Origin of the sequence: Pseudomonas sp. CCI3.1, from assembly GCF_034313985.1 — a bacterium.
Taxonomy (GTDB): domain Bacteria; phylum Pseudomonadota; class Gammaproteobacteria; order Pseudomonadales; family Pseudomonadaceae; genus Aquipseudomonas; species Aquipseudomonas psychrophila.
Genome location: NZ_JAVIWO010000001.1, coordinates 4,041,722 through 4,157,064 on the forward strand (window position 1 = coordinate 4,041,722; position 115,343 = coordinate 4,157,064).

The 115,343-nt window shown below is 56.7% G+C and carries 104 protein-coding genes, 1 tRNA gene and 2 pseudogenes (1 of these 107 cut by a window edge); 74 read left to right on the forward strand and 33 right to left on the reverse strand.

What is annotated here, in order from left to right; genetic code table 11:
- The 8 genes from ftsW to lpxC form a co-directional block, all read left to right on the forward strand.
- Nucleotides 1-1,086 carry the 3' portion of a putative lipid II flippase FtsW gene (ftsW, locus tag RGV06_RS18570; protein ID WP_416194560.1) on the forward strand. 129 nt of this gene lie to the left of the window's left edge, so 1,086 of the gene's 1,215 nt are visible here — the last part of the coding sequence; its start codon lies beyond the left edge, outside the window; it ends in the stop codon at nt 1,084-1,086.
- Complete coding sequence (murG, locus tag RGV06_RS18575) at nt 1,076-2,146, forward strand: undecaprenyldiphospho-muramoylpentapeptide beta-N-acetylglucosaminyltransferase (protein WP_019823794.1); 1,071 nt, start codon at nt 1,076-1,078, stop codon at nt 2,144-2,146. The genes ftsW and murG overlap by 11 nt, the downstream gene beginning before the upstream one ends.
- Nucleotides 2,139-3,599: a UDP-N-acetylmuramate--L-alanine ligase gene (gene murC / locus RGV06_RS18580; RefSeq protein ID WP_019823792.1), complete on the forward strand. Its 1,461-nt coding sequence runs from the start codon at nt 2,139-2,141 to the stop codon at nt 3,597-3,599. The genes murG and murC overlap by 8 nt, the downstream gene beginning before the upstream one ends.
- A complete protein-coding gene (locus tag RGV06_RS18585) occupies nt 3,596-4,552 on the forward strand; it encodes a D-alanine--D-alanine ligase (RefSeq protein WP_046809740.1) in 957 nt (318 codons plus the stop codon). Before murC ends, RGV06_RS18585 begins: the two co-directional genes overlap by 4 nt.
- A 4-nt stretch (nt 4,553-4,556) precedes the next feature.
- The gene (locus tag RGV06_RS18590) at nt 4,557-5,423 is read left to right on the forward strand and encodes a cell division protein FtsQ/DivIB (RefSeq protein WP_019823789.1); all 867 of its coding nucleotides are present in this window, start codon (nt 4,557-4,559) and stop codon (nt 5,421-5,423) included.
- 15 nt (nt 5,424-5,438) lie between these two features.
- On the forward strand, nt 5,439-6,698 hold the full coding sequence (gene ftsA / locus RGV06_RS18595) for a cell division protein FtsA (protein WP_019823787.1): 1,260 nt from the start codon (nt 5,439-5,441) through the stop codon (nt 6,696-6,698).
- A gap of 73 nt (nt 6,699-6,771) precedes the next feature.
- Entirely contained in the window at nt 6,772-7,986 is a 1,215-nt protein-coding gene (gene ftsZ, locus RGV06_RS18600; RefSeq protein WP_019823786.1) for a cell division protein FtsZ, read from the forward strand.
- Nucleotides 7,987-8,098: 112 nt separating this feature from the next.
- Nucleotides 8,099-9,010 (forward strand): UDP-3-O-acyl-N-acetylglucosamine deacetylase, encoded by a 912-nt coding sequence (gene lpxC, locus RGV06_RS18605; RefSeq protein WP_019823785.1) that lies wholly within the window; start codon nt 8,099-8,101, stop codon nt 9,008-9,010.
- Between the two features lie 78 nt (nt 9,011-9,088).
- On the opposite strand, the gene RGV06_RS18610 is transcribed toward lpxC, so the two are convergent.
- The 8 genes from RGV06_RS18610 to RGV06_RS18645 form a co-directional block, all read right to left on the reverse strand.
- Nucleotides 9,089-10,567, reverse strand: coding sequence for a sensor domain-containing diguanylate cyclase (locus RGV06_RS18610; protein ID WP_019823784.1), 1,479 nt, complete (start codon nt 10,565-10,567; stop codon nt 9,089-9,091).
- Between the two features lie 131 nt (nt 10,568-10,698).
- On the reverse strand, nt 10,699-12,018 hold the full coding sequence (locus RGV06_RS18615) for an OprD family porin (RefSeq protein WP_322150816.1): 1,320 nt from the start codon (nt 12,016-12,018) through the stop codon (nt 10,699-10,701).
- 191 nt (nt 12,019-12,209) lie between these two features.
- The gene (locus RGV06_RS18620) at nt 12,210-12,416 is read right to left on the reverse strand and encodes a hypothetical protein (protein ID WP_235428601.1); all 207 of its coding nucleotides are present in this window, start codon (nt 12,414-12,416) and stop codon (nt 12,210-12,212) included.
- 355 nt (nt 12,417-12,771) lie between these two features.
- Complete coding sequence (locus RGV06_RS18625) at nt 12,772-13,431, reverse strand: hypothetical protein (RefSeq protein WP_198822897.1); 660 nt, start codon at nt 13,429-13,431, stop codon at nt 12,772-12,774.
- Between the two features lie 254 nt (nt 13,432-13,685).
- Nucleotides 13,686-15,074: a heavy metal sensor histidine kinase gene (locus RGV06_RS18630; protein ID WP_198820806.1), complete on the reverse strand. Its 1,389-nt coding sequence runs from the start codon at nt 15,072-15,074 to the stop codon at nt 13,686-13,688.
- Nucleotides 15,067-15,741, reverse strand: coding sequence for a heavy metal response regulator transcription factor (locus tag RGV06_RS18635; RefSeq protein WP_019823773.1), 675 nt, complete (start codon nt 15,739-15,741; stop codon nt 15,067-15,069). The genes RGV06_RS18630 and RGV06_RS18635 overlap by 8 nt, the downstream gene beginning before the upstream one ends.
- Before the next feature lie 8 nt (nt 15,742-15,749).
- Nucleotides 15,750-18,845 (reverse strand): multidrug efflux RND transporter permease subunit, encoded by a 3,096-nt coding sequence (locus RGV06_RS18640; protein ID WP_322150819.1) that lies wholly within the window; start codon nt 18,843-18,845, stop codon nt 15,750-15,752.
- Entirely contained in the window at nt 18,842-19,987 is a 1,146-nt protein-coding gene (locus RGV06_RS18645; RefSeq protein ID WP_019823770.1) for an efflux RND transporter periplasmic adaptor subunit, read from the reverse strand. Before RGV06_RS18645 ends, RGV06_RS18640 begins: the two co-directional genes overlap by 4 nt.
- 253 nt (nt 19,988-20,240) lie before the next feature.
- Between RGV06_RS18645 and RGV06_RS18650 the strand changes: the two genes are divergently transcribed.
- Nucleotides 20,241-20,486, forward strand: coding sequence for a hypothetical protein (locus tag RGV06_RS18650; RefSeq protein ID WP_019823768.1), 246 nt, complete (start codon nt 20,241-20,243; stop codon nt 20,484-20,486).
- 1 nt (nt 20,487) lies between these two features.
- Here the strand turns inward: RGV06_RS18650 and RGV06_RS18655 are convergent, their stop codons facing one another.
- From RGV06_RS18655 to norR, 3 genes are all read right to left on the reverse strand, one after another.
- On the reverse strand, nt 20,488-20,961 hold the full coding sequence (locus RGV06_RS18655; protein ID WP_019823766.1) for a GNAT family N-acetyltransferase: 474 nt from the start codon (nt 20,959-20,961) through the stop codon (nt 20,488-20,490).
- 5 nt (nt 20,962-20,966) lie between these two features.
- Complete coding sequence (locus RGV06_RS18660; RefSeq protein ID WP_322150821.1) at nt 20,967-21,866, reverse strand: chemotaxis protein; 900 nt, start codon at nt 21,864-21,866, stop codon at nt 20,967-20,969.
- A gap of 77 nt (nt 21,867-21,943) precedes the next feature.
- On the reverse strand, nt 21,944-23,488 hold the full coding sequence (gene norR / locus RGV06_RS18665) for a nitric oxide reductase transcriptional regulator NorR (RefSeq protein ID WP_048351147.1): 1,545 nt from the start codon (nt 23,486-23,488) through the stop codon (nt 21,944-21,946).
- Between the two features lie 153 nt (nt 23,489-23,641).
- On the opposite strand from norR, the gene hmpA reads away from it, so the two are divergent.
- The 13 genes and pseudogenes from hmpA to RGV06_RS18730 all read left to right on the forward strand — a co-directional run bounded on the left by hmpA (nt 23,642) and on the right by RGV06_RS18730 (nt 37,234).
- Nucleotides 23,642-24,814, forward strand: coding sequence for an NO-inducible flavohemoprotein (hmpA, locus tag RGV06_RS18670; protein ID WP_019823762.1), 1,173 nt, complete (start codon nt 23,642-23,644; stop codon nt 24,812-24,814).
- Between the two features lie 117 nt (nt 24,815-24,931).
- Nucleotides 24,932-25,441, forward strand: coding sequence for a disulfide bond formation protein B (locus RGV06_RS18675; protein ID WP_046808694.1), 510 nt, complete (start codon nt 24,932-24,934; stop codon nt 25,439-25,441).
- A gap of 810 nt (nt 25,442-26,251) precedes the next feature.
- Nucleotides 26,252-27,190 carry a ubiquinol oxidase subunit II gene (gene cyoA, locus RGV06_RS18680; protein ID WP_019823755.1) on the forward strand — a complete coding sequence of 313 codons (939 nt, stop codon included), beginning with the start codon at nt 26,252-26,254 and terminating at the stop codon, nt 27,188-27,190.
- A gap of 3 nt (nt 27,191-27,193) precedes the next feature.
- Nucleotides 27,194-29,218: a cytochrome o ubiquinol oxidase subunit I gene (gene cyoB, locus RGV06_RS18685; RefSeq protein ID WP_019823753.1), complete on the forward strand. Its 2,025-nt coding sequence runs from the start codon at nt 27,194-27,196 to the stop codon at nt 29,216-29,218.
- A gap of 3 nt (nt 29,219-29,221) precedes the next feature.
- Nucleotides 29,222-29,845, forward strand: a complete 624-nt coding sequence (locus RGV06_RS18690) for a cytochrome o ubiquinol oxidase subunit III (protein WP_037031938.1) — start codon at nt 29,222-29,224, stop codon at nt 29,843-29,845.
- The gene (cyoD, locus tag RGV06_RS18695) at nt 29,845-30,171 is read left to right on the forward strand and encodes a cytochrome o ubiquinol oxidase subunit IV (RefSeq protein WP_016779556.1); all 327 of its coding nucleotides are present in this window, start codon (nt 29,845-29,847) and stop codon (nt 30,169-30,171) included. The genes RGV06_RS18690 and cyoD overlap by 1 nt, the downstream gene beginning before the upstream one ends.
- An 11-nt stretch (nt 30,172-30,182) precedes the next feature.
- Nucleotides 30,183-31,070, forward strand: a complete 888-nt coding sequence (gene cyoE / locus RGV06_RS18700; protein ID WP_048351145.1) for a heme o synthase — start codon at nt 30,183-30,185, stop codon at nt 31,068-31,070.
- A 118-nt stretch (nt 31,071-31,188) separates the two neighbouring features.
- Nucleotides 31,189-31,459 (forward strand): annotated as a pseudogene (locus RGV06_RS18705) (IS110 family transposase); the annotation flags it as partial.
- Nucleotides 31,460-31,892: 433 nt separating this feature from the next.
- A complete protein-coding gene (locus RGV06_RS18710) occupies nt 31,893-32,360 on the forward strand; it encodes a hypothetical protein (RefSeq protein WP_046808692.1) in 468 nt (155 codons plus the stop codon).
- 262 nt (nt 32,361-32,622) lie between these two features.
- Nucleotides 32,623-33,321: an ABC transporter ATP-binding protein gene (locus tag RGV06_RS18715; protein ID WP_019823745.1), complete on the forward strand. Its 699-nt coding sequence runs from the start codon at nt 32,623-32,625 to the stop codon at nt 33,319-33,321.
- Nucleotides 33,318-34,514, forward strand: coding sequence for an ABC transporter permease (locus tag RGV06_RS18720; RefSeq protein ID WP_416194561.1), 1,197 nt, complete (start codon nt 33,318-33,320; stop codon nt 34,512-34,514). The genes RGV06_RS18715 and RGV06_RS18720 overlap by 4 nt, the downstream gene beginning before the upstream one ends.
- Nucleotides 34,507-35,985, forward strand: coding sequence for a TolC family protein (locus RGV06_RS18725; RefSeq protein ID WP_322150825.1), 1,479 nt, complete (start codon nt 34,507-34,509; stop codon nt 35,983-35,985). The genes RGV06_RS18720 and RGV06_RS18725 overlap by 8 nt, the downstream gene beginning before the upstream one ends.
- Nucleotides 35,972-37,234, forward strand: coding sequence for an efflux RND transporter periplasmic adaptor subunit (locus RGV06_RS18730; RefSeq protein WP_019823740.1), 1,263 nt, complete (start codon nt 35,972-35,974; stop codon nt 37,232-37,234). Before RGV06_RS18725 ends, RGV06_RS18730 begins: the two co-directional genes overlap by 14 nt.
- Before the next feature lie 53 nt (nt 37,235-37,287).
- Here the strand turns inward: RGV06_RS18730 and RGV06_RS18735 are convergent, their stop codons facing one another.
- Nucleotides 37,288-38,097, reverse strand: a complete 810-nt coding sequence (locus tag RGV06_RS18735) for a hypothetical protein (protein WP_048351143.1) — start codon at nt 38,095-38,097, stop codon at nt 37,288-37,290.
- A gap of 160 nt (nt 38,098-38,257) precedes the next feature.
- Nucleotides 38,258-39,037 carry a DNA-binding transcriptional regulator KdgR gene (gene kdgR, locus RGV06_RS18740; protein ID WP_019823736.1) on the reverse strand — a complete coding sequence of 260 codons (780 nt, stop codon included), beginning with the start codon at nt 39,035-39,037 and terminating at the stop codon, nt 38,258-38,260.
- 212 nt (nt 39,038-39,249) lie between these two features.
- On the opposite strand from kdgR, the gene RGV06_RS18745 reads away from it, so the two are divergent.
- From RGV06_RS18745 to uxuA, 6 genes are all read left to right on the forward strand, one after another.
- A complete protein-coding gene (locus RGV06_RS18745; RefSeq protein ID WP_019823735.1) occupies nt 39,250-40,251 on the forward strand; it encodes a sugar kinase in 1,002 nt (333 codons plus the stop codon).
- Between the two features lie 4 nt (nt 40,252-40,255).
- Nucleotides 40,256-41,467: a D-mannonate dehydratase ManD gene (manD, locus tag RGV06_RS18750; RefSeq protein WP_019823733.1), complete on the forward strand. Its 1,212-nt coding sequence runs from the start codon at nt 40,256-40,258 to the stop codon at nt 41,465-41,467.
- 78 nt (nt 41,468-41,545) lie between these two features.
- The gene (locus tag RGV06_RS18755; RefSeq protein WP_019823731.1) at nt 41,546-42,580 is read left to right on the forward strand and encodes a Zn-dependent oxidoreductase; all 1,035 of its coding nucleotides are present in this window, start codon (nt 41,546-41,548) and stop codon (nt 42,578-42,580) included.
- A 207-nt stretch (nt 42,581-42,787) separates the two neighbouring features.
- Nucleotides 42,788-44,068, forward strand: a complete 1,281-nt coding sequence (locus RGV06_RS18760) for an MFS transporter (protein WP_019823729.1) — start codon at nt 42,788-42,790, stop codon at nt 44,066-44,068.
- A gap of 11 nt (nt 44,069-44,079) precedes the next feature.
- Nucleotides 44,080-45,537 (forward strand): mannitol dehydrogenase family protein, encoded by a 1,458-nt coding sequence (locus RGV06_RS18765; protein WP_322150830.1) that lies wholly within the window; start codon nt 44,080-44,082, stop codon nt 45,535-45,537.
- Between the two features lie 17 nt (nt 45,538-45,554).
- Entirely contained in the window at nt 45,555-46,730 is a 1,176-nt protein-coding gene (gene uxuA / locus RGV06_RS18770) for a mannonate dehydratase (protein ID WP_019823725.1), read from the forward strand.
- Between the two features lie 157 nt (nt 46,731-46,887).
- Here the strand turns inward: uxuA and RGV06_RS18775 are convergent, their stop codons facing one another.
- Nucleotides 46,888-47,775: an SDR family oxidoreductase gene (locus RGV06_RS18775; RefSeq protein ID WP_019823723.1), complete on the reverse strand. Its 888-nt coding sequence runs from the start codon at nt 47,773-47,775 to the stop codon at nt 46,888-46,890.
- Between the two features lie 118 nt (nt 47,776-47,893).
- Between RGV06_RS18775 and RGV06_RS18780 the strand changes: the two genes are divergently transcribed.
- Complete coding sequence (locus RGV06_RS18780; RefSeq protein ID WP_019823721.1) at nt 47,894-48,808, forward strand: LysR family transcriptional regulator; 915 nt, start codon at nt 47,894-47,896, stop codon at nt 48,806-48,808.
- Nucleotides 48,809-48,859: 51 nt separating this feature from the next.
- Here RGV06_RS18780 and RGV06_RS18785 read toward each other — a convergent pair whose 3' ends face one another.
- Nucleotides 48,860-49,312, reverse strand: a complete 453-nt coding sequence (locus RGV06_RS18785; RefSeq protein WP_019823719.1) for an Lrp/AsnC family transcriptional regulator — start codon at nt 49,310-49,312, stop codon at nt 48,860-48,862.
- Nucleotides 49,313-49,480: 168 nt separating this feature from the next.
- On the opposite strand from RGV06_RS18785, the gene RGV06_RS18790 reads away from it, so the two are divergent.
- From RGV06_RS18790 to RGV06_RS18800, 3 genes are all read left to right on the forward strand, one after another.
- Nucleotides 49,481-50,098, forward strand: coding sequence for a LysE family translocator (locus RGV06_RS18790; RefSeq protein ID WP_046808685.1), 618 nt, complete (start codon nt 49,481-49,483; stop codon nt 50,096-50,098).
- Between the two features lie 29 nt (nt 50,099-50,127).
- Entirely contained in the window at nt 50,128-50,688 is a 561-nt protein-coding gene (locus RGV06_RS18795; protein WP_019823716.1) for a DUF924 family protein, read from the forward strand.
- 105 nt (nt 50,689-50,793) lie between these two features.
- Nucleotides 50,794-51,183: a c-type cytochrome gene (locus tag RGV06_RS18800; RefSeq protein WP_019823714.1), complete on the forward strand. Its 390-nt coding sequence runs from the start codon at nt 50,794-50,796 to the stop codon at nt 51,181-51,183.
- On the opposite strand, the gene RGV06_RS18805 is transcribed toward RGV06_RS18800, so the two are convergent.
- Complete coding sequence (locus RGV06_RS18805) at nt 51,184-51,513, reverse strand: hypothetical protein (protein WP_019823712.1); 330 nt, start codon at nt 51,511-51,513, stop codon at nt 51,184-51,186. It abuts the gene before it with no gap.
- 146 nt (nt 51,514-51,659) lie between these two features.
- Between RGV06_RS18805 and RGV06_RS18810 the strand changes: the two genes are divergently transcribed.
- Entirely contained in the window at nt 51,660-52,031 is a 372-nt protein-coding gene (locus RGV06_RS18810; protein ID WP_037031935.1) for a hypothetical protein, read from the forward strand.
- 84 nt (nt 52,032-52,115) lie between these two features.
- On the opposite strand, the gene RGV06_RS18815 is transcribed toward RGV06_RS18810, so the two are convergent.
- The 3 genes from RGV06_RS18815 to RGV06_RS18825 form a co-directional block, all read right to left on the reverse strand.
- A complete protein-coding gene (locus RGV06_RS18815) occupies nt 52,116-52,712 on the reverse strand; it encodes a LysE family translocator (RefSeq protein ID WP_322150833.1) in 597 nt (198 codons plus the stop codon).
- A 51-nt stretch (nt 52,713-52,763) separates the two neighbouring features.
- Entirely contained in the window at nt 52,764-53,600 is an 837-nt protein-coding gene (locus RGV06_RS18820) for an AraC family transcriptional regulator (protein WP_046808682.1), read from the reverse strand.
- Nucleotides 53,601-53,923: 323 nt separating this feature from the next.
- The gene (locus RGV06_RS18825) at nt 53,924-54,892 is read right to left on the reverse strand and encodes an HNH endonuclease (protein WP_322150834.1); all 969 of its coding nucleotides are present in this window, start codon (nt 54,890-54,892) and stop codon (nt 53,924-53,926) included.
- Nucleotides 54,893-55,715: 823 nt separating this feature from the next.
- On the opposite strand from RGV06_RS18825, the gene RGV06_RS18830 reads away from it, so the two are divergent.
- From RGV06_RS18830 to RGV06_RS18845, 4 genes are read left to right on the forward strand one after another with little or no spacing between them, the layout of a single operon-like run.
- Nucleotides 55,716-56,531, forward strand: a complete 816-nt coding sequence (locus RGV06_RS18830; RefSeq protein ID WP_322150836.1) for a radical SAM protein — start codon at nt 55,716-55,718, stop codon at nt 56,529-56,531.
- Nucleotides 56,528-57,127 (forward strand): AAA family ATPase, encoded by a 600-nt coding sequence (locus RGV06_RS18835; RefSeq protein ID WP_322150838.1) that lies wholly within the window; start codon nt 56,528-56,530, stop codon nt 57,125-57,127. Before RGV06_RS18830 ends, RGV06_RS18835 begins: the two co-directional genes overlap by 4 nt.
- Nucleotides 57,128-57,135: 8 nt before the next feature.
- The gene (locus RGV06_RS18840; RefSeq protein ID WP_322150840.1) at nt 57,136-57,879 is read left to right on the forward strand and encodes a hypothetical protein; all 744 of its coding nucleotides are present in this window, start codon (nt 57,136-57,138) and stop codon (nt 57,877-57,879) included.
- Nucleotides 57,869-58,471: a uracil phosphoribosyltransferase gene (locus RGV06_RS18845; protein ID WP_322150842.1), complete on the forward strand. Its 603-nt coding sequence runs from the start codon at nt 57,869-57,871 to the stop codon at nt 58,469-58,471. Before RGV06_RS18840 ends, RGV06_RS18845 begins: the two co-directional genes overlap by 11 nt.
- A 321-nt stretch (nt 58,472-58,792) precedes the next feature.
- Here RGV06_RS18845 and RGV06_RS18850 read toward each other — a convergent pair whose 3' ends face one another.
- The 10 genes and pseudogenes from RGV06_RS18850 to RGV06_RS18895 all read right to left on the reverse strand — a co-directional run bounded on the left by RGV06_RS18850 (nt 58,793) and on the right by RGV06_RS18895 (nt 72,490).
- On the reverse strand, nt 58,793-61,210 hold the full coding sequence (locus tag RGV06_RS18850) for a helicase-related protein (RefSeq protein ID WP_322151924.1): 2,418 nt from the start codon (nt 61,208-61,210) through the stop codon (nt 58,793-58,795).
- A gap of 436 nt (nt 61,211-61,646) precedes the next feature.
- On the reverse strand, nt 61,647-63,875 hold the full coding sequence (locus tag RGV06_RS18855) for a hypothetical protein (RefSeq protein ID WP_322150843.1): 2,229 nt from the start codon (nt 63,873-63,875) through the stop codon (nt 61,647-61,649).
- Between the two features lie 657 nt (nt 63,876-64,532).
- Nucleotides 64,533-65,371 (reverse strand): annotated as a pseudogene (locus RGV06_RS18860) (chromosome segregation protein SMC).
- A gap of 92 nt (nt 65,372-65,463) precedes the next feature.
- A complete protein-coding gene (locus RGV06_RS18865) occupies nt 65,464-68,343 on the reverse strand; it encodes a DUF927 domain-containing protein (RefSeq protein ID WP_322150845.1) in 2,880 nt (959 codons plus the stop codon).
- A complete protein-coding gene (locus RGV06_RS18870; protein WP_322150847.1) occupies nt 68,340-68,624 on the reverse strand; it encodes a DUF3077 domain-containing protein in 285 nt (94 codons plus the stop codon). The genes RGV06_RS18865 and RGV06_RS18870 overlap by 4 nt, the downstream gene beginning before the upstream one ends.
- A 531-nt stretch (nt 68,625-69,155) precedes the next feature.
- Nucleotides 69,156-69,491 (reverse strand): hypothetical protein, encoded by a 336-nt coding sequence (locus RGV06_RS18875; RefSeq protein ID WP_322150849.1) that lies wholly within the window; start codon nt 69,489-69,491, stop codon nt 69,156-69,158.
- Nucleotides 69,488-69,754 (reverse strand): helix-turn-helix transcriptional regulator, encoded by a 267-nt coding sequence (locus tag RGV06_RS18880; RefSeq protein WP_322150850.1) that lies wholly within the window; start codon nt 69,752-69,754, stop codon nt 69,488-69,490. The genes RGV06_RS18875 and RGV06_RS18880 overlap by 4 nt, the downstream gene beginning before the upstream one ends.
- A 79-nt stretch (nt 69,755-69,833) precedes the next feature.
- Entirely contained in the window at nt 69,834-70,754 is a 921-nt protein-coding gene (locus RGV06_RS18885; RefSeq protein WP_322150852.1) for a hypothetical protein, read from the reverse strand.
- 242 nt (nt 70,755-70,996) lie between these two features.
- The gene (locus RGV06_RS18890) at nt 70,997-72,238 is read right to left on the reverse strand and encodes a tyrosine-type recombinase/integrase (RefSeq protein ID WP_322150853.1); all 1,242 of its coding nucleotides are present in this window, start codon (nt 72,236-72,238) and stop codon (nt 70,997-70,999) included.
- A 167-nt stretch (nt 72,239-72,405) separates the two neighbouring features.
- Nucleotides 72,406-72,490, reverse strand: a tRNA-Leu gene (locus tag RGV06_RS18895).
- 106 nt (nt 72,491-72,596) lie between these two features.
- Between RGV06_RS18895 and queA the strand changes: the two genes are divergently transcribed.
- The 6 genes from queA to RGV06_RS18925 all read left to right on the forward strand — a co-directional run bounded on the left by queA (nt 72,597) and on the right by RGV06_RS18925 (nt 78,674).
- The gene (gene queA, locus RGV06_RS18900) at nt 72,597-73,658 is read left to right on the forward strand and encodes a tRNA preQ1(34) S-adenosylmethionine ribosyltransferase-isomerase QueA (RefSeq protein ID WP_322150855.1); all 1,062 of its coding nucleotides are present in this window, start codon (nt 72,597-72,599) and stop codon (nt 73,656-73,658) included.
- Nucleotides 73,659-73,669: 11 nt separating this feature from the next.
- Entirely contained in the window at nt 73,670-74,785 is a 1,116-nt protein-coding gene (tgt, locus tag RGV06_RS18905; protein WP_019823700.1) for a tRNA guanosine(34) transglycosylase Tgt, read from the forward strand.
- A gap of 42 nt (nt 74,786-74,827) precedes the next feature.
- Nucleotides 74,828-75,166 (forward strand): preprotein translocase subunit YajC, encoded by a 339-nt coding sequence (yajC, locus tag RGV06_RS18910; RefSeq protein ID WP_019823699.1) that lies wholly within the window; start codon nt 74,828-74,830, stop codon nt 75,164-75,166.
- Nucleotides 75,167-75,232: 66 nt separating this feature from the next.
- Nucleotides 75,233-77,101 carry a protein translocase subunit SecD gene (gene secD / locus RGV06_RS18915; RefSeq protein ID WP_019823697.1) on the forward strand — a complete coding sequence of 623 codons (1,869 nt, stop codon included), beginning with the start codon at nt 75,233-75,235 and terminating at the stop codon, nt 77,099-77,101.
- Between the two features lie 9 nt (nt 77,102-77,110).
- A complete protein-coding gene (gene secF / locus RGV06_RS18920) occupies nt 77,111-78,025 on the forward strand; it encodes a protein translocase subunit SecF (protein WP_019823695.1) in 915 nt (304 codons plus the stop codon).
- 121 nt (nt 78,026-78,146) lie between these two features.
- Nucleotides 78,147-78,674, forward strand: coding sequence for a glycine zipper 2TM domain-containing protein (locus RGV06_RS18925; protein WP_019823693.1), 528 nt, complete (start codon nt 78,147-78,149; stop codon nt 78,672-78,674).
- A 120-nt stretch (nt 78,675-78,794) separates the two neighbouring features.
- Here RGV06_RS18925 and suhB read toward each other — a convergent pair whose 3' ends face one another.
- Nucleotides 78,795-79,610, reverse strand: coding sequence for an inositol-phosphate phosphatase (gene suhB, locus RGV06_RS18930; RefSeq protein ID WP_019823692.1), 816 nt, complete (start codon nt 79,608-79,610; stop codon nt 78,795-78,797).
- Nucleotides 79,611-79,754: 144 nt separating this feature from the next.
- Between suhB and trmJ the strand changes: the two genes are divergently transcribed.
- From trmJ to RGV06_RS19035, 21 genes are all read left to right on the forward strand, one after another.
- Nucleotides 79,755-80,525 carry a tRNA (cytosine(32)/uridine(32)-2'-O)-methyltransferase TrmJ gene (gene trmJ / locus RGV06_RS18935; protein ID WP_019823690.1) on the forward strand — a complete coding sequence of 257 codons (771 nt, stop codon included), beginning with the start codon at nt 79,755-79,757 and terminating at the stop codon, nt 80,523-80,525.
- A 2-nt stretch (nt 80,526-80,527) separates the two neighbouring features.
- Nucleotides 80,528-81,304: a serine O-acetyltransferase gene (gene cysE / locus RGV06_RS18940; protein WP_046809818.1), complete on the forward strand. Its 777-nt coding sequence runs from the start codon at nt 80,528-80,530 to the stop codon at nt 81,302-81,304.
- A gap of 250 nt (nt 81,305-81,554) precedes the next feature.
- On the forward strand, nt 81,555-82,046 hold the full coding sequence (iscR, locus tag RGV06_RS18945; RefSeq protein WP_019823686.1) for a Fe-S cluster assembly transcriptional regulator IscR: 492 nt from the start codon (nt 81,555-81,557) through the stop codon (nt 82,044-82,046).
- Nucleotides 82,047-82,095: 49 nt separating this feature from the next.
- Complete coding sequence (locus RGV06_RS18950) at nt 82,096-83,310, forward strand: IscS subfamily cysteine desulfurase (protein ID WP_019823684.1); 1,215 nt, start codon at nt 82,096-82,098, stop codon at nt 83,308-83,310.
- Between the two features lie 97 nt (nt 83,311-83,407).
- Nucleotides 83,408-83,794 carry a Fe-S cluster assembly scaffold IscU gene (iscU, locus tag RGV06_RS18955; RefSeq protein WP_003443374.1) on the forward strand — a complete coding sequence of 129 codons (387 nt, stop codon included), beginning with the start codon at nt 83,408-83,410 and terminating at the stop codon, nt 83,792-83,794.
- 68 nt (nt 83,795-83,862) lie between these two features.
- A complete protein-coding gene (gene iscA, locus RGV06_RS18960) occupies nt 83,863-84,186 on the forward strand; it encodes an iron-sulfur cluster assembly protein IscA (RefSeq protein WP_016779604.1) in 324 nt (107 codons plus the stop codon).
- An 8-nt stretch (nt 84,187-84,194) separates the two neighbouring features.
- Nucleotides 84,195-84,716, forward strand: coding sequence for a co-chaperone HscB (gene hscB, locus RGV06_RS18965; RefSeq protein WP_046809958.1), 522 nt, complete (start codon nt 84,195-84,197; stop codon nt 84,714-84,716).
- A gap of 50 nt (nt 84,717-84,766) precedes the next feature.
- The gene (gene hscA / locus RGV06_RS18970; protein WP_019823676.1) at nt 84,767-86,629 is read left to right on the forward strand and encodes a Fe-S protein assembly chaperone HscA; all 1,863 of its coding nucleotides are present in this window, start codon (nt 84,767-84,769) and stop codon (nt 86,627-86,629) included.
- Nucleotides 86,630-86,632: 3 nt separating this feature from the next.
- Nucleotides 86,633-86,974 carry an ISC system 2Fe-2S type ferredoxin gene (gene fdx / locus RGV06_RS18975; protein WP_019823675.1) on the forward strand — a complete coding sequence of 114 codons (342 nt, stop codon included), beginning with the start codon at nt 86,633-86,635 and terminating at the stop codon, nt 86,972-86,974.
- Between the two features lie 12 nt (nt 86,975-86,986).
- On the forward strand, nt 86,987-87,187 hold the full coding sequence (iscX, locus tag RGV06_RS18980) for a Fe-S cluster assembly protein IscX (RefSeq protein WP_016779607.1): 201 nt from the start codon (nt 86,987-86,989) through the stop codon (nt 87,185-87,187).
- Nucleotides 87,188-87,281: 94 nt separating this feature from the next.
- The gene (ndk, locus tag RGV06_RS18985) at nt 87,282-87,707 is read left to right on the forward strand and encodes a nucleoside-diphosphate kinase (RefSeq protein ID WP_003443361.1); all 426 of its coding nucleotides are present in this window, start codon (nt 87,282-87,284) and stop codon (nt 87,705-87,707) included.
- A 28-nt stretch (nt 87,708-87,735) separates the two neighbouring features.
- Entirely contained in the window at nt 87,736-88,884 is a 1,149-nt protein-coding gene (gene rlmN / locus RGV06_RS18990) for a 23S rRNA (adenine(2503)-C(2))-methyltransferase RlmN (RefSeq protein ID WP_019823669.1), read from the forward strand.
- A gap of 12 nt (nt 88,885-88,896) precedes the next feature.
- The gene (gene pilW, locus RGV06_RS18995; RefSeq protein ID WP_019823667.1) at nt 88,897-89,655 is read left to right on the forward strand and encodes a type IV pilus biogenesis/stability protein PilW; all 759 of its coding nucleotides are present in this window, start codon (nt 88,897-88,899) and stop codon (nt 89,653-89,655) included.
- Complete coding sequence (locus tag RGV06_RS19000; protein WP_046809956.1) at nt 89,655-90,635, forward strand: RodZ domain-containing protein; 981 nt, start codon at nt 89,655-89,657, stop codon at nt 90,633-90,635. Before pilW ends, RGV06_RS19000 begins: the two co-directional genes overlap by 1 nt.
- A 3-nt stretch (nt 90,636-90,638) precedes the next feature.
- A complete protein-coding gene (ispG, locus tag RGV06_RS19005; RefSeq protein WP_019823663.1) occupies nt 90,639-91,748 on the forward strand; it encodes a flavodoxin-dependent (E)-4-hydroxy-3-methylbut-2-enyl-diphosphate synthase in 1,110 nt (369 codons plus the stop codon).
- Between the two features lie 22 nt (nt 91,749-91,770).
- Complete coding sequence (gene hisS, locus RGV06_RS19010; protein ID WP_019823662.1) at nt 91,771-93,060, forward strand: histidine--tRNA ligase; 1,290 nt, start codon at nt 91,771-91,773, stop codon at nt 93,058-93,060.
- A 41-nt stretch (nt 93,061-93,101) separates the two neighbouring features.
- Nucleotides 93,102-93,743 (forward strand): tetratricopeptide repeat protein, encoded by a 642-nt coding sequence (locus RGV06_RS19015; RefSeq protein ID WP_019823660.1) that lies wholly within the window; start codon nt 93,102-93,104, stop codon nt 93,741-93,743.
- Nucleotides 93,736-94,887, forward strand: coding sequence for an outer membrane protein assembly factor BamB (bamB, locus tag RGV06_RS19020; RefSeq protein ID WP_019823658.1), 1,152 nt, complete (start codon nt 93,736-93,738; stop codon nt 94,885-94,887). The genes RGV06_RS19015 and bamB overlap by 8 nt, the downstream gene beginning before the upstream one ends.
- A gap of 138 nt (nt 94,888-95,025) precedes the next feature.
- Entirely contained in the window at nt 95,026-96,495 is a 1,470-nt protein-coding gene (gene der / locus RGV06_RS19025) for a ribosome biogenesis GTPase Der (protein WP_019823656.1), read from the forward strand.
- 123 nt (nt 96,496-96,618) lie between these two features.
- On the forward strand, nt 96,619-97,767 hold the full coding sequence (locus tag RGV06_RS19030; RefSeq protein ID WP_019823653.1) for a pyridoxal phosphate-dependent aminotransferase: 1,149 nt from the start codon (nt 96,619-96,621) through the stop codon (nt 97,765-97,767).
- Complete coding sequence (locus RGV06_RS19035; RefSeq protein WP_046809954.1) at nt 97,755-98,546, forward strand: amidohydrolase; 792 nt, start codon at nt 97,755-97,757, stop codon at nt 98,544-98,546. Before RGV06_RS19030 ends, RGV06_RS19035 begins: the two co-directional genes overlap by 13 nt.
- Nucleotides 98,547-98,705: 159 nt before the next feature.
- Here the strand turns inward: RGV06_RS19035 and leuA are convergent, their stop codons facing one another.
- Nucleotides 98,706-100,385 carry a 2-isopropylmalate synthase gene (leuA, locus tag RGV06_RS19040; protein WP_322150880.1) on the reverse strand — a complete coding sequence of 560 codons (1,680 nt, stop codon included), beginning with the start codon at nt 100,383-100,385 and terminating at the stop codon, nt 98,706-98,708.
- 580 nt (nt 100,386-100,965) lie between these two features.
- Between leuA and RGV06_RS19045 the strand changes: the two genes are divergently transcribed.
- The 6 genes from RGV06_RS19045 to RGV06_RS19070 all read left to right on the forward strand — a co-directional run bounded on the left by RGV06_RS19045 (nt 100,966) and on the right by RGV06_RS19070 (nt 107,996).
- Nucleotides 100,966-101,727, forward strand: coding sequence for a hypothetical protein (locus RGV06_RS19045; protein WP_048351121.1), 762 nt, complete (start codon nt 100,966-100,968; stop codon nt 101,725-101,727).
- A gap of 64 nt (nt 101,728-101,791) precedes the next feature.
- Nucleotides 101,792-102,328 (forward strand): CS1 type fimbrial major subunit, encoded by a 537-nt coding sequence (locus RGV06_RS19050; protein WP_048351120.1) that lies wholly within the window; start codon nt 101,792-101,794, stop codon nt 102,326-102,328.
- Nucleotides 102,329-102,475: 147 nt separating this feature from the next.
- Nucleotides 102,476-104,983: a TcfC E-set like domain-containing protein gene (locus RGV06_RS19055; RefSeq protein ID WP_322150882.1), complete on the forward strand. Its 2,508-nt coding sequence runs from the start codon at nt 102,476-102,478 to the stop codon at nt 104,981-104,983.
- A 421-nt stretch (nt 104,984-105,404) separates the two neighbouring features.
- On the forward strand, nt 105,405-106,355 hold the full coding sequence (locus RGV06_RS19060) for a hypothetical protein (RefSeq protein WP_322150884.1): 951 nt from the start codon (nt 105,405-105,407) through the stop codon (nt 106,353-106,355).
- Between the two features lie 304 nt (nt 106,356-106,659).
- A complete protein-coding gene (locus RGV06_RS19065; protein ID WP_019823642.1) occupies nt 106,660-107,478 on the forward strand; it encodes a winged helix-turn-helix domain-containing protein in 819 nt (272 codons plus the stop codon).
- Nucleotides 107,475-107,996: a hypothetical protein gene (locus tag RGV06_RS19070; RefSeq protein WP_046809950.1), complete on the forward strand. Its 522-nt coding sequence runs from the start codon at nt 107,475-107,477 to the stop codon at nt 107,994-107,996. The genes RGV06_RS19065 and RGV06_RS19070 overlap by 4 nt, the downstream gene beginning before the upstream one ends.
- Here the strand turns inward: RGV06_RS19070 and RGV06_RS19075 are convergent.
- Complete coding sequence (locus RGV06_RS19075; protein WP_019823638.1) at nt 107,993-108,817, reverse strand: peptidoglycan DD-metalloendopeptidase family protein; 825 nt, start codon at nt 108,815-108,817, stop codon at nt 107,993-107,995. The genes RGV06_RS19070 and RGV06_RS19075 overlap by 4 nt on opposite strands.
- Before the next feature lie 3 nt (nt 108,818-108,820).
- Entirely contained in the window at nt 108,821-110,200 is a 1,380-nt protein-coding gene (gene xseA, locus RGV06_RS19080) for an exodeoxyribonuclease VII large subunit (RefSeq protein WP_037032027.1), read from the reverse strand.
- An 81-nt stretch (nt 110,201-110,281) separates the two neighbouring features.
- Between xseA and RGV06_RS19085 the strand changes: the two genes are divergently transcribed.
- From RGV06_RS19085 to guaA, 4 genes are all read left to right on the forward strand, one after another.
- Nucleotides 110,282-111,028, forward strand: coding sequence for a sulfite exporter TauE/SafE family protein (locus RGV06_RS19085; protein ID WP_046809949.1), 747 nt, complete (start codon nt 110,282-110,284; stop codon nt 111,026-111,028).
- Between the two features lie 158 nt (nt 111,029-111,186).
- The gene (locus tag RGV06_RS19090) at nt 111,187-111,735 is read left to right on the forward strand and encodes a hypothetical protein (protein WP_019823634.1); all 549 of its coding nucleotides are present in this window, start codon (nt 111,187-111,189) and stop codon (nt 111,733-111,735) included.
- A gap of 283 nt (nt 111,736-112,018) precedes the next feature.
- The gene (gene guaB / locus RGV06_RS19095; RefSeq protein WP_048351115.1) at nt 112,019-113,488 is read left to right on the forward strand and encodes an IMP dehydrogenase; all 1,470 of its coding nucleotides are present in this window, start codon (nt 112,019-112,021) and stop codon (nt 113,486-113,488) included.
- 103 nt (nt 113,489-113,591) lie between these two features.
- Complete coding sequence (guaA, locus tag RGV06_RS19100; RefSeq protein WP_019823631.1) at nt 113,592-115,169, forward strand: glutamine-hydrolyzing GMP synthase; 1,578 nt, start codon at nt 113,592-113,594, stop codon at nt 115,167-115,169.
- Nucleotides 115,170-115,343 lie beyond the last annotated feature (174 nt).

A 115,343-nucleotide genomic window follows, 5' to 3' on the forward strand; every position in this document is an offset into this window, starting at 1 on the left:
TCGTCCGAAGTTGCCGCCTTGCAGTCAGGTAACACCCTGTACCACATGATCCGCCACCTGTTTTACATCGTCCTCGGCCTTGGCGCGTGCATCCTGACCTTGATGGTGCCGATCGCGACATGGCAACGCCTGGGCTGGTTGTTGCTGATCGGTGCGTTTGGTTTGTTGGTGATGGTGCTGATCCCGGGTATCGGGCGTGAAGTGAACGGTTCCATGCGCTGGATCGGCTTCAGCTTCTTTAACGTACAGCCTTCAGAAATCGCCAAGGTCTTCGTGGTGATCTACCTCGCGGGCTATCTGGTGCGCCAGCAGAAGGAAGTCCGTGAAAGCTGGATGGGCTTCTTCAAACCATTCATCGTTTTGCTGCCGATGGCGGGCCTGCTGCTGATGGAACCGGACTTCGGTGCCACCGTTGTCATGATGGGCGCGGCGGCTGCCATGTTGTTCCTGGGTGGTGTTGGCCTGTTCCGCTTCGCCCTGATGGTGGCACTGGCGGTGGGTGCAGTGTTTGTCCTGGTACAGGCCCAGCCTTACCGGATGGCGCGTTTGATCACCTTTACCGACCCGTGGTCCGACCAGTTCGGTTCCGGCTACCAACTGACCCAGGCCCTGATCGCGTTCGGTCGCGGAGAGTGGCTTGGCGTTGGTTTGGGTAACAGTGTGCAGAAGCAGTTCTACCTGCCTGAAGCGCACACCGACTTCGTGTTCTCGGTCTTGGCTGAAGAATTGGGCGTAGTCGGCTCGCTGTTGACCTTGGCCCTGTTCGTATTCGTTTGCGTGCGCGGCATGTACATAGGCATGTGGGCCGAGCGCGCCAAGCAGTATTTCTCGGCTTATATGGCCTACGGCTTGTCGTTCCTGTGGATCGGTCAGTTCCTGATCAATATCGGGGTAAACGTCGGTTTGCTGCCAACCAAGGGTCTGACCTTGCCATTCCTCAGTTATGGCGGCAGCTCGCTGGTGATTTGCTGTGTGTGCATGGGCTTGTTGCTGCGCATCGAGTGGGAGAGTCGTACCCACTTGGGCAGCGAAGAGACCGATTTCAAAGAAAGCGACTTCGATGAGGATCCGACCCATGGGCGCTAATGTGCTGATCATGGCCGGCGGCACCGGCGGCCACGTGTTCCCGGCGCTGGCGTGTGCGCGCGAGTTCGAAGCACGTGGTTATACCGTGCACTGGCTCGGTACTCCCCGTGGCATCGAGAATGAACTGGTTGAGCCTGCGGGCTTCAAACTGCACCTGATCAATGTCGCGGGCTTGCGTGGCAAGAGCAAACTGTCGCTGTTAAAAGCACCGTTTGTGTTGCTCAAAGCGCTGTTTCAGGCACGCAAAATCATTCGCCAGCTCAAGCCAGTGTGTGTGCTGGGTTTTGGCGGCTATGTGACAGGGCCTGGTGGTTTGGCCGCGAAAACCTGTGGTGTGCCAGTGATCATTCACGAGCAGAACGCGGTAGCCGGTACGGCCAATCGTCTGCTGGTGCCGATGACCCGTCGTGTCTGCGAAGCCTTCCCTGAAACCTTCTCCGCCTCGGACAAACTGCGTACCACCGGCAACCCGGTACGTCCTGAACTGTTCACGCTTGCGCCACGGGCCGCACTGGAAGGGCGCAAGGCGCGCCTGCTGGTGCTGGGTGGCAGCCTGGGTGCCGAACCCCTGAACAAATTGTTGCCTGAAGCCTTGGCCAAAGTACCGGCTGACATTCGTCCTGAAGTGTTTCATCAGGCAGGCAAACAGCATGGCCAGATTACAGCCGAGCGCTATAACGCGGTCGGTGTCGAAGCTGACGTACAACCGTTTATCAAAGACATGGCCCACGCCTATGGCTGGGCCGACCTGGTGGTTTGTCGCGCAGGCGCGCTGACCGTCAGTGAACTGGCTGCGGCCGGTCTGCCTTCGCTGCTGGTGCCATTGCCCCACGCGATTGACGACCATCAGAGCCGTAACGCCGACTTTTTGGCACGCGAGGGCGCAGCCTTCCTGATGCCGCAAGCGACAACTGGCGCAGCCGAACTGGCTGCACGCCTGACAGAGGTTTTGATGCAACCGGAACGACTCAACAGCATGGCGGCCAATGCCCGCCGACTGGCCAAACCTGATGCGACCCGCAACGTTGTAGATATCTGCCTGGAGGTGGCCAATGGTTGAGAATCAAAAAGCTATGCCACAACCCGAGATGCGTCGTATCCGTCGTATCCACTTTGTCGGTATCGGCGGTGTGGGCATGTGCGGCATTGCCGAGGTGCTGCTGAACCTGGGCTATGAAGTGTCGGGTTCAGACTTGAATGCATCGCCTGTGACCGAGCGTCTTGAATCGTTCGGCGCACACATCTACATCGGCCATCGTGCCGAGAACGCTGCCACCGCCGATGTACTGGTGGTGTCGAGCGCGGTGAACACGTCGAACCCTGAAGTGGCGAGTGCACTGGAACGCCGCATTCCTGTAGTGCCGCGGGCCGAGATGCTGGCTGAGCTGATGCGCTATCGCCACGGCATTGCCGTCGCCGGGACCCACGGCAAGACCACCACCACCAGCCTGCTGGCCTCGGTGTTCGCGGCCGGTGGCCTGGACCCGACGTTCGTGATTGGCGGTCGACTGAATGCAGCCGGCACCAATGCACAACTGGGCACCAGCCGTTACCTGATTGCTGAAGCAGATGAGAGCGATGCCAGCTTCCTGCACTTGCAGCCGATGGTTGCTGTGGTCACCAACATCGACGCCGACCATATGGCGACCTACGAAGGCGACTTCAACAAACTGAAGAAAACCTTCGTCGAGTTCCTGCACAACCTGCCGTTCTACGGTTTGGCCGTGCTGTGCCTGGACGATCCTGTAGTGCGTGAAATCCTCCCGCTGGTCAAGCGTCCGACCGTAACGTACGGCTTCAGTGAAGCTGCGGACGTGCGTGCGATCAATGTTCGCCAGCAAGGCATGCAAACTTTCTTCACCGTGTTGCGCCCGGACCGCGAGCCGCTTGACGTGTCGGTGAACATGCCCGGCAACCACAACGTGCTTAACGCCCTGGCGACCATCTGCATTGCCTCCGATGAAGGCATCAGTGATGAGGCCATCGTTCAGGGGCTGTCGGGCTTTGAGGGTGTAGGTCGTCGCTTCCAGGTGTACGGCGAGCTGCCTGTTGAAGGCGGCAGTGTGATGCTGGTCGATGATTACGGCCACCACCCGACCGAAGTCGCAGCCGTGATCAAGGCCGTACGCGGCGGCTGGCCGGAACGTCGTCTTGTGATGGTTTATCAGCCGCACCGTTTCAGCCGTACCCGTGACCTGTATGACGATTTCGTCCAGGTGCTGGCCGATGCCAACGTGCTGCTGTTGATGGAAGTTTACCCGGCCGGTGAAGAGCCGATTCCGGGCGCTGACAGCCGTCAGCTGTGCCACAGCATCCGCCAGCGCGGTCAATTGGACCCGATCTACATCGAGCGCGGCGTTGAGCTGGCGCCGATCGTCAAGCCGCTGCTGCGCGCTGGCGACATTCTGTTGTGCCAAGGGGCGGGCGATATCGGCCGTCTGGCACCGCAACTTATTAAAAGCCCGCTGTTCGCCGGTGCTGTTGTTGCTACCAGTGAAGGAAAGTTGAAATGACTGCTGCCTACGCCAACCTGTTCTCGACCATTGCCCCTGCCGACTTCGGCCGTGTGGCCGTGCTGTTCGGCGGCAAAAGCGCTGAGCGTGAAGTCTCGTTGAAATCGGGCAATGCCGTACTGGGTGCGCTGCAAAGCGCCGGTGTGGATGCCTTCGGTATCGATGTGGGCGATGACTTCATCACCCGTATCACCCGCGAAAAGATCGACCGTGCGTTCATCATCCTTCACGGCCGTGGCGGTGAAGACGGCAGCATGCAAGGCCTGCTGGAGTGCCTGGGCATTCCTTACACCGGCAGTGGCATCCTCGCCTCAGCCCTGGCAATGGACAAGCTGCGCACCAAGCAGGTGTGGCACAGCCTGGGTATTCCAACCCCACGTCACGCCGTGTTGAGCAGCGAAGCCGATTGTATTTGTGCAGCCAAGGAACTGAGCTTCCCTTTGATCGTCAAACCGGCACATGAAGGTTCAAGTATCGGTATGGCCAAAGTGAATAATGTTGACGAGTTGATCGTCGCTTGGGCCGATGCCAGCAAGTACGACTCGCAAGTGTTGGTTGAGCAATGGATCAGTGGTCCCGAGTTCACCATCGCCACCCTGCGTGACCAGGTGTTGCCTCCGATTGCCCTGGGTACGCCGCATACCTTTTACGACTACGACGCCAAGTACGTGGCCAACGATACCCAGTATCGGATCCCGTGCGGCCTCGACAGTGCCAAGGAACAAGAGCTCATGGACCTCACGGCGAAAGCCTGCGAGGCGATCGGTATTGCCGGTTGGGGCCGTCTGGACGTGATGCAGGACACCGCTGGCCAGTTCTGGCTACTGGAAGTCAACACCGCGCCGGGCATGACCGATCACAGTCTGGTGCCGATGGCGGCCAAGGCTGCGGGTCTGGATTTCCAGCAGTTGGTGCTGTCGATTCTGGCGGCAAGCTTAGAGGCGCGGGGTTAAGTCCATGCAAGGTGCATCGCTTCGTCATCAACCACCCGCTCCCGGCCGCAAGCCGGTGCCGCGTGGCGCCAGCCGGATGGTGGCGAAAGAGCCGATGTCGGTGCGTTTGCCAAAAGCCAATTTTGGCTTTTTGAAAGCCTTGTTCTGGCCGGTACTGCTGGTGGCGTTGGGTTATGGCACCTACGAAGGTGCACAACGCTTGATGCCGTATGCGGATCGGCCGATCACCAATGTCAACGTGCAGGGTGATTTGACTTACATCAGCCAGCAAGCCGTGCAGCAGCGCATCGCCCCTTATGTGGCGGCGAGTTTCTTCACGGTAGACCTGGCAGGCATGCGCACCGAGCTTGAGCAAATGCCATGGATCGCACACGCCGAGGTTCGGCGTGTGTGGCCCGACCAGGTGGTGATTCGCCTTGAAGAGCAACTGCCGGTTGCCCGCTGGGGTGATGAAGCATTGCTGAACAACCAGGGCCAGGCATTCACGCCGCGTGAGCTGGCCAACTATGAGCATTTGCCGCAGCTGTTTGGTCCCCAACGGGCTCAGCAGCAAGTGATGCAGCAGTATCAGGTGTTGAGCCAGATGCTGCGTCCGATGGGCTTTTCAATTGCCCGGTTGGAATTGCGTGAGCGCGGTAGCTGGTTCCTGACCACCGGAGCTGGTAGTGCAGGACCTGGAATCGAGTTGCTGTTGGGGCGCGATCACCTGGTGGAAAAAATGCGTCGCTTCATAGCCATCTATGAAAAAACGCTGAAAGAACAGATTACAAACATAGCGCGCATCGATTTGCGTTATGCCAACGGATTGGCCGTCGGCTGGCGGGAACCTGTGGCACCCACGATAGCCCAACCCGCTGTCGCGAAGAATTAAGAAGAGGCAGGACCCATGGCAAACGTGCAAAGCGGAAAAATGATCGTCGGTCTCGATATCGGCACCTCCAAGGTGGTGGCGCTGGTGGGCGAGGTCGGTGAAGACGGCACGATCGAAATCGTCGGTATTGGCACGCATCCGTCCCGGGGCCTGAAGAAAGGCGTGGTGGTGAACATCGAGTCCACCGTGCAATCGATCCAGCGCGCCATCGAAGAAGCGCAGCTGATGGCCGGTTGCCGGATTCACTCGGCGTTTGTCGGCGTTGCCGGCAACCACATCCGCAGCCTGAACTCCCACGGCATCGTGGCGATTCGGGATCGCGAAGTCAGCTCGGCCGACCTTGAGCGTGTTCTCGACGCCGCACAGGCCGTCGCGATCCCGGCTGACCAGCGTGTACTGCATACCCTGGCGCAGGACTACGTGATCGATAACCAGGAGGGCGTTCGCGAGCCACTGGGCATGTCGGGCGTGCGTCTGGAAGCCAAGGTTCACGTAGTGACGTGCGCCGTGAATGCCGCACAGAACATCGAGAAATGCGTGCGCCGCTGTGGTCTTGAGGTGGACGACATCATCCTCGAGCAACTGGCGTCGGCTTACTCGGTGCTGACCGATGATGAAAAAGAATTGGGCGTTTGCCTGGTCGATATCGGCGGCGGCACCACTGACATCGCGATCTTCACCGAAGGCGCGATTCGCCACACGGCAGTGATCCCAATTGCGGGTGATCAGGTGACCAACGACATCGCGATGGCGCTGCGTACACCGACCCAATATGCCGAAGAAATCAAGATTCGCTACGCCTGTGCACTGGCCAAACTGGCTGGCGCCGGCGAAACCATCAAGGTGCCGAGCGTAGGCGATCGCCCACCGCGCGAGCTGTCGCGTCAGGCGTTGGCCGAAGTGGTCGAGCCGCGTTACGACGAACTGTTCACCCTGATTCAGGCTGAGCTGCGTCGCAGCGGCTACGAAGATTTGATCCCGGCGGGCATCGTGTTGACCGGTGGTACTTCAAAGATGGAAGGCGCGGTCGAACTGGCCGAAGAGATCTTCCACATGCCGGTCCGCCTGGGCGTGCCGCACAGCTTCAAGGGCTTGACCGACGTTGTGCGTAATCCGATTTACTCCACCGCTGTGGGCTTGTTGCTGTACGGGCTGCAAAAGCAGTCAGACGGTATTTCCATGTCGGGTATCAGCAACCGCGACAACTACAGCAGTGACGAACAAAAAGCCCCTGTGTTTGAGCGCCTGAAGCGCTGGGTGCAGGGCAACTTTTAAAGCTTGAGCTGTAAAAAGATTCAAAGCGGTAGAAGTAGGCGAAAAAAACTAGAGAACTGAAAGGAGAGGGACCATGTTCGAACTCGTAGACAACATCCCGCAAAGCCCGGTAATTAAAGTTATCGGTGTTGGTGGTGGCGGTGGCAATGCTGTTAACCACATGGTTAAGAGCAACATCGAAGGCGTGGAATTCATCTGCGCCAACACTGACGCGCAAGCGCTGAAAAGCATCGGTGCGCGCACGATCCTGCAATTGGGCACTGGTGTGACCAAGGGCCTGGGTGCCGGCGCAAATCCAGAGGTAGGCCGTCAGGCCGCTCTGGAAGACCGCGAGCGCATCGCTGAAGTGTTGCAGGGCACCAATATGGTGTTCATCACCACGGGCATGGGCGGTGGTACCGGTACCGGTGCTGCGCCGATCATTGCCGAAGTGGCCAAGGAAATGGGGATTCTCACCGTTGCGGTGGTGACTCGTCCGTTCCCGTTCGAAGGTCGCAAGCGCATGCAGATCGCTGACGAAGGTATTCGTCTGCTGTCCGAAAGCGTCGATTCGTTGATCACGATTCCGAACGAAAAACTGCTGACCATCCTCGGCAAGGACGCAAGCCTGCTGTCGGCTTTCGCCAAGGCCGATGACGTGCTGGCCGGTGCCGTGCGCGGTATCTCCGACATCATCAAGCGTCCGGGCATGATCAACGTCGACTTTGCCGACGTGCGTACCGTGATGAGCGAAATGGGCATGGCAATGATGGGCACTGGCTGCGCCAGCGGTCCGAACCGTGCACGTGAAGCGACCGAAGCGGCTATCCGCAACCCGTTGCTGGAAGACGTAAACCTGGAAGGCGCTCGCGGCATCCTGGTCAACATCACCGCCGGTCCTGACCTGTCTCTGGGTGAGTACTCCGACGTGGGTAGCATCATCGAAGCCTTTGCTTCCGAGCACGCGATGGTGAAGGTCGGTACCGTTATCGATCCGGACATGCGCGACGAACTGCATGTGACCGTGGTTGCTACCGGTCTGGGCGCAAAAATCGAGAAGCCGGTCAAGGTCATCGACAACAGCGTTCAAGCCTCGTACGCAGCTTCTGCGGCACACAACGCACCTGCTCGTCAGGAAGCGCGTACCGAGCGTCAGGAACAACCGGTGGTTAACTACCGTGATCTGGACCGCCCGACCGTGATGCGTAACCAGGCACAGCAAGGCGCGACGACCGCTGCCAAGCTCAATCCTCAAGACGATCTGGATTACCTGGACATCCCGGCTTTCCTTCGTCGACAGGCTGATTAATGAAATCAATCAGGGCTATTAAGGTGATTGGTATTCAGCAAAGGCTCGGTCTGCTATTATCCCCAGCCTTTGTTGATACCTATTCGCAATTTGCGCTGAAGCGGCCAATGCCATGATTAAGCAACGCACCCTGAAAAATATTATCCGTGCCACAGGTGTCGGCCTGCACTCCGGTGAGAAGGTCTACCTGACCCTCAAGCCTGCCCCTGTGGACACCGGCATCGTGTTTTGTCGTGCAGACCTTGACCCTGTTGTGCAGATCCCTGCCCGCGCGGAAAACGTCGGCGAGACAACGATGTCGACCACGTTGGTCAACGGCGATGTAAAAGTAGACACGGTAGAGCACTTGCTCTCGGCCATGGCTGGCCTGGGGATCGATAACGCCTACGTCGAACTCTCCGCGTCTGAAGTCCCGATTATGGACGGTAGCGCCGGACCTTTCGTGTTCCTGATTCAATCTGCCGGCCTGGAAGAGCAGGACGCGCCGAAGAAGTTCATCCGTATCCTGCGTGAAGTGACAGTGGAAGACGGCGACAAGCGCGCCACTTTCGTCCCTTTCGAAGGGTTCAAAGTGAGCTTCGAGATCGATTTCGATCACCCGGTTTTCCGTAACCGTACCCAAAGTGCAACCGTAGACTTCTCAAGCACTTCGTTTGTTAAAGAAGTCAGCCGCGCACGTACTTTTGGTTTCATGAGTGATATCGAGTACCTGCGCAAGCACAATCTCGCACTCGGCGGTAGCGTAGAAAACGCGATCGTGGTCGACGCGGATGGAGTACTAAACGAAGACGGCCTTCGCTATGAAGACGAATTCGTGAAGCACAAGATCCTCGACGCAATTGGCGATCTTTACCTGTTGGGCAATAGCCTGATCGGTGAATTCAAGGGCTTCAAGTCTGGCCATGCACTGAACAACCAGCTGATTCGCAAGCTGCTTGAGCAGACCGATGCGTGGGAAGTCGTGACCTTTGAAGATGCCAGCACTGCACCGATCTCGTACATGCGTCCGGTTGCGGCAGTTTAAGTAAAACTTCTTTCTCTAGTTTTTGAAGGCCACCTCCGGGTGGTCTTTTTTTTGTTTGTGATTTAACCACGCCATGCTCTATTCCGTGGGTTTTGGTTTAAGTGCATTGAGCCCGGTTTCATTGATATCCATTACCCGGTTTCTACCGCGCTTCTTGGCTTGATAAAGCGCTTTATCGGCAGTGCTGATCAGTTCTTCCTGAACGTCGCCTGGTTTGGCATAGCGAGTACAGGCACCCAGACTGACAGTGAGCTTGTTCGTTGCGGTGTTGGCCGGTTGCATGTGTTCCACCGCGCTGCGAATTTTTTCAGCCAGCAGGCGAGTGCCCGCAGCGTCTGTCTCCGTCAGGACAACCGCAAACTCTTCTCCGCCATAGCGGGCCGCCAGATCAGCGGGGCGGCGCACATGGGCATTGATTGCCTGTGCGACCCGACGCAAGGCTTCATCGCCTGCCTGATGGCCGTAGCTGTCGTTGAAGGCCTTGAAGTGATCGATATCAATCATGATCAATGACAGGGGGGCGCCTGAGCGTTGAGCGCGTCGCCATTCCAGATCCAGTGTTTTATCCAGCATGCGTCGATTGGCCAGTCCGGTAAGCGGATCGGTGGAGGCCAGGGTTGCAAGCTCTCGTTCTGCGCGTTGACGCAGGCCTAGTTCGCGAACCAGTAGCCAGGTAAGCCAGAGCAAACCCAGGCAGAGCAGCAGCGTTGCGCTACCGATCAACAAGGCTGTGTGCTGCCAATTACTGAAAATGTGCTCGGTTGACAAGGCCACCACGACCACCATGGGCAGCTCGCTGACTTGAGCGAAGTTGTAAAGACGCTCCAGGTTGTAGGCACCGGACATAGCGGTAAAGCTGCCATAACGCTCTGTGAGAAAACGCAAAAAGATCGGCGTTTGGCTGAGGTCCTGACCGGTGTAAAACTTGGTAGTCGCAGGAGACTGAATCAGCAGGATACCGTCCGTGCTGATGAGGCTGATGTTGCCTGTAGGTCCAAGGTCCAGCCCGCGGAACAGATTCTGAAAGTAGCTCAATTTCATCTGGGCAACGGCGACGCCGCCAAACGTGCCGTCCGGAGCCGTAATTCGGCGGCTCAAAATCAGGTTCCAGTCATTGGGTATCCCGCTGACGAGCAGGGGGCGACTGATGAAGAGTTCATCGCTTTTTGCTTTGAGGTGCGCCCTGAACCAAGGCTGCTGAAGAGCGTTGTCCAGCAAGGGTACCGTCGGCCGAGAGCTGGCAATCAGTTTGCCTTCGGCATCGAGTACAAAGAACCCTGCGTTGGAAGGCGCTTCAATGGCTCTGTCGAAGAGCACCGACTTTTGAGTCTGTGGCGAAAGAGGGGCCAGTGCCTGGCTTTGCATCAGTTTGATCAGGTTGCTCAGGGAGGTGTCGTAGATCGAGAACGTGTTACGAATATCCCGGCTGATCAACTGCACAATGTTCAACGCCGCGCGTGCGGCGTCTTCTTCGGTATTGCGGAACTCCCTGACCAGCAAATAGCCAACGATGCTGAGGATGGCCAGCACCGAGAGGGCGCTGGCCCCGACCAGCATGCGTCGAGTGATGATGTGTGAACGCGGGGAGAATGGAATGGCCTTGCCCTCACAGATACGATTCGTGCCCTGCCATAAGGTGATGCCTTACAGAGATAAGGCCAGCTAAAAGCTGGCCTTATGGTCAAGGATTAAAACACATCAATAGGATAGTCGACGATTACCCGGTACTCATCGACATCGTTGTCGACGCTCTGGTAAGCCGTGTTACCGCGGTTGGTTGCCCAGCGCAGGCTTACTGCCAGATCCTTGGCCTTGCCTTCCTGAAGTACGTACTTGACCCCCAGATCGCGCTCCCAGTGATGGGCATTCTTGCCTGCGGGGTTGTACCAGTTGCTGTAGCCGATGCTGTTGGCGTCAGCCTTAGTCAAATCCAGCTCGCCGCGTGAGTAGGAAGCACTGGTCGTCAGACCTGGAATACCGAGCCCGACAAAGTCATATTCGTATTGCAGCTTCCAGGAGCGTTCGTTCGGGCCGTTGAAGTCCGAATATTGCTGCGAGTTGTCGAGGTATACGCTGTCACCCTGATAGAGGTAGTCAAAAGGCGTGTTGCCGTTGACCCGCTGGTAGACCGCCGTCACCTTGTGTCCGTCGACTCCGACCGCGAAGTGCAGGCTGAAGGTGTTGTTGTCGATATCCCCCAGCAGCGCCTTACCGGTGTCCTGGGTGTGATAGAAATGCAGGCCGGGATTAAGGCTGATGCTCTCGGTCAGCGCATAGGTGTAATCCAGGTCGTAGTAGTACTGGTTCCAGATATCCTGCAGCTGGGCCGCATATAAATTGCTGGTAATCCCAGGCACACCGCTCCAGGACGTACCGGCCCAGGTGATGTGCTTGCTGCCCTGATCGCCAAGGTCGCCGTAGGTGGTTGTCAGACGGCGCATGCCACTCTGGTTGTAGGGCTTTTCAAAGCTGACCTGGCCGCCTTCGAACATCCAGCCATCGAAGCTGTGATTGGTCAGGCTGACACCGCGAAAGGTCTGCGGCAGCATGCGAGTTTCGCCGCCGGCAATCACCGGGTTGGTCAAAAACAGATCGCCTGCCTTGAGTTCGGTATCAAATGCCCGAATTTTCAATGCCGCACCGGCAGACGAGAAGGATGTGGGGGCTTTGCCGTTACCATCACTGACCGGCAGGATGCTGCTGCCGTCCGTGCCGCCACCGCCGTCGAGCTTGAGCCCAAGCAGGGCGTAGGCATCAAGGCCGAAGCCGACCGTGCCCTGAGTGAAGCCCGACTCAAATTTACCGACGAAACCTTGGCCCCATTCCTTGCTGTCATCGGCATGGGGGCTGCGGATATCGTGGTTCATGTAGTAGTTGCGGGCGTTAATTTTGAGGCTTGAGCCTTCGATAAAGCCGTCTTTTGAGGCGTCGTCAGCGGCATGGGTGAAAGTGGGGATCGTTGCAGCCAGGGCAATGAATAACGGACTGAGTTTTAGTGAGTACTTCACCAGTGAGTTGCTCCTTGAGAGTGGCGGCAGTTGTTATTTTGATCAAAGAAACTGTGCTTGCTTGATCGCACTCCAGAGAGGCAGTGCTTTTTTTTTAAACAAAAAAAAGCCGCTATGATAGCGGCTTTTGAAACAATCAGTCACATGCATGGCATATGGCTGACTGGGTCGGGAAGTTTGAAAGCGTTGGATCAACTGTCTTTTGCTTCATCCGAAACGCTGGCTTTGGCCTGCTTTTGCTGGGGCTTGGCGTCGTTTTGTTGACGTGCCGTCAGCTCTGCCTGGTTCTGCTCAAAAGAAGCTGCGCGTGCCGCATTTTGTGCGACGAATGCAGGGGATTCTTCCGCCATGGCCAAAGGCGACAACAACAAAGACGACAAAACGAAAACGCTAGCCATACCCATACTGCTGGACATTTCAAAGACCTTCTTGCTTAGCAAGTGCTGTGTGATGGCCTAAATCTATAGCGGTGCGAGGTGGCGAAAAAGCCATGTTTTGGACAAGGACTTTTGCGTTTAAAGTAACAAACCGGGAGATGAGCGAGCTAGACACATCAAGCCCGCGAGAACTGAGCAGGGTGGCAATCCTTTTGACGTCAAAGGTTGCAGCCTTGCTCAGCTCCTGCGGGGATGGATGACACAGATGCACCGTCATTGCGTCACGCGCCGGGCAATGTGTACTGGGGCTCAATACGATGGTCAACGCGCGTTAAGATTGAATTTCGCCTGCAAGAATGACGTGCTCAGGACGCTGTTACACGACTGTAAACTTGATCGTGGCTAGCGAAACCTCATGGTTCAGGCGCGAATCCCATAATGAGGCATAGACCGTATTAACTCCCGGAAAAGCCGGGTTGGCCCACGTGGTAACTTCAAAGTTAGGGAATGCTGCGCCCATACCAAGGCCAGGACCTCCGGGTCGCTCATACCGAACAGTGTAGAAGTGGGCTTCCTCAGGTCGAATACCTGTTGTTTTTACTTTAAGCGTTATTGAAGCCTCTTTTATATATTCGCTGTTGTGAGGAGGTGAAACAGTCTCGATTTTTGGGGTGGTTGGAATAATGGCTTTAACAGGAATTGTTTTGGAAGTTGTAAGGTTAAGGTAGGTGGCTTTCATGGTTAAAGAAAAGCTTTTTGTCACCGGCCCTGTGATAAGACAGTTTCGAGCGCTGGTATTGGTGATGTTGAAGTTCGGCATGTGCGGGCTGGTGCTCATGCTCCAGTAAACGACCCCATCGTACACGGTGTTGCCGTTGGCATCCTGAACCAGTGAGGGCGTCCGGATAGTGCATCCTGTATTGATGGGGGTGTCAGTGTCGCCGCTACCGCCGATTAAAATCCGGGTCGCGGGTCCTGCTAACACGTGGGTATCATTGTTTTTGGTGAAGTCGTCACTGCTATTGAAGTCATTCATGAGAACTACCTGTTCAGGAAAGTTAAGTGTGTTGGGTAGCGGACTTTAATTAAGGGCAGTTGTGTTGGGTATTTATTGCTTGTCGCAGGGGGAGTATGAGGAGGGGGGGGTGAGTCGTCTACTGTCATAATTAGCAGGTGTGATTATGATGCTGGGTATTTATTGTGCGTGAAAAGTTATGGTGGTTCTAAGATGTATGTGTTTAATGTGTTTGCGGAAGGGGTGTTATTGTTTGATGTTGTGTTTATAGGTGTTTAGATCTGGGGCTCGGGGAGTGTCAGTCCAAATATATTTCTACCGTGTTGGCTGCGTACAAACACGTCGCCGCCGTGCATGTGTGCAATCGCTTTAACAATGGCCAGCCCCAATCCGTGATTGGCGCCACTGTTATAGCGGGCCGCATCAACGCGATAAAAGCGCTCGAACAGGCGAGGTAAATGTTCTTGGGCAATCGGCTCGCCAGGATTGCTGATACTGATGGTCACCTGATCCTCCGTACGACTGATCTGTACGTCAATCGATTGCCCGGCCTCGGTGTGCTGCACAGCATTGCTCAGCAAGTTGATCAGTGCCCTGCGCAGATGGGCTTTTTCGATATTGACCTGAGCATCGCCGCTCACCCTCACATCAACCTGCGCGTCCTCAAGAATGAACTCCAGATAATCCAGGGTCGTGGCCACTTCATCTGCCAGGGACGCCCGGGTCAGTTTGCTCGCCTTGCTCCCCTGATCGGCGCTGGCCAGAAACAGCATGTCATTGATGATACTGCGCAGGCGCTCCAGTTCTTCGAGGTTGGATTGCAACACCTCAAAGTAGTGCTCGGCCGAACGCCCCCGCGTCAGTGCAACCTGGGTTTGGCCAATCAGGTTGGTCAGGGGTGAGCGCAGTTCATGGGCCACGTCGGCATTGAACGACTCCAGCCGCGTATAGGCCAACTCGACGCGTTCGAGGGTTGCGTTAAAGGCGCTGACCAGTTGCTCCAGTTCCGGAGCCATGGGTGCGAGGTGTAAGCGTCCAGACAACCGTGGGGGAGCCAGTTTTTGCGCGGCCTCAGACAAAATGTTCAACGGCTTGAGGCCGATCCTTGCCACCCAATAACCGAGCAGTGAGGCCAGCAGAACACCAATAGCCGCCAAGCTGATTAACGCGATCAGCAAGTGGTGCTGGGTCTGACGAAAGGTTTGCGTATCGATGGCTATTAAAAAGCGCATCGCCGGGCGTTGTTCCTTGGCCGGGATCTGGCTGATCAGCACGTTGAAAGGATAAGCCTGACCAGGCAGCTGCAGGTCCCGAACACCGGTCGGGCCTTGGGCGAACTCGCGTACGGCGGCTTCGGGGTTGCCATATTCATAGAGCGGGTCCGAACTGATTGCCCAGAATCGGATGCGTTTGTCTTCTTCGCTGAGCAACTTAAGCTTGGCGCTGATTTTGGCCCAGTGTTCGGGCGTGCCGTAACGATTTACGGAAGACTCCAGCACGCTGTAACGCGCATCCAGTTCTGCTTCCGGCAGACGGCTAATACTTTTGTCGACCTGCTGATACAGCGCACCGCCGATCAGCACAAACACCAGCAGCGCCACGAGGGCAAACATTGCACTCAGGCGCAGGGCGATCGAATTCAGGGTGCTGAGTCGCTTAAACACCACGCCGCTCCAGCACGTAACCCATGCCGCGAATGGTGTGCAGCAGCTTGTGCTCGAAGGGGCCGTCGAGCTTGGCCCGCAAACGCTTAATGGCGACTTCGACCACGTTGGCGTCGCTGTCGAAGTTGATGTCCCAGACCATCTCGGCGATGGCCGTCTTGGAAAGAATCTCACCCTGGCGCCGCGCCAGCACGCTGAGCAGCGAAAACTCCTTGGCGGTCAGATCCAGTCGGGCTCCGGCGCGACTGGCCTTGCGGCTGATCAGGTCTATCCACAGGTCATCCACGGTCACCTGCACGGGTTCATGGCCGCCGCTGCGACGGGTCAGGGCTTGCAGGCGGGCCACCAGCTCCAGAAACGAAAACGGCTTGCCCAGGTAATCGTCGGCACCTTCGCGCAGCCCGCGAATCCGGTCTTCGACCCGCTCGCGGGCGGTCAGCATGATCACCGGCGTTTGCTTGCGCGCCCGCAAGGCACGCAGCACGCCAAAACCGTCGAGGCCGGGCAGCATCACATCGAGCACGATCACCGCGTAGTCGCTCTCCATCGCCAGGTGCAGGCCTTCGATCCCGTCGCGGGCCACATCCACCGTGTACCCTTGCTCGGTCAGGCCGCGGTGCAGGTAGTCGGCGGTTTTTTCTTCGTCTTCGATAATCAGAACGCGCATGACCCGCCTCAGTGATTCGTCGCCAGCACACTGGCGGATTTGGAGCGATGGAACATCCGCTCAAGCCACAAGTATATGACCGGCGTGGTAAACAGGGTCAGTGCCTGGCTCACCAGTAGCCCGCCAACCACGGCGATCCCCAGTGGCTGGCGCAGTTCGGCACCGGTGCCGTAGCCGAGCATCAGCGGCAGGGCACCCAGCAAAGCGGCGAGGGTGGTCATGATGATGGGCCTGAACCGCGTAATGCACGCCTGGTAGATGGCCTCTTCGGGGCTCAAACCGCGGTTGCGCTGGGCGTCGAGGGCAAAGTCGATCATCAGGATGCCATTTTTCTTGACGATACCGATCAGCAGCACCAGCCCTATCAGCGCCATGATCGAAAAGTCCTGGCCGCATATCCACAGCATCAATAGCGCCCCGACCCCTGCCGATGGCAGAGTCGAAATGATTGTCAGCGGGTGCACAAAGCTCTCATAGAGCACCCCCAGAATGATGTAAACCGCGACCAGTGCCGCCAGGATTAGCCACGGCTGGCTGGACAGCGAGCTCTGGAACGCTTGCGCAGCCCCCTGGAAGTTGCCGCTGATGGTGCTCGGCATGCCGATTTCATTTTTAGCCTGATTAAGCATCAACACGGCATCGCCCAAGGCCACGCCGGGCGCGAGGTTGAATGACAGGTTGGCTGCCGGGAACATACCGTCATGGCTGATCGAGAGCGGCCCGCTGGTAGGTGCATCAACCTTTGCCAGGGCCGACAGCGGCACCATTTCCCCGGTCAACGGCGAGCGCAGGTAGAAGTAGTTCAGGCTCTCAGCTTTGCCACGCTGCTGCGCGTCCACCTCCAGAATCACGTTGTACTGGTTGGTTTCGGTCTGAAACTCATTGACCTGCCGCTGGCCAAACGCGTCGTACAGCGCCTCATCGACATCGGTGGCAGTGAGGCCGAAGCGGGCTGCCGCGTTCCGGTCGATTCTGATATGGGTGATGCTGCCGCCCAGTTGCAGGTCGTTGGACACGTCGCGAAACGCCGGGTTGGCGCGCAGCTTTTCAGTCAGGCGCTGGGTCCAGGTGGTGAGCGTCGGGCCGTCGTTACTCTTGAGTACGTATTGATACTGGCTGCGGCTTGGCCCCGAACTGAGGTTGATGTCCTGGCCTGCGCGCAGGTACAGCACGATGCCTGGTACCTTGGCCAGTTGCGGGCGAATCCGGTCGATAAATTCGCTGGCCGACACATCGCGGTTTTTCCGGTCTTTAAGGGCAATCCAGAAGCGGCCGTTGGCGATGGTCTGGTTGCTGCCGGTCACGCCCACCGAGTGGGAAAAGGCCTGGACCGCAGGGTCGTTACTGATGATGCTGGCCAGCGCCAGGTGCTTTTGGGTCATGTCCGGGAATGAAATGTCGGACGCCGCTTCGCTGGTGCCGAGCACGAAGCCGGTGTCCTGTACCGGGAAGAACCCTTTGGGGATTAGCACGTACCCGACGATGGCCATGGCCAGCGTCACGCCGAAAATCCCCAGCATCAACCGCTGGTGCGCCAGTGCGCGTTTCAAGCCTTTTTCGTACCACGCCAGCAAGCGCTCGCCAAAGCCCGGCCTGGCGTCTGGCGTGTGCACCGGTGAACGCATAAACAGCGCGGCCAGCGTCGGGGCGAGGGTCAGTGACACCACGACTGAAATCAGGATGGTCGAGGTTGCGGTCAGGGCGAACTCTTTGAACAGCCGCCCGACCACGCCGCCCATGAACAGCAGCGGAATGAACGCGGCCACCAGCGAGAAGCTGATGGAAACCACGGTAAAACCAATCTCGCTGGAACCCTTGATCGCGGCTTCGCGCATGCTTTCGCCGGCTTCGAGATGACGGTGAATGTTCTCCACCACCACAATTGCATCGTCGACCACAAACCCTACGGCCACCACAATCGCCACCAGCGTCAGGTTGTTGAGGCTGAAGCCCAGCACATACATCAGGGCAAAACTGGCAATCAGCGAAACCCCGAGGACCGCCGACACAATCAGCGTGGCGGACCATTGGCGCAAAAACAGCGCCATCACCGCGACTACCAGCAGCACGGCAATCAGCAAGGTGATTTCAACTTCATGCAAGGATGCGCGAATGGTTTTGGTGCGGTCACTGAGCACGGTCACTTCAACCGAGGCCGGCAACATGGCTTGCAATCCGGGCAGGGCGGCCTGGATTCGGTCCACGGTTTCAACGATGTTCGCCCCCGGCTGACGTGATATCACCAGGTTGAGCCCCGGTTGATGCCCGGACCAGGCTTGTACGTAATCGTTTTCTGCACCGTTGACCACCCGTGCTACGTCGCGCAGCTGCACGGGGGCGCCGTCCTTGTACGAGACGATCAGTTGGCCGTACTCATCCGCGTCAAACAACTGATCGTTGGTCGACAGGGTAGAAATGCTCGACGGGCCGTACAGCGCGCCCTTGGCCAGATTGAGGCTGGTTCGCTGGATGGCCTGGCGAATATCGGCCAGGGTCAGGCCAATGGCGGCCAGCTTGTCGGCGGAGGCCTGGACCCTGATCGCCGGGCGTTGCTGGCCGGTGATGTTGATCAGGCCCACGCCATCAATCTGGCTGATCTGCCGGGCCAACAGGGTTTCGACATAATCGCTGAGTTCGGTGCCGGGCATGTGCATTGAACTGATGCTCAGAATCAGCACCGGGCTGTCGGCCGGGTTGACCTTCTTCCAGGTCGGCAGGGTCGGCATATCCTTGGGTAACTTGCCGGAGGCGGTGTTGATCGCCGCCTGGACTTCTTGTGCCGCGGTGTCGATGCTTTTGCTCAGGGTGAATTGCAGGGTCAGGGTGGTCGAGCCCAGCGCACTGCTGGAAGTCATTTGGGTCATGCCGGGGATGGCGCTGAACTGCACCTCCAGCGGCGTTGCCACCGATGAGGCCATGGTGTCCGGGCTGGCGCCCGGTAGCTGTGCCGACACTTGAATGGTCGGGAACTCGGCTTCGGGCAAGGGGGCGACAGGCAGGCGTGGAAAGGCGATCAACCCCACGAGCACCAGGGCGAACGTCAGCAGCACCGTGGCGACGGGGTGATCGACGCACCAGGCGGACAGCGAGCGGCTGTTGGTCATGGCTGCACCTGAGCGGCCGTTGGCTCACTCAGTATTTCAATGCGCGAACCTGGCTTGAGCCGCGACTGACCATCGCTGACCAGCGTGTCGCCCGGGTTAACGCCGGTGATGATGCTCTGCTCGGTGTCTTGATAGACCAACTGCACGGGGACTGTCTCGACGGTGTCGACCAGCACCCGGTACACAAAGTAGTTGTCCAGCCCGCGCTGCACCACCTGAGGCGGCACCACCAGCGCGTTCTTCGCCAGCCCTGACTGGATCTGGACATTGACCAGTTGGCCGGGCCACAGTGTTTGCTTGGGATTGTCGAAACGGGCTTTAACCTTGATCGTGCCAGTGGTTGCCGAGACCTGATTGTCGATCAGGCTCAAGCGGCCTTCACCCAGAGGCATGCCGCTGCTGTCGGCGTTACCGATAAAAGCTTTGACCCGGGCCGGGTCTTTGGCCGTGAGCAAGTCGTGCAGCAGGGGGAGCTGATGTTGAGGCAGCGAAAACTCGACGGCGATGGGGTCGATCTGGGTGACGGAAAACAGCCCTTGGGTATCGCTGACCCGCAGGAAGTTGCCCGCATCCACCGTACGAATCCCTACACGGCCGGTGACCGGGGAGCGTATTTGCGTATACGACAACTGCACCTGCGCCGCGGTAATTGCCGCCTGATTGCCAAGCGCCGAGGCTTTGAGCTGATTGACCAGTGCTTGTTGTTGATCGAGGGTTTGTTTGGACACGCCGTTGTCCACGCTCAACACCTGGTAGCGTTTGAGATCGGCCAGTGCCACTTGCAGTTGTGCCTGATTCTGCCCCAGTTGGGCCTTGGCCTGGTCAAGGCTGGCCTTGATCGAGCGGTCATCCAGGGTCGCCAGGAGGTCGCCAGTCTTGACCTCCTGGCCTTCGGCGACCCGTATGTCGGTGAGGATGCCGTCGATTTGGGGACGGATCATCACGCTGTGCAGCGATAACACCGCGCCAATCCCGCTGACATAGCGCGCTACATCTTGCTGCAGTACTTGAACAACCCGGACTGGCACCGCCGCGCCACCCGTGGACTTGCTGGGTGCGGGGCGGTTGAGCCACAAGGCAGTGCCACCGATCAGGGCAACGACGAGGGTGCCCAGCATGATTTTTTTAGTTGTGGTGGGCATGCCTGATAGACGCCATGTGCGTGGAGTGAGGGCTGATCAATCAGTTATAGCGTGTAGACCCGGTCAGTACGGTGACGGCTAACTGACATTGCTGACAGTTAGCACTGAGTAAAACATCCGGCAGGTCATTTTTGTGGGAGCGGGCAGATTGATGATTTTTACGACCAGTGAGTGCAACGCACAGGGGGCGCACAGGTATACTGCGCGGCATTGCGCCACTTGGCCTGACTTTTTACCGTATTTCGGAGCTTTCATGACTACCCCTACACAAACGACGGCTCCTGATGCCCCGGACACTGAACTGGTTGAAAATGAAACCACTCTGGAGACCCCGAAAAAACCGGTCATCCCAGCGTTCACTTTCCCTTTCAAGCCTTCCGAGTTTGCCAAGGCCAAGTCCCAGGGCAAGGCGTACTACCAGAAAAGCGGCCTCGGCGGCCACGACACAACCCCTGGCGCACCGCCACACGGCACCCGTAAAACCATGGGCAAGCGCTGATCTATAGCTCGATGCGCTGCACCTGAACCATCCCGGCCCGCTCGTACAAACGACGGGCCGTGGTGTTGCCCTCCATGACCTTCAGGTCAACGCAGGCCTCACCGCGTTGTGCGTACACCGCAAACACTCGCGCCAGCAACGCCTGGCCAATGCCTTGCCCTTGATGTCCGGCATGCACCACCAAATCCTTCAGATAAGCGCTGGTCCAGCCTTGCGCGACGCCCACCACCACGCCTGAACGCAGTGCGATCAAGCACAACTGCGGGTCGAATTCGGCGTCGTGCAGCAGGCTGTGGCGCCACTCCTCGAGCGAATCAACAGTGCCACTGCCATCGCTGTAACCCTGGCTGAGCAAGGTATGCACCGGTTGCATCAGCTCCTCGCTCAGGGCCACAACGCTTACATCGGCAGGCCAGCAAGCGGCTGCCAACGGGCGAGTCAGGTCTTTGCGCAGTAACAGGCAGTACTCGCTCATGTGTCTCAGTAACCTTGCTCGGCAACCGTGCGAGCCGCCAGGATCAAGCACTGCGTCAGCTCGGGCGAAGAGAATTTGGTCAACACCGCATTGGCTCCGGCCAGGCGCGCTTTTTCGCTGTTCATCGAGCTGTTCAACGAGGTGTGCAGCAGCACGTACAGGTGCGCAAAGTCAGGGGTGTCACGCACGGTGCGGGTGAAGGCATAACCGTCCATTTCCGACATCTCGATATCGGACACCAGCACATTGATCTGGTCCGGTGTGCCTTGCAGTTCCAGCAGGCGCTCGATGGCTTCCTTGGCGCTGCGCGCCGTGTGGCAGTGCAGGCCCAGATTGCGCAGGGTAATGACCGATTGCTGCAACGCCACCTGGCTGTCGTCGACCACCAGTATTCGAGCGTTGGCCAGCAGCCTGGATTCTTCCCTGCTGAGGTTTTGCTCTGCGCCTTCGACTTTTGCCGGAGCGATACCGTGGATCACTTTTTCGATATCCAGCACCTGCACCAGCACGCCGTCGACCTGGGTTACGCCAGTGATATACGAGCGTTTGCCGGAGCCATAGGGCGGTGGGCGAATATCCGTACTCAGGCAGTGCACGATTTTGCTCACGGCCTGTACATGCAGGCCCTGCTTGGAGCGGCTGACATCGGTCACGATCAGGCAGCCGCCATCAGGATCGAGCAACGGCTGCTCGCCGATGGCCCGACTAAGGTCAATCACCGACAACGCCGTGCCACGCAACACCGCAATGCCTTTCACATTGTGGTGCGACTCGGGCATTTTGGTCAGCGGCGGACAGGGGATGATTTCACTGACCTTGAGCAGGTTGATCGCCAACAACTTGCCGCTGCGCAGAGTGAAGAGCAGAAGCGAAAGTGAATCTGCGCGGGCATTGTTCGATGACATAAAAACCTTCTGTGGTGGGAGCGATACAGCGTTATCGACCTTAACCGGGCGGGCTTTAATTTGTGGGAGCGGCAGGTTTACTTCAGGCCCAGTCGTTTGGCCATGCGCCCCAGGTTCGCCCGGTCCAGGCCCAATTCCCGCGCAGCGCTGGCCCAGTTGTGCTGATGGCGTTCAAGGCAGGCGCTGATCAGCTGGCGCTGGTAGTTATCAGTGGCCAGACGCAAATCGCCGATGGGCTGCTGTACATTCAGGGGCTCAATTGCCGCAGCGCTTGGGGGGGTGGTTGGCAAGTCCAGGTCTGCCGCCGTCAGGGTCAAAATGCGCGGTCGCGTGGTGCAACTGCCCAAGGCTTTAAGGGCGCTGCGGCCGATCAAATGCTCCAGTTCGCGCACGTTACCCGGCCAGGAATATTGCACCAGAGCGGCTTGCGCATCGGGACTCAGGCGTAAGCTGCCAAGGCCCATGCGCGAGCGGTTTTGCTCCAGAAAAAAACCGCTCAACAACAGCACATCACGCCCGCGTTCACGCAATGCCGGCACTCTGATCGGATACACACTCAACCGGTGATAAAAGTCTGCACGCAGGCGACCGCTGCGCACTTCTTCAGCCAGGTCGCGGTTGGTGGCCGCGATCAGCCGCACGTCGACCTGATGCTCCTGATCCGAGCCCAGGCGCTGTAACTGCCCGCTTTGCAGCACCCGCAGCAACTTGGCCTGCACGGTCAGGGACAGCTCGCCCACTTCATCCAGAAACAGGGTGCCACCGTTGGCCAGTTCGAATTTTCCGCGCCGGTCATTGGTTGCCCCGGTGAAGGCGCCGCGCACATGACCGAACAGCTCGCTTTCAACCAGGGTGTCGGGCAGGGCGGCGCAGTTCAGGCTGATCAGCGGTTTATCCGCCCGTGGCGAGGCCGCGTGAATGGCCTGTGCCACCAGTTCCTTGCCGACACCGGTCTCGCCGGTGATCAGTACTGTCAGATCACTGCCGCCCACCAAGGCGATTTCTTCAAGCAGGCGCTTGTGAATCTTGCTCTGGCCGATCAGTTCTTTATTGGGTGAACCGTTGGCCTGTCGATAGAGCTCGGCTTTCTGCTGTTCGTCCTCCACCCGCAATGCCAGGCGTTCGATGCGTTGAGCCACGTTGACCGTAGCGGCGGCCAGGCTGGCAAAGGCCTGCAGGTCGTCCAGTTCGATCGGCTCAAAGCGTTTTGGGTCCAGGGCGTCGAGCGTCAGCAGCCCCCAGGGGCGCTCGTCGACAAACAGCGGGCAGCCCATGCAGTCGTGGACTTCCAGGTGCTCGGCGAGTCCGTCTACCAACCCGTCATACGGGTCTGGCAGCTCGCAATTGCTAGGGAATCGGGTAGGGCCGGGGCTCGCGAGCAGCGCTTCAAAGCGCGGGTGCTCGCTGACCTTGAAGCGTCGCCCGAGGGTATCGAGGCTCAAGCCATCGACCGCCAGCGGCACCAGCCATTCGCCGTCCAGCCGCAGCAGGGCGGCGGCATCGCAGGGGAGCAGGGCGCGCAAGGCGTGCAGCAAGCGTCGATAGCGCTCGCTCTCGGGCAGGTCGCGGGACAAGTCAGCCACAAGTGGCAACAGGGTGGTGAGTAGCAGTTTTGCAGTCATTTTGACCTCGTATAGTCTTTATGACTATAAATGAGTATGAGTCAAAATGACTATATATTCTTTAAGGTATTGATTTTAAAGGATTTAAATGTTGGCACGAAAGCTGATAGGTAAAGAGTAATTGTTAAAGCCTACGTGCCCAGGAGTTACCTTATGCTTACTGCTCAGGATCGTGCCATCGTTAAATCCACCGTACCCTTGCTGGAAAGCGGCGGTGAGGCGCTGATCACTCATTTCTATCGCATGATGTTGTCCGAATACCCGCAGGTGCGCTCTCTGTTCAACCAGGCCAACCAGGCCAGTGGTGATCAGCCCCGTGCACTGGCCAACGGTGTACTGATGTATGCGCGGCACATCGACCAGCTCGACCAGTTGGGCGATTTGGTTGCCAAGATCATCAACAAGCATGTTGCGCTGCAAATCCTGCCGGAGCATTACCCGATTGTCGGCAGTTGTTTGCTGCGGGCGATTGAGGAAGTGCTGGGCAGCGATATCGCTACCCCTCAAGTGTTGAGTGCCTGGGGTGCGGCCTATAACCAGCTGGCCGATATCCTGATCGGTGCCGAAGCCGCCATTTACGACGAAAAAGCAGCTGCCCCAGGCGGCTGGCGCGGCGGGCGAGCGTTCAAGCTGGCGGCCAAGATCCAGGAAAGCGCTGAGATCACCTCGTTTTACTTCCGTCCGGTCGATCAGCAGCCAATCCTTGATTTTGCTCCGGGTCAGTACATCGGCCTCAAGCTGATGATTGATGGTCAAGAAGTCCGTCGTAACTATTCACTTTCTGCGCTGGCTCAGGTCGGTCGTTACCGCATCAGCGTCAAGCGCGAGAGCGGCGGGGTTGTTTCCACTTTCCTGCACGACCGGATGAACGTGGGCGACACCCTGGAACTGTTCCCGCCAGCGGGCGACTTCACGCTGACCGACAGCGAAAAACCGCTGGTGCTGATCAGCGGTGGCGTGGGTATTACGCCGACCCTGGCAATGCTTGAGGCAGCGTTGGCGACACAGCGTGCGATTCACTTTATCCACTGTGCCCGCAATGCCGATGTGCACGCCTTCCGCACCTGGGTAGATGAACTGGCCGATCAGCACCCTCAATTGAAGCGTTTTTACTGCTACGACGAGCAGGGCGAATCTGCAAATCATGTAGGGCTTTTGACTGAGGAAGTGCTGGCGCAATGGTTACCGCAAGAGCGCGACCTGGATGCTTATTTCCTGGGGCCCAAAGGCTTCATGGGGGCGGTCAAACGTCACCTCAAAGCACTGGGTGTGCCTGAGAAGCAAAGCCGCTACGAGTTCTTCGGCCCGGCGGCAGAGCTGAAGTAACCTTAATCCCCCATTAATCCCCTTGCGAGACCTTCCCGGTAACGTTCAGATACATCCAGGCATCAGGTCTGGGTGTAAACTGCGCGGCTTACACACAATCAGGCTAAGGGACGCGGGATGACGAATGACATGTTGCAACTGGGCCGGGAGAAGCGCTTCCTGGTTCTGCTCGGGCTGATTTGCCTGGCGCTGATCGGCGGCGCCCTCTATATGCAGATCGTGCTTGGCGAGGCGCCTTGCCCGCTGTGTATCCTGCAGCGCTATGCCCTGCTGCTGATCGCGATCTTTGCCTTTATCGGCGCCGCGATGCCTACCCGGCGCAGCCTTACGGTGCTTGAAGTGCTGGTGGTGCTGAGCGCCATTGGTGGAATCGCCGCTGCCGGACGTCACGTCTACATCCTGGCCAACCCGGCAGTCAGCTGCGGTCTTGACGCGTTGCAGCCGATTGTCGATGGCTTGCCACTGGCGGCGATCTTCCCGCTGGGGTTTCAGGTGGACGGCTTTTGCTCAACCCCTTACCCCCCCGTGCTCGGCCTGTCGCTGGCGCAGTGGGCACTCGTGGCCTTTGTGATGACTGCCGTGCTGGTGCCTCTGGGCATTTACCGCAACCGTCAAAAAGCCAGCTAAGCAAAGCGTTAAATTTGCCATGAGGCGCCTCGTTCTTCCTCTGGATGTGCGGGGCGTTTTTTTGTCCGCGCGCAAATGTAAAGAGGGTGTTAACCGGGGGTGGAAAAAGGGTGCGCAACACTGCGACATATTGTCACGGAGCGTTTGTCGCAGGGCGTGTCTTCATCTGACAGACGGTCTTTCAAACGTATGACTTCGTGTAACGGCTCTGAGACGTTTTGACGCTGATGACGGGGTTGAAAAGTACGTGGCGAGACTCAACGCAAATCGGCTGTAGCCCTTTTTATTTGGGCGTTCAGGAGGGGTAGGGGTGTGGTTGTCGTGCGCTAAAAAGGGGCGCTGAAATCGAGGGGTAATGGCGTGCTACAGCCACGAGCAAGGGGGGTGTCAAAGCGCGGGGCGTAATAATAGGTAGGGATTGTTACCTAGGCCGAGAAGAATTATTTCCGGATGAGACATGGTTTATAGAGAGCTACCTAACTACAATCGCCCGCACTGAACGTCCAGCCTGCTCATCCCTGAGCCCAAGCGGGAAGTTGAAGGCCGACTGGGTTGTTCAATACAGGCGTCCCATGCGACTCCCAGGTACTGGCAACCCTTCTAAGTTCCGCACCAAATGGAATTGGTCTGTGACAAGGCCATTGACCACGTATCGAATAAGAAATCACTGCTAACCCGGAATTTGCCCGTTCACCTGATGGTGATAGAGCAGGCTTTTATTCAATTCCGGAAAAGAGCCAACCCTTGGCAGGGCGAAGTGTTGGCGAAAAAAACCAACTGCATTGTGCAAGCTGTTTTAGAGGTCGTGAGATGACTAAAAAAAGGTACCCCAGACTCCTTGGCTTATTGCCACTTTTCGGCATGTTGCTGCTGGGAGGTTGCAAGTGGACGCTGCTGGATCCAGTGGGGCAGGTCGGGGTCGAAGAGCGTAATCTGATCATCACCGCTACGTTGCTGATGCTTCTGGTCGTAGTGCCGGTCATCATTATGACCCTGGTCTTCGCGTGGAAATATCGTGCGTCGAACACCAGCGCTACCTACACGCCGAAGTGGTCGCACTCCACCAAGATCGAAGTTGTGATCTGGACCGTGCCGATTTTGATCATCATCGCCCTGGGCGTGATCACCTACAAATCGACCCACGCGCTGGACCCGTATCGTCCGCTCGAATCTGACGTCAAGCCGATTACCATCGAAGTGGTGGCTATGGACTGGAAGTGGCTGTTCATCTACCCGGAACAGGGTATCGCCACCGTCAACAAGATCGTGTTCCCGGCCAACACACCGGTCAATTTCCGTATCACTTCTGACACGGTCATGAACTCGTTCTTCATTCCGGGCCTGGGCGGTCAGATCTACGCCATGGCCGGTATGCAGACCAAGCTTCACCTGATTGCCAACCGCAACGCTGAAATGGAAGGCATCTCTGCCAACTACAGCGGCGCTGGTTTCACCGGCATGAAATTCAAAGCGATCGCGACTTCTCAGGCTGAATTCGATGCCTGGGTAAGTGAAGTCAAAGCATCACCTAAACAGCTTGAACAAGCTGAATACGAAGCCTTGAGCAAACCAAGCCAGAACAATCCCGTTGAGCTGTTCTCCTCGTACACACCGAACCTGTTTCAGAAAATCGTCGACAAGTACGAAGGTATGACTCCAGGCAAGCCGGTCAAGCACGAGAAGAAAGAAGTGGCCGGGATCGATGGGGTGGACACAAGTTCGCATTCAGCTGCCGGGGCAGAGGAGTAAACGATGTTTGGTAAATTAAGTTGGGAAGCGGTCCCGTTCCACGAGCCGATTGTCATGGTCACCATTGCCATGATCGCGCTCGGTGGTCTGGCGCTGTTTGCGGCAATCACCTACTTCAAGAAGTGGACTTACCTGTGGACCGAATGGCTAACGTCAGTCGACCACAAGAAAATCGGCGTGATGTACATCATCGTTGCCATGATCATGCTGCTGCGCGGCTTTGCCGATGCCGTCATGATGCGTACCCAGTTGGCCATGGCCACCGAGGGTTCGCCTGGCTACCTGCCGCCTGAGCACTATGACCAGATCTTCACCGCTCACGGTGTGATCATGATCATCTTCATGGCGATGCCATTCTTCACCGGCCTGATGAACCTTGCAGTGCCGCTGCAGATCGGCGCACGTGACGTTGCTTATCCGTTCCTGAACTCCCTGAGCTTCTGGCTGCTGGTGTCCGGCGTTGTGCTGGTCAACCTGTCCCTGGGCGTCGGCGAATTCGCCAAGACCGGTTGGGTTGCTTATCCGCCGTTGTCGGGTTTGCAGTACAGTCCGGGCGTGGGGATGGACTACTACATCTGGGCACTCCAGCTATCGGGGCTAGGTACGACGTTAACCGGGGTTAACTTCCTGGCGACCGTACTGAAGATGCGTGCTCCTGGCATGAAGCTGATGGACATGCCGATCTTCACCTGGACCTGCACCTGGGCAAACGTCCTGATCGTGGCTTCGTTCCCGATCCTGACCGCTACCCTGGCACTGCTGACACTTGACCGTTACATGGATTTCCACATTTTCACCAATGAACTTGGTGGCAATCCAATGATGTACGTCAACCTGTTCTGGGCGTGGGGTCACCCTGAGGTGTACATCCTCATTCTTCCGGCGTTCGGTATCTTCTCCGAAGTTATCTCCACGTTCACCGGCAAGCGTCTGTTCGGTCACCACTCGATGGTCTACGCCTCCGGCGCGATCTCGGTGCTGGGCTTCATGGTTTGGCTGCACCACTTCTTCACCATGGGTTCGGGTGCAAGCGTCAACGCCTTCTTCGGTCTGGCGACGATGCTGATTTCGATCCCGACGGGGGTCAAGCTATTCAACTGGCTGTTCACCATCTACCAGGGCCGTCTGCGCTTCACCAGCCAGGTTCTGTGGACCCTGGGCTTTATGGTGACCTTCGCTATCGGCGGCATGACCGGCGTACTGCTGGCCATCCCGGGTGCTGACTTCGTACTGCACAACAGCCTGTTCGTAATTGCTCACTTCCATAACGTGATCATCGGCGGCGCGGTATTCGGTTACATCGCAGGCTTCAGCTTCTACTTCCCTAAAGCGTTCGGCTTCAAACTGAACGAGAAGTGGGGCAAGGCAGCGTTCTGGTTCTGGTGCGTCGGCTTCTTCGTAGCCTTCATGCCGCTCTACGCGCTGGGCTTCATGGGTATGACCCGTCGTCTGAACGCCAGCACCAACCCTGAGTGGGTGCCTTACCTGTACGTTGCTCTGTTCGGCGCAGCACTGATTGCAATCGGTATTGCCTGCCAACTGATCCAGCTGTACGTCAGCGTACGTGACCGCAAGCTGCCAGAGAACGCCTGCGAGCACGGCGATCCGTGGAATGGCCACACCCTGGAATGGTCGACTTCGTCGCCACCTCCGTTCTACAACTTTGCTGTAGTGCCACGGGTCGACACCATCGACGCGTTCACCGAAGCCAAGGAAAACGGTACTGCGTACAAGGCCCCGGCCAAGTACTCGCCGATCCACATGCCTAACAACACCGCAACCGGTGTGTACATGGGTGCTTTGTTGACCGTGTTCGGTTTCGCAATGATCTGGCACATCTGGTGGTTGGCCATCGTTGGTCTGGTCGGCACTGTCGTGGTCTTCGTTGCCCACGCTGCCCGTGATGACCAAGGCTACATGGTGCCGGTTGAGACCATCGAGCGTATCGAGGCTGAGCAGCACAAGCGTCTGGTAGCCGCAAAAGCAATCCCGGCTTCCCGTGTTGAAACCAAGTTGGAACAGGCTTAAACCATGTCGAACTTAGCGACCACTGCTGGACACGCTCATGGTCACGACCATGAGCACGAGGAACACCACGACGCGGGCGAGACAACCATATTTGGTTTCTGGCTCTACCTGATGACCGACTGCATATTGTTCGCGTCGATCTTCGCGGTATATGCAGTTCTGGTTAACAACGTAGCGGGTGGCCCGTCGGGCCACGACATCTTCGAGCTGCCATACGTACTGGGTGAAACTGCCCTGTTGCTGTTCAGTTCGATCACCTACGGCTTCGCCATGCTGGCGTTGTTCAAGGGCAAAAAGCAGCAGGTGCTGTTCTGGCTGGGCATGACCTTCCTGCTCGGTGCAGGCTTCATCGCCATGGAAATCAACGAGTTCCACCTGTTGATCTCCGAAGGCTACGGCCCTAGCCGTTCGGGCTTCCTGTCCGGGTTCTTCACCCTGGTGGGTACCCACGGTCTGCACGTGACCAGCGGTCTGATCTGGATGGCGATCATGATGTATCAGGTGCAGAAAAACGGCCTGACTTCGACCAACAAGACCCGTCTGAGCTGCCTGAGCCTGTTCTGGCACTTCCTGGACGTGGTCTGGATCTGCGTATTCACCGTTGTTTACCTGATGGGGACTTTGTAATGGCTAACGCACATTCCGACGGCGCCAATCACGGCAGCGTGAAGTCCTATGCAATCGGCTTCATCCTGTCGGTGATCCTGACCGTTATTCCGTTTGGGCTGGTGATGTACCCATCGCTGCCTAAATTCACCACGCTGGCGATCGTGCTGTTGTTCGCCGTGGTGCAAGTTGTAGTTCACCTGGTGTACTTCCTGCACCTGGACCGCTCGCCTGCTCAACGCAACAACGTCACGGCGCTGGTATTCGCGGCCCTGGTTATTGTGCTGCTGGTGGGCTTGTCCCTGTGGATCATGTTCAGCATCCACACTGAAATGATGGCGAAGTGAGGTAAGACCCGATGTCCTTTAAGCACTTTATCCAAATCACCAAACCGGGGATCATTTTCGGTAACGTGCTTTCTGTGGCAGGTGGGTTTTTCCTGGCCTCGAAGGGGCATTTCGATCTTGCCCTGTTCCTGGCCGCGGTAATCGGCACCTCCCTGGTGGTAGCGTCCGGTTGTGTGTTTAACAACTGCATCGACCGCGACATTGACATCAAGATGGACCGCACCAAAAACCGCGTACTGGTCCAAGGCCTGATCTCCCTCAAGGTGGCACTGATTTACGCCACCTTGCTGGGGGTTGCCGGCCTTGCCCTGCTGTATCGCGTAGCCAATCCGCTGGCGGCTCTGTTCGCGGCGATCGGCTTTGTGATCTACGTCGGTCTGTACAGCCTGTACTTCAAGCGCAAGTCGGTTCACGGCACGCTGATTGGCAGTCTGTCGGGTGCGATGCCACCGGTTATCGGCTACGTCGCAGTGAGCAACAGCTTCGACATGGCCGCACTGACCCTGCTGGTGATGTTCAGCCTGTGGCAGATGCCGCATTCCTACGCCATCGCGATCTTCCGCTTCAACGATTACCTGGCCGCATCGATTCCGGTGTTGCCCGTGAAGCGCGGGATCAAGGTTGCCAAGAAGCACATCCTGCTTTACATCCTCGCGTTCCTGATCGCGACCCTGATGCTCACCCTTGGCGGTTACGCCGGTATGAGCTACATGGCCGTGGCTGCCGCGATGGGCATGTACTGGCTGTACATGGCGTGGACGGGCTACAAGGCCGTCGACGACAAGGTCTGGGCACGCAAGCTGTTCGTGTTCTCGATCTTCACCATTACCGCACTGAGCGTCATGATGTCCCTGGATTTCAAAGCGCCCGCCGAGTTGCTGCTGACTTACGCGCACTAAGATAGCCAGACTGAAAAACCCCGCCTTCGAGAGGAGCGCGGGTTAATCAGGTGGTCACCCCCAACACCCTGTGAAGGCTTCGCTTTCACAGGGTGTTTTGTTTTCGGTGGCCATCATCATGAGCGAGTCCGCACTGATCGGTATCGATCTGGGCAAACATACTGTGCGCCTTCACGGCCAGGACAAGTCGGGCCGCGAGGTGTTTCGCAAAAAATGCTCCCGAGCGCAGATGATGCGGTTTTCGGCAACATGCCGCGCTGCGTCGTGGTGTTGAGGTCTCGCGTTCCTCGATGCTTTTAGTTGCGCCCCAAACCGAATCCCGGCAAACCCTCTCCATGCTGCACCGTAGGCGCGAGTCGCTGGTGCACGAGCGTCCCCAAACGGCTAATCACTCCAATGTAGTGGCGTGAGCCTTGGCCAATAAGCTGGCGCGTATCGCCTGGGCGATAGCGGCCCAACCTACGCAATACGAAACGGGGGCAGTCCATTTTAAGCGGGCGCGATAGCCCTTAAATGCGCCAACGAAGCTCATCTCCCAAGTCGTTCAAAGCCCAGTTGTTCTGGTATAGGTTGCGCCGAAAAGACCCGCTGAAGCCTCGACGATCGTCGAGCTGTCATTTGGCGAGCAAACCACCACGGTGAAATAGCGGTCTTCCGATCCTGGGGGGGCGCCGCTTTGTCCGTGGACTTGCCGTGGTTTTTTGCCCTACATACCGGCCAGATTTTGCTTGCATATATCCATACGGTGAGATGATCAAATTGACGTTCTTAGTTTCAGTCTAGGAACTAAGTAAATTACAACTATAAATTAAGGTGCGCATGATGATTGATCGATCTTTTAGGTTGGCCCTGGTTGCTTGTACGCTTGCGAGCAGCGCTATGTTTGTAAGTGTTTCTGCGAGTGCTAATTCTAATTTGATAACCAAAGAATTTGCGGTTGGTTGTAACGGTGGTGATTTTGGTGGGCGTGCGACTGGTGTATATACTATAGACCCGAAAACACGTGCCATTTCGGCGCATATACAAAAGTACAAAATCTTCAGGTTTGACAATAAGAGTGCTGGTAATAAAGCCAATCTTAATATGGGTATGAGCCATTCGAATACTACCACGGCTATGAGTGTTTACTCGGCGGATAACTTGAGGCAGGACGACACTTGGCGTAGTGTGTCTTTGAGCAGGTGGTTGCATCAGGTTCCAGGCTATCCGGTTAGTGTTGGTGTTGAGTTTGTTTTTGATAAATCTGGGAAGGATCCGAAGTGTAAGGCTTCTGCAGTACTTGCTCAGTAAGTTGTTTATGTTTGTGCGGGCAGTGTTGATGGCTGTCTGCGGATAGTGTAGTGGCTGCGCGCTCTTGTCGGTGTAAAGTCACCCGCAGGTGCGCGCGGTTTGAAAAGTAAGATTCCTCGCTGTTCTTATGTGTGTCTAAAGAGATTGCTTGATGTTCAAAAGGTAGTGATTGCGTTCTCCTGTCATGCAGTTGTCGTATTCGCGTGCTCTCCCTCTCCTGGGCTAACAACGAGTCACTGTTTTTAAAGGGTTAAGGGTTGTCATGGATAATTTGATATGTATTTCTATGAAAGGTATCAGTAAAAGTTACCGTCATGACGCAAAGACCCTTCAGGTTTTAAAACATGTCAATTTTCAGGTGGGTGTGGGAGAAACATGCGCTATTGTTGGGCCGTCTGGCTCAGGTAAAAGTACGCTTCTGAGCATTATCGGTTTGCTGGATTTTCCTGATGAGGGCGACTATCTACTGATGGGGCATTCAGTTGCAAATGCTCAGAGTGATGAGTTGGCAATGCTTAGAAAGTCAGAAATAGGATTTGTTTTTCAGCATTATAATTTAATTGCCCGTTTGAGTGTTCTGGAGAATGTGGCCTTACCGCTCCGTTATAGGGGGGTTGATCGTGCGCGCGCTCTAGAACAAGCCATGCAGATGTTAGGCAGGGTTGGAATGGCGGATCGTGCCCGCTTCAAATCTGCCGATTTGTCAGGGGGGCAAAAGCAACGAGTGGCGATTGCACGCGCGCTCATAGGTCAACCCTCCTTGATTCTTGCCGATGAACCGACGGGTAGCCTGGACAGTGAAACTGCCCGTGAAATACTTGAGTTATTGTTGTCGATACAAAAAGAACAACGGGTCACGTTGTTGATTGTGACCCACGACAATCAAGTTGCGCATCTGATGCAAAAAAAAATCAGGGTGCGGGGTGGCAGGGTTGAGGAGATGGGAGCATCCGTCCTTTGAGTACGTTAATAATGCTCCCATTGAATCAGGCTGTTGAAGATGCACTTGACAGTTTCCGTACATTGTCCAGACGTTCGGCCTTGGCGCTTCTGGGTATCGTAATAGGCAGCGCCTCCATTGTTGCGATCATCAATATCGGGCACAACGCGGGACTCGATGCTGCCTCTATATTTCAGGGTATGGGGACCGATACGTTAGTCGCACAGTTGCCGGATAAAGAGGATGCGCAGGTGTCGTTGCTCTCTATAGATGCTGCGAAAATCGAGGGGTTGGATCTCCCTGGGCTGCAGATAACACCGACAGTATTCGCCTCCATCAGTCTGGTGTTTAATAATCGTTCAGTCAATGCCCGCCTTGTCGGGACCGAGTCTTCTTTATTTAATGTGATCGCGCTGTCGTTACTTAAGGGGCGATTCCTGCATGAGTTTGATTTTGAAGAAAACGTTGTTGTTCTCGGTCATCAAGTAGCCGTCTCATTGAGTGAAGGAGGTTCTAGAATCCAAGTAGGTGATTGGCTTAATATCAATAACTACTTGTTTAAGGTTGTGGGTATTTTGAAATCGAAGACGAACTCGATGGTCAGTCCTGTTGTTGTCGATGATTCGGTCTTTATACCGTTGCATGCTATTTCCCGAGTAGAAAGCCAGACCGCGCTGCGTGATCTGATTGTCCGTGTTCCTCCCCCGCTCAATATTGAAATCGCTGCCCTGCGGTTACATGATCAGTTGGCCCGTACTTTTGAATTTCGTTCAGTTCAAATAATGGTTCCACAACAGATAATCGAGGGTATGAACCGCCAAAATAGAACGTTCCATTATCTGTTGATAGCACTCGGTGCTATTGCTCTGGTGGGCGGCGGTGTGGCGGTTATGAATGTTATGTATATGAACGTTTCCGAGCGACGTGTTGAAATCGGTTTGCGGATGGCTATTGGCGCTCGCCGCCAGGACATACGCAATCTGTTTCTAATCGAAGCGCTCGCGTTCAGTACGCTGGGTGCTGTGTTGGGTGCGGGCGTGGGTATAGCGCTGGCCTGGCTGTATGCCGTGATATCGGGGTGGGCATTTGAGTTGGCGATGCTGTCCATCCCGTTGGGCGTTTTAAGCACGTTACTGGTCGGCGTTTTCTTTGGGTTGAAACCTGCAATTGCGGCTTCGCGCCTTACGCCTGTAGAGGCGCTCCGTGATGATTAAATTAGCGGTTGTTACAAGCGCTGCGTGCTGTGTTTTGATCCTGTCGAAACAGCTGGCAGCCGCCCCTGCTCGAGTCGACGCCGGCGTGCCGCACCAGAGCGAGTTGCCCAGTGACTTGTTGAGTCAGCACTCCATCGATCTGTCCCTGGCTGAAGCTGTTTCGTTGGGCTTACGCCGCAACTACAGCATCCGCAGCCTCAAGCTCCAGCGTTTGCGGGAGAAGTTCGATTTGCTCGTGGCAGATGACCTGTTCAACCCAAAACTCAAGCTCAGTGGTACTCACCGGCTATCCAGGGGCAGCGTCGACAGCAGTCGCTCTACTGGCATTACGCCCAAGGTGAGCCTGCTGGGTGAGTATGGGACCAACATTGATCTGAGCTGGAACCAGCAGCTCAATGCCACGAAAAATTCGGGTGACATGAGCAGTGATGGCCTGGGGCTGACGTTGACTCAACCGTTGCTCAGGGGGACAGGTAAAGAAGTCACGACGGCACCCTTGCGCCTGGCCAAATTGACCGAGCAAGTCAACCAGTTGAATGTGAAGGCGAGCGTATCCAAAACCGTGTACGACATCATCGCGGCCTACCGTACGCTGATGAAATCCCAGACTCAGGTAACGCTTGCTATGGCGGCGCTTGGTCGGGCCGTCTCGCTGCTCAATATCAACAAACAGCTGATTGGTGCGGGTCGAGTAGCGGAGTTTGACGTTGTCCAGATAGAGGCGGATATCGCGACACAGGAGTTGGCGGTAGAAGAGGCGAAAAATCAGTTGGCGGCGAGTCGATTAGTGATGCTCAAGCTGTTGGCACTCGATCTGGAGACGCCTGTGCGTGCCAGTGACACCCTGCAAGTGACTCGGCTTGATATTGATCAGGCGACTGCGCTGAAAGTGGCGCAGGCCAGGCAGCCGCAATACCTGGCGACGCTGTTACAGAGCGAACAGGCATCGATCAACCTGTTGGTCGCGCAAGACCGGGGGCGTTGGGATGTGTCGTTGGTGGCAGGCGTCAATCAGCAACGGGACAATCACAGCATCAATGGCTCCAATCGGACGTGGGACAGTTACACAGGTCTGAAGCTGGAGATTCCTATTGGAGATATCAGCATCCGCCAGGCCAAGGTCAATGCCCAGACTCTGGTTGAGCAGCAGCAGTTGTATCAGGAGGAGGCGCTTATCGATTTGAAGCGTCAGATCACCGATTCCGTTCGGGGCCTGAACACTCTTTGGCGTCAGCTTGAAATTTCCCAGCGGGTCATGGACCTGTCCAGGCGCAAGCTGTCCATCGAGAACGACAAGTTGAATGCTGGCCGATCCAGCAACTTTCAAATCATCAGTTTTGAAGCCGACTTACGTGCGGCTGAAGATGCCAATTTGAGCGCGAAGATTTCATATCTGGATGCCAGAGCCCAGCTGAATGTGCTGCTGGGCGTGATGCTGGAGAGCTGGGAGATATCACTTGAGAGTTTTTGATCGGTCCAATGCCCTGGCGGGGCGCTGGAAGTATTTTGCAGCTTTGGGCCTGCTGCTGACCTTGGCCCTGGTTTTGCTCCTGCCGGCGACCCCGGACGGCCCCGTTACCTGGGTGGCGGTCAGTAGTCAGAAGCTGGAGCATGAAATCGGCCTGGTCGGCAAAATCGAACCGGTTGAGACAACCATCATCACTGCTCCTTTTGAAGGTTTTGCCTTGGCCAATGAGTTGCGGCCCGGTATGCAGGTCGAACAGGGGCAGGCATTACTGTCGCTCGATACGGCGCTGCTAGAAATCAAGGTCAGGGATGCTCTGGCCAACAAACTGAAAATGCAGCAGGCCATTGAAGTCTACGAGGCATGGGCGACGGGGCAGCAGATGATGCGAGCCAGGCAAGCGCTCAGAGTGGCCGAACTGTATGCGGGCAGTCTTGAACTTGAGCTTTCTCAGGTCGAGGAGCTGTATCAAAAAGGTATTGTTCCGCGTAACGAGCGCGATGCCTTGAAGCAGCAACATAACCTGCAGTCGCTTGAGCTGACGGCTGCCAAAAGCGAGCTCAAGCATGTGCAGGCAGCCGGCAAGGGTGAGGCCAGAACCATTGCCGATATGGAGTACCAGAATGCATCCATCGCCCATCAACAGCTAAGCGCCTTGCTGGAGCACAAGACGCTCCATGCTCCGTTTTCGGGTGTTGTGTTGTCCCTTGGGGCGCCGCAGTCGACAGCGGGCGAAGCGGGGGGGCTGCACCGGGGCGTTCTTTTGGCTACAGGTCAGCAACTCATCAAGCTGGGCAACATGAAAGGTCTCAAGGTTGTTACCCAAGTGGCGGAGTCGGACGTGAACAAATTTGTCCTGAACCAGGACGTAGCTATAGCCGGCGATGGCTTTTCGGGGCGGCAACTCAGTGGTTACGTCAGCGCCATCAGTCAGTTGGCCGTTCAGGATGACAACGCTGGTAGTGCTGCCAGATTCCCGGTCACCATCACCGTAAATGCCCCCGAGGATGGCGACTTCAAAAATGTCCGGTTGGGCATGAGTGTGCACATGACCATCGTGACATACCGCAACGAGAACAGTTTCATCATCCCCCACGCAGCCGTGGAACAGGCCGGTGATGCCATGTTCGTAGAGCACCGTGAAAACCTGGACGCGCCAGTGGTGCGGCGCGAGGTCACGATTGGCCAATCCACTGCCCAGGGGGTTGAGGTGTTCGGGCTGAACTCCGGGTTTGTGAGTGTGAGAAGCCTGTGAGAACACAGCGCTTCACACGGCCCCTTTTGGGAGCGGGCTTGCTCGCGATGGCATCACTCGGAATCTGACGTCGCAGGGGTCTTGAGTCCGGCTTTCCAGGGCGAGTACTCGATTCTATGGAATGCGCTGCCTATCCCTCTGGCGTTGGGTTCAAAGCCCGGCATGGTGCTCAGGTTCATTTGCTTGCAGCGCTGGACCAGGCTGGCAAGTAAGGTATCGTCCTGCTTGAACTCAGCGGGACGCAGGGCATGGGGATCCAGACTGGCCGCACATTCCAGCACCTTGCCTGTGCTGTCGCTCATCATCATGAGCGTGGCGACACCGATGCTGTCGATGGGCAGCGGGGCAAGCAAGTGCTTGAACAGAAAATCGTTTTGCGCCTTGTCCAGCAACGCTGCCGCGCGTTGTTCGCGGTCTTCGGCACTGAGCCCGGTGAGGGGATAAACCGCGACCGGAGCGACGACTTTAGCCGTCCTGGTCCTCGAGTTGATCAGTGACGAAGGCAGTTCGGGGAACACCGCCGTCCAGCAGATTGACACCAGATCGGTCGCCAGTGTGCGGTTGTAGGGGTAGATCCGGTTATCCAGCTTCGTGTTGGGTTGAGTGTCGCAACCAATGATGCGGTTCTTGTCATCAACGGTCATTACCAGGTTGAAGCTGCCATTGCGGCCCTGGGCGTTAGCCAGATCAGCCTCTCGGGCAAGCACCTTGCTGATCAGCTTTTCATAAACCCCGCGTTGCAGGGCCTGCTCCTTTTCCTGGGCAGGGGTGAGCCTGGACGGTTTGTCCGGCGCGCGGGTGCTGGATTGGCAGCCGGCCACCAGGAGGGCGGCAAGGACGAGGGAGAATGAGGGTTTTAACATGACGATCCTTGTGCGAGAGGCAGGCCGGGTAGAGTCCTTGCCGACTTTTAAACGGCGTGCAGTTTATCGCATTCAAGGAGCTTGTTGCAGTTGGGTTTTATTCGCGTTAGAGGCAAGTGCTGCACTTTCCTGCGCAGCGCAGCAGCCCCTTGCTTCACCCTTACGGATGCCAGCCCAACTGACTTGAAACCTGCTGCGAAGCCACCATCAGCTGTTTCACATAGTCCTGTTTCAGTTCTTCGCGAAAGCGAAAGCACGGGAACGACACGCTCATGCCGCCAATCACATGGCCGAAACGGTCGCGGATGGGGGCTGCGAGACAACGCATGTTGTCTTCGAATTCTTCATGGTCTTCGCCATAACCCTGCTCGCGAACCAGCGCCAGTTCCTGCAGGTAGGCGTCGATGCTGGTGAGGGTGTTGGCGGTGCGCCGCTCGAAGCTTTCTTCACGCAGGAGCGCAAGCAGTTCGTCTTCTTCCAGCCAGGCCAGCAGTACCTTGCCGATGCCGGTGCAGTACAACGGCGCCCGGCGCCCGATGCGCGAGTACATGCGCAAGTTGTATTTGGAGTCGATCTTGTGCACGTAGACGATGCTGCCTTCGTCGAGGATGCCCAGGTGCACGGTCTCGCCAGTCAGTTCGTTGATGCGGCGCATGCCAGGTTCGGCTTCGCGCACGATATCCAGATGGGGCAGGGCCTGGGCCCCCAGCTCGAACAGCCGCACGCTCAGGCGGTAGCGGTCTTCCGCATCCTGAACCACATAACCACGCGCCTTGAGTGACTGCAAAAAGCGATAGACCGTGCTCTTTGACATGTCCAGCTTCTGTGCAATTTCGGAAACGCCACTCTCTTCCGGGTGTTCGGCCAGGGCTTCAAGCACAGCCATGGTCCGGCCGACGGCAGAGACGAGTTCGTTGTTCTGGGTGGTGCTGTTGTCCATGAAGGCTCCAACGCAATTTAAAAAAACAAGGATATACCGTAGAGAATCGAAACGCTGTTTCATTTTTCTTGACGGTGTTCGGATTTTGATTAAACTCGGCCTCAAGCGAAAAAATGAAACGCCGTTCCAAAAATAATAATCAGCTCGATGCACTGTCACTCTCAGGTGCCTGTGTCGACGCAAAGCGACCCATAAAAACAAGGCGCGCAGAGATGACGGTAACCCTCGGGCATTGCCCACAGGCCAATTTGACCCAGCCCCTGCGGGTGGCACTGGTGGGCGAGTGCATGATCGAGATGCGCGGCCAGCCGGGTGCCGTGTTCAGCCAGACCTTCGGTGGCGATACGCTCAATGCAGCGGTGTACTTGTCCCGCCTGGGCGCCGGCAACGGAATTGTTGCCGACTATGTAACCGCCATTGGCGCGGACGCTTTCAGCACGGCCATGCGTCAGTTGTGGCGCGATGAAGGTGTCGGCGATCAGCATGTGCGGGTGATCAAGGACGCGCTGCCCGGTCTGTATTTCATCCAGACCGATGACCAGGGCGAACGCCGCTTCTCTTACTGGCGTGGCGAAGCTGCCGCACGGCGGGTTTTCGACGGGCCTGAAGCAAGCGCCGTTCTGCGCGCCTTGGCCGACTACGACTATGTGTACCTGAGCGGTATCAGCCTGGCGATCCTCACCACCGAAGGCCGTGAACGCCTGATGCAGGCTTTGAGCCTGGCCCGCGAGGGCGGCACGCGCATTGTCTTCGACAACAACTACCGACCCCACTTGTGGCCCGATGCGCCTTCAGCGCGCCAGGCATACAGCGACATGCTGCGCCTGACCGACCTGGCCCTGATCACCTGGGAAGATGACGCCGCGTTGTTCGGTTATGCCGATCACGAGGCCTTGTTTCGCGCTTATGCCCAGTTTGGGGTGGGCGAAGTGGCACTCAAGCGTGGTCCGGATGCGTGCTTGATCCAGTGCGCCGCCGGCCGTTTCGAGGTGCCCGCCGAAAAGGTGCAGCGAATCGTTGATACCACGGCGGCAGGCGACTCATTCAGTGCGGCTTACCTTGCCTGCCGCTTGCAAGGCGGTACGCCACAACTGGCCGCGCGCTGGGGGCACCAGCTGGCGGCGGAGGTGGTGCAGCACCCCGGCGCGCTGATCCCCGGAGTCGCCATGCCAAGCCTGAACATGCCTGAATTCTCTTCTGTCGCCGAGGCCTGAACCCATGAAAATTGTTGAAGCACGCGTGATTGTTACCTGCCCGGGTCGCAACATGATCACCCTGAAAATTGTCACTGACTCCGGTGTCTACGGCATCGGCGATGCCACCTTGAATGGTCGCGAAATGGCGGTCGTTGCCTACCTCGAAGAACACGTGCTGCCCGCGTTGATCGGGCGGGATGCCCAACGCATCGAAGATATCTGGCAATACCTGTATCGCGGTGCCTACTGGCGCCGTGGCCCGGTCACCATGACCGCGATTGCCGCTGTCGACGTGGCTCTGTGGGATATCAAGGCCAAGGCCGCCAATATGCCCCTGTACCAGTTGCTTGGCGGCAAGAGCCGCGAGCGGGTCATGGTGTACGGGCATGCCACCGGCAAGGACATCGAAGGGTGCCTGGCCGAAGTCGCCCGCCACGTGGAACTGGGTTACAAGGCGGTGCGCGTGCAGTGCGGGATTCCGGGCATTGCCACTACCTATGGTGTGGCCAAGCGCAGCGGTGAACGTTACGAACCGGCCGACAGCGACCTGCCCGCCGAACATGTATGGGACACCGCCAAGTACCTCAACCATGCCCCCAAGCTGTTCGCCGCCGTGCGCGAACGCTTTGGCGATGACTTGCATATCCTGCATGACGTTCACCACCGCCTCACGCCGATTGAAGCCGGGCGTCTGGGTAAAGCCGTGGAGCCGTTCAATCTGTTCTGGCTGGAAGACTGCACCCCGGCCGAGAACCAGGAAGCCTTTCGCCTGATCCGCCAGCACACCACCACCCCGCTGGCAGTAGGCGAGGTGTTCAACTCGATTCATGATTGCCGCGAGCTGATTCAAGAGCAGTTGATCGACTATATCCGCGCCACTCTGGTTCATGCGGGCGGCATCACGCATGTGCGGCGTATCGCCGATTTTGCAGCGCTCTACCAAGTGCGTACCGGCTTTCATGGCGCCACCGATCTGTCGCCGGTCACCATGGGTGCGGCGCTGCATTTCGATACTTGGGTGCCCAATTTCGGGATCCAGGAGCACATGCCCCACGACCCGCTGACTGACGAAGTATTCCCTCACGCCTACCGCTTTGAAGACGGTCATTTCACGCCCGGAGAAACCCCGGGGCATGGCGTGGATATCAACGAAGAACTGGCTGCCAAGTACCCCTACAAACGCGCCAGCCTGCCGGTTAATCGCCTTGAAGACGGCACGCTCTGGCACTGGTAGACACCGCTTAAAAGCTTTTTTGTACGACTGTGAATAACTATAAAAAACCGGGCGTCATGTCCTGGCAGGAGTTACCCGATGAAAGCGTTTCAAGTAAGAGCTCCCTTTGAATTCGGCCTGGCCCAGGTCGATGTCCCGCAACTGGCGCGCAACGAGGTCCGGGTTGAGGTGGCCTATGCGGGTATCTGTGGCTCGGACCTGCACATCATTCACGGGCAGAACGCCTTCGTGCGCTTTCCTCGGGTAACCGGCCATGAATTCTCCGGCGTTGTGAGCGAAGTGGGCGCGGACGTGGAGCAGATCACGGTCGGCGACCGCGTGTGTGTCGACCCGGTGATCAGCTGTGGCACCTGCTACCCCTGCCGGATCAACCGCCCCAACGTCTGCACCGGGCTGCAAGTGATTGGCGTACACCGCGACGGCGGTTTCAGTGAGCAGGTCTGTGTGCCGGCGAGCAATGTCCATCGTCTGCCTGACGCCATGTCGCTCAGCCATGCCGCGCTGGTGGAACCGTACTCCATCGCCCTCAACGTACTGGACCGCATGCAGCCCCACCCTGGCGACAGCCTGTTGATCTACGGCGCTGGCGTGATCGGCCTGACCCTGGTGCAAATGGCTCGGGCGCTGGGCCTGACCGACATTACCGTGACCGATGTAATTGACGAACGCCTGGATACTGCCCGCGCGTTGGGTGCCAGTCGCACCCTCAATGGCAAGGACGTGGACGTCGAGGCCACGATGCGTGAACTGACCCACGGTGAAGGCGTGCCGCTGATTGTCGATGCTGCCTGCATACCGGCACTGATGCCGCAAATGGTACGCATCGCCTCACCGGCGGGGCGTATCGGCCTGCTGGGTTTCAGCACCACGCCAACCGACTTGATTCAGCTGGAAATGATCAAGAAAGAACTGACGCTGGTAGGGTCCCGTCTTAACAACCGCAAGTTCGCCCGGGTGATTGAACTGATCGCCAGCGGCAAGTTGCAGGTTCAGGAAATGATCAGCCACCGCGTCCAGTTTGATGAGATGCCGCAAGCCATTGCGCTGATCGAAAACCACCCCGAGCAGACCCGCAAGGTGTTGGTGCAACTGAGCGCCAAGGATATTTCGTAGCCGTTGCCGCAGGCTACGTTCGGTTGCGCAGCAATCGTAAATCCAGAGTCCTTGGTTTGCCTGACAAACCAGTGAACCTGACCTTGCGACAGCTTCGCTGCCGGACGCAGCTTGCGTCAGCTGCTACGAGTTTTGCGCACCGCAAAAAGTTACACGTGCCCCATGCCGGGCACCCTCACCGAATAAAACAACAAGCGGGAGGTTCCAATGTTTGGTCAAGGTCGTACGTTAGTCATCATCATGCTGTTCCTGGCAGGCGTTATTAACTACCTGGATCGCTCGGCATTGTCCGTAGCCGCCCCCTTCATCCAGAAAGACTACGGTCTGACCACGGGTGAAATGGGCATGATCTTCAGTAGTTTTTTTGTCGGCTATGCCGCATTCAACTTTATCGGCGGCTGGGCAGCTGACCGCTACGGCGCAAAAACCACGCTGCTGCTGGCCATGGTGCTGTGGTCGCTGTTCAGTGGTCTGACGGTATTGACCGTCGGCTTCATGTCGCTGGTGTTTATCCGCATTCTGTTCGGCATGGGTGAAGGCCCGTTGAGCGTGACCACCAGCAAGATGGTCAACAACTGGTACACGCCCAAGCAGCGAGCGCGGGCAATTGGTACCTCCATGTCGGGTACCCCCTTGGGTGGCGCAATTTCCGGACCGGTAGTGGGCTTTATCGCCATCAGCTACGGCTGGAAAGTGTCGTTCATCATCATCATGTTGGTGGGCCTGGTGTGGGCTGCCGTCTGGTACAAGTTCGTCAAGGACAAGCCTGAAGGCAAGATTGCCGAAGAGATTGCGCAAGGCGAAGGCAATAGCCAGCTGGCCTCGCAACCGGTTCATCCGCTGCGCTACTACCTCAAGCAGCCGACCGTGTTATTCACCTCGCTGGCGTTCTTTTCGTACAACTACACGCTGTTCTTCTTTCTGACCTGGTTCCCTAGCTACCTGACAATGGCCCATGGCCTGAACGTTAAAGAGATGAGTATCGCCACGGTTATTCCATGGTTGCTGGGCTTCCTGGGCCTGGCACTGGGCGGCTTCATTTCCGACTTCGTGTTCAAGAAGACCGGGCGGATGATGTTTTCGCGCAAAGTGGTACTGGTCACCTGCCTGTTGGCATGCGCGCTTTGCATCGGTTTTGCCGGGGTCGTCAAAACCCTGTATCCGGCAGTGGCGCTGGTGGCTCTGGCGGTGTTCTTTCTATACCTCACCGGCGCCATCTATTGGGCAATTATCCAGGACACGGTACCGGCCGCACGGGTGGGTGGTGTGAGTGGCTTCATGCACTTTCTGGCCAATACCTCGGGCATCATCGGCCCGACCCTGACCGGCTTTCTGGTGCAGTTTACCGGCTCGTTCACCAGCGCGTTCCTGTTGGCGGGGTTGCTGACCATCATCGGTGCGGTGTGTGTCGCACGCTATGTCAAACCGTTGCCAGTGGTCGATGAATCCGACAGCGCCCAGCCACGTTCGGCCCTGAGCCATTCCTGAGGAGAAGGTTGATGCCCGTCGTTCAGCGTGTCCCCGCGGTGGCAACTGCAGCCGAAATCGGAATCGTGCATTTGGGCCTGGGAGCGTTTCATCGCGCTCATCAGGCGGTTTATTTGCAGCGCCATCTCAATCGCCACGGTGAAAGCCCGTGGGGAGTGTACAGCGCCAACCTGCGTTCCAATCGCGCGCTGGTCGAGCAACTGCGCGAGCAGCAATGCCGCTATTCGGTGGCCGAGTACCGTGACCGTGAACAGGTAACGTTGCGCGACATCACCGTGTTGTGTGAGGCGCTGTACGCAGGTGATGGCGGTGATGAGCTGCAACTGCTGTTGCAGCGCATGGCCGACCCGCGCACCCGGATCGTGACCCTGACGGTGACTGAAAAAGGCTATTACCTTAGCCCGACCACGGGGCAGTTGCGCCTGCAAGACCCGGCGATTGTCCATGATCTGGCAAACCCTCAGGCGCCGCGTACAGCACCCGGCATTGTGCTGGAGGCCTTGCGCCGCCGGTATGAGGCGGGCATTCCGGCGTTTACCGTGTTGTGCTGCGACAACATGCCCGACAACGGCCAGCGCACCCGTCAGGCAGTGAGTGGCCTGGCCGCAGCGCGAGACCCTGAGCTGGCGCAGTGGGTTGAGCAGCAGGTGGCGTTTCCAGGGTGCATGGTCGACCGCATCGTCCCGGCGATGGATGCGCAGGCGTTCACCCGGCTGGAGGAGCAACTCGACTGTCATGACCGTGCGGCAGTGGTGTGCGAAAGCTTCAGTCAGTGGGTGATCGAGGACCATTTCCCGCTCGGGCGCCCCGACTGGGAAGTGGAGGGTGTGCAGATGGTGGCGGACGTGCGTCCGTTCGAAACCATGAAGCTGCGCATGCTTAACGGCAGTCATTCACTGCTGGCGTACATCGGCTTGCTCGCGGGGCATGAAACGGTGTTCGACGCGATCAGCGACCCGGATCTGGCGCGTTGCATCCGCCATTACATGGCCCGGGAGGCTGCGCCAACACTGGATATGCCGCCTCAGATTGATGTGGCGGGCTATGCACGCGACCTGTGCGCGCGTTTTGCCAACGACAGCTTGCAGCATCGCCTGCGACAGATCGCCATGGACGGTTCACAAAAATTGCCGCAGCGCTGGTTGCAGGGTGCGCAACAACTGCTCGACGCGGGACGCAGTATTGACTGTGTCGCGTTGGGCATCGCGGCCTGGATTCACTACTGCACGCAGCCCTTGCCGGGTGCTGAACCCCATGGGGTCGACGATCCGCTGAGCGCCACTTTCGCCGATATTGCCGGTCGTTTTGAGGGGGCGCAGCGGGTCGACGCCTTTCTCGAACTGGATCAGGTATTCCCGATCGTGTTGTCAGCACAACCCGCCTTTCGCGATGCGGTTCAGCGTGCTTATAGCGCTCTGGAACACACTGGCATGGGCGTTCATCTAAAAACTTTTGCAGCACACAACTAACAAAAAGGGAGATAGACATGGAACAGACTTGGCGTTGGTTTGGCCCCAAAGACCCGATTTCACTGGCTGATGTGCGCCAGACCGGGGCGACCGGGATTGTCACCGCGTTGCACGAAATCCCCAATGGCCAGGTGTGGCCGGTGGACGCGATTGCGGCACGCAAGCAGATGATTGAGGCGGCCGGTTTGACCTGGTCGGTGGTAGAAAGCATCCCGGTTCATGAAGACATCAAGCGCGGTTGCGGGCGCCGTGACGAGTACATCGCCAACTACCAGCAAAGTGTGCGCAACCTGGCGAGCTGTGGCATTGATATCGTTTGCTACAACTTCATGCCGGTCCTGGACTGGACCCGTACAGACTTGGCCTGGGAGATGGAAGATGGCGGCTGGGCACTGCGGTTTGACCAGACCGCATTTGCAGCCTTCGACCTGTTTATCCTTCAGCGTCCTGGCGCACAGGCCGAGTACAGCGCCGAAGATACCCTGCAAGCCAAGGCCTACTTCGACAACCTGACACCGGCCCAGAGCGAGAAGCTGGTCAACACGTTGATTGCCGGTCTGCCGGGTGCCGAAGAGCATTACACCCTTGAAGATTTTCGTGCCCTGCTGCGCACCTACGCCGACATCGACGAAGCGAAGTTGCGTGAGCATCTGGGGCACTTTTTACGTGAAGTGATCCCGGTCGCTGAAGAGTCGGGTGTGCGCATGGCAATCCATCCGGACGACCCTCCGCGGGCATTGCTGGGACTGCCGCGTATTCTGTCTACCGCCGCTGACGCGCAATGGTTGCTGGATGCCGCGCCAAGCCCGGCCAACGGCCTGACCTTCTGCACGGGCTCCTACGGTGTGCGTGAAGACAATGACCTGGTGGCAATGGCCAAGCAATTTGCGCCCTTCATTTACTTCACTCACTTGCGCTCGACCCGTCGCGAGGCGGATCCGCGCAGCTTCCACGAAGCGCACCACCTGGGGGGTGACGTAGACATGGTCGGAGTGATTGGTGCGCTGGTTGCAGAGGACCTGCGACGTGAACGCGAAGGCGGGCCGCGCTTGCCATTGCGTCCTGACCACGGCCATCAGTTGCTGGACGACCAGCACCGCAAGAGTAATCCGGGCTACTCCCTGATCGGTCGCCTCAAAGGGTTGGCCGAAATACGCGGTGTCGAGCTGGCGATGCGTCAACAGCTGGCGTGACCTCACTACCGTGGGAGCGAGCCTCAAGAACGGGAGAGCTTGCGTAAGCTTCCACGGTCGCGTGTACCGGTTCTGCGGCCGCTTCGTCGCAGTGGCGCACCATCCCGAACGCAGCCTCGTTCTATTCGTCAGCGGCAGCGGTGGAGGCGTTCGGGTATCAATACTCAAAAACCTTGCGGTGCTTCTGCACAAAATCTTCCCAGCGGACCGGCTGGCGGCCTGTTATTTCGAAGAAGTTGTCGAAGGTCTCATCAACCCCGGGAATCTGCCCTGCAGCCATGCGTGTGAAGTTGTCCTTTACACAGCTCATGTAAGCCATTTCTGCTCCGGCTGCGCGCATGTTGTCCAAAAATACCTGCGGTGACTGGGCGTTGTAGCTGAAGGGTTGGCCCAGCAGGCGGGTCATGATGGCTGCGATGTCGCCATAAGATTGCACGTCGTAGCCCAGTCGGTAGGTCTGGCCCGCATGTTTGCTCGGGTTAAGCAGTGCTTGTGCCGCTACTCGGGCAACGTCTTCGCCGTCTACCCAACTGAACGGTGTATCACCGGTGTATTGCTCGATGACCCCGGATTTTACGGCCTGGGTGCCATCGTAGCTGAGCAGGTTTTGCATAAAGCACTCAGGGCGCAAGTGGGTGAACGAGAAGCCCGACCACTCAATGTAGCGCTCCACAAACTGGTGCCAGGCCCAATGGCCGATGGTGGTGTCGTCACGTCCGCAGGCGCCCAGATGCACTATGTGCTGTACGCCGGATTTTTTCGCCTGATCGAGAAACGCTTTGCTCTGGCGCAGCATGTCCACGGTGTAGCCGGTGACAAGTAGAGCGCGATCGATACCTTCCAGCGCCGGGGCCAGGGTCTCTTCTTTATCGAAGTCCAGGATGACGGTGCGAATGCCCTGGGCTTCAAAGGGCTGAGCCTTGGCCGGGGAGCGTACAGCTGCGACCAGCGTGATGGTGTCGTCAGCCATCAGGTTGCGCAGGGTATCGCCGCCGATCTGGCCGGTGGCGCCGGTGATTAAAACGGTGGGTTTGTGCGAGGTCATAAATACGCCTGATGCTTGAGTAAGGACTAGGTGCGAAAGCTTACTGGGGAAATGAAAGCGTATTTACGATACATTTTATCGAATCAGATGAACTGAATTCACCAATGGCGGGGCGTGCATGTTTTCTTCCGAGCGCTTGAAGGGTATCGATGTGTTTGTCTGCGTCGCGGACTCAGGCAGTTTCCGGGCGGCTTCCGAGCGCTTGAACCTGACCGCTTCGGCGATCAGCAAGGCCATTGCCCGGCTAGAAAACAGGCTTGGGGTCCGCTTGTTTGAGCGCTCCACCCGACGCCTGGCATTGACCGATGCCGGAACGGCCTTCTATCGAACCTGTACTGGGGTGTTGGCCGAGCTGGAAGAGGCCGAGCTCGCCATGCAGCCTGACAATGCCGAGCCCCAAGGCCGGATCCGCATCGACTTGCCTGCGGCCTTTGGACGTTTGCAGGCGTTGCCGGTGATTTTGCAGTTTGTTCAGAAGCATGCCCTGCTGCTGCCGCACATTTCGTTTTCGGACCGTTTTATCGATCCGATCGAAGAGGGAGTGGACATCGTCGTGCGGGTGGGTGGGCCGGATATCTGGCCTGTTGGGTTGGAGCATCGGTTTCTGGGCCGTGAGCGGCATGTGTTCTGCGCCGCGCCAGCCTATCTGGAAAGCTGCGGGACGCCCCAGACTGATCGCGATCTGGAGCATCATCAGTGCGTCGCCTACGGTCGGGCCGACGGCACGGTCAGCCCGTGGTGTTTTTCCGGCAGTCGACCGGGTGAGACCGAGCGTCGGGTGATGGCTGCCAAGTACATTGTGGGGGATGGTGAAGGGCAGGTGATGACGGTGCTGGCGGGGTGCGGCATTGCCCAGTTGCCCACTTGGCTGATCAAGCAGCACTTGGCCGATGGCTCTTTGGTCGAAGTGCTGCCACACCTGGCAAGCGAAGGGTTGGCAATCAATCTGGTGTGGCCAAAAAGCCGTCAGGGCTTGCCCAAGGTCAGCGCGTTGCTGGATGCCCTCGCCGCCGGGTTGAAGCCGTTGGTGTAAGTGTGGCTGTTTGGCCTGAATTGCCCTCCTGCACGCTGTGGGTTGCCGTTGTTACAACGGCAGCATGCGGTCTTGAATGACCCGCTTCATCACCAGCGTGGAGGTGAGGCGCTGAACGTTGGGCAGCGAGGTCAGACGCTCATCATATAGCTGCTGGAAGGCCGGCAGGTCGGCTGCGACCACATGCAGCAGATAGTCCGGATCGCCGAACAAGCGTTGAGCATCGACGATTTGTGAGGTTTCGATCACGGCAGTTTCAAAGTCAGTAATCGCCTGGCGGGTCACTTCACGCAGGGTCACGAACACCATCGCGGAAAAATTCAGCCCTAACTCGCTGGGCGCCAACAGGGCCCGATAGCCCAGGATCACGCCTGAGTCTTCCAGTGCCCGCACCCGGCGATGACAGGGCGAGAGGCTAAGACCCACCCGTTCTGCCAGTTCCGTAACCGAAAGTCGGCCATCGGCTTGCAGCTGCGCAAGAATCTTTCTGTCAATTCGATCCATGTGGAAGAACCTTCCCTTGTCATGGCGGCTGGTTGGGATAAACGAAAGATAATCCTACCAGCATTTCCTTATTCTTCTTTTGCTCGCTGGCGCTTTTAACGGTGGCAGAGGCAGGGAGCTGCGGCGCCTTAATAACCAACGTGATTCCAGCGAAGAAAGGAAAGTCCTTTGACTCTCAGCGTCTTGGCCGCTTTTTGGGCGGTGTCTTTTTTGTTCATCATCACTCCCGGCGCAGATTGGGCTTACGCGATTTCTGCGGGCATGCGCGGGCGGCTGGTGACGCCTGCGGTGGCTGGCATGTTGTCCGGACACTTGCTGGCCACGGTGATTGTGGCGGCGGGTGTGGGCGGGCTGGTGGCGCGCAACCCGATGGTCCTCACCGCCCTGACGGTTGCCGGGGCCGTGTATTTGCTCTGGCTGGGTGTGTGCATGCTCAGGGACCCTGCGACGCCTCAGTCCGGGGAGGGGCAGGTGTCTGATTCGTGGTCGCGCTGGGCGTGGAAGGGGTTGTGTGTGAGCGGCCTGAACCCCAAGGTGCTGCTGTTGTTTCTTGCCCTGTTGCCGCAATTCACTGACCCGCTTTCAACCTGGTCGATACCCACGCAGATCATTGCCCTGGGTGCACTGCATGCGGTCAGTTGTGCCGTGGTGTATCTCATGGTCGGGTTCAGCGCCCAGGCCGTGTTGCGGACCCGGCCTGGGGCTGCGAAAAACGTCAGCCGGTTGTCCGGCGCGGTGATGGTCTTGATTGCAGTGGTGCTGCTGGCGGAGCAGGCCTACAGTTGAGGCTTGGTCCACTACGTGAGGAAGAAGCCGTGGCAACGAGCAGCAGCGATCAGCAAGCAACGCCCCAAGCGGTCATTGAGTTCTGGAAACAGGCGGGGCCCAAGCATTGGTTCGCCAAGGATGAAGCGTTCGACACCGTTTTTCGCGAGACTTTCTACGTCGCCCACTTTCAGGCCGCCAGGCGCGAGCTTGAACACTGGATGGAGCAGCCCGAAGGTGCGCTGGCGTTGCTGTTGCTGCTTGATCAGTACCCACGCAATTCGTTTCGTGCAACGGCGCACATGTTTGCCACCGACCCGCTGGCACGCTTCTACGCACGTCAGATGATCGATGCCGGCATGGACCAGGAGATTGATGGGTCCTTGCGCATGTTTTGTTATTTGCCGTTTGAGCATTCGGAAAGCAGTGAAGATCAGGAGCTGTCACTGCAACTGCATCACGCGCTTGATCCAAGCGCTTCGGAATGGGCGCAAGAGCACGCCGATATCATCCGCAGATTTGGGCGCTTTCCCCATCGCAATGACGTTTTGGGACGCGAGACCACCGAGCAGGAGCGCAGGTTTTTGAACGATGGCGGGTTTGCGGGTTAAGTGCCGGGCATCCAGGGCCCTGAGGTGTGCGGCTGGGGAAAGGCTCGGCAAGCAGGCATAATCGGCGCCTGCGCCTGAACCCCCTTACTTGATTCGGAGTCACCCATGAAGCCCCAAGCCTTGCTGCCCTTGGCCCTGTTCCTCACTGCCGGATTGTTCAGCACCGGGGCCGCGGCGGCGGGTGATGCACAAGCGGGCGGCAAACTGTTCACCAAAACCTGTGGTGGTTGTCACAGCATCGGGGAAAACGCCCGGAACGGTTTTGGCCCGCACCTCAATGGCGTGATAGGTCGGCTGGCCGGGACCAGCGCCGACTACCAGTACTCCGACGCCATGAAGAACTCCGGCGTGGTGTGGACGCGGGAAAAACTCGCGGCGTATATCGAGGCACCCAAAAAGGTCGTGAGCGGTACGCGGATGATTTTCTGGGGGATCAGCGATCCTGAGAAAATCGAGAACCTGCTGGCCTACATCGAGACATTTCAGGGGCAGTGATTACTGCACGTCTTTCAAGTAGTCCTTGAGCGTCAGCAGCGCAGGGTGCATCTGTTCCAGGGTTTGGGCATTCGTGAATTCGCCGGACAGCCTCAGCAACTCTCGCCCCATGGGCGTCTGCGCACCGCCCAGGGCATCAAGCGCCAGATCCAGACATCGGCCGACTTTGAGCTGGATGGCGTTGATATCGCCATTGCGCAGTTCAAAGGCAAAGACGTCGCGCTGGTAGTCGCTCATGGCCGGATCGTCACGCAATATAGGGCTTGAACCTTCGCACTCATACGCCAGTTTGAGTGAGTAAAGGGCGACTGCTTCCAGTGGCAATTGCATCGAAAAGTTCCTGTGCTGTGATGCCGGGCGGCGATCATCGCTGTTCTGCAGGTGAAAAAAAAGGCTTTGAAATGGCCGGGGCGGGTTTCCAGTATTTATGACAGACCGATGGTACCCTCCGGATATTTCAGGGACGGAGCAAGATGATGCGAAAGATGGCATCAGCCGCAGTGGTTGCAACGGGTTTGCTCGCAGCGAGTGGAGCGTGGGCCTGGACAATGAAGGAGGGCACGATCCAGTTCAGTAACGGCGAAGTGTCTTATTGCCAGAGTTGGGCACTGGATGCGGTTTCCATCATGCTAGGTCGCCAGGAAAACAGGCCCCCTACGTTTGTTTACGATGAATACTATGAGCCTTCGGATGCAACCAGGCAGATGCGCGATGTGTTTGAGCGCGATGCCGAGACGTACCCGATAGAAGAGACAGAAGAAAAGAAATTGGCGGCCGCAGAGAAGTTCGGCAATAACGTCAAGGGTCGTTGCTTCAAGGCCTATATCGAGCGCGTTCCGCAATCCTGAGGGCAATGCTCCGCGGCGGTGCTGCAGGTATTGATATGCCCCGTTGGCCGGGTTAACACATGTTGGAGCCCGGCCACACACGACCTACACCAACACGGTCAGCCAGGCGGACACCAGCAGCAAAAAAGCCAGAGCATGGTTCAAGCGTTTGAAGGCCTTGGGTGAGCCGAACGCCCGGGCACTGCCCACGCCGAGCAACGCCCATACGGTCATGCACGGCAAGGACACCAGCAGAAAGGCCAGCGACAACACCAGCAGCCGTACGGTCTTTTCGCTGTCACCGGTAAACACGCTCACCACCGCGACCGCCATCATCCAGACTTTGGGATTGACCAATTGCAGTGTGGCTGCACCGAACACACTGAGACCATCGTCCTGCGAGGCGGTCGGACCCAGGGACGGCGGCGCGATTTTAAAAATCTGCCACGCCAGCCAACTCAACCAGAGCACCCCGGCCCAGGCCATTGCCTGCTGCACACGAGGAAACTGCAGCAGGGTTTCGCCCACCCCGAGCCCGACGGCAAGCACAATCAGCGTCGCCGTCATGCATGCGCCAAAAATGATGGGCAGCGTGGCAACCAGTCCACGTCGCGAGCTGTGGCTCAACACCAGAATATTGGTGGGCCCCGGGGTTATCGAGGCCACGAACGCAAACAGCAAAAAGGGCAGCAACGATTCCATGGCTCAAACTCCTTGATCAAAAAAGAAGCCATGGTCGCGAGTCAGCAGCAATCAGTCTGGAAGGTTTGAGCAGCGCTTGCGGTAATCCGCTGGCGTGAGTTGGTAAGCGCGACGGAACCAGCGCCCCATATGGCTTTGATCGGCGAACCCGAGGGCGCTGGCCACCTGCACCGGCGACTCGCCCCGCGCCAGCAACTGCCGCGCCTTGGCCAGGCGCAGCTGAATCAAATAGGCATGAGGCGCCAGCCCAAAAGCGGCCTTGAAAGCGCGCGTCAGGCGAAAGCGATCCACCCCACAGGCTTGCGCCAGATCATCCAGCCCGATGTCCTCGCAGACATGGGCATGCAGATAGTCACGCGCCACTTGCGCCACCAATGGCTGGCGCGGATCAAAGGACTGCCGTTTGCGCCAATCAAGGTGGCAAGTGAGTGCCCCCAGCAAGGTATCGATAGTGGTTTGGCGCACAATGCGCAAGTCGCTTTCATGGAGCGCGTGGAACGCTCGTGAAATGGCAGTGGCCAGGCCCGGATCCTGACTCAGCGTATCGGCAAACCCCGGCTGACTGTTGGTTGGTGCGTGCTCGAACAAAGCGTGCAACTCCCGCTCAAGCCAGTGCGGGTCGAGGTAAAGCATGGAATAAGTAAAGCCTTCCTCGGTCGGCGCATGCCCGTCGTGGATCTCACCTGGCTCCAGCATGAAAACCTTGCCCGGCGTACTGAGATGGCGAGCGCGTCTGCAATTGAACTGCTGCACGCCCTGCTCGGTGACCCCCACCAGAAAACTGTCATGCCAGTGCGGATCGTAGGCATGCCCTTTAAAATGGGCACGAATCGATTCAATTCCGGTATCGGCATCCTGGGATAACTCAATCCAGTTGCGTTTATTCACGGAACGCTCCAGAGGGTGGTGATTCAGCTTTGAGCTGTGCGATCGACTAAATTACCGCGCTTTGGAAGACGGCGTTTAGAAGATTTGTGCGGGGTGAGGGTGAGCTAAAAGAGGAGGAGGGGATGAGAAGCGGAGGGCAAATGTCAGGCACAAAAAAACCGGCTCAGTGGCCGGTTTTCCTGTGCTGCGAGTCCTGGTAGAGACTTGCAGGTACTGCTATATGGTGCCCGAGGGAGACTCGTGTGTTCTATATAGACCGTGGCTTGTAGCGATATTTTGTAGTTAGGGATACAGGTAGGGATACATCCTTATGAATGCTGTACTTACAGGTTATCGCTGAGATCCTGCTGAGCTATCAACAAAAGAGATTTGTTCAGGCTTTCGGAATCTGAAGAGAGGTGGGCATCTCTATGGCAATTCGGGCAGAGAGCAACACAGTTGGAAACGCGGTCGCTCACTTTCACACTCAGAATATGATGTACATCCAAAAAGCCTTTGTATGGTCGACTTGCTCCGCACCCAGGCCGCTCGCAACGACCACCGCTTCGTTTTATAACTGCGGTACGTACTTTAGGGTCGCGGGCCCATTTGGAGACATTAGCTGAAAATTGCAGGGCTGCATCACGGCCTAAAAGAGATAGATCCAAGCCTGGCAGGTCACTCATGGAGTCGTCGATATACTTAATTTGGTCTGCAATGAAGGGGCGTTTAGCGAGGTCCTCGACATCGGGCCATTCCCAAAGGATATCTGCAACCCTATGACCCTCATCTGAGCGTTTGTCCATAAGCCAAATTGTTGGACTACCGCCATTTTCTGTGTGGTTTTTCTTGAGGCCTCCTAGCCTACCTTCAGCTATTAGCTTGGCACTTATTAGTCTCTGTTCGTTTAGGACTGCAGCTAGGGCAGTAACAGGAACCAGTGCTGCAAAAACAATGGATGTGCCATCACTCTGCACCAGTAATGAATGTGAAATTCCTTTTGGTGCCTCTCTGCCAACAATCTCCGCAATGGTTTTATCCCAATCCCCGTCGATCAGTCTGGCACGCAGCTGGGCCGCAGAGAATTGCGTATTACGGTCACTCTTCCATCGCCAGCACAGACGAACCCGGGCAGTGAACGTAGTGCCATCAGAGTCTATGGCGGACAGGATTTGTGAATGGCCACTCCTCACATCAGTTACTGAGCTAAAGCCGATTCTTTCAAGGAACGGTTTGAGCATTCCCCGAGTAGCTTTTTCGGCCTCAAAACTAGCAGGGGTACGAAACGCACGTTTAGACGTTACCTGATCCATTAAACCACCGGGATGTGTTGTGGGAGGTAGGAGAATGGCTACCAAAAGATAAAAGGAAGCGTGCAGGCTGGATTCTAATAAAGCAAATGGCTAGAAAGCTGCTGGGGACCCTGAGGTTTGTTATGGCATACGGGGCAGGAAACCCGCGGGATTACGTTAGTGAAAGGGTTCACAGCTTAGTGAACTGGTGAACTGGGTTAACTGTAGTTCACCAGTGCATTTGCACTAAGGATCGGGGGATGCCAGGAGGCCCCGGGGATTGTGTTGCTGATCGTGAACACATAGCTGAGTCAACTGGGTCAACCAGTCAACAATGGTCAACTAACTCTGGAACCCAGCCACTAACGATTTCGTGCGGGTTTCCTGCCCCGTACTTAGCAATAGGTCCCAGGGGCCCCCGGTACTTTTGACGCGCCGGGAAGTATCTCTGCTCCTATCGCTGAAGGCACCACCGATTGGGGCTAGGGGATGGTCTCTCGACAGCGGTGTTACAAGTGTAACGGGTGTTACGGATAAATTTATATATATGATTTTAAAGGTTTTTTTGGTTGTTACATCGCTTTGATTAGTACTCGTAGGTAAGTGTTACAAGAGCTACGAGTGTTACATGTAGTTTCCCCTAGGAGTGGTCGCTATCGACCCCAAGCTTGTAGTTGGTCTGAGGCAGCAGTCGGCCAAGTCAGGCGGCTTCCAGCCAAAAGCAGACATTCGTAAGATGCTACTACAGAGAACTTTTCAGATGTGTCATAGTGCCACTATGCTTTGACAGCAGTGTCGCTTTTGAGCCATTTATAGATAAAACGGACAACAAATGATGCAGCTAATGGAAGAGCTATTTCATATTCAAGAGCTGGAAATATCGATTACGTCAAGCTGCACTTTGGCTTGTGCTCACTGTGGGTTTTTAGTCCCCAAACAGCCTGAGCCGTCCATTGGTGAGCCAGTCACCGAGATCACCCATACACTTGATAACCTATTCAAGGCGGGCGTCCGAGTTAAGAGTCTGGCAATTCTGGGAGGAGAGCCAACTATCGATGGGCGGTTGCTTGAGCGTGTTCTGTCTCGAATTGCCGCCATTGGGATATCAAAGCGCTTGGAAGTGGTCAGCAATGGGTTAACGCCGCGCGGGCTCACCAAATCTTCGCTACAGCAAATCGACCGCCTGAGTATCAGTGTGTATGGCCTTAGTGAGGTCTTTCTCGACCGTTACCGTACATGGATATCCCTTGTTGCCCCTCATGTAGAGCTCATTTCCAGAATGAACGAGGAAGGTTGGGACCCCTGGGTCGATGAGCGCGAAGTCTCCGCTACGCAAGCACAGGCGATGTTTGATAATTGCTGGTATCGGCGCCATTGCGCCACGGTAGAGCGCGGCCGGCTGTACGTTTGCTCGCGTATCGCCAAACTTTCGCGGGACGACGAAGGTTTGGCCATCATGCCCGGAACCACTCTGGATGATGTGCGTGCATATATGAACCGGCCACAGTACCTACCTGCGTGTGCAACCTGCACGCCCATGATGGGGCTGGAACTCGTACCGGCGGGAGTCCAGCCAGATGATCGAATCCCTCGACTGGAGGCACGTGCCATCGACTGGCTCGACTCTGAGATTAGCAACGCGATAGTAAGAATCGTATGAGCCATCACGCGAGGATAATTTACAGCCGTGCTGCAATCTGCGTTGGCGGTGTTCCTGGGGCTGGCAAAACGACTCTACTTCGCAATCATGTGGAATTGGAGGCCCGCGACATGCAAGTCACTGGATCATCCATAGTTAAACAAATTATTGCGCCCTCATCAGTTCATGAGCTTGACGGTTGGCCGTCCGAGCAGCGCCGTGCCGTCCGCGAGCAATCGATCCGCGAGTTGCAGCAGCTACGAGAGCTGTGTACGGGGCGCATGCTTGTTGACGGGCATTTTACCCTTAGAAACCGAGTTTCTGGCGTGCTTGAGCCCATTTTCACACCGGAGGACAAAGCCTTTTTTCAAGGGCTCATACTCATACATCCCCAGCCTGAATCTGTTCTGGCGCAACGAAAAAGCGATGGGCGCGTGCGCAGCACGGAGTCAGTTGTTGATGTTGCCGCGCACATTGAGTTTGAGCTGTATGAGGGGCGCCGGCTTGCCAGAGATATGGGAGTTCCACTGCTGGAAGTGGTCGAGCTTGGTATGCCACAAAGGCTGCAAGCTATGGCTGAATTTCTCAGTAGGATAGCGCCATTGGGCGCGCGATGATGCCTGGCTTGCAAACTCTGAAAGGTCAAGTCCTGCATGAAGAATTGAGAAGGCACATGCCATTGCGTGAGGAGCACTCTTTGGGTGTCTGCCTCGTTGTGGATGCCGATCGGACACTGTGCTCAGAGGACACCGGACGGCTAATCGGACAAGGGTTCGGTGTTAATCGCTCGATTCGGCGTATTTTCGAGCAGTTGGGCTATCAGGATGAGGCGTTCACAGCAGTATCCGCACTGTGGTCTGCTATCCATAAAGAAGCGTATCTATACGAGCTTGAGAGCGTCGCTAACGGTATTCAACTGCGAGCCTGCTGGATGTATATCCTGAATATTCTCACCGACAGAGTTCCCATCTTGGTTTTGACGGCCGGAATTCCTCAAGTCTGGCGGCGCATCTTGTCGAATGCCGGGCATGCCCGTATCCCCGTGTTAGGCGGTTGCCACCTAGAGCTGGATGAATATGCAATATCTGCCCGATCGAAGGGCGATATTGTGAATGCATTAAGAGAGCTAGGATGGAGAGTAATTGCCGCTGGCGACAGCTGTGTCGATCTACCAATGCTTGTAGCTGCGCATGTGGCTTTGTTCGTACCTGATCACAAAGGCAGTCCTGCTTTGCGCAGTGAACTGGCCGTAGTGCCTTCTATCCGTCATCTGCTCGTCGATGACCAGCGCTTTGATGGACTATCCACATGTACGGTTATGGAAGCAGCCAAAATGATTCTTCAGGGAGGTGTTTGGAGTGCTAATTGATCATTCAGATGAACAAATGATGCGCTTGCTCGTTAACGCTACTCGGCAGGCCGAATTGAAGGGGCCTGCTCTGGCTGAGGCGCACCGTGAAGTAGGCAGACGGTTGGCTGGATCGGTCGCGCAGCATCTTATACTAGAAGATGTTGAGATTTGTCATGTCGCTGGTATCTCCACTGGAGTCAGAGTCAAAGTCGGTAGTGAGCCCATAATCGTGGCTGTCATGCGAGCGGGACTTTTTGTTGCTGAAGGAGTCTGGTCCTCCTTGCCTGACAGTTCGTTAGTGCTCCACAGCGATATAACAAGCCTCAACATATCGCCAGTGGGAGGACGCACCGTGATTATCGTGGACAGCGTCATTAATACTGGGCGTTCAATTCGCGATGTTTTGAGTGCCGTAGAGGCGCTTCAACCTACCAGTATTGCCGTCGTAGCATTGGTGGCATATCGAACCAATCTTGAGGCGTTAGTGGATGAGTTCCCTGATGTGTATTTCCATGTCGCACGCCTATCTGACCGCTCCTACATTGGCAAGGGTAGTACAGACACCGGAGCGCGACTTTTCGGTACGACGACCTGGAGTGATGAAGTCTGAGTAAGAGGAAGAGTCTAGTGCTCAACATGTATTGCGTATTTCGGACTAGCGTCTTCTGCTCTCAGGAGCTTGAGTAAATCGGGCATTTGTTTCTGGCCAAAACTGCCCGCTCTGAGTTGTGGATTCAACTGGTCGACACAATACGACTAAATTCTGTGTAAGCAGAAGGTGAATAGCCCCTAGTTTCGTAGACGTTCGGTGACCGCTATCGGCCATAAGCACTCAGTCACCAAAGGCCAAAATCGGTCCTCTACCTGATAGATAATCCGCCTACTTTCCCTAAGTATAGACAGGCGGGGCTTGGGCTAAATTGGATAGACCTTATTGCTGCTGAGTCCAACCTGCCGCTGCCCATTCCAAGTTCTCGGGTATCAGGTAGCGGTTACTGGCATCTGCCAGCCGCTGGTTAGCCATATCTTCTGCGACTTTGAACAGCAATTTGGAGGCTTCAGTATCGGGGCTTAGGGTGCTGTGCTCGGCAGGTGTCACCAGCCATTGGCTGGCTTTTGCAGGGTTCAGTTTGGCTTTGCCGTCGTTAACCTGAATGGCTACAAACTCCTGCCGCATACGTTTGCCCTGAGGGCCTTGCCAGCGAAGCATGGCTCCAAGTAATGCCCCATCGCCGAATTCTGGCTCTTTGAGCATCGCAGCCAAACCACCGAAGTCGTGCTCGCAGGCTTTACCCAGCAGGTACTGCATTAGCTTGGAGTTGAGGTCGAGCATTTGGGTGTCGGGGCGGTTTGCGGCCAGCATGCGATCCAAAGTCACGTCCATACGCAGGGAGGCTTTGGGGGAAATTCCCATGTCGCGCATCACCTGCTCGGACAATCTAATACGCAAAAGCCGCTCTTTATGGCTGCGCTCCGCGAGCTCGATACCCAGTTGTTCGAACATTCCTAGGACGAAGCTGTAGAGATGCTCGACGGTGATTTCCAGCTCGTCGCGTAGCTCGTTGGGGTCGCTGGTGGCGGCGTGCACAAACAGTTCTCGCTGTTTGGCGGCAGCTGTACGTGCCTGTTTTAATGCCTCATCGATACGCTCACGGGTTCGGTCTATGCCGAGTTTTGTGGCTTGTTGCAGGATTTCTTCCACATCTATCAACTCTGCCAACTGACCGAGGATTTCGTCTTTCAGGCCATCATTGAATTCGTGCTGCTGAACCTCGGCCAGGTCAGTCACCACGCTGTCGATCCGCTCGTACATCAGGTCGACGATATTCTGATCCAGGCTGTCAGTTTGCTGGATGTTGAACACAACCACTTTCTTCTTCTGCCCATAGCGATACAGGCGGCCAATGCGCTGTACGAGGCGCATGGGGTTCCAAGGTAGGTCATAGTTGACCATGATGTGGCACTTGCTCTGTAGGTTAATGCCTTCCCCGCCTGCTTCAGTCGAGATCAAAAAACGGCCTTGTTCTTCAAAGCGCTTGATGGCTTCACGCCGTTCGGCATGCTGCATGGAGCCATTGATTAGCTCGACCTGATCACTGCCATAGTGCTCTGCTAAGACATCCCGCAGATAGTTTTGAGTAGTGCGGTATTCGGTAAAAATTAGCACTTTCTCGTTGGGGTTGGCTGCCTGAATTTTGCCGATGATGTCTTCAATAAACAGCTTCAGTTTAAGGTCATTGGCCTTCAACTCAGCAGCCTCAGCAATCAGGTTTTTCAGCAGTTGTACCTCGCCCGCAAAAAACTCACGGGCATCGCTGGTGAACTGTTCTTCCCATTCACCCAAGTAGCGCTCGTCGCTTGGCTCCTCAGTAGAAGTATCGTTTGCTTGATCGTCGAGTAGGCGCTGAAGGCGATTACACAGCGCCCTGTGAATGGCGGCTGCGCTGGAAGCAGCGAGTTTTCGATAAACCGTCATGACGAAACCAATGGCGTTACCTGTGCGGCCTAGTGATTCGCCTGCGTCATAGCCTTTGCGCAGATAGGCTTGAAGGGTACTGTCGAACTCGACGGACTTCTGGCTGCTGCGTACCTTCAAAGCCTTAGTGATCTTGCCTTGGAAGATGAAGTTCCCTTCTGCGTCAGTTACGTCGGCTTTGTGATTGCGGAACACCATATCGTGCAGAATTTCAGGCTTCAGGTTGAGTGCCATCAGTTCGGTACGGCGCTCAGGGCGCAGCAGCTCTAGCAGTGCGACGAACTTGTCCTGCATGCCCTGGTGAGGGGTCGCACTCAGCAACAGCATGTGCTTGGTTTGGCTGCGTAAGTTCTTCGCCAGATCATAGCGTTCAGAGCTGTTCAGCTTTTGTCCGTACTGGCGGCGGCTAAGTCGATGCCCTTCGTCAAAAATCACCAGATCCCAAGGCTCTGCTTGGAGTAGACTTTCCAAGTGACCTTCCTGCTTGAGTCGATCCATGGAGCCGATGACACAGTCGTGCATCTTCCATTGACGGGGTTCATTGATGAAAAAGTCCTCGCCATAGATCTCGAAGTCTTCAATCTTGAACTTGTGATATAGCTCTTCCTGCCACTGCTTGGTCAGGCCTGCGGGGGTGATCAGCAGGATGCGTTTGACGAGGTCTCGTTGCCGCAGCGCATGCAGAAGCATGCCGGTCTCGATGGTCTTACCCAAGCCTACATCGTCCGCAATCAACCAATTGAAGTTGCCGGAGGCGAGGATGTGGTGCACCAAGTGAATCTGATGAGGAAGCGGCTCAATCTCAAGGTGAGAAAGGGCGCCGGTGTTTTCATTCCATACTTTGATGGCATGGGCCAGCATGCGCAGGCGCATGCGTTCCGCATCAACTGCTTCGCCTTTGCTGGTTGTGACAAAGCGATGTTTAACGCCCTTTACCTGGCGCAAATATTGATAGGGCAGCCAATGGCGCTCACCTCGCTCAGGAAAATCAACCAACACTTGCTCGCTGCCTGCCAAGGTGCGCTGCTGCATGATGACGCCCTGCCCTAGTGAGCGAAAACCGCTACCTGGGGTTTCGTCGACCACGTCCATGCCATTTTGAAAGCCCGAGCGCACAGCAGATGCATCGACATAGGCTAGCTTCTTCTCCGGACTGAACCAGTGAACCTGAAGCTGATCTTCGGCCTCTTTAGCAATGGCCATTTTGACGATTCCCCGGCGTTCACTCTGGCCGCTGGGTAATGTTTGGCTGACCCAGCAACCTGGAACGTGGGTAAGTCTGGTGGGCTTCATGGGCTAGTCCTTTATCCTACGGCTCAATGCTTGGCGAAGGTTGGTCGGTACTTTGTATGTGTAAGGCAGATGCGAGAGGTGCTGCTGACCATTGCGATGGTGCTTCATCAAGATCATCGTCAATGCTCTCTTCCTCGGCCTCAGAGTCGCTAGGGCTTCCTGCGTTTTCAGCCTGCTTTTTCGAGCGATTTTCGGCAATAATCGATGGCGTTTCTTCTACTGGCCGCTTGTCACTGAAATAGCAATTAGGCTCCAGCGGATGCTTGGTTTGAAATACGCCATAGGCCCTAAGCATCTCATTTTTTTCGAACTCCAGTGCGTCGCACAGGCCAAGATCGCTGTATTCCTCAGCAGGCAGTTCGTGAGGGTCGCAGAAGTCAAAGGGCTGATTGGCAGGTAAGCAACCTTCCAAATTGGCGAACCTGAACCACAGATATCTAGCAAAGGCTTTAAATGCGAGGCGCAAGATAGTGTTCTCGTACCAGGAGGCAAAAAGACTCTCGAGAAAGACCTCGACTTCCTCAACCTGGGGTAGTGATTCGAACGAGCGTACGATCAGCAAAGCTGTCGGCCAAGACAGCACGTAGTAGGACAGGCGGCTATCGCCGGTTTTATCGAATGAGATCCAGTAGATGTCGTTTTCAGACCAGATCACTTTGATGTGAGCCCCCAGGATTAACTCGTCGGGGGTGAGTCCTTTTTCGATTTCTCTCTCAAGGGCTAAGCGAGTCTGTCCCCAGCCACTCATGACGAAAATTTGTTGGATCAGAGGGAGTGTACTGAGTGGCCAGTTGGCCTTTCCGACCAGTTCAGCGGCTTTCTGGAGCGCACGGTCTTCGCGAGATATTGTGTTTGTTAGCCAATCTTCGGGTTCGGGAGTGGTAGCGTCCTCACCGTCGAAGATTTCATCTGGGTCAAAGGCGTATGCCGCGTAGTCGTCATCCAGATCGCGGAAGTCGTCCGTAACACTCTGGCTGTCTTCTTCGGGCTCCGCCCCAAGCTCGTAAATCGATAGATCCTGAATGTCATTATCAAAGTCGGTGGGATCTTCCGGATCCTCAATGCCCAAATTCCGCTGAGATGACGTTGGGATGTTTAGTTCCAGACCAGTCAGCGCAAGGTATTCAGCATCCTCGTCCTCATCGCTCTCGTCAGATACTGCATCGTAAGGTTGAGATGTGCTCGGAACCTCAGAGGCCCACGGCGTCGCTGGTTGTAGTGAAGGTTCATCAGGAATCGATGATTTCGATGGTTCTGGATCGCCGAAATCGGTTGGTTGAACAGCCATTAGTGGGCGCACCGATTTGTTGAATACCCTGACTCCGGCTAGCTCTTCTGCGGCTTCCTTTTCCTTCCGTGGATGAGAGAGCTTCAGAATGTTTTTTGTGGGTGTGGGCTGAGTGTTCTCATCCTTATCCGGATGCTCATCGTAGGAGTCCTCAGTAGCAGCCGGAGCGGTATCAGGTGCGTCAATGGCTTCAGGCTCATCGAGGAATGTTGAAGCTTCAAATGGCGTTGATTCTGATTGGCCCTCCCACCAGCCGTCAGTTTTCAAAGAGGGGTATTTAGAGGACGCTGTGTTCTGAATAAAGGTTAACGAATCATCGACTGTATCGGTCAATGTCTTGTCGGTCGGAGCTTTTGGGTTTTCGAGGGGTGTCAGATGCTCAGCTGAGTGATTAAGAAATGCCAAGTCACTGTCGGTTGGCAAGTCGTTTGTCGACTCTGCAGGCTCGATCTCGACAAAGGCCTGCTGTTGGCGTTTCAGAAGGAGGGCACGCTGCATTGCTTTTGCCCCATCTATGGGCCGGCGTTGCAACATGTACACACGACTGAGCAGATTCAGAGAATCAGGCTCTTCAAACGTTTCAATGGCTTCCAAGAGAAGCGACTCGGCGGCCTGCAACTTGCCAGACGCGACTAGGTCGTTGACGTCTTGGATGAGCAGTTCTTTGCTGCGTTGCTTGCTCTTGATCGAGAGCATCTGCGGTGCGCGATGTTTTTTGAAGTGGAGAATCAGCTCAAGCCTGCGCTGGATATCATTTGATGACTGATGGCTTTTCAGGAATTCGGTAAGGAGTGCTCTAGCTGTGGCGTGTTGCCCTAGAGTAATCAGAAGCGAAATGGCTTGGAGCAGGCCCTCTGAAGAGTGGCCTTTCAGGCACGCACGGATCTTCGTCTCCAGCTCTTTTGGATCCGACGCGGCGTAGCTCCACAGGCCGTCTAACAGTGCTTCCCAATCCATTCTCATACCGACTCCGTGACGACACAGCCAAGCTCTGGGAAAATCTTGGGCCGTAGGGTTAGCACTGCCCCATAAAATTGTGGCCTGTGTCGACCGTCACATTATCCAGACTGATCTTATGGGTAAAGTCAAACCGCCATCAAAAGGAGTTTTCATTGGCTATGCGGGCAACGCTTGCCCGTTCTTGGATTCGCATTAGTGCGTATGAGAAGTAATTCCGTTTAATCGGGCAGAATGACCGCTATTGGCCGCTAGAGGCCTGTCGCGAAGGCCGTTCAATCGGTCCAATACGGCGCTTCGAAAGAGGTAGGGAATATATGATTTTTTTTGGTGAGGGGTTGTAGTGCTGTTGGCAGAGATTTGAAGCTCAGGCCAAGGCGGAAGCCTAAAGGGCTTCCTCCTTGGAGTTAACTCCGTTTTGCGAGCTGTTGTTCTATGACGCTAATCTCTGCGTTGATTGCTGCAATCGTCATTGCCTCTATTTTTGTAGCTTTCCCTATCTTTGGCTTTACGACGTTTATTAGACCGTTTAGATGCGTTTTCCTAGCTTTCAGGGAATCCGAATAACTGATTTTGCTTTGTGTGGCAGCGTTCATAGCTGGCCCTCTAGGGTGACCGAAACGGTCTTGAAGCAAGGCCGTTTCGGGTTAATCTGTGCTACATAGCAAGTACGTCTTCAAAACTACGTTGATAAGAGCTATCGGACAGGTCGTTCCAGCTCCAGCGCCCGTTGGTTTCCCCCAGCTCAGGGATGTTCAGGTGGGACAGAGCTATTGGGTCGCGATCGATAAGGCGTCGAACGGCCCATAGCTTGTCGCCTACTTCGATCAGCGCTTTTGCGGCCTCATTCCACTTCTCCTCAAGCACTGTGTTTGCCAGATATGACGCTTAGTTTTCAATGCCTGCGCGCATTCTGTGCTTCGGTTATGTGCTGATCAATAGTGACGATTTCTTGCTCCAGTGCAGTAATAATCAGCTGTTGGCGACGATGATGCTCAGCGGCTGAGGTGAGATGTTTCGCTGCCTTTTGAGCATCGTTATTAGCGTTTTTCTCACCCTCTTCGTCACCCCAGGCGACTGCCTGTGCATAAGCTGTAGCGGCATCTGTCTCGGCTTGCCGAGCTTTTGCCATGTCCTCATGTGCTTGCTGACGGACCTGCTCCAAGCGCGTGCTTATGCTGTCACGTTTTTGGTTTAGCTCTTCTTCGTCAGCTTTCCATGTAGTGATGGCTTCGATATAGCCAGCCATCAGGTTCTGGTGATTGGCCAGTGTTTCTCGGCGATGTATCTTCTTATCGAGCGTATCGATGTCCCGCTCACGGTAGCCGACCTCTCTTTTTTTATCGGTGATTTCATACCGCAAGTTGCTTTCCAAACTTTGCAGCACTTCATAGTCTTCGAGTGCAGCCGCAAAGGGGGGCCAGTTCGCGCTCAAGTGTTACCTTCTCGAGAATTGTTTGTTCGCGGCGGTCTTTCAGTTCTTGGATCTCGTTCATTTGTTCTATCTCAATGTAATTCGATTAGGGGTTGGCTGAGTGGCTGGCGAGGCCGGGAGTAGGCCGGCACTACCTCGATCAATGGGCAACCGTCAGGCAGCCCTGGCCTCGCTCTCATCCGTCCCCGGAATCGTCTTTACTATGTAGCAGCGTTGCGTCCCTAGCCCGGGCAAGCGCACTGAGCACGAAGCCTTCCCATCCTTGTCGGGCTCCAGAACACCTCGACATAAAAGCTCTCTGTTCACTGCAGTGATGTTCATCCCTTTGAACACCTCGGTAGTCCAAGCCCCTGGCAGGATGTAGTAGGTGTTGGTGGTATGTGCTTCATCGCCCGAACCGCGCTCAAGTGACTTGCGAAAACCCAGCCTGTCGATGGTGCGCGGGCCGTGCTCGTCGATCTTGGCGGCGGCGGATTCCCAGCGGGTGAAGCGGCTTTCACCGAAGCGCTCAATGACTTGGCGCAGCCGAGCGATGATGGCGTCACCTTCATAGTTACCGGCGCCGCCCCGTTCATTCAGCCATGCGTTGAGGCAGACACGGGCTGCTGCGGTCGCGGTGCCGTCAGGCCAGCCGGTGATGCCCAGTGCGGTAGCCAGCTCACCAGCTGCAGCCGCTAGGCCAAAGCGTAGCGCAGCACGATGGGCTTGGCCGCTCGCTGAGGCTGGTAGGGACTTGGCAATAAACCCTTCAAGCGTGCGGCGCAGGATGATCGCCCAGCCATGCTTTTTTTCGGGCTCGCACAGCGCTGATAGAAAAGCAGTGAGCGGTGTGCCGTAGTACTTGGCTACTCGGGCCTTGAGTGCGTCAGAAAGGGCAGCAGCGTCCTCGAAACCATTCAACACATCGAACATGCCGAGCCCTTTACTGGCATCTGCAGGCACCGCGAGCATGCGTACTTCCATGCCTGCTTTGAGCTCTTTGTTGGCCTCGGCCATGTGTTGCGCCAAGGTTTTCTCGCCGGTGGAGAGAAACAGCAAACGCCACTCTTGAACCTGTCGGCCAGCTTGACCGCGATCGTTAGCACGAGCTTTGCCGGTGCCGTTGCCGAGCATGTATACGGTTTCGCCAATGATGCGCGGGTCGCACATGCCTATTTCGTCGAGTACCAGGAGGCCGTCCGAGTGCGCGGCAGCGATGGATTCCAGGGCGTTATCGGTCGAGCGCCATGACCGCACCAAGCGCGGCCCGCCGTAGATCGAGGCAGCGACTTGCAGGTGGGTGGTTTTACCGCCCGAGCTATCGCCGTACAGGTGAAAGCCGCCTGATTCATGGCCAAGCATGTGCAGCAGTGGTCCAGCAAACGCCACGCTGGCCACAAATGCCAAGCGATGATTGCCCACGCACAAGGCGCCGATTTGCTCTTGCCACTGCTCCAGGGTGCCAGCCTCGCTGATAGGCGGCATCTGGGTGCCTGCTTCATAGAAGTGCAGATGCTCAGTGTGGGACCCGACCTGTTGCTCTGGCAGTAGGAAGGCGCTGTCATGCCAGCCCAGTCGTGTGACCAAGCGTGCTCGCTGTGCGCTGTCGAAACCTTGGAAGTAGCTCTGCAAGTCGTTGCGTGCATTGCGGCTTGAGCGTGTACCTGCAAGGCGTAGGCCCATATCAACGAGCGGGCCTAGAACGTCTTTCCCGAAGTCGCCGGTCATGGTGCGCGCTGGAATGTTCCAGCGTTTTTTGGCCCCGTCCGGATCGTCAAACTCGACCAGCAATCCCCAGTTATGACCTTTGGCATCACGGGTACGAGCGAGTATTTCCAGTGGCGAGCACACAGGGCGCGACTCGCCATCTTCACCGGAATAAAACACACCTTCGTGAGTCAGACGAAAGCCGCTGGGTAGAGTATCGGTCTTGGGTTTCGCCGCACGCTTGGCCAGTGCTTTTACCTTGGTCTCTGCAGCCGGGGCAGACGCAGTACCAAAGAGTTCGCCGGTGCGCTCCAGTTCGGCAATGTGGCTCGACGTCCAGCCTTTGACGAGTGCGTCCGCTGCATCGTCGCCTTGCTCCCACGTACCGCCCTTGGCGAAACCGGGTAGATCATTTTTGAGGGTGGGTTTGCGTTTGAAGTTTTCCAAATCAATCACGCGAACTGACTCGGCGCCGATTGCTTCAAGTTTTTTAGCAACGGCCTCCATGCAACTGGTGCCGCTTGGATCGTTATCAGGCCACAACACTACGTTGCGATTTTTGAGAGGGGTCAGATCGGCTTTGTGCCAAGCATTCGAGCCATTTGGCCAACAGGTGGCCACGTAGTCAGGAAAGAGTTCGGCGGCAGCATCTGCAGCTTTTTCACCTTCGCATAGCACCACGGGTGCTTCTGCTTGCAAGCTCAGCTCGTGCAATCGCAGCAATGGGCGAGGCTCGGCCAAGCCTTGCCAGCGCCACTGTGTTACTTGGTTATCGGATCTCTGGCACCACGTTAGCGGAGCGAAGACTTTCTTGGATTTGCCGTCTTCGTCCAGGCCAAGGTCAAAGCGATAAAGCGCCATTAGGGGCTGGCCCTGAGTATCTCGATAGATCCAGACTTTGGACGGGGGGCCGTGCTGTCGGTGCTTGGCCGGGCACTTGTTCATGGCCTCGGTCGGGATCGGCTGAATCGCTTCCCATTCAGGCGCAGAGCTTTTAGCAGGTGTCGATTTTGATTGAGAGTTCTCAGCGCTTAGCCGAAGCAGATCCGCAAGTTTATTGCAGGCCTCCACGTCCGTGCAGCCATCCAGGTAGCGCACCAAATCAATCAGATCGCCACCTTTGTCACCGGTAGCAAAATCAGCCCAGGTGCCTTTGCTCAGGTTGATTTTGAGCGACCCCGCACGCTTGTCGTTGCGGGTGGGATTGGGTGCTGTGTACTCCTTGCCGCCGTCCACACGTTTGCCGTTGGGCAACCAGTGGGTGAGTACACGATCAATGTTTTGCTGTGCTGCGCGTTTAACCTGGGCGAACGTCGGTCGACGTGAATGGGGTATTTGGGGGCTCATAGGCCACCGTCTTGAGCGTGTTGCAGCCCCAGGGTGACGTCATCAATGAGTGCTTTGGCCATTTCGCTGAGGTAGTGCGAAGCCCATCGCATGGCTTCGTTGCCATCGTCCATAGCCCCCAGGAACGAGAGTGTGTTCACGCAGTTCATAAGGAGAGAGGCGTGCTGCAGCGCTTCTTCGCCCGAGACTCCGGGGTTGACGGTAAACAGGCGTTGGTTTTCGGTGTTGCATTTGGCGAAGGTGGCGCCGCCTACTGTCTGGATCAAGGCTGGAGAGGTCATAGGGCACCTCTTTTTGCAACGAGGGCGCGGGCTTTGGACATGTGGAGGTTGTAACGGGCGAGGCGGGTAGTGAGGCTGGAGTTGGCGTGTAAGGCGGCGAGAGCCATTGCTCGATGAGCGGCGGCGCGAATTTTGGACGGATTGAGGGCGTGTTTCATTTGGCGTAACTCCTGTATGTGAGGAGCTGCCACTGTTCGCCGTCAAACGAATGAGGGTGGCAGCTGTGCGCAGGTTGACGGACCGGGCATACAGGACCCCGGCAGACCCGAAGGTCTCCCACGCACAGCCGCCATAAAACGGATATGCGGACGCAAAAAAAGCGCCTGCAATCGATATGGGGGCGCCTATGCGCCTGTATGTACTCGGGCCGTCAAACCCGGTCGCTGATTTTTCAGCGACCAGAAAAGGGTAACGCTCCCTTTGGCAAAGCGCAACCGCGTGGAGTTCTTGCGGTACTTTTGGATGCGGCATAAATTGAGCGGGCATGTAGATTCACCTCAACGCCTCCGGTTGCAGCCGGGGGCGTTTTCGTTAGTGTTTGGTGTTGTTAGGACGAGTCAGGGTCAACCAGCTCAGATGCTGGCCTTTGCGGGACTCGGAGCGCATGTGCTCCAGCGCGTCAGGGTTAGCCAGCAGGTTGGGAATGAGCTGTTGTGCATCCTTGATCACCACTCCTGGTGGAGCGTCGACGGCGAGCAGCGCCCAGTCCAGTGAGGGCCAAACCAGAATCAGAACATGGGCGCCTTCGGCAATGGCCCGGTCACGCAGTGCGCGCAAGCTATCTCGGCCTTTAACGACAGTGGGCAGGGCATCTTCAAGAACGCCGACAGCGTCGAGGGTGGTGTGTGGCAAGAAGATAGGAGTCATGCCGCCACCTTGTTGCGCAAGGCGATACGGTCACGTGTCCAGCTCTGGACTTCCTCCAGTACCCAGGCAACAGGTGCGCCACGGGCGTTGCTGTTACTCAGCTTTACGGGAGAGGGAAAGCGGCTTTCGGGTTGCTGCATGAGTTTGTAGATGGTGGGGCGTGCAAGGCCGACAATGGCCATGACTTCATTGATGCGGATTAAGGTCGTTGCTGGGTCGCGCGGCGGCAGGTGGTTGATTTTTGAAGCGCGTGAATGGGTCATAGTCGTGCCTGTATGGTGAGAGACAGGCACAGGCTAGAGAGAGGCAGGAAAGCAAACACGGTTTGCTTTTTTTTGAATTTCAACGAGGCAGGAATTTGCCTTTCTTAAGGTATTTTCTGACGGTGGGGGGCGAAGCGATACCTTCGGTTTCTACCAGTGCTTTCACCAGTTCAGAAGCGGATATTTTTGGGTTTGCGACAATATGGCGTTTCGCTGACTGGCTCACTCTTGCGAATGTTTGCACGGCGCTCAATTGTTTCTCGGAGTTTGGCTTGCTGTTGGCTTTGCCTGCTGATGAAGCTCTTTGAAAGGCCTTTGCCGAAAATGCGTCGTTCAGTGGTTTGCACAAAAAGCCGGAGACGTTGAATGACTTCTTGGAGACGTCAATGCTCTCAATTTGCTGGCACAGCTCGGCCAGCATCAGCGCTCGTTGAGCGTCTCCCAAGCACTCACGGAAGGATTCACGGGCTTCGATTTCCACGTCTCTGTCTTTGAGGCGTTCCTCTTGGACGAGGGCGGCATAGTGCTTTGGGGCTGTTGCATGGAGATGGAGAACGAGCTCTTCATCCAAGTCATAGATGGACACTTCAGTTTCAAATAGCCAATTGGCAAGAACTGTTAAACCTTCTGTGGCCCGGACCAGCGCATAAGTGGCCGCCAGTTGAGAGTCTTGGGCGTTTCTGTCTACCTGGTGGAATTGCCTTATTACGTCTGGTAGTGAGGATGGATTTGCATAGCTCGCATGTTCGTCGATGGAGTCGCGAAGCCGATACATCGTTGCGATCACTGCTCCTGCATGGTCTGCGTAGCTGAGTTCTTCAAGCCAAAATGAGGTGGCATAGTTGATCAGGCCAAAAGCTTCTTTGAAGTGCTCATGAAACTGGGGGTATAAGGCTAACTCTCTTACAGCCTGTTCTATCTCGTCTTGCTCCCAAAGCAGGCTGCTGACATCGAAGCCTGCAATCTCCAAGACGCCATAAGGCATCTTCTCATCGTCCATTCGCTCGGCCCCTCGCCCAGATACCTTTGTATCTAACCAGCGCTTTTTCGTTACTGGTTTTCTCGGCCGGCAGCTTGGCGGTTGCGGGAGTCGTTACATAGGTTGGTCACGTTACACGCTGTGTACCTGAGTTGCTTTTGGCGTGTTACATGAATTTATTACTTATATTTCAAGTGGTTAGGCTTTATCGATACACGCGTAACACCCGTAACACTGAATTTCAGGATGATAGGGACACTTGTTCACACGGCCTTGCCAAAGTCAGCGTGCACCACATTGTCAGCGGCCAGCTTATCCAGGTGGTCGGCATACCACTGCATCATTTTGATGCGGTTATCGAGGTACTGGGCTTTGTTGTAAATCCCGGAGATGCCTTGTTCCTTGTGTGCCAGTTGAGCCTCCACGTGCTCTTTTGGCCAGCCATGTTCCCTCAGAAGCGTGCTTGCGGTATGGCGTGTGCCGTGGCCGACCAGACGGCTTTTGTAGCCTATGGTGGCGAAGACTTTGTTGATGGTGTTCTCGCTGATAGTCGGGTTTTTTGCGCCCACACCCGGGAACAGCCAGCGGCTACGCCCCGTTAATGCTCGTAGCTCAATCAGGGCAGCAGTAGCTTGAGTGGGCAGGGGACTAACAAAATCCCTGCGCATCTTCATTTTCTCTGCTGGCGTGGTCCACAGGCCTTTATCAAGGTCAATCTCTGCCCATTCGGCACAGCGGACCATACCGGGTCGTGAGGCTGTCCACAGGCAGAGCCACGCCGCCGTACGGGCAGTCAATCTGCTGGGGGTGTTTTTGAGTGCTTTAAGAAACTCACCCAGCTCATGCTCGAGGAGGTGAGGGTGCTGCTGGGTTTTGGGGGATTGGGCGGCGATATCGCGTAAGCGGCTACCCGGGTCGTTCTCCGTTAGCCCCAGTCCAATGGCTCGCCCAAAGATCTGATTGACCCAGGTGCGGCATTTTTCGGCGACGTTATGGGCGTCGCGGGCTTCTAGGGTGGCCTGCAGGTCAGCGCAATCGGTACGGGTGATGTCGTCGAGCGGTTTGTCACCCAGTGCCGGGAGTATGTCTTTATCGAGGTAGGTGCGGATTTTGTTGAGGGTGGAGGGCGCGAGGCCTTTTTCTTCTTTGGCTTTGAGCCATGCCTCAGCTGCAGTGCGGAAGGTGCGGGTTTTGGCGAGGTTGATGGCGGCTTTGGCTGAGCGTTTCTGTTCCAGTGGATCGGCACCGCTACTCACTACTTTGCGTAGTTCAGATGCTTTCTCTCGTGCGACGGCGCCGCTGATTTCGGGGTAGCCCCCGAGCCCCATCCACGCCCAATTGCCCGCCGGGCGCTTGTAGCGTAATTGCCACGATTTGCCGCCGTCCGGTTTCACCCTGAAGTAGAGGCCGCTTCCATCGAGCTCTCGATATTCTTTCGACTCCGCCTCCAGCCCGGCCAGCGTGGTATCAGCCATGGGGCGGCGCTTGATGTCGGCACGTTTCATTATTCTTGTATCCCAAAGTTAGGACTTTTTCTCAGGATACAAGGAGGGATACAGGGATACAACGGATAGGGGGAGACAGGGGTAGATCGTCAGGCACAAAAAAACCGGCTCGGGGGCCGGTTTCTCTGTGCTGCAAGTCCTGGTAGAGACTTGCAGGTACTGCTATATGGTGCCCCGAGGGAGACTCGAACTCCCACTCCTTTCGAAAACGGATTTTGAATCCGCCGCGTCTACCAATTCCGCCATCAGGGCTCAATGGCGGCGAAGTATAGAGATGAGGTTTAGGTCGGTCAACAACTTATTGGTCTATTTTTACTAAGTCCGTTAAACTCCCCGGCCCTGCTAGACGAAACCTATCATGCGCGTTGCTGACTTTACTTTCGAACTCCCTGATTCGCTCATCGCACGCCATCCTTTGGCGGAGCGCCGTAACAGTCGCCTGCTGACCCTGGACGGGGAGAGCGGCGTACTGGCACATCGTCAATTCACTGATTTGCTTGAGCATTTACGCCCGGGCGACTTGATGGTGTTTAACAATACCCGGGTGATTCCGGCTCGCTTGTTTGGCCAAAAGGCCTCGGGCGGCAAGCTGGAAATTCTGGTTGAGCGAGTGCTCGACAGTCATCGGGTGCTGGCGCATGTGCGCTCCAGCAAGTCGCCAAAACCAGGGTCGAAAATCCTGATTGACGGTGGCGGCGAAGCCGAGATGCTGGCGCGCCACGATGCGTTGTTCGAGCTGGGCTTTACCGAAGAGGTTTTGCCCCTGCTGGACCGTGTCGGGCATATGCCATTGCCGCCTTATATCGATCGCCCGGACGAAGGCTCTGACCGCGAGCGGTATCAAACGGTCTACGCGCAGCGCCTGGGTGCTGTAGCCGCGCCAACCGCTGGCCTGCACTTTGATGAGCCGCTGATGCAGGCCATTGCGGCCAAGGGCGTTGAGACTGCATTTGTGACCTTGCACGTGGGCGCGGGTACGTTCCAGCCGGTACGGGTTGAGCGTCTTGAAGATCACCATATGCATACCGAATGGCTCGAAGTGGGCCAGGATGTGGTCGATGCCGTGGCTGCATGCCGCGCACGCGGTGGCCGGGTAATTGCCGTGGGCACCACCAGCGTGCGTTCGCTGGAGAGTGCCGCGCGTGATGGCGTGCTCAAGCCGTTCAGTGGTGATACCGATATCTTTATTTTCCCGGGCCGACCGTTTCATGTGGTCGATGCGCTGGTGACCAATTTCCATTTGCCGGAATCCACGCTGCTGATGCTGGTTTCGGCGTTCGCCGGTTATCCCGAAACCATGGCGGCCTACAAGGCTGCGGTTGAGCATGGGTACCGCTTCTTTAGTTACGGTGATGCAATGTTCATCACCCGCAATCCTGCGCCGACGGCTCCTGCCCCGGCCCCTGAGGATCAAGCATGAGCAACTGTCGTATGTCTTTCGAGCTACTTGCCACTGATGGCAAGGCTCGTCGCGGTCGTTTGACCTTCCCCCGTGGTGTGGTTGAAACCCCGGCATTCATGCCGGTCGGTACTTACGGCACGGTCAAGGGCATGTTGCCGCGCGATATCGTCGATACCGGCGCGCAGATGATTCTGGGCAACACCTTTCACTTGTGGCTGCGTCCTGGCACTGAAGTGATCAAGAAGCACGGCGACCTGCACGACTTCATGAAATGGCAAGGTCCGATCCTGACTGACTCGGGTGGTTTCCAGGTATTCAGCCTGGGCGCGATGCGCAAGATCAAGGAAGAGGGCGTTACCTTTGCTTCGCCGGTAGATGGCGCCAAGGTGTTCATGGGGCCGGAAGAGTCGATGCAGGTTCAGCGTGACCTGGGCTCCGACGTGGTCATGATTTTTGACGAGTGCACGCCGTACCCGGCGGATGAAGAGGTTGCCCGGGTTTCCATGGAGCTGTCGTTGCGCTGGGCGCAGCGCTCCAAGAATGCCCATGGCGACAACACGGCGGCACTGTTCGGTATCGTTCAGGGCGGCATGCATCAAAACTTGCGCGAGCGCTCGCTCGAAGGTCTGAACAAGATCGGTTTTGACGGCCTGGCCATTGGCGGTTTGTCGGTAGGCGAGCCGAAGCACGAAATGATCAAGGTGCTGGATTACCTGCCTGCGATGATGCCTGCTGACAAACCTCGTTACCTTATGGGGGTTGGCAAGCCGGAAGATCTCGTTGAGGGTGTGCGCCGCGGTGTGGACATGTTCGATTGCGTGATGCCAACCCGCAATGCCCGCAATGGGCATCTGTTTATTGATACCGGTGTCATCAAGATCCGCAATGCGTTCCATCGCCATGATGATTCGTCGCTGGATCCGACCTGTGATTGCTATACCTGCCAGAACTTCTCCCGCGCTTATCTGCATCATCTGGACAAGTGCGGCGAAATGCTGGGGAGCATGCTCAATACCATCCATAATTTGCGGCACTATCAGGTGCTCATGGCTGGTTTGCGCGAGGCTATTCAACAGGGTACATTGGCCACCTTTGTCGACGCCTTCTATGCCAAGCGCGGGCTTCCTGTGCCGCCTTTGGACTGAGTTTCGGACCCTTAAGAAACAATATTGCAACTGGAGTGCTTCATGAGCTTTTTCATCTCTCCCGCTTTCGCGGACGCTGCTGCACCTGCCGCTGCTGGCCCTATGGGTGGCGGTTTTGAATGGATTTTCCTGGTCGGCTTCCTGGTCATCTTCTACCTGATGATCTGGCGTCCACAGGCCAAGCGCGCCAAAGAGCAGAAAGCCCTTTTGGGTAACCTGCAAAAAGGCGACGAGATCGTGACGACTGGCGGCATCGCCGGCAAGATCGTCAAGGTTTCTGACGCTTTTGTTGTGATCGAAGTGTCTGACACTGTCGAGTTGAAAATTCAGAAAGGCTCTGTTGCAGCCACGTTGCCTAAAGGCACGCTGAAAGCGATCTAAGTTTCAACTTTTAACAATCGACGGGGCGCGCAAGGCGCCCCGCGTTTTAAGCGGGCGGCGTGATTGATGCTGAACAAATACCCTCTGTGGAAATACCTACTGATCCTGGCGGTGCTGGCGATCGGTTTTATTTATTCCGCTCCCAATCTGTACCCTGATGATCCGGCCATTCAAGTGTCTGGTGCGAGCACGGCCCTGCAGGTCACACAAGCTGATCTGGATCGCGCAAGCAAAGCGTTGACGGATGCAGGTATTGCCGTCAAAGGCGCCTCTCTGGCACAGAATGGCAAAGGTGGCTTGCTGCGCCTGGTCAAGAAAGACGACCAGCTGCCAGCCAAGGATGTGGTACGCAAGGCTCTGGGTGACGACTATGTCGTAGCGCTCAACCTGGCACAGACCACGCCGCAATGGTTGCGTAGTCTGGGTGCTCACCCAATGAAACTGGGTCTGGACTTGTCGGGTGGTGTGCATTTCCTGTTGGAAGTGGACATGGACAAAGCGGTCGATGCACGCATGAAAGTGTACGAAGGCGATGTCAAAAGCTTGCTGCGCAAAGAGAAAGTGCGCTATCGCAGCCTGCCGCAACTCAACGGTGCCATTCAATTGGGCTTCACTGATGAAGCTACCCGTGAGCAAGCGCGTGGCCTGATTCGCAAGAGCTTCAATGACTTCGACATTACCGCTGCAGACCTTAACGGCCAGCCGGTTCTGCGTCTGGCGATGACCCCGGCCAAGCTGGCGGAAATCCGCGAATATTCCATCAAGCAAAACCTGACAACCGTCCGTAACCGGGTTAACGAGTTGGGTGTTGCCGAGCCTTTGGTTCAGCGTCAGGGTGCCAACCGCATCGTGGTTGAGCTGCCAGGCGTACAAGATACTGCCGAAGCCAAGCGTATCCTGGGTAAGACGGCCAACCTTGAGTTCCGTCTGGCTGCCGAGCCGGGTGCGTCCAAGGCCACGTCTGAAACCTTTGAGTTCCGTGAAGGCAATCGTCCGACCGCGCAAATCGAGCGTGGCCTGATCATCACCGGTGACCAGGTGACCGATGCTCAGGCAGGCTTTGACGAGCACGGCCGTCCGCAGGTGAACATCAAGCTTGATGGTCATGGCGGCGAGTTGATGAGCCGTTCGACGCGCAGCAACGTTGGCCGCAGCATGGCGGTAATCTTCATCGAGCAGAAGCCGGTGACGACTTACACCAAGAAAGTGGTTGATGGTGTCGAGAAGGACGTGCCGGTTCAGGCGTTCAAGGAAGAGAAAAAAATCATCAGTCTGGCGACCATCCAGTCGCCGCTGGGCAGTCAGTTCCGGATTACCGGCCTGAATGGCCAGGGTGAGGCTTCCGAGCTTGCATTGCTGTTGCGTGCCGGTGGTCTGGCGGCGCCAATGTACTTCGCTGAAGAGCGCACCATTGGTCCAAGCCTGGGTGCTGACAACATCACCAAGGGTATCGATGCATCGCTGTGGGGCATGCTGTTCGTGTCCATCTTCATCATCGCCATCTACCGCTTCTTTGGTGTGATCGCGACGGTGGCACTTGCGGGCAACATGGTCTTGCTGCTGGCCCTGATGTCGGTGCTGGGTGCAACCCTGACCCTGCCGGGTATTGCCGGTATCGTGTTGACGATGGGTATGGCGGTCGATGCCAACGTACTGATCTTCTCGCGTATACGTGAAGAGATTGCCAATGGCATGACCGTGCAACGGGCTATCAATGAAGGCTTCAGTCGTGCCTTTACGGCGATTGTCGACTCCAACCTGACAACCCTGTTGGTCGGCGGGATTCTGTTCGCCATGGGTACTGGGCCGGTTAAAGGCTTTGCGGTGACCATGTCTCTTGGGATCTTTACCTCGATGTTCACGGCCATTATGGTCACCCGCGCACTGGTTAACCTGGTGTATGGCGGTCGGGACTTCAAGAAGTTGTGGATTTAAGGGGCTGCCATGTTACGTACAATCAATTTCATGGGCGTTCGCAACGTTGCGTTCGGCGTCACTGTGCTGCTTACCGTGCTGGCCTTGTTCAGCATGTTCCACAAGGGCATGAACTACGGCCTGGACTTCACCGGCGGTACGCTTATCGAGCTGACCTACGAGAAGCCGGCTGATCTGACCAAGGTGCGTACGGAGCTGGCTTCGGCCGGTTTTCATGACGCTGTGGTACAGAGCTTTGGTGCGACCACCGACCTGTTGGTGCGCATGCCTGGCGACGATCCGTTGCTGGGTAACAAGGTAGCAGCTGCGCTGGGTCAGGCCGATACGGCTAATCCGGCGGTCATCAAGCGCGTTGAGTTCGTTGGGCCGCAAGTAGGTGAAGAGCTGCGTGACCAGGGCGGCCTCGGCATGCTGATGGCGCTTGGCGGCATCATGCTTTATCTCGCGTTCCGCTTTCAGTGGAAGTTCGCAGTCGGTGCGATTGTCTCTCTGGTTCACGACGTGATCGTGACCATGGGTATCCTGTCCTGGTTCCAGATCACCTTCGACCTGACGGTATTGGCGGCGGTGCTGGCGATCATCGGTTACTCGCTCAACGACACCATCGTGGTATTCGACCGGGTTCGCGAGAACTTCCGGGTGCTGCGCAAGGCCAGCCTGATCGATAACATCAACATTTCGACCACGCAAACCCTGTTACGCACCATGGCGACCTCGATCTCCACCTTGTTGGCGATTGCGGCACTGTTGATCTTCGGTGGCGATAACTTGTGGGGCTTCTCGATTGCACTGTTCGTGGGTGTATTGGCGGGTACCTACTCGTCGATTTATATCGCGAACGTGGTGCTGATCTGGCTGAACCTCAGTGCGGAAGACTTGATCCCGCCGGTGGCGAGCGAGAAAGAGATCGACGATCGTCCATAACCTCTGGTTATAAGCAGGTTGTCACTTAAAAGGCGCGAGTATTGAACTCGCGCCTTTTTTTGTGCTCCAAGGCTAGGATTGATGTGGGATTGTCCCTACGTATGATGGTCTGGAGGTTCACGTGAACAAGTCATTGCTGGTAGGTGCTGTGCTGGGTGCTGTCGGTGTTACAGCCGGTGGTGCTTTTGCCACTTACAGCTTGGTTAAAGGCCCTGAGTCTGCGCAGGTGCTGGCCGTTGTGCCAGTCAACCAGCAGGTCAAAACGCCGCGTGAGGTGTGCAAGGATGTGACTGTGACGCGCCAGGCGCCGGTCAAGGATCAGCATCAGATCGTCGGCAGCGTGATCGGTGCTGTGGCGGGCGGTTTGCTGGGTAACCAGGTGGGTGGTGGTACCGGTAAGAAGATTGCTACGGTTGCCGGTGCGGTGGGTGGCGGTTACGCCGGCAATAAGGTTCAGGAAGGCATGCAGGAGCGTGATACCTACACCACGACCCAGACGCGCTGTAATACGGTCAATGACATCAGCAGCAAGGTTGTCGGGTATGACGTGCGTTATTCGCTCAACGGCAAAGAAGGCAAGGTGCGGATGGATCACGAGCCGGGCAATGAAATTGCGGTGGATAAAGAAGGTAAGCTGATTCTGAATTGATAGGTGTGGGGCTTGGGGGCACTACTCGTCAGCTGCAACGGTTTTTCAGTTGGTAGTGGCAATATTTTCAGGCCAAAAAAAAGCACCCCGAGGGGTGCTTTTTTTGTCTGCGGGTTTCGCTTAGCGTTTCAGCGAGGCCGGCAGGTGTGGCTGGATTGCAGTCAGAACAGCTTTGAAGCACTTGGTGTTACCGGCAACGATGTGACCTTTTTCAAGGAAATCGTGGCTGCCGGTGAAGTCGCTGACCAAGCCGCCTGCTTCTTGAATCAGCAATGCGCCTGCAGCCATGTCCCACTCGGACAGGCCCGACTCCCAGAATGCGTCAAAACGACCGGCTGCAACGTAAGCCAGGTCCAGGCTAGCTGCGCCTGCGCGGCGGATACCGGCAGTCTGGCCAACCAGGCTGCGGAACATGCCCAGGTAGTTTTCCAGGTTGTCCATTTGGTTGTCGCGGAACGGGAAGCCGGTACCCAGCAGGGCGCCTTCAAGGCTAGTGCGACCGCTTACGCGCAGACGGCGACCGTTGAGTTGGGCGCCGCGACCACGGCTGGCGGTGAATTCTTCCTGGCGAACCGGGTCGAGAACCACTGCGTGCTCAAGGCGACCACGGTATTTGCAGGCGATGCTGACGGCGAAGTGTGGAACGCCGCGCAGGAAGTTGGTGGTGCCATCCAGTGGGTCGATGATCCACAGGTAGTCTTCACCTTCACCGCTGCCTGGATGCATGCCGGTTTCTTCACCGAGGATGCCGTGCGTCGGGTAGGCCTTGCGCAGGGCGTCGATGATTTTCTGTTCAGCAGCACGATCGACTTCAGAGACGTAATCCTTGGCGTCTTTTTCGTCAACCTTGATGGTATCCAGGCGCTCGATGGAGCGGAAAATCAATTCACTGGCGCTGCGGGCGGCGCGCAGCGCGATATTCAGCATGGGCTGCATGGACGTTTCACCTAAGGTTGTTAAAGAAAGCCGAATATTCTATCAGAAAACTTTGTGAGATGAAGGTTTGCGTTAGCTTTCGTAGCTTATGGCGTTTTGCTTAGGTAAGATTTGCTCCCTTTTGTTGGCCTGTGAGCGCTTCCTTTGTTGCCTAATATTCGTGTCGTTCTGGTCAATACCAGCCATCCCGGGAACATCGGCGGTGCTGCGCGTGCCATGAAAAACATGGGGTTGTCGCGGCTGGTTCTGGTGGAGCCAAGGTTGTTTCCACACCATGAAGCCGATGCGCGGGCGTCAGGTGCGGGTGACATTCTCGAAAATGCTCAAGTGGTCGCGACCCTAGAGGATGCCTTGGTGGGCTGCAATCTGGTGCTGGGTACCAGTGCCCGTGATCGCCGTATCCCCTGGCCGCTGCTGGACCCGCGCGAGTGCGGGCAGAAAGTGGTCGAGGAGGCAGCTCAAGGTGCTGAAATCGCGTTGGTGTTTGGTCGTGAGGACTCCGGCCTGACCAATGAAGAGTTGCAACGCTGTCACTTTCACGTGCATATCCCTTCCGACCCTGAATTCAGCTCTCTGAATCTGGGTGCGGCTGTGCAGGTGCTGAGTTACGAAATTCGCATGGCCTGGCTCGCGAGCCAGGGGCAGCCGAGCAAGATCGAAAAAGAGGAAGTGGCGTCCACCAAAAGTGGCGAGCTGGCGACCATGGACGAGCTGGAGCGCTTTTACGAGCACCTTGAGCAAACCCTCGTGGCCATTGAATTCATGGATCCGGAAAAGCCGCGCCACCTGATGGCTCGTCTGCGTCGACTCTACGGGCGCAGCGCTGTCAGTCGTGCGGAGATGAATATTTTGCGTGGCATTCTCACCGAAACCCAGAAAGCAGCCCGTGGCGAGCTGCTCAAGCGCAAGGATTAATGATGTTTGAGCGTCTGCGTGAAGATATCCAAAGTGTGTTTCATCGTGATCCCGCGGCGCGCAATGCTTTCGAGGTGTTGACGTGCTATCCGGGGATGCATGCGATCTGGATTCATCGTTTGTCGGCGCTGTTGTGGCATGCCGGCTGGAAGTGGCTGGCCCGCCTGGTGTCAAACTTCGGGCGCTGGCTGACCGGGATTGAAATTCACCCGGGGGCGAAGGTCGGGCGTCGTTTTTTCATCGATCACGGGATGGGGATTGTGATTGGTGAAACCGCGGAAATAGGTGATGACGTGACCCTGTACCAGGGTGTGACGCTTGGCGGCACAAGCTGGAACAAGGGCAAGCGCCACCCGACGCTCGAAGATGGGGTTGTGGTCGGGGCGGGCGCCAAGGTGCTGGGTCCGTTCACGGTGGGAGCGGGGGCGAAAGTCGGCTCCAATGCGGTAGTGACCAAGGCGGTGCCGGCCGGCGCAACGGTTGTCGGTATTCCGGGTCGAATCATTTTCAAAAGTGACGATGAGACCGAAGCCAAGCGCAAAGCGATGGCCGAGAAGATCGGTTTTGATGCCTATGGCGTCAGTGAAGATATGCCGGATCCGGTGGCGCGCGCCATTGCTCAACTGCTGGATCACTTGCAGGCGGTCGACGGCAAGTTGGATGGTATGTGCGGTGCGCTCAAGGATCTGGGCAGTCCTTACTGTGCGAAAGATCTGCCTGAGCTGCGCGAAGAAGACTTTGCCTGTGTAAAAGACAAGGACGAAAGCAAGGCGGTCTAGGTTCTGGGTGCTGTGGGGGCGAGCCTGCTCGCGATGCTGGCGCTGCGATCTTTGGGGCGGTCGAGATGCGGCCATCGTGATCAGGCTCGCTCCCGCACCAGATGCTTCATGTGCCATTACGTCGCAGACCCTGCTACAATGCGCGCGCTCTTTTGCGGGTAATCCCGACTAAAGTACTAGGTCTAATAGTTGACTTAAATAGTCGGGAATAGCATACTCGCTTCCATTCCGAATTCCGTGGTACCTGTCCATGAGACTGACTACAAAAGGCCGTTACGCCGTAACTGCAATGCTCGATTTGGCGTTGCACGCACAGCACGGGCCGGTGTCCCTGGCCGATATTTCCGAGCGCCAAGGCATCTCTCTTTCCTACCTTGAGCAACTGTTTGCCAAATTGCGCCGCAGCAGCCTGGTTTCCAGCGTGCGTGGCCCGGGTGGCGGCTATCAGCTGTCACGCGAGATGCAAAGCATCCAGGTGGCTCAGGTTATTGATGCCGTGAACGAGTCAGTCGACGCAACGCGTTGCCAGGGTCTTGGCGACTGCCATGCCGGTGACACCTGCCTGACCCACCACCTGTGGTGTGACCTCAGCTTGCAAATACACGATTTTCTCAGCGGTATCAGCTTGGCTGATCTTGTCACTCGCCGTGAGGTACAAGAGGTAGCCCAGCGTCAGGATCAGCGCCGCTGTAATGGCAAGGCGCCGCACCTGGATAAGATCGAAGCGTCCGCCGTCGAGTGACTGCATAAAAACGACGGTGCGCCAGCCAGCCTGATTTAGGAGATAGTCCATGAAATTGCCAATTTACCTTGATTACTCAGCCACCACCCCGGTTGATCCGCGTGTTGCTCAAAAAATGAGCGATTGCTTGCTGGTTGACGGAAACTTCGGTAACCCGGCTTCGCGTTCCCACGTATTTGGCTGGAAAGCTGAAGAAGCGGTCGAGAACGGTCGTCGCCAGGTTGCTGATCTGGTCAATGCTGATCCGCGTGAAATTGTCTGGACCTCCGGTGCGACCGAGGCCAACAACCTGGCAATCAAGGGTGCTGCGCATTTCTATGCCACCAAAGGCAAGCACCTGATCACCGACAAGATTGAACACAAGGCCGTTCTCGACACCATGCGTCAGCTGGAGCGTGAAGGCTTTGAAGTGACCTACATCGAGCCGGGTACCGATGGTCTGGTCACTCCTGCCATGGTTGAAGCGGCCATGCGCGACGACACCATTCTGGTTTCGATCATGCACGTGAACAACGAGATCGGCACCATCAACGACATCGCTGCCATTGGTGAGCTGACTCGCTCGCGCGGCGTGTTGTTCCACGTTGATGCTGCACAGTCCACCGGCAAGGTTGAAATCGACCTGGCCAAGCTGAAAGTCGACATGATGTCGTTCTCGGCGCACAAAACTTACGGCCCTAAAGGCATTGGCGCGCTGTACGTAAGCCGCAAGCCTCGTGTGCGTATTGAAGCTGCCATGCACGGCGGCGGTCACGAGCGTGGCATGCGTTCGGGCACCTTGGCCACCCACCAGATCGTGGGCATGGGCGAAGCGTTCCAGATCGCCAAAGAAGAAATGGCGGCCGAAAACATCCGTATCAAGGCGTTGAGCGACCGTTTCTTCAAGCAGGTTGAACACCTTGAAGAACTGTACGTAAACGGCAGCATGGTCCACCGCGTCCCTCACAACCTGAACCTGAGCTTCAACTATGTTGAAGGCGAGTCGCTGATCATGGCGCTCAAGGATCTGGCTGTGTCGTCCGGTTCGGCCTGTACTTCCGCTTCCCTTGAGCCGTCCTACGTATTGCGTGCCCTGGGCCGCAATGACGAGTTGGCACACAGCTCGATACGTTTCACGTTCGGTCGTTTCACCACCGAAGAAGAAATCGATTACGCCGCGCAGAAGGTTTGCGAGGCTGTTACCAAGCTGCGCGCCCTGTCGCCGCTGTGGGACATGTACAAAGACGGCATCGACATTTCGAAAATCGAATGGGCGGCGCACTAACAATTTAAGTCGCCGTAAAGTAGACGCTGTAAGCGCAGCGAACAGCAGCATTTACAGCGTCTCAAGAGCGACTCTCTGATGAGTGAGGATTAGTACCATGGCTTACAGCGAAAAGGTCATTGACCACTACGAGAACCCGCGCAACGTCGGCAAGATGGACGCGGAAGACCCGGATGTTGGCACTGGCATGGTCGGCGCCCCGGCATGCGGCGACGTGATGCGTTTGCAGATCAAGGTTAACGAGCAGGGCATTATTGAAGATGCCAAGTTCAAGACCTATGGTTGTGGTTCGGCAATCGCTTCCAGCTCCCTGGCAACCGAGTGGATGAAAGGCAAGACTCTGGACGAAGCAGAGACCATCAAGAACACTCAGCTGGCTGAAGAACTGGCTTTGCCGCCGGTAAAAATTCACTGCTCCGTACTCGCTGAAGACGCCATCAAGGCCGCTGTTCGCGATTACAAGCAGAAGAAAGGTTTGATCTGATCCTCGCTGCGTGCGCCTGTTAAAGGCGCGGGCGAGGTGAAGAAACTGGCAAAAGGTAAGGAGTCACGATGGCTATCAGCATGACAGAAGCGGCAGCTCGACACATTCGCCGTTCCCTTGATGGGCGCGGCAAAGGTGAGGGGATTCGTCTGGGTGTTCGCACTACAGGCTGTTCCGGTCTTGCCTATGTGCTGGAGTTTGTCGACGAAGTGGGCGAAGAAGACCAGGTCTTCGAAACCCATGGCGAAAAAGTGATCATTGATCCGAAAAGCCTGACCTACCTCGACGGTACCGAGCTGGACTTCGTCAAGGAAGGCCTGAATGAGGGCTTCAAGTTCAATAACCCTAACGTGCGCGGTGAATGTGGCTGCGGCGAAAGCTTCAACATCTGAGGCTAGTCGTGGGTACTCCTTGTCATTTTGCTTTGTTTGAGCTGCAGCCGAGTTTCAATCTTGATCTCGATCAGCTGGCTGTGCGTTATCGAGAGTTGGCGCGCGGTGTTCACCCGGATCGATTTGCCGATGCTTCCGAGCGCGAGCAACGTCTGGCGCTGGAGCAGTCCGCCAGCCTCAATGAGGCTTACCAGACCCTGAAAAACCCTCCCAAGCGTGCGCGTTATCTGCTTGCGTTGCAGGGTGGTGAGTTGCCGCTGGAAGTCACAGTGCACGATCCCGAGTTTCTGATGCAGCAGATGCAGTGGCGCGAAGAGCTTGAAGATTTGCATGACAGCGCCGATATGGCCGGTATAGAAGCATTCAAGCGTCGACTGAAAGTCGCTCAGAGCGAATTGAACGACAGCTTCGCTGCTTGTTGGGATAACGCTGCGCAACGCGAACAGGCCGAACGCCTGATGCGGCGCATGCAGTTCCTCGACAAGCTCTCTTACGAAGTGCGCCAGTTAGAAGAGCGCCTCGACGATTAACCCCGTGCTTCCCTGGTTGCACGCCTGATTACAGATAAGTCCTGATTACGATGGCCCTACTGCAGATCGCCGAACCCGGCCAAAGTCCTCAACCGCACCAGCGACGTCTGGCTGTGGGGATTGACTTGGGCACTACCAATTCGTTGGTCGCTGCATTGCGCAGCGGTCTTTCCGAGCCTTTGGCTGACGCAAATGGCAGCGTTATTTTGCCGTCTGCCGTTCGCTATCACGCTGATCGCGTCGAGGTAGGTGAATCGGCGCGTCTGGCTGCTTCCAGCGATCCTTTCAACACCGTGCTGTCGGTCAAACGATTGATGGGTCGTGGTCTTTCCGACGTCAAGCAATTGGGAGAGCAACTGCCTTACCACTTTGTAGGTGGTGAGTCGCACATGCCGTTCATCGACACTGTGCAAGGCCCGAAAAGCCCGGTGGAAGTGTCTGCTGAAATCCTCAAAGTGCTGCGCGAGCGGGCCGAAAAGACCCTGGGTGGCGAGTTGGTAGGTGCGGTGATTACCGTTCCGGCCTATTTCGATGACGCTCAACGTCAAGCCACTAAAGATGCTGCCAAACTGGCTGGCCTCAATGTGTTGCGTTTGCTCAATGAGCCAACCGCTGCTGCAGTGGCTTACGGTCTGGATCAGTCTGCAGAAGGCGTTGTGGCTATCTACGACCTGGGCGGGGGCACGTTCGATATTTCGATTTTGCGCCTGACCGGTGGTGTGTTTGAAGTATTGGCCACTGGCGGCGACAGCGCGCTGGGCGGCGATGACTTCGATCATGCGATTGCCAGCTGGATGATCGAACAGGCCGGCTTGTCTGCTGACCTCGATCCGGGCACGCAGCGCACCTTGTTGCAGGCAGCCTGTGCCGCCAAAGAAGCGCTGACCGATGCGTCCTCTGTAGCTGTTGCCTTCGGTGACTGGCATTCAGAGCTGACCCGCGAAGCCTTTGAAGCAATGATCGAGCCCATGGTTGCGCGCAGCCTGAAGGCTTGCCGCCGTGCGGTACGCGACGCCAATATCGAAGTTGAAGACGTTCAGGCAGTGGTCATGGTGGGTGGTTCTACCCGTGTGCCCCGTGTGCGCGAAGCCGTCGCCGAGATGTTTGGTCGCCAGCCCCTGACCGATATCGACCCTGATCAAGTGGTCGCCATTGGTGCAGCGATTCAGGCGGATACCTTGGCTGGGAACAAGCGTGACGGTGACGAATTGCTGCTGCTTGACGTGATTCCGTTGTCCCTGGGTCTTGAGACCATGGGTGGGCTGATGGAAAAGGTCATTCCGCGCAACACCACGATTCCGGTGGCCCGTGCTCAGGATTTCACCACCTACAAAGACGGCCAGACAGCCATGATGGTTCATGTGCTGCAGGGTGAGCGCGAACTGATCAGCGATTGCCGTTCTCTTGCGCGCTTTGAGCTGCGCGGTATTCCGCCGATGGTTGCCGGTGCTGCGAAAATTCGCGTGACCTTCCAGGTGGATGCCGATGGTTTGCTCAGCGTGACGGCTCGCGAACTGGGCTCAGGCGTTGAAGCCAATATTCAGGTCAAGCCCTCGTACGGCCTGACCGACGGCGAAATAGCCAAAATGCTCAAGGATTCGTTCCAGTACGCCGGCGATGACAAGGTTGCCCGCGTGTTGCGTGAGCAGCAGGTAGATGCCCAGCGCCTGATCGAGGCTGTGCAAGCGGCCCTTGAAGTCGACGGCGAGCGCTTGCTGGATGCTGAAGAACGCATGGTGATTGAGCTGCAAATGCAGGAACTGTCCGAATTGTTAAAAGGCACCGATGGTTACGCCATCGAGCAGCAGACCAAGCGTCTGTCGCAAGTGACTGATGCCTTTGCTGCTCGCCGCATGGACTTGACCGTCAAGGCCGCCCTGGCGGGTCGCAACCTGAATGAAATCGAGGAATAACTGATGCCGCAGATCATTTTTCTGCCACACGCCGAGCATTGCCCGGACGGTATGGTTGTAGAGGCTGAGACCGGCAAGACCCTTCTCGAAGTGGCCCACGAAAATCACATCGAAATCGAAAGTGCCTGCGGTGGCGTCTGCGCCTGCACCACGTGTCACTGCGTGATTCGCGAGGGTTTTGACTCGCTGAACGAAGCTGACGAACTGGAGGAAGACTATCTTGACAGGGCCTGGGGCCTGGAAGCCACTTCACGCCTGAGCTGTCAGGCTCGTGTCGGCACCGAAGACATCACTGTCGAGATTCCGAAGTATTCGCTCAACCATGCTGCCGAAGCGCCGCACTGATAAGGAGTTGTCATGAGCCTTAAATGGGTTGATGTGCAGGAAATCGCAATCCAGCTGGCTGAAGCTCACCCGGACGTCGATCCGCTTTCGGTGAATTTCGTCACGCTGCGTAATCTGGTCATGGCGCTCCCTGAGTTCGATGACATCCCTGATCGTGGCGGCGAGAAGGTTCTCGAAGCCATTCAGGGTTTGTGGATCGAAGAAGCCGACTAAGCTTGTAATCGACGTAATTATGAAATACCCAAGAACCCGCGTATAATTCGCGGGTTTAATTTTTCGCTTAAATCACTGTTTCTGGAGTTACACCATGGCTGTTCAACGCACTTTCTCCATCATCAAGCCTGACGCTGTTGCAAAAAACGTTATCGGCGAGATCACCACTCGTTTTGAAAAAGCCGGCCTGAAGGTTGTAGCTTCCAAACTGAAGCAACTGTCCAAAGCCGAAGCTGAAGGCTTCTACGCTGAGCACAGCGCTCGTGGCTTCTTCGGCGACCTGGTTGCTTTCATGATCTCCGGTCCTGTTGTTGTTCAGGTTCTGGAAGGCGAAAACGCTATCGCTCTGAACCGTGAGCTGATGGGCGCTACCAACCCTAAAGAAGCAGCTGCCGGCACTATCCGTGCTGATTTCGCTGAATCCATCGACGCTAACGCTGTTCACGGTTCCGACTCTGAAGCAGCTGCAGCTCGTGAAATCTCGTACTTTTTCGCAGCTACTGAAGTAACCACTCGCTAAGTATTGGCTTGTGAGTGAGGGTGAAGACATGATTGCAACGACTGGCAAAACCAACCTGCTGGGACTGACTCAGCCGGAAATGGAGAAATTCTTCGACTCAATCGGGGAGAAGCGTTTCCGTGCCGGTCAGGTCATGAAGTGGATTCACCACTTTGGCGTCGATGATTTCGACGCCATGACTAACGTCAGCAAGGCCTTGCGCGACAAGCTCAAGGCCATTGCTGAGGTTCGTGGACCTGAAGTCGTCAGCGAGGACATTTCTACCGACGGCACCCGTAAGTGGGTGGTACGTGTAGAGTCCGGCAGCTGCGTCGAGACCGTTTATATTCCCTCGGGCAAACGTGGCACATTGTGCGTTTCGTCCCAGGCTGGCTGTGCCCTGGACTGCAGTTTTTGCTCCACAGGCAAGCAAGGCTTCAATAGCAACCTCACCGCCGCCGAAGTCATTGGCCAGGTGTGGATTGCCAACAAATCCTTTGGCAGCGTCCCGGCAACCATCGACCGCGCCATCACCAACGTGGTGATGATGGGCATGGGTGAGCCGCTGCTGAACTTCGACAACGTCATCTCCGCCATGCATCTGATGATGGATGACCTAGGCTATGGCATCTCCAAGCGTCGGGTGACCCTGTCTACCTCGGGCGTGGTGCCGATGATCGATGAGCTGGCCAAGCACATCGACGTTTCCCTGGCATTGTCGCTGCACGCACCCAATGACGAATTGCGCAGTCAATTGGTGCCGATCAACAAGAAGTACCCGCTCCAGATGCTGCTTGAGTCTTGCCGTCGCTATATGTCGACCCTGGGCGAAAAGCGTGTGCTGACCGTTGAGTACACCCTGCTCAAGGATGTGAACGACCATGTTGATCACGCCCGCGAAATGATCGAGTTGCTCAAGGACACTCCGTGCAAGATCAACTTGATCCCGTTTAACCCGTTCCCGCATTCTGGCTATGAGCGTCCAAGCAACAATGCCATTCGCCGTTTCCAGGAGCTGCTGCAGCAAGCCGGTTACAACGTGACCGTTCGCACCACTCGCGGCGAAGACATCGACGCGGCGTGCGGGCAACTGGTGGGGCAGGTCAATGACCGTACACGCCGTAGTTCGCGCCTTATCGCGGCTCGCGAACTCAACGCCGATGACGAATCAGCGCAAAGCGCTGCCTCTGCATCCTGAGAGAGGACATCCATGATCCTGCGCGCCGCGCTCTCCGTCGTGTTGGTCAGCTCTTTGGCTGGCTGCGTATCGTCGGGCGATTCAGTCTCGATGCAGGGCGACAAAGGGCGTAACGAGGCGCGTCAGGCCTATGTTCAGCTCGGGTTGGGGTATCTGCAGCAGGGAATGGTCGAGCAGGCTAAAATTCCTTTGCGCAAAGCCCTTGAGCTCGACGAGGCGGACCCGGACACCAACGCCGCGCTGGCATTGGTGTTTCAGTCCGAAATGGAGTTCGAACTGGCAGAGAAGGCATTCCGAACCGCATTAAGCGGGCGGCCGGGCGATGCGCGAATCCTCAATAACTATGGCAGTTTCCTGTTCGAGCGTCAGCGTTACCAGGAAGCCAGTGCCCAATTTCAAAAAGCTGCGGCTGATAACCTCTATCCGGAGCGTTCCCGTATTTTTGAGAACCTGGGTATAACGTCGCTTGAGTTGGGGGAGCGCGAAAGAGGTCGTCAGGAGCTTGAAAAAGCCCTGCGTCTGAACCCTCGGCAACCGCGGGCGTTGCTCGAAATGGCTCAGATGTCATATCAAGACAAGCAATATGTATCAGCACGTGACTTTTACGAACGTTTTAGCCTGCTTAGCGGGCAAAATGCACGTAGTCTATTGCTCGGTGCGCGACTGGCGACTGTTTTCGACGACCGCACCCCAACTGCCAACCATGGCCAGCAACTAAAACGACTCTATCCCGGCACGCCGGAATATCAGCAATACCTGTCGGAGCAATGATGAAAGCGGCGCAACCCGAAGTTCTAGCAGCGACTCGTGTCAATCCCGGTGAGACTCTGCGTCAAGCCCGTGAAAACAATGGATGGACGCTGGCTGAAGTCGCCTTGAAACTCAATCTCACGGCCAGCTCATTGAGCAACCTTGAAACGGGGGCGTTCGACAAGCTGCCAGGGCATACCTTTGCTCGCGGCTACATCAGGACCTATGCCAAATTGCTGGGCATGGATCAGGCCAGCCTGGTGCGCGACTTTGACCTTTATACCGGCACTGACGCCAACGGCAGCAATGTGCACAGCCTGGGCCGCATAGAAGAGCCGGTTCGGGTGTCCCATACGATTTTGCGTATCGTCAGCCTGTTGTTGCTGATTGCCGTGATCGGTGGTGGTTTCATCTGGTGGCAAGATCAAACGTCCATGCGTGCCAAGGACCTGATTGGCTTGACCCCGGAACACGTTGAAGTTGAAGGCGCAGACGGCACAACCCGCATCCATCCGCTTGACGAACCTGAAGACCAGGCTGTTGCTGAGGCCAAGGCCGAAGGCGAAACGCCGGTTGTAATTGAATCTGCTCCAGAGCAGGCAGCAAGTACTGCATTGGCACTGCCGGCGGCGTCACAAGTGCCTGCAGCGGCTCCAGATGCCACAACTCCGGCGTCTGCGCCTGCTGTTGTAGCGCCTGTAGTAGCCCCGGCTGTTGCGCCTGTCGCTACTCCAACGGCGGCGGCTGCGCCGGTCGCGGGTGCTGGCAAAGTGGGCGTGCAATACTCCGCTGATTGCTGGACTCAGGTAACCGACGCCACGGGTAAAGTGCTGTTCGGTGGCCTGAAGCGCAAAGGCGAAAATCTAGAAGTGAGCGGCAAGCCTCCACTGACCCTGCGTCTGGGCTTTGCCCGTGGCGCACAGGTGACCTATAACGGTCAGGCTGTGGATGTGGCTCCTTTCACCAGTGGCGAGACTGCTCGCCTGAAGTTAGGTCAATAAGTCATGCACGGCGAATCACCAATCAAACGTCGCGAATCGCGCAAAATATGGGTCGGTAATGTACCAGTAGGTGGCGACGCCCCTATCGCTGTACAGAGCATGACCAACAGTGACACCAATGATGTCGCTGCAACCGTTGCCCAAATCAACCGTCTGGAGGCTGCAGGCGTTGATATCGTACGGATTTCCGTGCCGGACATGGACGCTGCTGAAGCGTTTGGCCGGATCAAGCAACTGGTCAAGGTGCCATTGGTTGCCGACATCCACTTCGATTACCGGATCGCCTTGCGCGTAGCGGAATTGGGCGTGGATTGCCTGCGAATCAACCCGGGCAACATCGGTCGTGAAGACCGTGTACGTGCGGTAGTTGATGCCGCACGGGATCGTGGTATTCCGATCCGCATCGGCGTTAACGCCGGATCGCTTGAAAAAGACCTGCAAAAGAAATACGGCGAACCGACACCAGCTGCTTTGGTCGAGTCGGCACTGCGTCACGTTGAGCACCTTGAACGCCTTAATTTCAAGGACTTCAAGGTCAGCGTGAAGGCTTCCGACGTGTTTATGGCTGTTGAAGCCTACCGTCTGCTGGCCAAGGAAATCGTCCAGCCGCTGCACCTGGGGATCACCGAAGCCGGTGGTTTGCGTTCAGGCACAGTGAAATCTGCCGTGGGCCTAGGTATGCTGCTCGCCGAGGGAATTGGCGATACCATCCGCATCTCTTTGGCGGCAGACCCGGTTGAGGAAGTAAAAGTCGGTTACGACATCCTCAAGTCGCTGCATCTGCGCTCGCGTGGCATCAACTTTATCGCGTGCCCAAGCTGTTCTCGGCAGAACTTCGACGTGGTGAAAACCATGAACGAACTTGAAGTTCGTCTTGAAGACCTGCTGGTGCCGCTGGATGTTGCGGTGATCGGTTGTGTGGTCAACGGCCCTGGCGAAGCGAAGGAAGCCCATGTGGGGCTCACCGGTGGTACGCCAAACCTGATTTATATCGACGGCAAGCCGTCGCAGAAACTGACGAATGATAATCTGGTGGACCAGCTCGAAAGACTGATCCGGCAGAGGGCGGCCGAAAAGGTCGAAGCTGACGCTGCAGTTATCGCGCGCGGCTAACCAGACGAATAAAGGATTTATTGTGAGCAAGTCTTTGCAAGCCATTCGTGGCATGAACGACACTCTGCCGGAGCAGACGCCCCTGTGGCGCTACTTTGAAAGCAAGGTTTCGCGTTTGCTGGATAACTACGGTTACAAGCAAATTCGTATGCCGATCGTCGAATTCACCGAGTTGTTCAAACGCTCGATCGGTGAAGTGACCGACATCGTCGAAAAAGAGATGTACACCTTCGAAGACCGCAATGGCGATTCGCTGACCTTGCGCCCTGAAGGTACTGCTGCATGCGTGCGTGCTGTGCTTGAGCACGGCCTCACTGGCGGTGGTCAAGTACAAAAGTTGTGGTACATCGGTCCGATGTTCCGCCACGAGCGCCCGCAAAAAGGCCGTTATCGCCAGTTCCATCAGATCGGGGTCGAGGTGTTCAACCTTGATGGCCCGGACATCGATGCCGAACTGATCGTGTTGACCTGGCGTCTGTGGGGCGAGCTGGGTATCCGTGATGCGGTAAAGCTCGAACTCAATAGCCTGGGCACCAGTGAAGCCCGTGCACGCTACCGTGCTGCCCTTGTCGAATACTTGTCCTCGCGCCTGAGTGAACTTGACGAAGACAGCCAGCGTCGCTTGAAATCCAATCCGCTGCGCGTCCTTGACACCAAAAATGCCGATACCCAGGCGGTTTTGGTCGATGCGCCGAAGCTGGTTGATTACCTGGACGAAGAGTCCCGTGTGCATTTTGAGGGCCTCAAGGCGCGCCTCGATGCCGCAGGCATTCCTTACACGATCAATCCAAAACTGGTTCGTGGCCTGGACTACTACAGCAAAACCGTATTCGAATGGGTCACCGATAAATTGGGGGCTCAGGGCACCGTGTGTGCTGGCGGTCGTTATGACGGTCTGGTCGAGCAAATGGGCGGCAAGCCCACTTCAGGCGTTGGCTTTGCGATGGGCATTGAGCGCTTGATCCTGATGCTCGAAACCCTTGAGCAAATCCCAGAAGAAATCGCGCGTCAGGTCGATGTGTACCTGTGTGCTTTCGGTGAGGCGGCCGAATTGGCTGCTCTGGCTTTGAGCGAGCGTGTTCGCGATCAGCTACCGAACCTGCGCTTGCAGATTAATGCCGGTGCAGGCAGTTTCAAAAGCCAGTTCAAAAAGGCTGACAAGAGCGGCGCACTGTACGCGCTGATCCTGGGTGACGACGAATTGGCCCAGCAAGTGGTAGGTTTAAAACCCCTGCGTGGCCAGGGCGAACAACAAACGATTGCCTGGGATGCTCTTTCCGAGCACCTGGCCACCTGCGTCGTGCAGGGTTGAAGCTGTAAAACAGCCGATTTATCGAATTAAGGAGTGTTGGGGTGTCGAGTAACGATGATGATCAGCTGGGCGAGTTGAAAGACTGGTGGCAGCGCAACGGCAAACCCCTGGTCACTGGCGGCTTGCTGGCGCTGGTGGTGGTGTTCGGCTGGCAGGCTTGGCACAAATATCAGACGAATCAGTCGCAAGGTGCGTCGATTCTCTACCAACAATTGCTTGAAACCACACTCACGCCTGACGGCCAGCCCGATGTGGCCCGTGTGGCGGACTTGGCCAACAAGTTGAAAAGCGAATACGCAGGCTCTGCTTATGCGCAATTCGGCGGTCTGTTTGTGGCCAAGGTCGCAGTAGACAACGGCAAGCTCGATGACGCAGCCGCTGAGCTGAAAGCCATTGTAGACAAGCCGGCCAATGCCACCCTGGCTGAAGTGGCGCGTCAGCGTCTGGCTCAGGTGTTGGCAGCGCAGGGCAAGGTTGATGATGCACTGAAACTGCTTGAAGGTGATTCGGACAAGGCATTCTTGGCCAGCCGTGAAGAGCTCAAGGGCGACTTGCTGGTGCAGCAGGGCCGTGCCGACGATGCACGTACAGCTTACGAAAAAGCCAAGGCCGCCTTGTCGGACGAAGCAGCAGTAGGTGGCTTGCAAATCAAGCTCGATGACCTGGCCAAAGGGGATGCGTGACGTGATGCGTTGGAAACATGCGGCATTGCTGGCTCTGGTCGTTTTGGCCGCGGGTTGCAGCAGCAACAGCAAAAAAGAACTTCCACCTGCCGAGCTGACCGATTTCAAAGAAGAAGTCGTGCTGCAAAAGCAATGGAGCCGCTCGATCGGTGACGGTCAGGGCAAAACCTACAACATGCTGGTTCCAGCGGTTGAAGGTAACAACATCTACGCCGCAGACGTAACTGGCGTTGTGATGTCTCTGGACCGCATGAACGGCGACGTTGAGTGGAAAAAAGACCTCGAACTGCCTGTTTCCGGTGCAGTTGGCCTGGGCTATGGCCTGGTCATGCTCGGCACTTTGCAAGGTGACGTGATTGCCCTGGATTCCAGCACCGGCGAAGAAAAGTGGCGCTCACGCGTCAACAGCGAAGTGCTTGCACCCCCGGCAACAAACGGCGATGTCGTAGTGGTACAGACTCAGGACGATCGCTTGATCGGTCTGGATGCTTCCACCGGCAATCAGCGTTGGACCTATGACAGCACGCCGGGTGTGCTGACCTTGCGTGGTACTGGCGCACCACTGGTGACCAATCATCTGGCAATCGCCGGTCTGTCGACTGGTAAAGTGGTTGCCCTTGATACGCGCAACGGCGTGCCTGTGTGGGAGCAACGTGTTGCCATCCCGCAAGGTCGCTCCGAGCTTGAACGCATTGTCGATATCGACGGTGGCCTGCTGATGTCTGGCGGTACACTGTATGTCGCCAGCTACCAGGGCCGCATGGCGGCGCTTGAAATGGAATCGGGTCGCGTGCTCTGGCAACGTGATGCTTCCAGCTATTCAGGTGTCGCTCAAGGCTTTGGCAGCGTCTACGTCAGCCTGGCGTCGGGCACTGTAGAAGGCGTTGACGAGCGTTCGACCACCTCACTGTGGAGCAACGATGCTCTGGCTCGCCGTCAATTGTCGGCGCCGGAAGTCTTCTCCAGCTACGTGGCTGTCGGTGACATGGAAGGCTATCTGCACCTGTTAAGCCAGGTCGATGGTCGTTTCGTAGGCCGTACCCGCGTCGACAGTGATGGCCTTCGGGCTCGTCCGCTGGTGGTCGGTGACATGATTTACGTGTTTGGTAACAGCGGCAAACTGGAAGCCCTGACCATTCGCTAAGGCGTCTATGCTTGAGGCTTCAGGGCCTCGAGCAGCCTTGCTCTGGCAAGGTTTGCGGCACATTTGTGCTGTTCCGAACTCTGGCCGCTGCCTTGCAGCGGCTTTTGTATTTTCTGAAATAACGAAGTGGAGAGCCGCATGGTTCCCGTAATCGCCCTGGTGGGCCGACCAAACGTCGGCAAGTCCACCTTGTTCAACCGCCTGACCAGGACTCGTGACGCCATCGTTGGCGACTTGTCCGGTCTGACCCGTGATCGCCAATACGGTGAGGCCAAGTGGCAAGGGCGTTCCTACATTCTGGTCGACACCGGCGGTATCTCCGGTGACGAGCACGGTATGGACGAAAAGATGGCCGAGCAGTCGCTGCTGGCTATCGAAGAAGCTGATGTCGTTCTGTTCCTGGTAGATGCAAAAGCGGGTTTCACAGCCGCTGACCAGATGATCGGCGAACACCTTCGCAAACGTAACAAGCGCTCCTACGTAGTGGCCAACAAGGTTGATAACATCGACCCGGACATGGCTCGCGCCGAGTTCGCACCACTGGGCATGGGCGACGCGATTCCAATCGCCGGTGCTCACGGCCGTGGTATCACACAAATGCTGGAAATTGCCCTGAGCAACTTCCCGCGTGACGAAGAAGAGCCAGAAGACGGTGAAGAAGAAGTCGTTCTCGAAGGCGAGGAAGCCAAGCGCATTCCTGGCCCAAGCGAGAAAGACGGCATCAAGATCGCCATCATCGGTCGCCCTAACGTTGGCAAGTCGACACTGGTCAACCGCATGCTCGGTGAAGACCGTGTCATCGTTTATGATCAGCCAGGCACTACCCGCGACAGCATCTACATCCCGTTTGAGCGTAACGACGAGAAGTACACGCTGATCGACACCGCAGGTGTGCGCAAGCGCGGCAAGATCCACGAAGAAGTTGAAAAATTCTCCGTGGTCAAAACCCTGCAAGCGATCAAAGACGCCAACGTGGTGATCTTTGTGATGGACGCCCGCGAAGGCGTGGTTGACCACGACCTTAACCTGTTGGGCTTTGCGCTGGAGGCCGGTCGGGCTCTGGTCATTGCGATCAACAAGTGGGACGGTATGACCCCGAGCGAGCGCGACTTCGTTAAAGTCGAGCTGACTCGTCGCCTGTTCTTCGTCGACTTTGCCGATATTCACTTTATCTCGGCACTGCACGGCACTGGCGTGGGCAACCTGTACCAATCGGTGCAGAACTCCTTCAAGTCAGCCGTTACCCGTTGGCCGACCAACCGTCTGACCCAGATTCTGGAAGATGCGGTCAGCGAGCACGCGCCACCGATGGTCAACAGCCGCCGGATCAAGCTGCGCTATGCCCACTTGGGTGGTGCCAACCCGCCGATTATCGTGATCCACGGTAACCAGGTTGAGAAGGTTCCGAAGTCTTACGTCCGTTATCTCGAAAACACCTACCGTCGTGTCTTGAAGTTGGTCGGTACGCCGATCCGCATCGAGTTCAAAGGTGGCGAGAACCCGTACGAAGGCAACAAGAACTCGCTGACCGACCGTCAGGTCAACAAGAAACGCCGCATGATGTCGCACCACAAGAAAGCCGAGAAAAACCGCAAAGACAAGCGCTGATAGCGCAAGGTTCGAGCGTAATGAGAAAGGGTCCGAAAGGGCCCTTTTTCGTGTCTGACGTTTGGGCTATTCTCGGTAGGTCCTGCGCCGTAGTCAGTGCCGGGAACTCAACAGGGAACGGCCATGATCACCAGCAAGTTGCCGAATGTAGGCACCACTATTTTCACGCGCATGTCGCAGCTCGCGACAGAAACCGGCGCACTCAACCTGTCTCAGGGGTTCCCCGACTTCGATGGCCCGCAGGCATTGCGTGATGCTGTTGGCAAGCACATTGCCAGCGGTCACAACCAGTATTCACCCATGACCGGTTTGCCTGCCTTGCGTGAGCAGGTAGCGGCAAAAATCACCCGCAGTTATGGCGTCCAGGTAAATGCCGACACCGAGGTGACCATCACACCCGGTGCGACCCAGGCCATTTTCTGCGCGATCCAGGCCGTGATTCATGCCGGTGATGAAGTGATCGTCTTTGACCCGTGCTACGACAGCTATGAACCCTCGGTTGAGCTGGCTGGGGGCCGCTGCGTGCACGTGCAACTGGGGCTCGAAGACTTCTCGATAGACTGGCAAAAGCTTGAGGCGGCCCTGAGCCCGCGTACGCGCCTGATCATCCTGAACAGCCCGCACAATCCAAGCGGCGCCCTGATCAGTCGCGCCGAACTGGACCAGCTGGCCAGGCTCATTGCCGACCGCGATATCTACCTCATCAGTGATGAAGTGTATGAACACCTGGTGTTCGATGGCGTGCCCCACGTCAGTGTTTTGTCCCATCCTGAGTTGTACCATCGTGCATTCGTTGTCAGCTCTTTCGGCAAGACGTACCACGTGACGGGCTGGAAAACCGGTTACGTTGTCGCGCCGCCGGCCCTGACGGCTGAGTTGCGCAAGGTTCACCAATACGTCAGTTTTTGCGGTGTTACGCCATTGCAGTATGCGTTGGCAGACTTTATGGCGGCTCACCCCGAGCACGTTGAAGAGTTGCCAGGGTTTTATCAGGCAAAGCGTGACCTGTTTTGTGATTTGCTCAGCCCGTCGCGTTTTACCTTCAGGCCGGTGGCTGGCACGTACTTCCAGTTGGTGGATTACTCCCTTATTCGTCCGGACCTTAATGATGTCGACATGGCCATATGGCTGACCCGCGAACACGGGGTGGCGACTATCCCGGTGTCGGTGTTCTACCAGACCCCGCCCGAAGGGCAGCGGCTGGTTCGTCTATGTTTTGCAAAACGCGAGGAGACGCTGCGTGAAGCAGCAGAAAAACTATGCGTGATCTAAAGGGTTTACCCGATTTAACCGTAGCGCTGGTGCAAACCACGCTGGCCTGGCATGACCGTCAGGCCAACTTCGATCATTTCGACGAACTGCTTGAGCAGGCTCGGGGCGCCGATTTAGTGGTGCTGCCCGAAATGTTTACCACCGGCTTCAGCATGGACTCCAAAACCCTGGCTGAGCCTGAAGGCGGTCCGAGTACCGAATGGCTGCGCAAACAGGCCAAAAGGCTTGATGCCGTGGTGACGGGGAGCGTTATTGTGCGCGCTGCAGATGGCAGTCACCGTAATCGCTTGCTGTGGGCTCGGCCCGATGGCGAAGTGCTTCACTATGACAAACGCCACCTGTTTCGCATGGCCGGTGAGCATGAACATTTCACCCCGGGCGAGCGTCAGGTTCAGTTCGAAGTTAAAGGCTGGCGCATTCGTCCGTTGATTTGCTACGACCTGCGCTTCCCGGTGTGGAGTTGCGACCCCCATGACACTGACCTGTTGCTGTACACCGCCAGCTGGCCAGGTGCGCGCCGGCTGCACTGGAACCGTTTATTGCCTGCACGGGCCATCGAAAACCTCTGCTACGTCGCAGCGGTGAACCGGGTGGGCACGGACGGTAAAGGAATGGTCTACACGGGTGACAGTCACGTCTTCGACTTCCAGGGCGAGTCGCTGCTCAGTGCCGGTGAGGCTGACGGGGTTTTCACCATGAACCTGAGTGCGGCTGAATTGCGGGCTTACCGCGAGCGCTTCCCGGCCAATCTGGATGCCGATAACTTCGAGCTGCATTAAAACCTGTAGAGACTCTGCTACCACCCAAGACCCCCGCAGTGGGAGCGAGCCTGCTCGCGAATGATCTTCGCGAGCAGGCTCGCTCCCACGGTTGAAATATCCACCACAAAAAAGCCCCCAAGGCTCTCGCCTTGGGGGCTTTTGTGTTTCTGGCGATGCTTACGCCGCTTTAGCCTCGGTTTCGCTCAGCGAGCGGTTCAGGGCGCTGAACAGTGCCTTGAAGCTTGCCGTAGTGATGTTTTCATCAATACCCACACCGTGTACGGCACGTCCGCCGTTGACTCGCAGCTCAATGTAAGCCGCCGCCTTGGCGTTGGTGCCAGCACCGATTGCGTGTTCGTTGTAGTCCATTATTTCGGCGTTGACGGGCAGGCCGGCTACCAGCGCTTCCAGCGCGCCGTTGCCCTTGCCGCTCCAGCGCAGGTTGGTTTCGCCATCGCCTTTGGCTGACACTTCAACCTCGACGGCACTGTGACCGTTCTCTTCCTGTAAGCGGTGGCTGACCAGCGCGTAAGGGGTGTTGGCTTGAAGGTACTCAGTGCGCAGCAAGCTGTGGATCTGCTGAGCCGTCATTTCCAGACCCAGGCGATCAGTTTCGCGCTGAACGACCTGGCTGAACTCGATCTGCATCCGGCGTGGCAAGCTGATGCCGTATTCCTGCTCCAGCAGGTAAGCAATCCCGCCTTTGCCCGACTGGCTGTTAACCCGAATCACGGCTTCGTAGCTACGGCCGATATCAGCCGGGTCGATTGGCAAGTACGGGACTTCCCACAAGGCATCCGGTTTTTGTTGCGCGAAACCTTTACGGATGGCGTCCTGGTGCGAGCCGGAGAATGCAGTGTGGACCAGGTCGCCCACATACGGGTGACGAGGGTGAACCGGGATCTGGTTGCACTCTTCGACCACTTTGCGCACGCCGTCGATGTCAGAGAAGTCCAATTGTGGATCCAGGCCCTGGGTGTACATGTTCAAGGCCACAGTCACCAGATCGACGTTGCCAGTACGCTCACCGTTACCAAACAGGCAACCTTCAACGCGATCGGCACCTGCCATCAGGCCCAGTTCGGTTGCGGCAACACCGGTGCCACGGTCGTTGTGGGTGTGCAGGCTGATCAACACGCTGTCACGGCGATTGATATGGCGGCCGAACCACTCGATCTGGTCGGCGTAGATGTTCGGAGTCGCGCACTCAACAGTGGCAGGCAAGTTGAGGATCATCTTGTGCTCAGGCGTCGGGTTCCAGACCTCGATCACCGCGTCACAGACTTCCTTGGCGAACTCCAGCTCAGTGGCGCTGAACGTCTCTGGCGAGTACTCGAATGTCCAATGGGTTTCGGGTTGCTGAGCGGCATATTTGACGAACAGCTTGGCGGCGCTGACCGCGATTTCCTTGATGCCGTCCTTGTCCTGATTGAACACGATGCGCCGGAAAGCAGGGCAGGTTGCGTTGTACAGGTGAACGATGGCTTTTTTCGCTCCGCGCAGCGACTCAAAGGTGCGTGCAATCAAATCTTCTCGGCCTTGGGTCAGCACCTGAATGGTGGTGTCATCCGGGATGTGGCCGTCTTCGATCAGGGTGCGCACGAAGTCGAAGTCGGTCTGGGACGCAGCCGGGAACGACGCCTCGATTTCTTTAACGCCAACGCTGACCAGGGTCTTCCAGAAACGCAGCTTCTTCGTCGCATCCATCGGCTCGATCAGCGACTGGTTGCCGTCGCGCAAATCGGAACTGCACCAGATAGGCGCGCTGGTGATGGTTTTCGAAGGCCAGGTACGGTCAGGCAAATCAATGACCGGGAAAGCGCGGTATTTGGAAGACGGGTTTTTGAGCATGGTCATCAGGCAATCCTTAATAGGCGAGCCGACTATTCAGATGCGGCCAGCCGGAAAAATACAAAGCAGAGGGCGAGGCACCGCAATTAGCTTTGCAGTCGTGCACTGACGAGGCAAAGGCTGCGATGTTGGCGAAGCAGAATGAGGGTATGTGATGTGTTCATGACCTCAACCCTAACCATTGGTGAGAAGGATGGCAAGCAGGCAAAAAATATTGAGATAACTGCTCGATTCTGACGGTAATCCGAGTTTTTATAGCGTTTTATGTCTTCGGTTGTCGTGTTTATTGCGCTGCTTGAGGGTTCGGCACACATCGTGTGCTGTTGGGTACAGGCAATCCAGGTCAGTACGAATTGAACCCGGGAAGTCTGCCTGCAGACAGCTCTATGATTTAGCGCCGAAAAGTTGTGACCACCCAGTCTCACAAACCGTGAAAACCCATGAAAAGCCTTGAGTTTCGGTGCTCAGGCATGAGCATTGATGAGGGTTTTCGCTTCATCACTGCAATCGCCGTAATACTTGATCCCACTTCCACAGCAGCTTCACAGGCTCTGTAGAAATCAGTGATCAGCAGCCGAGTATTACGATGCGAATTTATAGCTATCTCTTGTTGATGATGGGGTGCGGTTTGGGTTTGACTGCGCCAGCAGTCGCCTCGCCAGCCATCAATCCGGGGCCGATGTTCGGCTTTCTGGATGAAGGAAAAAGCGCCGTCCTCAAGCGTATTTACAACTCCGGAACCAGCACCGCATTCGTGAAGGTGGTGGTTCAGGAAATCATCTACGACGCCCAGGGCCAGCCTGTCGAGCAACCGCCAAAAACGCTCTCTGATGCACCGCTGGCCGAGCAGAACACGCTGCTGGCAAGCCCCGCCCGAATGATTATTCCAGCCAATGGCATGCAATCGACCCGTCTGTTGTTTATGGGCGGTCGTGACCATGAGCGGTATTACCGGGTTCGCTTTATCCCCGTGCTGCCGTCCAGTGCCGACACGTTTGACCAGAGTGCCGATGACCAGCAGACCTACAGCAAAGACCTGGCCGCGCAAGTCACCCTGTTGACGGGGTTCGGCACGCTCATGTTTGTCAGGCCGGACACCGTGAAGTTTGATACGAAACTTAAAGATGAAAAAGACACGTACAGCGTCCATAACGCAGGCAACAGTGTGATTGCCCTGGACTTTGTTAAAAGTTGCCATGTCGATAAAACATCCGAGTGTTCAACGATTGGTCAACACTATGTATTGCCCGGCAAAACCCACACGTTTACCAAAGAACAAAACAAACTTCATAGCTTTGTGCTTCAAGAAGGCAAGGCTGAGCGCAAGGTCTCGTTTACCCGCGCTTGACTGTTAATTGCACCTCAATGATGTATCACCCCCCCTGACTATAAACCTGAAGAAGGATATACCAATGCAACGCACTTTCATGGCTACTGTTAGCCCACTGGCCCTTGCCTTGTTGACCACCCTGGGCGCTGCGCAGGTCTCTGCGGCTGACCCCGTCGAAGTACAAGTTCAATTGATCGCCACTATTCCATCGACCTCGTTTTTTGTTGTACCCGCAGAGACCGGCTGGATCGGTGTGGCTCAACGGATGGAGTGGACGCCTAGTGCTCTGGCGGGGCGTGGCAAGTTGAGCACCCTGCGCAAAGCCTTTGACGTCAAGAACAGCTCGGGTGCCATTGCCGCACGCCTTACCGATGCAGGCGGCCCTTTTCTGTCCAGTGGCGCTCAAATGATTCCGCTTGTCGTTAAATTTAATGACTTGGAGCTGGGCACTGGCGATAGCCAAGAGTTTATCAACGCCACAGAAGCTGCTGCCGGTAAACGAGTGGACCTGACGATTGCCGCCGTCGATACAGGCATGGCCGGCGGTGATTTTGTACCGGGTGAATACAGCGGCATCGTCAACATGACCTTCGATGCCGTTGCGCCTGTCACGCGTTAAGCCGTCTTTAGTAATGCCTGAGTGGTAAGGCTCTCTTTCCTGGCGGTCGAACTTCGATCGATGTTCTCGGCCGCCCGGAAAGTGGAGCTTTATAGGTTTTACATAAACGATGTCAGTTCGTCTGGATAATAACTATTGAACTCTGTAATGGGTCGTGCCCTGATTGTGTGCTGGTCGATCATTGTATCGGCGGGCGTTAACGCTGACGTTAATCCACCGTCCAAGTTGGGTGTATTAAGTCAGGCAGAGGCTTTACCTGATGGTTTTCAGGAGCACTTCTTTGATGTGCCGCTGGCCGTGCGTATTGATGTAAACACTCAGTTACTGGGCGATGCCCTAGTGGTCCTCGGTCGTGATGAAACCATTCGATTATTGAGCTTTACCGATACACAGCAAAGCGCATTGCCTGAGGCGCAGCGTGCCCAATGGCTGGAGCAGTTGGCCAGGCCTGTGGCGCTGGGTAGCTGCACGAGTAGTTGTGCAAACGGCCTGGTGGCCTTGCATTACAACCTGCAAGACTCACAGCTTTCGATTTTGACTGATGACGCTGAGTATCAAGGCGCTTCTGCTCAGTACAACAGCCTGCCCGAGGGCGGCAGTACCGGTCTGATTGTGCAAAATCAATTGAACATCGCCCGTGGTGGTGGCTCCGAAGCCAGCACGGCGGCGCGTTATAACGTCCAGGCCAGCAGCAGCCTCGGTAACTGGACACAGGTGGCCTCGGCCGAGCTGGCGCGCACTGGCGAACCCGACTCGCCCACCTATCACTCTCTTAACCAGCTCTACGGCCAGCGCGAGTTTGCGGGCAACTTTCTGCGAGTGGGGTATTTCACCCCGGATGCGCTCGGGGTGTATCGACGACCCCGCAACTTTGGCGCCAGCCCTGACACCACCCTCGGTGTCATGTACGGAACCAGCGACAGCCTGGCCGTCAACAGTACAAGCCCCAGTACCTATCCCGTGTATGTCACGCCTAGCCGTCAGGGCCTGGTCGATGTGTATCGCGACGGCGTCCTGATTTACAGCCAGGCCGTTGCCAGTGGTTTGCAGACCCTGGACACCCGGCGTTTGCCCGGGGGCATTTACCCGGTGCAGGTGCGTTTGATCGAGGATGGCCAAGTCACTTCCACCACCGAAGAGGTGATCTACAAGCCCAATAACTGGCGCAATGCCGATCAACCCTGGCGCTACAGCGTGTTTGGCGGCAAGCGACGTCAACTGTTCAATAACTGGGGCGATGACGTTCAATATGATCAGGGTTTGACCTACGGGGTTTTACTCAATTACCTGGTGCATCCCCGCGTCATTCTGGGGGCTGACGCTCAACGTGTTGCGCAAAAAATGCAATACGGCAGTTCAATCGACTGGAGCCTGTCAGACAAGATCAGTCTCTATAGCAACGTCTATCAAACGTCTGACTACGGTACAGGAATGGACGTTCAGGCCCGTTATCAGTATCAAAGCGGCAGCGCGATGTTTTCCCACTCGCGCTCCTGGCTTGATACCCGCAATGACATCGACTACCTGGACACCGTCGCGATTCGCCCCAAAAACCGCTACAACGGCCGTACGCAAAACACGGCGTTGTCGGTTACCCAGCGCTTGAGCATGACCAGCAGCCTGACCGGCCGTGTCAGCCACAGTCGCGGCAATACCAACGGCACAGGCGTTGATCTGAGCTGGCTGCGTCGCAGTACGCTGTTTGGCAGCGATGTGAACTGGCAGGTGTCGCTGTTTGATCGCCCTGCGAGCATCAGCAATGGGAGTCAGCGTAATCGCGGGGTCGACTTGAGCATCAACCTGGCGCTGGGCAAGCCGGGTGGCAGTCTGTCGGCCAGTATCGGCAGCCGCACCTCCCGTGATGGGGAGCGCGAGCTCAACGGCTCTTTGGGCTACAACAAGGTGCTGGACGGCGATTTTTTCAAAAGCTATTCCACCAGTCTAACGGCCGACAGTTACGGCGCGGGCCTGAGCGGTGCGACCCAATTTGAAACCCGAATGCTTAACGGCGACGCCTATGCGCAGCGCTCGTCCTATAACGGAGAGGTCAGCGGTGGCTTGAACCTCAGCAGTACCGTGGCCGTCGGCGCAGGGGCTGTGGCAGCCAGCGGCAGTTTCTATGGGGGCGACGGAGCAATGATCGTCGACCTGGATTCGGACATCGACAACCTGGTATTGCGCGCCGACGACATGGGCGGCAGTTATGGCTCAGCGCTTAAGCCCGGCAGAAATATAATCCCGGTGGGGGCATATGAAAGCGGCACGGTGCACTTCGATTTTAGTGGCAGTGATGCCCACGCCGCCTCGATACAACCGCCACAGACGCGCTACCACCTTAATAAAGGCGCAGTGGCGTACCAGAAGGTTCGCGTGCTCAAAACCCTGTCTATATTGGGGCGTATTGTCGATCCCCAGGGGCGTCCCATGGCGGGCGCACATATTCAAAATCATGCCAGCAGTGGTGTATCAGAGGCTGACGGGTTCTTTGTTCTGGAAATGAGCGAATCGTCACCCAGCCTCGAAATACATCATCGTGGGCAGCCCGCCTGCAGTGTGCTTCTGGATCCGGCTAAACATAAGCGTGAAAACAATGTGCTGTTGGTGGCCGATATCGTCTGCAATCCAACATCAGTGCGCGTTGCCAAAGGGACTTGAGAATGTCAATAACGTGAAGGGGGGTGCCCTGTTAAATGGCGCTGAATATCGGGCGCACCAGGGGGTGTCATTTATTATTTTTAATTGAGTAATCAAAATGCGGAAGTTATTTATAGTTAACCCTCATGTTGTCATGCGTCATGGGTTGGCATTGCTAGTGATGTGTTATGCACTGTCGACGTCGGCCTATGAAAAAACCATTGAGGCGGTGTATACCCCGGATCCGAATAATCCAACGAGCACGACCTTCGTCCTGTTGACCCCTGGCGAAGGCAAATGCTCTTTGTCGATGTACTGTAATGGGGCGCTGGGGCTTCAATTGCCGGTTGTTTTTGAGTCGGCCATGGGTATAGACGTAACTGCCAACGCCAATGACCCAAGGCAAGGCGCGTACTTCAAGATCCCCCGGGCTTGGCGCAGCGTGATGCTGGTCAATAATGAAACGGGATCTCAAGCCGAATTAAAAGTTCGGGCGGCGGCGGTAGGGGCTCGGTACGTTTTAATCCAGCCAGCCTATGAACTGTCGCCGGGAGGTCCAACGGTACCCAACTATGGGCATGGGTTGCTCTGGCAAGGGGGCACGTGGCATGAGTCAGTTGCGCCGTGTTTTTCATCCCGGCTGTGGTATTTGGTCCCCAAGGTGCATGAGTTTTTTTGGCAGTACCGCACCAGTGATACCTGCACGAAAAAAGCGCTGTTCGATATACCAGGGCCTTTTATTTATAACAGGGTTGAAACCGCCTTCGAATTCGCAATGCCTAACCCGCTGGACATGGAGCCTGGCAACTATACGGCCAGTACTCTGTACAGCGTGGGGCCGGGGCAGGATTTCGACTTTGGCCAACTGATGCTGCCTTCAGACAGCCAGATCACCCTTGATTTCAGTTTTGTAGTGAACGGTGCGCTGAGCGTGGAATTTCCACCGGGCTCCCATCGCGCGGTATTGCAGCCCAGAGAAGGTTGGCAAGGCTGGCTCAACTCGGGGCGCAAACCACCCGCCTTGAGTGCGTTTCAGAACTTTAAAATATCGGCGTCAAGCCACTTCAAAATGTACCTGGACTGCCAATACTCGGTCGGTACGGACTGCGGTCTACACGCCGAGTCGGCCACGCAAAATGCCCAGGTGGCAGTGGATACAACGGTGAGCTTTGCGGCCGGTATCACGTTAAGTCCAGGCCGGCGTGCGGCGATTAAAGTGCCCTTGGCGCAGGGCATCCACAATGCGGTGAGTTTTGACATTGACGGGGCCCAAGTCTCTCGCGGCGCAAGCATGAACTATGCAATAAAGCCTGAGGTCACGGCGCTCATGGTTGAAAATCCGGGCAGTACTTACAGTGGCGTGGTCACCATTGTCTTTGATATCAGTACTTGATAAGGGGTATTCGAGGGCGATGGATTGCACGGCGGACAGTGTATTAAGTGAAGTGTGTTGTTTAAGGCGAATTCTTGAAGTTTCCTACGTGTGTCTTTAATTAAAACGCTCGACTGACCGGTGTCGTGTCATTGTTTGTGGGGTGTGTTCATTCATCAATAGGGTGTTTATGTTTACTCATGTGGTGAAAGGGGGCGTGATCGTTCGCTGTGCTAAATGAATGATGTAGAGTGATATATAGTTCGGCATTTTAAATGGCGGAATATTACACTCCGCCCACTCATTTTATAAGGCATGTAATACCATGGCCCGTTACTTGATAGCTGGCGTAATGTTATTTGATGATGAGTTGTATGAAGTGTCTGGGCCGGGGGACGTTGTTCAGTCCGTGGTGTTGGGGGCGGCAGCCAGTCGTTGTTTTTCAACATTGCTTGAGGCCCAGGGCTCCATCGTGACGAAAAAGGAGTTGTTGCACGCGGGGTGGGAGCGGTACGGGCAGCAGGTGTGTGCCAATAGCGTCAACCAGTCCATTGCCCAGATCCGCCGCTGTTTATCCAGCGTGGGCCACTGCGATTACGTGGTCACGGTACCGCGCATTGGCTACAAGGTCAGCGATGCCTTGTCGATTGAGAAATTGGGTGACTGTACGCAACCTGCACCCGGGGATGACTTGAGCTGCGGGCACGATATCAAACCGGTAAGGCTCATGCAGGATGACCAGGTTGTCGGGCCGGCGAATAAAAAGCTCGGCACTAGCAAATCGCTGTTGCTGGGCGGGTTGTTGCTCTTCAACTCGCTCCTGGCCTTTGGCTGGCAATCGATGCAGTTGAGTACGCCCTTGTCTGCGGCCATCGAATTGAATTATTTGCCGGTACCTGCCGAGTCTGGCTTGCACCTGTTCTCTGCACCGGGGTTAAACGCAAGCCCTGAGCGAATCAATGCCCATCTGCTCAAGCTGAAGGAAAAACCGCCAGCATTCACGGCATTGGGGAGTTACGCGTATGTGTATTTGAATGGTGCATTAAGAGATGACGTTTATGGATATTTTTTATGCCGGGATCCGATAGAGGTCAGTGTCTCGGGGTGTATTTCTTATTTTGTCGTGGAGGGGGCCGAATCATGACCGCTGCAAAGTCCAGTGCGCCGGGCATGATGTTTATTGCGCTGATCCTGGTGCCTTGGCTGGTCGCGACGTGGTTCTACTCTGCTGATCGAGTGGTGTGGGAGTGCCATCTGGATTTTGAAATGCTGGTGACGTCGAGTGATCAAAGAGTGGAGCGAACACTGGGTTCCTACAGCCAGTTCTTTTATGGCAACAACCTGGGGTTCTCACGGATCAGTGGCCGCAAAGTGCACGTCTTGAAAAATCATCAAACCCGGGTGCACAACTTTTATCGCTTCATGGATTTCAAGTATGTGCAGGCAGGGCCTTACCTGAAAAACAAGATCACTAAGATCACGCGCAAACAGGGGGACACGCTCAGTGATGATCAGGAGCTGGCATTTATGAGCGTGCCGGGGGAGGACGTTTATGATCAGGTGTTGAAGCTTGGCCCCAACACGTATTCGTTTGGCCGTCTCGGCATGCCACGCCAGATCTGCCAGGGCAGGCAAGGGTGGCTGATGCCGCGTTTACGTTAGGGCTGAAAAGCGCCGATAAAGATCGCAGGATCGACCCGGGCATCGTTCAAGCTGATGTTCCAGTGCATGTGCGGGCCCGTAGCCCGCCCGGTCGAGCCGACCTTGCCGACCACATCACCACGGGCCAGTTGCTGGCCAACCTTGGTGTCAATTTTCGACATATGGCAAAACATACTGATGAAGCCTTGGCCGTGATCCACGAACACCGTATTGCCATTGAAAAAGTAGTTGCCGATCAGGATCACTTTGCCAGCGGCCGGGGTTTTGATCGGTGTGCCTGCTGGTACCGCAAAGTCGAGGCCCGCATGGGGATTGCGCTCTTCACCATTGAAAAAGCGGCGCACGCCAAACTTGCTGGACAGCGGCCCGTTGACCGGTTTGTCCAGCAGCAGATTGCTCGGGGTATTGGGGCTGAAAGTACGGTAGGCCTTGATCTGAATCGCCAGTTCATTGTCGATTCGCTTGATATCCGCCGGGTTGGGATTGACCTGACGCTGATTCTTTAGCGTGATGCGCTGCTCGGGGTATTTCTTGTTGCCCACCGTGAAGGTCAGTTGGCGCGAGCCACTGCTGAGGGTCTGGGTGCCCGGTTTTACCGTCAACGGGATGCCGACAATCGCCCGCCAGGTGTCCTGCTCCTTGATCACCAGCACCGGTTTGCCTTCATAGGTTGCCTTGGGGGCTTGTGCGCCGGTGCCCAACTCAATCACGGCAACGCCGCCCGGCACCGGTTTATTCAATAAACGGGTGATGTAACTGTCAGCGGCGTGTGCGTTGAAGGTCAGGCACAGCAACAGGGCGGCAGAAAAAAAACGTGACATCAGTTAATCCAGTAAAGAAAGGGTGACGGGCGTGAGGTGATTGTCCTCGACCCGGACTTGCAGCTCGCCTTCGCCCAACTTGGCCTTCAAACGCTGACCGTTATGGGTTTGCCCGGCGCTGCGAACGGCGTTGCCGCGCTCATCCAGCAAGATGCTGTAGCCACGCCCCAGGGTCGCCAGCGGGCTGACCACGTGCAGGGTCTGCATGTGGCTCTGCAGTTGCAGACGACGACCTTTCAGACCTTCGCGCATGGCCCTTGGCAAGCGTTCGGCCAGACTGTCCAGGCGCTGGCGCAACATGGCCAGTTGACGACCCGGATGCTGGGCGGCCAGGCGGGTTTCGAGGCGGATCAGACGCTCACGGCGGGTATTAAGGCTGCGCTCGAACGCGCGGCGCATACGCATGTCCAGATCATCCAGGCGCTGGGCTTGCTGGCGCAGACGTTCGCCGGGGTGGCGCAAGCGACGCGTCAGCCCCTCCAGACGCAAGCGGTCGCGCATCAAGCGGTCGCGAATGCGCATCACCAGGCGCCGGTGCAGGCTGTCGATTCGATGTTGCAGGTCGCTCGAGTCCGGAGCCAGCAACTCGGCAGCAGCAGACGGCGTTGGCGCCCGTACGTCCGCTACAAAGTCGGCGATGGACACATCGGTCTCGTGGCCTACAGCGCTGACGATGGGGGTTGCACAGGCGTCGATGGCCCGGGCTACGGCTTCTTCGTTAAAACACCACAAGTCTTCCAGCGAACCACCGCCCCGGGCCAGGATCAATGCATCGAAGCCTCGGGCATCCGCCAATTTCAATGCCCGCACAATCTGCGCAGTGGCTTCGCGGCCTTGCACTGCGGTGGGGATCAGGGTCAGTTCGACGTGCGGCGCCCGGCGGCGGAACACGCTGATGATGTCGCGAATGACCGCCCCGGTGGGCGAGCTGACAATGCCGATGCGCTGCGGGTGAGCGGGCAGGGCGACCTTGCGTTCGGGGCTGAACAGGCCTTCGGCGCTGAGCTTTTCTTTCAGCGCATCGAAGGCCAGACGCAGCGCGCCATCACCCGCGGGCTCTACGGTGTCGAGGATCAGCTGATAGTCACCGCGGCCCTCAAACAACGACACCTTGCCGCGTACCTTGACCGCCAGACCGTCCTTCAAAGCCTGGCGCACCCGCGCCGCGTTGTTGCGAAACAGCGCACAGCGCACTTGTGCGCCACTGTCCTTGAGGGTGAAGTAGACGTGGCCGGAGGCCGGGCGCGCGAGGTTGGAGATTTCGCCTTCTACCCAGATGTTGCTGAACACGTCTTCGAGCAAGACCCGCGCCCGGCCATTGAGCTGGCTGACGGTCAGGACTTCTCGGTCGAGGTTGAGTCTTGCAAAGGGGTCTTTAATCATGCGGGCCATCATAAGGGCGGATTGTTCTGTCTGCACCTGCCCGGTTAAAGTCCGCGCACAAAAATACAGGGAAGCAGAGCAATGGATTTGCCTTTCACAGGTAGCGAGTGGGTATTGCTGGAGCTGGCCATTGCGCTGGCGTATGTGGTGTTTGGCGTGGCCGGATTCGGTACCGCACTGGTTGCAGGTCCTCTGCTGATTCTGTGCCTGCCTTTGTCCAAAATCATCCCGCTGCTGGTCCTGCTGGATTTTGTCGCGGCGTTTGGTAACTGGCTGCCCTCGCGCCGGGATGTGGCGCGCCCCGAGCTGCTGCGACTGCTCCCTTGCATGGCCATGGGGTGTGTGATTGGCGTTGTGTTCTTGCTCAACCTCAAGTCCGACCTGTTATTGCTGCTGATGGGTATCTTCATCAGTGCCTATGCGGTGTACAGCCTGGCGGTGAAGGTGCGACCGACCGAAGTTGCACCCGTCTGGGCGATCCCGACCGGCGTCACGGGCGGGCTATTTGGCGCATTGTTCGGCAGCGGTGGTTTTTTGTATGCGCTGTATCTGAATGCACGCTTGCCCAAAGACGCGGCGCGGGCCACCCAAAGTGCGTTGATCAGTTGCAGTACCGTGGTGCGCTTGAGTTTGTTCGTGATTGCGGGTGTGTATGCCGATGGTGCACTGCTGTTGCTCGCCGTCTGTCTGTTACCGGCGATGGCGCTGGGGCTGTGGACAGGCCGTCGTCTGACCCGCAAATTGTCCCGCGAGGCCTTTGTGCGCCTGGTGACCTGGCTGGTGCTGGCGAGCGGGATTGCGCTGATAGCGCGTTACCTGAGTGCTTGACCTCGCGGTGAGAGGCTTTAAGCTGCGCGCCTGATCCAACTCTGTGGGAGCGGGCTTGCTCGCGATGCAGGCACTGCGGTGCGGCAGCCAGATCGCGAGCAAGCCCGCTCCCACAGTTTCAGTGTGTTGCCCTTATCCCACGTACACGTGCCGTATCCATGAACTCGCAAAGCATCATCGTTCCTAAAATCTCCACCTTGCCGGTTCATGAGCCGCGTGCCAGGGCCATCGTGCGCTGGCTGGTGCGCAAGAACATCATTGAAGAACAACTGACCACCTGTGGCCGCACGGGCAACGGTATGGCGTATGCCATCGCACCGGGAGCCCGGGAAGTGGTGCTGCACCCTGAGGCGCTGCCATTTGGTCAGCCGGTCAATGGTCTGGAGATCATCACCAAGCGCTGCATCTACACTCCGTCCAAGGGCTTTCTTGAAGAAGCCGGCTGCGCCGAGTGCCGCAAGGAAGTGGGGGAGGCGCTGTTCGACAGCCTGGAAGACTGGATGCCGGGGCGCACCGACAACTTCATCTGCCCGCTGTGCTCCCATGAAGACGACATCAACGGTTTTTTGTTTTTGCAGCCCTGCGGGTTTTCTAACCTGGGCTTCATTTTCAATAACTGGGCCGAGGCGGGCTTTAAGCAGAGCTTCCTCGACGAGTTCGCCGACTGGCTTGATCAGCCGGTGGCGTGGGTGCAGGTCGAGTTGTAACACGCAGATCCCGTAGCAGCTGCCGAAGGAACGAGGCTGCGTTCGATTGCGAAGCGATCGTAAACTCAGAACACGCGGTTCAGCTGAAAAACCGTGTGATCTGAATTTACGACGGCTACGCCGCCGGACGCAGCCTTCGGCAGCTGCTACGGTTCGATTTCTGCCTTCAAAGTCAGCTATTCATTGGCCCTTAGCGCAAAACTCTCTAAAGGTTTACGTTGAGAGACGCAGGTGTTTTGAGTACAATGGCGCGCTTCCATTTTCCCGCTCGGGAGCCCCAGCGATGCTGCGTATCAGCCAAGAAGCACTCACATTCGATGACATCCTTCTCGTCCCCGGTTATTCCGAGGTTCTCCCGAACGAAGTCAGTCTAAAGACTCGTTTGACCCGTGGCATTGAACTGAATATTCCGCTGGTTTCCGCCGCAATGGACACCGTGACTGAAGCCCGTCTGGCAATCGCCATGGCTCAGGAAGGCGGTATCGGCATCATCCACAAGAACATGACCATCGAGCAGCAAGCTCACGAAGTTCGCAAGGTCAAGCGTTTTGAAGCCGGTGTGGTCAAAGAGCCCATCACTATCGAGGCTGATGCCACGGTACGTGAACTGCTTGAACTGACCCACCAGCACAACATTTCCGGCGTTCCTGTACTGCACAATGGCGACCTGGTCGGCATCGTGACGTCCCGTGACGTGCGCTTCGAAAACCGTCTGGAAGCTACCGTTCGTGACGTGATGACGCCTAAAGAGCGTTTGGTCACGGTCAAGGAAGGCGCTGACAAGGAAGAAGCCCGCGAATTGCTGCACAAGCACCGCATCGAGCGCGTCCTGATCGTCGACGACAAATTTGCCCTCAAAGGCATGATGACCGTTAACGACATCGAAAAAGCCAAGGCTTACCCGCTGGCCAGCAAGGACGATCAAGGTCGTCTGCGCGTTGGCGCTGCGGTAGGCACTGGCAAGGACACTGCCGATCGCGTGGCTGCCCTCGTGGCTGCTGGCGTTGACGTGGTTGTTGTCGATACCGCTCACGGTCACTCCAAAGGCGTGATCGACCGCGTTCGTTGGGTCAAGCAGAACTTCCCTGACGTTCAGGTGATCGGCGGCAACATCGCCACCGGCGCTGCTGCCCTGGCCCTGGCTGAAGCTGGCGCTGACGCGGTTAAAGTCGGTATCGGCCCAGGCTCGATCTGCACCACCCGTATCGTTGCCGGTGTTGGCGTTCCGCAAATCAGCGCGATTGCCAATGTTGCCGCGGCCCTGGAAGGCACTGGCGTACCGTTGATCGCCGACGGCGGCATCCGTTTCTCGGGTGACCTGTCCAAGGCCATCGTTGCCGGTGCGTCCTGCGTGATGATGGGTTCGATGTTTGCCGGTACCGAAGAAGCACCGGGCGAGATCGAGTTGTACCAGGGCCGTTCGTACAAGGCCTACCGCGGCATGGGTTCGCTGGGTGCGATGTCGCAATCCCAGGGTTCCTCCGACCGCTACTTCCAGGACTCCTCTGCGGGTGCCGAGAAGCTGGTGCCGGAAGGCATCGAAGGTCGCGTGGCATACAAAGGCTCGCTGACTGCAATCGTGCACCAACTGATGGGCGGTCTGCGTTCCTCGATGGGTTACACCGGCTGTGCCGACATCGAGCAAATGCGTACCAAACCCGAGTTCGTGCGCATCACGGGCGCCGGCATGGCTGAATCCCACGTCCACGACGTGCAGATCACCAAGGAAGCTCCAAACTATCGCGTAGGTTGATAGTGGTCGCACCCGGGCTCACGCACGGGTGCGATACGAATTAAGTCACCGGGGCTGTTTGATTCAGCCCCGTGTCGTTTCTGAAATTAATCGAGATTTTGTCATGGCCCTCGACATTCACGCCCACCGCATTCTGATTCTGGACTTCGGTTCCCAGTACACCCAACTGATCGCCCGCCGCGTGCGCGAAATCGGCGTTTACTGCGAACTGCACCCGTTCGACATGGATGACGCAGCGATCCGCGAATTCGCACCTAAAGGCATCATCCTTGCTGGTGGCCCGGAATCCGTGCACGAAGCGGGCAGCCCTCGCGCGCCTCAAGCTGTATTTGACCTGGGCGTACCGGTTTTCGGTATCTGCTACGGCATGCAGACCATGGCTGAACAGCTGGGCGGCAAGGTTGAAGGTTCCGAGCTGCGTGAGTTTGGTTATGCCCGCGTAGACGTGGTTGGCAAAAGCCGCCTGCTGGACGGCATTGAAGACCATATCGACGCTGACGGCCTGTTCGGTCTGGACGTGTGGATGAGCCACGGTGACAAGGTCACCAAAATGCCATCCGACTTCCACGTTCTGGCCAGCACTCCAAGCTGCCCGATTGCTGGCATGTTCAGCGACGAACGTGGCTACTACGGTGTGCAGTTCCACCCGGAAGTGACCCACACCAAGCAGGGCGGCCGCATCCTGTCGCGCTTTATCCTCGACATCTGCGGCTGCGAAGCCCTGTGGACGCCGTCGAAAATCGCTGAAGACGCAATCGCCAACATCCGTGCCCAGGTGGGTACTGACAACGTATTGCTGGGCCTGTCCGGCGGCGTTGACTCCTCGGTGGTTGCAGCGTTGCTGCACAAGGCAATCGGCGATCAGCTGACGTGCGTATTCGTGGACAACGGCCTGCTGCGCCTGCACGAAGGTGAGCAAGTGATGGCCATGTTCGCCGAGAACATGGGCGTTAAAGTGATCCGTGCCAATGCGGCCGATCAGTTCCTGAACAACCTGGCTGGCGAAAGCGATCCAGAGAAGAAGCGCAAGATCATCGGTCGTACTTTCATCGACGTGTTCGATGCCGAGTCCTGCAAGCTGGACAACATCAAGTACCTGGCGCAGGGCACCATCTACCCGGACGTGATCGAGTCGGCTGGCGCCAAGAGCGGCAAGGCTCACGTCATCAAGTCGCACCACAACGTGGGCGGCCTGCCGGACGAGATGAACCTCAAGCTGGTTGAGCCGTTGCGCGAACTGTTCAAGGACGAAGTCCGTCGTCTGGGCCTGGAACTGGGCCTGCCGTACGACATGGTCTACCGTCACCCGTTCCCGGGCCCGGGCCTGGGTGTACGTATCCTGGGTGAAGTGAAGAAGGAATACGCCGACATCCTGCGTCGTGCTGACCACATCTTCATCGAAGAACTGCGCAAGGCCGACTGGTACCACAAAGTCAGCCAGGCATTCGTGGTGTTCCAGCCGGTCAAGTCGGTTGGCGTTGTAGGCGATGGCCGTCGTTACGCCTGGGTTGTAGCCCTGCGTGCCGTAGAAACCATCGACTTCATGACCGCACGTTGGGCGCATCTGCCTTACGAGCTGCTTGAAACCGTCAGCGGCCGGATCATCAACGAAATCGAAGGCATCTCCCGCGTAACGTATGACGTGTCGAGCAAGCCGCCGGCAACGATTGAGTGGGAATGATGGGACGTCCGGCACTGACCGGCACCATCTAGCAAGAAATACCCTGGAGCCCGCGTAATTGCGGGCTTTTGGTATTTTGGGTTTGGCAATCGGTTGGCGGACGGTTTACCGGCGACCTTCGCATTCCGGTGATTCGCCAATGCGGTCGAGCTTGTCCCTGCGCTTGAAGCCTGC

Coding starts and splice junctions, on each gene's coding strand:
- der (WP_019823656.1), top strand. CDS start 95,026: ATGGTTCCCGTAATCGCCCTGGTGGGCCGACCAAACGTCGGCAAGTCC.
- queA (WP_322150855.1), top strand. CDS start 72,597: ATGCGCGTTGCTGACTTTACTTTCGAACTCCCTGATTCGCTCATCGCA.
- murC (WP_019823792.1), top strand. CDS start 2,139: ATGGTTGAGAATCAAAAAGCTATGCCACAACCCGAGATGCGTCGTATC.
- ftsZ (WP_019823786.1), top strand. CDS start 6,772: ATGTTCGAACTCGTAGACAACATCCCGCAAAGCCCGGTAATTAAAGTT.
- RGV06_RS19030 (WP_019823653.1), top strand. CDS start 96,619: ATGATCACCAGCAAGTTGCCGAATGTAGGCACCACTATTTTCACGCGC.
- RGV06_RS18745 (WP_019823735.1), top strand. CDS start 39,250: ATGACGGTAACCCTCGGGCATTGCCCACAGGCCAATTTGACCCAGCCC.
- iscU (WP_003443374.1), top strand. CDS start 83,408: ATGGCTTACAGCGAAAAGGTCATTGACCACTACGAGAACCCGCGCAAC.
- iscX (WP_016779607.1), top strand. CDS start 86,987: ATGAGCCTTAAATGGGTTGATGTGCAGGAAATCGCAATCCAGCTGGCT.
- RGV06_RS19085 (WP_046809949.1), top strand. CDS start 110,282: ATGGATTTGCCTTTCACAGGTAGCGAGTGGGTATTGCTGGAGCTGGCC.
- cyoB (WP_019823753.1), top strand. CDS start 27,194: ATGTTTGGTAAATTAAGTTGGGAAGCGGTCCCGTTCCACGAGCCGATT.
- bamB (WP_019823658.1), top strand. CDS start 93,736: ATGCGTGACGTGATGCGTTGGAAACATGCGGCATTGCTGGCTCTGGTC.
- RGV06_RS18635 (WP_019823773.1), bottom strand. CDS start 15,741: ATGCGCGTTCTGATTATCGAAGACGAAGAAAAAACCGCCGACTACCTG.
- RGV06_RS19050 (WP_048351120.1), top strand. CDS start 101,792: ATGCAACGCACTTTCATGGCTACTGTTAGCCCACTGGCCCTTGCCTTG.
- norR (WP_048351147.1), bottom strand. CDS start 23,488: ATGACTGCAAAACTGCTACTCACCACCCTGTTGCCACTTGTGGCTGAC.
- kdgR (WP_019823736.1), bottom strand. CDS start 39,037: ATGGACAACAGCACCACCCAGAACAACGAACTCGTCTCTGCCGTCGGC.
- RGV06_RS18735 (WP_048351143.1), bottom strand. CDS start 38,097: ATGTTAAAACCCTCATTCTCCCTCGTCCTTGCCGCCCTCCTGGTGGCC.
- RGV06_RS18885 (WP_322150852.1), bottom strand. CDS start 70,754: ATGGACGATGAGAAGATGCCTTATGGCGTCTTGGAGATTGCAGGCTTC.
- RGV06_RS18785 (WP_019823719.1), bottom strand. CDS start 49,312: ATGGATCGAATTGACAGAAAGATTCTTGCGCAGCTGCAAGCCGATGGC.
- RGV06_RS18810 (WP_037031935.1), top strand. CDS start 51,660: ATGCGAAAGATGGCATCAGCCGCAGTGGTTGCAACGGGTTTGCTCGCA.
- secD (WP_019823697.1), top strand. CDS start 75,233: ATGCTGAACAAATACCCTCTGTGGAAATACCTACTGATCCTGGCGGTG.
- RGV06_RS18760 (WP_019823729.1), top strand. CDS start 42,788: ATGTTTGGTCAAGGTCGTACGTTAGTCATCATCATGCTGTTCCTGGCA.
- RGV06_RS18780 (WP_019823721.1), top strand. CDS start 47,894: ATGTTTTCTTCCGAGCGCTTGAAGGGTATCGATGTGTTTGTCTGCGTC.
- leuA (WP_322150880.1), bottom strand. CDS start 100,385: ATGACCATGCTCAAAAACCCGTCTTCCAAATACCGCGCTTTCCCGGTC.
- ftsA (WP_019823787.1), top strand. CDS start 5,439: ATGGCAAACGTGCAAAGCGGAAAAATGATCGTCGGTCTCGATATCGGC.
- RGV06_RS18625 (WP_198822897.1), bottom strand. CDS start 13,431: ATGAATGACTTCAATAGCAGTGACGACTTCACCAAAAACAATGATACC.
- guaB (WP_048351115.1), top strand. CDS start 112,019: ATGCTGCGTATCAGCCAAGAAGCACTCACATTCGATGACATCCTTCTC.
- RGV06_RS19035 (WP_046809954.1), top strand. CDS start 97,755: ATGCGTGATCTAAAGGGTTTACCCGATTTAACCGTAGCGCTGGTGCAA.
- RGV06_RS18875 (WP_322150849.1), bottom strand. CDS start 69,491: ATGACTCCTATCTTCTTGCCACACACCACCCTCGACGCTGTCGGCGTT.
- cyoD (WP_016779556.1), top strand. CDS start 29,845: ATGGCTAACGCACATTCCGACGGCGCCAATCACGGCAGCGTGAAGTCC.
- RGV06_RS18585 (WP_046809740.1), top strand. CDS start 3,596: ATGACTGCTGCCTACGCCAACCTGTTCTCGACCATTGCCCCTGCCGAC.
- RGV06_RS18850 (WP_322151924.1), bottom strand. CDS start 61,210: ATGCGCCTGCGCATGCTGGCCCATGCCATCAAAGTATGGAATGAAAAC.
- RGV06_RS18620 (WP_235428601.1), bottom strand. CDS start 12,416: ATGGCTAGCGTTTTCGTTTTGTCGTCTTTGTTGTTGTCGCCTTTGGCC.
- xseA (WP_037032027.1), bottom strand. CDS start 110,200: ATGATTAAAGACCCCTTTGCAAGACTCAACCTCGACCGAGAAGTCCTG.
- RGV06_RS18645 (WP_019823770.1), bottom strand. CDS start 19,987: ATGCCCACCACAACTAAAAAAATCATGCTGGGCACCCTCGTCGTTGCC.
- hscA (WP_019823676.1), top strand. CDS start 84,767: ATGGCCCTACTGCAGATCGCCGAACCCGGCCAAAGTCCTCAACCGCAC.
- yajC (WP_019823699.1), top strand. CDS start 74,828: ATGAGCTTTTTCATCTCTCCCGCTTTCGCGGACGCTGCTGCACCTGCC.
- RGV06_RS18950 (WP_019823684.1), top strand. CDS start 82,096: ATGAAATTGCCAATTTACCTTGATTACTCAGCCACCACCCCGGTTGAT.
- RGV06_RS18830 (WP_322150836.1), top strand. CDS start 55,716: ATGGAAGAGCTATTTCATATTCAAGAGCTGGAAATATCGATTACGTCA.
- cyoE (WP_048351145.1), top strand. CDS start 30,183: ATGTCCTTTAAGCACTTTATCCAAATCACCAAACCGGGGATCATTTTC.
- suhB (WP_019823692.1), bottom strand. CDS start 79,610: ATGCAGCCCATGCTGAATATCGCGCTGCGCGCCGCCCGCAGCGCCAGT.
- guaA (WP_019823631.1), top strand. CDS start 113,592: ATGGCCCTCGACATTCACGCCCACCGCATTCTGATTCTGGACTTCGGT.
- RGV06_RS19045 (WP_048351121.1), top strand. CDS start 100,966: ATGCGAATTTATAGCTATCTCTTGTTGATGATGGGGTGCGGTTTGGGT.
- RGV06_RS18640 (WP_322150819.1), bottom strand. CDS start 18,845: ATGACCAACAGCCGCTCGCTGTCCGCCTGGTGCGTCGATCACCCCGTC.
- iscR (WP_019823686.1), top strand. CDS start 81,555: ATGAGACTGACTACAAAAGGCCGTTACGCCGTAACTGCAATGCTCGAT.
- murG (WP_019823794.1), top strand. CDS start 1,076: ATGGGCGCTAATGTGCTGATCATGGCCGGCGGCACCGGCGGCCACGTG.
- RGV06_RS18675 (WP_046808694.1), top strand. CDS start 24,932: ATGACGAATGACATGTTGCAACTGGGCCGGGAGAAGCGCTTCCTGGTT.
- ndk (WP_003443361.1), top strand. CDS start 87,282: ATGGCTGTTCAACGCACTTTCTCCATCATCAAGCCTGACGCTGTTGCA.
- RGV06_RS18755 (WP_019823731.1), top strand. CDS start 41,546: ATGAAAGCGTTTCAAGTAAGAGCTCCCTTTGAATTCGGCCTGGCCCAG.
- RGV06_RS18880 (WP_322150850.1), bottom strand. CDS start 69,754: ATGACCCATTCACGCGCTTCAAAAATCAACCACCTGCCGCCGCGCGAC.
- RGV06_RS19090 (WP_019823634.1), top strand. CDS start 111,187: ATGAACTCGCAAAGCATCATCGTTCCTAAAATCTCCACCTTGCCGGTT.
- ispG (WP_019823663.1), top strand. CDS start 90,639: ATGCACGGCGAATCACCAATCAAACGTCGCGAATCGCGCAAAATATGG.
- pilW (WP_019823667.1), top strand. CDS start 88,897: ATGATCCTGCGCGCCGCGCTCTCCGTCGTGTTGGTCAGCTCTTTGGCT.
- RGV06_RS18610 (WP_019823784.1), bottom strand. CDS start 10,567: ATGCTGGTCGGGGCCAGCGCCCTCTCGGTGCTGGCCATCCTCAGCATC.
- manD (WP_019823733.1), top strand. CDS start 40,256: ATGAAAATTGTTGAAGCACGCGTGATTGTTACCTGCCCGGGTCGCAAC.
- hmpA (WP_019823762.1), top strand. CDS start 23,642: ATGCTTACTGCTCAGGATCGTGCCATCGTTAAATCCACCGTACCCTTG.
- RGV06_RS18710 (WP_046808692.1), top strand. CDS start 31,893: ATGATTGATCGATCTTTTAGGTTGGCCCTGGTTGCTTGTACGCTTGCG.
- RGV06_RS19070 (WP_046809950.1), top strand. CDS start 107,475: ATGACCGCTGCAAAGTCCAGTGCGCCGGGCATGATGTTTATTGCGCTG.
- RGV06_RS18650 (WP_019823768.1), top strand. CDS start 20,241: ATGACTACCCCTACACAAACGACGGCTCCTGATGCCCCGGACACTGAA.
- RGV06_RS18805 (WP_019823712.1), bottom strand. CDS start 51,513: ATGCAATTGCCACTGGAAGCAGTCGCCCTTTACTCACTCAAACTGGCG.
- RGV06_RS18655 (WP_019823766.1), bottom strand. CDS start 20,961: ATGAGCGAGTACTGCCTGTTACTGCGCAAAGACCTGACTCGCCCGTTG.
- RGV06_RS18715 (WP_019823745.1), top strand. CDS start 32,623: ATGGATAATTTGATATGTATTTCTATGAAAGGTATCAGTAAAAGTTAC.
- lpxC (WP_019823785.1), top strand. CDS start 8,099: ATGATTAAGCAACGCACCCTGAAAAATATTATCCGTGCCACAGGTGTC.
- secF (WP_019823695.1), top strand. CDS start 77,111: ATGTTACGTACAATCAATTTCATGGGCGTTCGCAACGTTGCGTTCGGC.
- RGV06_RS18800 (WP_019823714.1), top strand. CDS start 50,794: ATGAAGCCCCAAGCCTTGCTGCCCTTGGCCCTGTTCCTCACTGCCGGA.
- RGV06_RS19055 (WP_322150882.1), top strand. CDS start 102,476: ATGGGTCGTGCCCTGATTGTGTGCTGGTCGATCATTGTATCGGCGGGC.
- RGV06_RS18660 (WP_322150821.1), bottom strand. CDS start 21,866: ATGTCATCGAACAATGCCCGCGCAGATTCACTTTCGCTTCTGCTCTTC.
- RGV06_RS18890 (WP_322150853.1), bottom strand. CDS start 72,238: ATGAAACGTGCCGACATCAAGCGCCGCCCCATGGCTGATACCACGCTG.
- fdx (WP_019823675.1), top strand. CDS start 86,633: ATGCCGCAGATCATTTTTCTGCCACACGCCGAGCATTGCCCGGACGGT.
- RGV06_RS18855 (WP_322150843.1), bottom strand. CDS start 63,875: ATGGATTGGGAAGCACTGTTAGACGGCCTGTGGAGCTACGCCGCGTCG.
- RGV06_RS18690 (WP_037031938.1), top strand. CDS start 29,222: ATGTCGAACTTAGCGACCACTGCTGGACACGCTCATGGTCACGACCAT.
- iscA (WP_016779604.1), top strand. CDS start 83,863: ATGGCTATCAGCATGACAGAAGCGGCAGCTCGACACATTCGCCGTTCC.
- RGV06_RS18825 (WP_322150834.1), bottom strand. CDS start 54,892: ATGGATCAGGTAACGTCTAAACGTGCGTTTCGTACCCCTGCTAGTTTT.
- RGV06_RS19065 (WP_019823642.1), top strand. CDS start 106,660: ATGGCCCGTTACTTGATAGCTGGCGTAATGTTATTTGATGATGAGTTG.
- RGV06_RS18835 (WP_322150838.1), top strand. CDS start 56,528: ATGAGCCATCACGCGAGGATAATTTACAGCCGTGCTGCAATCTGCGTT.
- RGV06_RS19075 (WP_019823638.1), bottom strand. CDS start 108,817: ATGTCACGTTTTTTTTCTGCCGCCCTGTTGCTGTGCCTGACCTTCAAC.
- uxuA (WP_019823725.1), top strand. CDS start 45,555: ATGGAACAGACTTGGCGTTGGTTTGGCCCCAAAGACCCGATTTCACTG.
- RGV06_RS18765 (WP_322150830.1), top strand. CDS start 44,080: ATGCCCGTCGTTCAGCGTGTCCCCGCGGTGGCAACTGCAGCCGAAATC.
- RGV06_RS18725 (WP_322150825.1), top strand. CDS start 34,507: ATGATTAAATTAGCGGTTGTTACAAGCGCTGCGTGCTGTGTTTTGATC.
- RGV06_RS18590 (WP_019823789.1), top strand. CDS start 4,557: ATGCAAGGTGCATCGCTTCGTCATCAACCACCCGCTCCCGGCCGCAAG.
- RGV06_RS18870 (WP_322150847.1), bottom strand. CDS start 68,624: ATGACCTCTCCAGCCTTGATCCAGACAGTAGGCGGCGCCACCTTCGCC.
- rlmN (WP_019823669.1), top strand. CDS start 87,736: ATGATTGCAACGACTGGCAAAACCAACCTGCTGGGACTGACTCAGCCG.
- cyoA (WP_019823755.1), top strand. CDS start 26,252: ATGACTAAAAAAAGGTACCCCAGACTCCTTGGCTTATTGCCACTTTTC.
- cysE (WP_046809818.1), top strand. CDS start 80,528: ATGTTTGAGCGTCTGCGTGAAGATATCCAAAGTGTGTTTCATCGTGAT.
- RGV06_RS18775 (WP_019823723.1), bottom strand. CDS start 47,775: ATGACCTCGCACAAACCCACCGTTTTAATCACCGGCGCCACCGGCCAG.
- tgt (WP_019823700.1), top strand. CDS start 73,670: ATGTCTTTCGAGCTACTTGCCACTGATGGCAAGGCTCGTCGCGGTCGT.
- RGV06_RS18815 (WP_322150833.1), bottom strand. CDS start 52,712: ATGGAATCGTTGCTGCCCTTTTTGCTGTTTGCGTTCGTGGCCTCGATA.
- RGV06_RS19000 (WP_046809956.1), top strand. CDS start 89,655: ATGAAAGCGGCGCAACCCGAAGTTCTAGCAGCGACTCGTGTCAATCCC.
- RGV06_RS18865 (WP_322150845.1), bottom strand. CDS start 68,343: ATGAGCCCCCAAATACCCCATTCACGTCGACCGACGTTCGCCCAGGTT.